General features: G+C 71.1%; 104 protein-coding genes, 7 tRNA genes and 2 pseudogenes (1 of these 113 only partly in view). 36 read left to right on the top strand and 77 right to left on the bottom strand.

The window, feature by feature from the left end; all coding sequences use genetic code 11:
• Both NON19_RS16235 and NON19_RS16230 read right to left on the bottom strand, forming a co-directional pair.
• Positions 1–499 carry the 5' end (the start) of a hypothetical protein gene (locus tag NON19_RS16235; RefSeq protein ID WP_255928700.1) on the bottom strand. Its footprint begins 695 nt before the window's first position, so only the first 499 of its 1,194 coding nucleotides appear in the window; its start codon is at positions 497–499; its stop codon lies beyond the left edge, outside the window.
• Complete coding sequence (locus NON19_RS16230) at positions 499–1,065, bottom strand: DUF4365 domain-containing protein (protein ID WP_255928698.1); 567 nt, start codon at positions 1,063–1,065, stop codon at positions 499–501. The genes NON19_RS16235 and NON19_RS16230 overlap by 1 nt, the downstream gene beginning before the upstream one ends.
• 243 nt (positions 1,066–1,308) lie before the next feature.
• Between NON19_RS16230 and NON19_RS16225 the strand changes: the two genes are divergently transcribed.
• On the top strand, positions 1,309–2,037 hold the full coding sequence (locus tag NON19_RS16225) for an exonuclease domain-containing protein (RefSeq protein WP_255928696.1): 729 nt from the start codon (positions 1,309–1,311) through the stop codon (positions 2,035–2,037).
• A gap of 79 nt (positions 2,038–2,116) precedes the next feature.
• Here the strand turns inward: NON19_RS16225 and NON19_RS16220 are convergent.
• From NON19_RS16220 to NON19_RS16210, 3 genes are all read right to left on the bottom strand, one after another.
• Positions 2,117–2,188, bottom strand: a tRNA-Val gene (locus tag NON19_RS16220).
• 61 nt (positions 2,189–2,249) lie between these two features.
• The gene (locus NON19_RS16215) at positions 2,250–2,723 is read right to left on the bottom strand and encodes an SRPBCC family protein (protein WP_255928694.1); all 474 of its coding nucleotides are present in this window, start codon (positions 2,721–2,723) and stop codon (positions 2,250–2,252) included.
• A gap of 143 nt (positions 2,724–2,866) precedes the next feature.
• Positions 2,867–2,941 (bottom strand) — tRNA-Val (locus tag NON19_RS16210).
• Positions 2,942–3,266: 325 nt separating this feature from the next.
• Here NON19_RS16210 and NON19_RS16205 point away from each other — a divergent pair.
• The gene (locus NON19_RS16205) at positions 3,267–3,680 is read left to right on the top strand and encodes an SsgA family sporulation/cell division regulator (protein WP_003959770.1); all 414 of its coding nucleotides are present in this window, start codon (positions 3,267–3,269) and stop codon (positions 3,678–3,680) included.
• Between the two features lie 249 nt (positions 3,681–3,929).
• Complete coding sequence (locus tag NON19_RS16200; protein ID WP_255928692.1) at positions 3,930–4,487, top strand: CGNR zinc finger domain-containing protein; 558 nt, start codon at positions 3,930–3,932, stop codon at positions 4,485–4,487.
• Positions 4,488–4,839: 352 nt separating this feature from the next.
• On the opposite strand, the gene NON19_RS16195 is transcribed toward NON19_RS16200, so the two are convergent.
• Positions 4,840–5,313, bottom strand: coding sequence for a hypothetical protein (locus NON19_RS16195; protein WP_255928690.1), 474 nt, complete (start codon positions 5,311–5,313; stop codon positions 4,840–4,842).
• Positions 5,314–5,476: 163 nt separating this feature from the next.
• Between NON19_RS16195 and NON19_RS16190 the strand changes: the two genes are divergently transcribed.
• On the top strand, positions 5,477–5,995 hold the full coding sequence (locus tag NON19_RS16190) for a DsbA family protein (protein WP_255928688.1): 519 nt from the start codon (positions 5,477–5,479) through the stop codon (positions 5,993–5,995).
• Positions 5,996–6,168: 173 nt separating this feature from the next.
• Here the strand turns inward: NON19_RS16190 and NON19_RS16185 are convergent, their stop codons facing one another.
• Both NON19_RS16185 and NON19_RS16180 read right to left on the bottom strand, forming a co-directional pair.
• Positions 6,169–6,999 (bottom strand): GNAT family N-acetyltransferase, encoded by an 831-nt coding sequence (locus NON19_RS16185; protein ID WP_255928686.1) that lies wholly within the window; start codon positions 6,997–6,999, stop codon positions 6,169–6,171.
• 46 nt (positions 7,000–7,045) lie between these two features.
• Positions 7,046–7,867: an aminotransferase class IV gene (locus NON19_RS16180; protein WP_255928684.1), complete on the bottom strand. Its 822-nt coding sequence runs from the start codon at positions 7,865–7,867 to the stop codon at positions 7,046–7,048.
• Between the two features lie 188 nt (positions 7,868–8,055).
• On the opposite strand from NON19_RS16180, the gene NON19_RS16175 reads away from it, so the two are divergent.
• From NON19_RS16175 to NON19_RS16155, 5 genes are all read left to right on the top strand, one after another.
• Positions 8,056–8,128 (top strand) — tRNA-Gly (locus NON19_RS16175).
• Between the two features lie 26 nt (positions 8,129–8,154).
• A tRNA-Cys gene (locus tag NON19_RS16170) sits at positions 8,155–8,225 on the top strand.
• A gap of 1 nt (position 8,226) precedes the next feature.
• Positions 8,227–8,298 (top strand) — tRNA-Val (locus tag NON19_RS16165).
• A 42-nt stretch (positions 8,299–8,340) separates the two neighbouring features.
• Positions 8,341–8,415 (top strand) — tRNA-Val (locus NON19_RS16160).
• A 25-nt stretch (positions 8,416–8,440) separates the two neighbouring features.
• Positions 8,441–8,512: transfer RNA gene (locus tag NON19_RS16155), tRNA-Val, on the top strand.
• Between the two features lie 257 nt (positions 8,513–8,769).
• Here NON19_RS16155 and NON19_RS16150 read toward each other — a convergent pair.
• Positions 8,770–8,976 carry a hypothetical protein gene (locus NON19_RS16150; protein ID WP_255928682.1) on the bottom strand — a complete coding sequence of 69 codons (207 nt, stop codon included), beginning with the start codon at positions 8,974–8,976 and terminating at the stop codon, positions 8,770–8,772.
• Positions 8,977–9,266: 290 nt separating this feature from the next.
• The gene (locus tag NON19_RS16145) at positions 9,267–9,509 is read right to left on the bottom strand and encodes a DUF8836 family protein (protein WP_255928679.1); all 243 of its coding nucleotides are present in this window, start codon (positions 9,507–9,509) and stop codon (positions 9,267–9,269) included.
• Positions 9,510–9,786: 277 nt separating this feature from the next.
• On the opposite strand from NON19_RS16145, the gene NON19_RS16140 reads away from it, so the two are divergent.
• From NON19_RS16140 to NON19_RS16130, 3 genes are all read left to right on the top strand, one after another.
• Complete coding sequence (locus NON19_RS16140) at positions 9,787–11,061, top strand: serine/threonine-protein kinase (RefSeq protein ID WP_255928677.1); 1,275 nt, start codon at positions 9,787–9,789, stop codon at positions 11,059–11,061.
• 668 nt (positions 11,062–11,729) lie between these two features.
• Positions 11,730–12,923, top strand: a complete 1,194-nt coding sequence (locus NON19_RS16135) for an acyl-CoA dehydrogenase family protein (RefSeq protein WP_255928675.1) — start codon at positions 11,730–11,732, stop codon at positions 12,921–12,923.
• Positions 12,920–14,056: an acyl-CoA dehydrogenase family protein gene (locus NON19_RS16130; protein WP_255928673.1), complete on the top strand. Its 1,137-nt coding sequence runs from the start codon at positions 12,920–12,922 to the stop codon at positions 14,054–14,056. Before NON19_RS16135 ends, NON19_RS16130 begins: the two co-directional genes overlap by 4 nt.
• 27 nt (positions 14,057–14,083) lie before the next feature.
• On the opposite strand, the gene NON19_RS16125 is transcribed toward NON19_RS16130, so the two are convergent.
• From NON19_RS16125 to NON19_RS16105, 5 genes are all read right to left on the bottom strand, one after another.
• Positions 14,084–14,902 carry a TrmH family RNA methyltransferase gene (locus NON19_RS16125; RefSeq protein WP_255928671.1) on the bottom strand — a complete coding sequence of 273 codons (819 nt, stop codon included), beginning with the start codon at positions 14,900–14,902 and terminating at the stop codon, positions 14,084–14,086.
• 53 nt (positions 14,903–14,955) lie between these two features.
• The gene (gene cobA, locus NON19_RS16120; RefSeq protein ID WP_255928669.1) at positions 14,956–16,182 is read right to left on the bottom strand and encodes a uroporphyrinogen-III C-methyltransferase; all 1,227 of its coding nucleotides are present in this window, start codon (positions 16,180–16,182) and stop codon (positions 14,956–14,958) included.
• Positions 16,183–16,367: 185 nt separating this feature from the next.
• Positions 16,368–19,802 (bottom strand): nicotinate-nucleotide--dimethylbenzimidazole phosphoribosyltransferase, encoded by a 3,435-nt coding sequence (gene cobT, locus NON19_RS16115; protein WP_255928667.1) that lies wholly within the window; start codon positions 19,800–19,802, stop codon positions 16,368–16,370.
• Positions 19,803–20,227: 425 nt separating this feature from the next.
• A complete protein-coding gene (cbiE, locus tag NON19_RS16110) occupies positions 20,228–21,442 on the bottom strand; it encodes a precorrin-6y C5,15-methyltransferase (decarboxylating) subunit CbiE (RefSeq protein ID WP_255928665.1) in 1,215 nt (404 codons plus the stop codon).
• Positions 21,443–21,582: 140 nt separating this feature from the next.
• The gene (locus tag NON19_RS16105; protein WP_255928663.1) at positions 21,583–22,233 is read right to left on the bottom strand and encodes a GNAT family N-acetyltransferase; all 651 of its coding nucleotides are present in this window, start codon (positions 22,231–22,233) and stop codon (positions 21,583–21,585) included.
• 215 nt (positions 22,234–22,448) lie between these two features.
• Between NON19_RS16105 and NON19_RS16100 the strand changes: the two genes are divergently transcribed.
• Positions 22,449–23,219 (top strand): class I SAM-dependent methyltransferase, encoded by a 771-nt coding sequence (locus tag NON19_RS16100; protein WP_255928661.1) that lies wholly within the window; start codon positions 22,449–22,451, stop codon positions 23,217–23,219.
• Positions 23,220–23,255: 36 nt separating this feature from the next.
• On the opposite strand, the gene NON19_RS16095 is transcribed toward NON19_RS16100, so the two are convergent.
• From NON19_RS16095 to NON19_RS16080, 4 genes are all read right to left on the bottom strand, one after another.
• A complete protein-coding gene (locus NON19_RS16095; protein WP_255928659.1) occupies positions 23,256–24,110 on the bottom strand; it encodes a MetQ/NlpA family ABC transporter substrate-binding protein in 855 nt (284 codons plus the stop codon).
• 120 nt (positions 24,111–24,230) lie between these two features.
• On the bottom strand, positions 24,231–24,908 hold the full coding sequence (locus NON19_RS16090; RefSeq protein WP_255928657.1) for a methionine ABC transporter permease: 678 nt from the start codon (positions 24,906–24,908) through the stop codon (positions 24,231–24,233).
• A complete protein-coding gene (locus NON19_RS16085; protein WP_255928655.1) occupies positions 24,905–25,963 on the bottom strand; it encodes a methionine ABC transporter ATP-binding protein in 1,059 nt (352 codons plus the stop codon). The genes NON19_RS16090 and NON19_RS16085 overlap by 4 nt, the downstream gene beginning before the upstream one ends.
• A 492-nt stretch (positions 25,964–26,455) precedes the next feature.
• Positions 26,456–27,109 carry an HAD-IA family hydrolase gene (locus tag NON19_RS16080; protein ID WP_255928653.1) on the bottom strand — a complete coding sequence of 218 codons (654 nt, stop codon included), beginning with the start codon at positions 27,107–27,109 and terminating at the stop codon, positions 26,456–26,458.
• A 116-nt stretch (positions 27,110–27,225) separates the two neighbouring features.
• On the opposite strand from NON19_RS16080, the gene NON19_RS16075 reads away from it, so the two are divergent.
• The gene (locus NON19_RS16075; protein ID WP_255928651.1) at positions 27,226–27,594 is read left to right on the top strand and encodes a hypothetical protein; all 369 of its coding nucleotides are present in this window, start codon (positions 27,226–27,228) and stop codon (positions 27,592–27,594) included.
• Complete coding sequence (locus tag NON19_RS16070) at positions 27,587–28,030, top strand: hypothetical protein (RefSeq protein ID WP_255928649.1); 444 nt, start codon at positions 27,587–27,589, stop codon at positions 28,028–28,030. Before NON19_RS16075 ends, NON19_RS16070 begins: the two co-directional genes overlap by 8 nt.
• Before the next feature lie 7 nt (positions 28,031–28,037).
• Here the strand turns inward: NON19_RS16070 and NON19_RS16065 are convergent, their stop codons facing one another.
• Together NON19_RS16065 and NON19_RS16060 are read right to left on the bottom strand one after the other, a co-directional pair.
• Positions 28,038–28,541: a GNAT family N-acetyltransferase gene (locus NON19_RS16065; RefSeq protein ID WP_255928647.1), complete on the bottom strand. Its 504-nt coding sequence runs from the start codon at positions 28,539–28,541 to the stop codon at positions 28,038–28,040.
• A 248-nt stretch (positions 28,542–28,789) separates the two neighbouring features.
• Positions 28,790–29,308: an RNA polymerase sigma factor gene (locus NON19_RS16060; RefSeq protein WP_308213696.1), complete on the bottom strand. Its 519-nt coding sequence runs from the start codon at positions 29,306–29,308 to the stop codon at positions 28,790–28,792.
• Between the two features lie 200 nt (positions 29,309–29,508).
• On the opposite strand from NON19_RS16060, the gene NON19_RS16055 reads away from it, so the two are divergent.
• Complete coding sequence (locus tag NON19_RS16055) at positions 29,509–30,177, top strand: lysophospholipid acyltransferase family protein (RefSeq protein ID WP_255928645.1); 669 nt, start codon at positions 29,509–29,511, stop codon at positions 30,175–30,177.
• Between the two features lie 226 nt (positions 30,178–30,403).
• Here the strand turns inward: NON19_RS16055 and NON19_RS16050 are convergent, their stop codons facing one another.
• From NON19_RS16050 to NON19_RS16035, 4 genes are all read right to left on the bottom strand, one after another.
• A complete protein-coding gene (locus NON19_RS16050) occupies positions 30,404–31,954 on the bottom strand; it encodes an MFS transporter (protein WP_255928643.1) in 1,551 nt (516 codons plus the stop codon).
• Positions 31,951–32,499 (bottom strand): TetR/AcrR family transcriptional regulator, encoded by a 549-nt coding sequence (locus tag NON19_RS16045; protein WP_255928641.1) that lies wholly within the window; start codon positions 32,497–32,499, stop codon positions 31,951–31,953. The genes NON19_RS16050 and NON19_RS16045 overlap by 4 nt, the downstream gene beginning before the upstream one ends.
• A gap of 176 nt (positions 32,500–32,675) precedes the next feature.
• The gene (gene argH / locus NON19_RS16040) at positions 32,676–34,100 is read right to left on the bottom strand and encodes an argininosuccinate lyase (RefSeq protein WP_255928639.1); all 1,425 of its coding nucleotides are present in this window, start codon (positions 34,098–34,100) and stop codon (positions 32,676–32,678) included.
• Positions 34,097–35,293 carry an argininosuccinate synthase gene (locus tag NON19_RS16035; protein ID WP_255928637.1) on the bottom strand — a complete coding sequence of 399 codons (1,197 nt, stop codon included), beginning with the start codon at positions 35,291–35,293 and terminating at the stop codon, positions 34,097–34,099. The genes argH and NON19_RS16035 overlap by 4 nt, the downstream gene beginning before the upstream one ends.
• A gap of 235 nt (positions 35,294–35,528) precedes the next feature.
• Between NON19_RS16035 and NON19_RS16030 the strand changes: the two genes are divergently transcribed.
• Entirely contained in the window at positions 35,529–35,900 is a 372-nt protein-coding gene (locus NON19_RS16030; RefSeq protein WP_255928635.1) for a DUF488 domain-containing protein, read from the top strand.
• Between the two features lie 19 nt (positions 35,901–35,919).
• Here NON19_RS16030 and NON19_RS16025 read toward each other — a convergent pair whose 3' ends face one another.
• On the bottom strand, positions 35,920–37,371 hold the full coding sequence (locus NON19_RS16025; protein WP_255928633.1) for a sensor histidine kinase: 1,452 nt from the start codon (positions 37,369–37,371) through the stop codon (positions 35,920–35,922).
• Positions 37,372–37,403: 32 nt separating this feature from the next.
• Positions 37,404–38,156, bottom strand: a complete 753-nt coding sequence (locus NON19_RS16020) for a response regulator transcription factor (RefSeq protein WP_255928631.1) — start codon at positions 38,154–38,156, stop codon at positions 37,404–37,406.
• A gap of 125 nt (positions 38,157–38,281) precedes the next feature.
• Between NON19_RS16020 and NON19_RS16015 the strand changes: the two genes are divergently transcribed.
• The 3 genes from NON19_RS16015 to NON19_RS16005 are packed head-to-tail and all read left to right on the top strand — an operon-like array spanning position 38,282 to position 41,003.
• Positions 38,282–39,652 carry a ferredoxin reductase family protein gene (locus tag NON19_RS16015; protein ID WP_255928630.1) on the top strand — a complete coding sequence of 457 codons (1,371 nt, stop codon included), beginning with the start codon at positions 38,282–38,284 and terminating at the stop codon, positions 39,650–39,652.
• A gap of 15 nt (positions 39,653–39,667) precedes the next feature.
• Complete coding sequence (locus NON19_RS16010; protein ID WP_255928628.1) at positions 39,668–40,219, top strand: FMN-binding protein; 552 nt, start codon at positions 39,668–39,670, stop codon at positions 40,217–40,219.
• 31 nt (positions 40,220–40,250) lie between these two features.
• Positions 40,251–41,003 carry an FAD:protein FMN transferase gene (locus tag NON19_RS16005; RefSeq protein WP_255928714.1) on the top strand — a complete coding sequence of 251 codons (753 nt, stop codon included), beginning with the start codon at positions 40,251–40,253 and terminating at the stop codon, positions 41,001–41,003.
• Positions 41,004–41,157: 154 nt separating this feature from the next.
• Here the strand turns inward: NON19_RS16005 and NON19_RS16000 are convergent, their stop codons facing one another.
• From NON19_RS16000 to argC, 5 genes are all read right to left on the bottom strand, one after another.
• The gene (locus tag NON19_RS16000) at positions 41,158–41,688 is read right to left on the bottom strand and encodes an arginine repressor (protein ID WP_255928713.1); all 531 of its coding nucleotides are present in this window, start codon (positions 41,686–41,688) and stop codon (positions 41,158–41,160) included.
• Between the two features lie 5 nt (positions 41,689–41,693).
• Positions 41,694–42,887, bottom strand: coding sequence for an acetylornithine transaminase (locus tag NON19_RS15995; protein WP_255928626.1), 1,194 nt, complete (start codon positions 42,885–42,887; stop codon positions 41,694–41,696).
• A complete protein-coding gene (gene argB, locus NON19_RS15990; RefSeq protein WP_255928624.1) occupies positions 42,884–43,801 on the bottom strand; it encodes an acetylglutamate kinase in 918 nt (305 codons plus the stop codon). Before argB ends, NON19_RS15995 begins: the two co-directional genes overlap by 4 nt.
• Positions 43,798–44,949 (bottom strand): bifunctional glutamate N-acetyltransferase/amino-acid acetyltransferase ArgJ, encoded by a 1,152-nt coding sequence (gene argJ / locus NON19_RS15985; RefSeq protein WP_255928622.1) that lies wholly within the window; start codon positions 44,947–44,949, stop codon positions 43,798–43,800. The genes argB and argJ overlap by 4 nt, the downstream gene beginning before the upstream one ends.
• A gap of 465 nt (positions 44,950–45,414) precedes the next feature.
• Positions 45,415–46,443: an N-acetyl-gamma-glutamyl-phosphate reductase gene (gene argC, locus NON19_RS15980; protein WP_255928620.1), complete on the bottom strand. Its 1,029-nt coding sequence runs from the start codon at positions 46,441–46,443 to the stop codon at positions 45,415–45,417.
• 177 nt (positions 46,444–46,620) lie between these two features.
• Between argC and NON19_RS15975 the strand changes: the two genes are divergently transcribed.
• The gene (locus NON19_RS15975; RefSeq protein WP_255928618.1) at positions 46,621–47,121 is read left to right on the top strand and encodes a nucleotidyltransferase domain-containing protein; all 501 of its coding nucleotides are present in this window, start codon (positions 46,621–46,623) and stop codon (positions 47,119–47,121) included.
• A 78-nt stretch (positions 47,122–47,199) separates the two neighbouring features.
• Here the strand turns inward: NON19_RS15975 and NON19_RS15970 are convergent, their stop codons facing one another.
• Both NON19_RS15970 and NON19_RS15965 read right to left on the bottom strand, forming a co-directional pair.
• Positions 47,200–49,419, bottom strand: coding sequence for an NADP-dependent isocitrate dehydrogenase (locus NON19_RS15970; protein ID WP_255928616.1), 2,220 nt, complete (start codon positions 49,417–49,419; stop codon positions 47,200–47,202).
• A gap of 116 nt (positions 49,420–49,535) precedes the next feature.
• Positions 49,536–50,087, bottom strand: coding sequence for a DoxX family protein (locus NON19_RS15965; RefSeq protein ID WP_255928614.1), 552 nt, complete (start codon positions 50,085–50,087; stop codon positions 49,536–49,538).
• Between the two features lie 245 nt (positions 50,088–50,332).
• On the opposite strand from NON19_RS15965, the gene NON19_RS15960 reads away from it, so the two are divergent.
• Together NON19_RS15960 and NON19_RS15955 are read left to right on the top strand one after the other, a co-directional pair.
• A complete protein-coding gene (locus tag NON19_RS15960) occupies positions 50,333–51,037 on the top strand; it encodes a hypothetical protein (RefSeq protein ID WP_255928612.1) in 705 nt (234 codons plus the stop codon).
• Positions 51,038–51,116: 79 nt separating this feature from the next.
• On the top strand, positions 51,117–51,317 hold the full coding sequence (locus NON19_RS15955; RefSeq protein ID WP_255928610.1) for a DUF1918 domain-containing protein: 201 nt from the start codon (positions 51,117–51,119) through the stop codon (positions 51,315–51,317).
• Positions 51,318–51,334: 17 nt separating this feature from the next.
• Here the strand turns inward: NON19_RS15955 and NON19_RS15950 are convergent, their stop codons facing one another.
• Entirely contained in the window at positions 51,335–52,558 is a 1,224-nt protein-coding gene (locus tag NON19_RS15950) for a glycoside hydrolase family 10-like protein (RefSeq protein WP_255928608.1), read from the bottom strand.
• Between the two features lie 99 nt (positions 52,559–52,657).
• Between NON19_RS15950 and NON19_RS15945 the strand changes: the two genes are divergently transcribed.
• Both NON19_RS15945 and NON19_RS15940 read left to right on the top strand, forming a co-directional pair.
• Positions 52,658–53,101 (top strand): DUF6314 family protein, encoded by a 444-nt coding sequence (locus NON19_RS15945; RefSeq protein WP_372514155.1) that lies wholly within the window; start codon positions 52,658–52,660, stop codon positions 53,099–53,101.
• 108 nt (positions 53,102–53,209) lie between these two features.
• Complete coding sequence (locus tag NON19_RS15940; protein ID WP_255928604.1) at positions 53,210–54,070, top strand: 3-hydroxybutyryl-CoA dehydrogenase; 861 nt, start codon at positions 53,210–53,212, stop codon at positions 54,068–54,070.
• A gap of 86 nt (positions 54,071–54,156) precedes the next feature.
• Here the strand turns inward: NON19_RS15940 and pheT are convergent, their stop codons facing one another.
• The 7 genes from pheT to infC all read right to left on the bottom strand — a co-directional run bounded on the left by pheT (position 54,157) and on the right by infC (position 61,584).
• The gene (gene pheT, locus NON19_RS15935; RefSeq protein WP_255928602.1) at positions 54,157–56,670 is read right to left on the bottom strand and encodes a phenylalanine--tRNA ligase subunit beta; all 2,514 of its coding nucleotides are present in this window, start codon (positions 56,668–56,670) and stop codon (positions 54,157–54,159) included.
• On the bottom strand, positions 56,670–57,815 hold the full coding sequence (gene pheS, locus NON19_RS15930; protein WP_255928600.1) for a phenylalanine--tRNA ligase subunit alpha: 1,146 nt from the start codon (positions 57,813–57,815) through the stop codon (positions 56,670–56,672). The genes pheT and pheS overlap by 1 nt, the downstream gene beginning before the upstream one ends.
• Positions 57,816–58,011: 196 nt before the next feature.
• Entirely contained in the window at positions 58,012–59,133 is a 1,122-nt protein-coding gene (locus NON19_RS15925; protein WP_255928598.1) for a sensor histidine kinase, read from the bottom strand.
• Positions 59,134–59,181: 48 nt separating this feature from the next.
• The gene (locus NON19_RS15920; RefSeq protein ID WP_255928712.1) at positions 59,182–60,021 is read right to left on the bottom strand and encodes a TrmH family RNA methyltransferase; all 840 of its coding nucleotides are present in this window, start codon (positions 60,019–60,021) and stop codon (positions 59,182–59,184) included.
• 151 nt (positions 60,022–60,172) lie between these two features.
• On the bottom strand, positions 60,173–60,556 hold the full coding sequence (rplT, locus tag NON19_RS15915; RefSeq protein WP_255928596.1) for a 50S ribosomal protein L20: 384 nt from the start codon (positions 60,554–60,556) through the stop codon (positions 60,173–60,175).
• Positions 60,557–60,653: 97 nt separating this feature from the next.
• On the bottom strand, positions 60,654–60,848 hold the full coding sequence (rpmI, locus tag NON19_RS15910; RefSeq protein WP_255928594.1) for a 50S ribosomal protein L35: 195 nt from the start codon (positions 60,846–60,848) through the stop codon (positions 60,654–60,656).
• A 112-nt stretch (positions 60,849–60,960) separates the two neighbouring features.
• Positions 60,961–61,584: a translation initiation factor IF-3 gene (infC, locus tag NON19_RS15905; RefSeq protein ID WP_255928711.1), complete on the bottom strand. Its 624-nt coding sequence runs from the start codon at positions 61,582–61,584 to the stop codon at positions 60,961–60,963.
• Between the two features lie 355 nt (positions 61,585–61,939).
• Between infC and NON19_RS15900 the strand changes: the two genes are divergently transcribed.
• Positions 61,940–62,329 (top strand): DUF1844 domain-containing protein, encoded by a 390-nt coding sequence (locus NON19_RS15900; protein WP_255928592.1) that lies wholly within the window; start codon positions 61,940–61,942, stop codon positions 62,327–62,329.
• Positions 62,330–62,353: 24 nt separating this feature from the next.
• Here NON19_RS15900 and NON19_RS15895 read toward each other — a convergent pair whose 3' ends face one another.
• The 4 genes from NON19_RS15895 to NON19_RS15880 form a co-directional block, all read right to left on the bottom strand.
• A complete protein-coding gene (locus NON19_RS15895; protein WP_255928590.1) occupies positions 62,354–63,103 on the bottom strand; it encodes an MIP/aquaporin family protein in 750 nt (249 codons plus the stop codon).
• Between the two features lie 124 nt (positions 63,104–63,227).
• Positions 63,228–63,962 (bottom strand): SseB family protein, encoded by a 735-nt coding sequence (locus NON19_RS15890; protein ID WP_255928588.1) that lies wholly within the window; start codon positions 63,960–63,962, stop codon positions 63,228–63,230.
• A 34-nt stretch (positions 63,963–63,996) separates the two neighbouring features.
• Positions 63,997–65,130, bottom strand: a complete 1,134-nt coding sequence (gene mycP / locus NON19_RS15885) for a type VII secretion-associated serine protease mycosin (RefSeq protein ID WP_255928586.1) — start codon at positions 65,128–65,130, stop codon at positions 63,997–63,999.
• A gap of 155 nt (positions 65,131–65,285) precedes the next feature.
• Positions 65,286–66,224 (bottom strand): hypothetical protein, encoded by a 939-nt coding sequence (locus NON19_RS15880; RefSeq protein WP_255928584.1) that lies wholly within the window; start codon positions 66,222–66,224, stop codon positions 65,286–65,288.
• A gap of 272 nt (positions 66,225–66,496) precedes the next feature.
• Between NON19_RS15880 and NON19_RS15875 the strand changes: the two genes are divergently transcribed.
• Positions 66,497–67,699, top strand: a complete 1,203-nt coding sequence (locus NON19_RS15875) for an alanine racemase (RefSeq protein ID WP_255928582.1) — start codon at positions 66,497–66,499, stop codon at positions 67,697–67,699.
• Between the two features lie 90 nt (positions 67,700–67,789).
• On the opposite strand, the gene NON19_RS15870 is transcribed toward NON19_RS15875, so the two are convergent.
• Positions 67,790–68,590: a 3-oxoacyl-ACP reductase gene (locus tag NON19_RS15870; RefSeq protein WP_255928580.1), complete on the bottom strand. Its 801-nt coding sequence runs from the start codon at positions 68,588–68,590 to the stop codon at positions 67,790–67,792.
• A gap of 61 nt (positions 68,591–68,651) precedes the next feature.
• A pseudogene (locus tag NON19_RS15865) lies at positions 68,652–69,401 on the bottom strand (type I glutamate--ammonia ligase); the annotation flags it as partial.
• Positions 69,402–69,482: 81 nt separating this feature from the next.
• Here NON19_RS15865 and NON19_RS15860 point away from each other — a divergent pair.
• Together NON19_RS15860 and NON19_RS15855 are read left to right on the top strand one after the other, a co-directional pair.
• Positions 69,483–70,232, top strand: a pseudogene (locus tag NON19_RS15860) (FadR/GntR family transcriptional regulator).
• Positions 70,233–70,281: 49 nt separating this feature from the next.
• On the top strand, positions 70,282–70,986 hold the full coding sequence (locus NON19_RS15855) for a gamma-glutamyl-gamma-aminobutyrate hydrolase family protein (RefSeq protein ID WP_255928578.1): 705 nt from the start codon (positions 70,282–70,284) through the stop codon (positions 70,984–70,986).
• Positions 70,987–71,041: 55 nt separating this feature from the next.
• On the opposite strand, the gene NON19_RS15850 is transcribed toward NON19_RS15855, so the two are convergent.
• Positions 71,042–71,968 carry a LysR family transcriptional regulator gene (locus NON19_RS15850; protein ID WP_255928576.1) on the bottom strand — a complete coding sequence of 309 codons (927 nt, stop codon included), beginning with the start codon at positions 71,966–71,968 and terminating at the stop codon, positions 71,042–71,044.
• Between the two features lie 70 nt (positions 71,969–72,038).
• Between NON19_RS15850 and NON19_RS15845 the strand changes: the two genes are divergently transcribed.
• Positions 72,039–73,160 (top strand): TDT family transporter, encoded by a 1,122-nt coding sequence (locus NON19_RS15845; RefSeq protein ID WP_255928574.1) that lies wholly within the window; start codon positions 72,039–72,041, stop codon positions 73,158–73,160.
• Here NON19_RS15845 and NON19_RS15840 read toward each other — a convergent pair.
• From NON19_RS15840 to NON19_RS15830, 3 genes are all read right to left on the bottom strand, one after another.
• Positions 73,126–73,845 (bottom strand): helical backbone metal receptor, encoded by a 720-nt coding sequence (locus NON19_RS15840; RefSeq protein ID WP_255928572.1) that lies wholly within the window; start codon positions 73,843–73,845, stop codon positions 73,126–73,128. The two genes, NON19_RS15845 and NON19_RS15840, sit on opposite strands and share 35 nt — an antisense overlap.
• A 174-nt stretch (positions 73,846–74,019) precedes the next feature.
• Complete coding sequence (locus NON19_RS15835; RefSeq protein ID WP_372514151.1) at positions 74,020–75,831, bottom strand: ABC transporter permease/substrate binding protein; 1,812 nt, start codon at positions 75,829–75,831, stop codon at positions 74,020–74,022.
• Complete coding sequence (locus NON19_RS15830) at positions 75,824–76,900, bottom strand: quaternary amine ABC transporter ATP-binding protein (RefSeq protein WP_255928570.1); 1,077 nt, start codon at positions 76,898–76,900, stop codon at positions 75,824–75,826. Before NON19_RS15830 ends, NON19_RS15835 begins: the two co-directional genes overlap by 8 nt.
• A gap of 177 nt (positions 76,901–77,077) precedes the next feature.
• Between NON19_RS15830 and NON19_RS15825 the strand changes: the two genes are divergently transcribed.
• Entirely contained in the window at positions 77,078–77,995 is a 918-nt protein-coding gene (locus NON19_RS15825; protein WP_255928710.1) for a 5'-3' exonuclease, read from the top strand.
• Between the two features lie 66 nt (positions 77,996–78,061).
• Entirely contained in the window at positions 78,062–78,922 is an 861-nt protein-coding gene (locus NON19_RS15820) for a siderophore-interacting protein (protein WP_255928568.1), read from the top strand.
• Positions 78,923–79,078: 156 nt separating this feature from the next.
• Here the strand turns inward: NON19_RS15820 and NON19_RS15815 are convergent, their stop codons facing one another.
• The 10 genes from NON19_RS15815 to NON19_RS15770 form a co-directional block, all read right to left on the bottom strand.
• On the bottom strand, positions 79,079–81,919 hold the full coding sequence (locus tag NON19_RS15815) for a DEAD/DEAH box helicase (RefSeq protein ID WP_255928566.1): 2,841 nt from the start codon (positions 81,917–81,919) through the stop codon (positions 79,079–79,081).
• A gap of 217 nt (positions 81,920–82,136) precedes the next feature.
• Positions 82,137–83,057 carry a twin-arginine translocase subunit TatC gene (gene tatC, locus NON19_RS15810; protein ID WP_255928564.1) on the bottom strand — a complete coding sequence of 307 codons (921 nt, stop codon included), beginning with the start codon at positions 83,055–83,057 and terminating at the stop codon, positions 82,137–82,139.
• A 232-nt stretch (positions 83,058–83,289) separates the two neighbouring features.
• On the bottom strand, positions 83,290–83,493 hold the full coding sequence (locus NON19_RS15805) for a hypothetical protein (RefSeq protein ID WP_255928562.1): 204 nt from the start codon (positions 83,491–83,493) through the stop codon (positions 83,290–83,292).
• A 24-nt stretch (positions 83,494–83,517) separates the two neighbouring features.
• Positions 83,518–83,754, bottom strand: coding sequence for a CpXC domain-containing protein (locus tag NON19_RS15800; RefSeq protein WP_255928560.1), 237 nt, complete (start codon positions 83,752–83,754; stop codon positions 83,518–83,520).
• Between the two features lie 10 nt (positions 83,755–83,764).
• Entirely contained in the window at positions 83,765–84,724 is a 960-nt protein-coding gene (locus tag NON19_RS15795) for a helix-turn-helix transcriptional regulator (RefSeq protein ID WP_255928558.1), read from the bottom strand.
• A gap of 17 nt (positions 84,725–84,741) precedes the next feature.
• The gene (locus NON19_RS15790) at positions 84,742–85,740 is read right to left on the bottom strand and encodes a helix-turn-helix transcriptional regulator (RefSeq protein ID WP_255928556.1); all 999 of its coding nucleotides are present in this window, start codon (positions 85,738–85,740) and stop codon (positions 84,742–84,744) included.
• 107 nt (positions 85,741–85,847) lie between these two features.
• The gene (locus tag NON19_RS15785) at positions 85,848–86,228 is read right to left on the bottom strand and encodes an FKBP-type peptidyl-prolyl cis-trans isomerase (RefSeq protein ID WP_255928554.1); all 381 of its coding nucleotides are present in this window, start codon (positions 86,226–86,228) and stop codon (positions 85,848–85,850) included.
• Positions 86,229–86,267: 39 nt separating this feature from the next.
• Positions 86,268–87,155, bottom strand: coding sequence for an FKBP-type peptidyl-prolyl cis-trans isomerase (locus NON19_RS15780; protein WP_255928708.1), 888 nt, complete (start codon positions 87,153–87,155; stop codon positions 86,268–86,270).
• A 218-nt stretch (positions 87,156–87,373) separates the two neighbouring features.
• On the bottom strand, positions 87,374–88,735 hold the full coding sequence (gene pafA, locus NON19_RS15775) for a Pup--protein ligase (protein WP_255928552.1): 1,362 nt from the start codon (positions 88,733–88,735) through the stop codon (positions 87,374–87,376).
• A gap of 9 nt (positions 88,736–88,744) precedes the next feature.
• Positions 88,745–89,992, bottom strand: coding sequence for an MFS transporter (locus tag NON19_RS15770; RefSeq protein WP_255928550.1), 1,248 nt, complete (start codon positions 89,990–89,992; stop codon positions 88,745–88,747).
• Between the two features lie 73 nt (positions 89,993–90,065).
• Between NON19_RS15770 and NON19_RS15765 the strand changes: the two genes are divergently transcribed.
• Positions 90,066–91,151, top strand: coding sequence for a LacI family DNA-binding transcriptional regulator (locus NON19_RS15765; RefSeq protein WP_255928548.1), 1,086 nt, complete (start codon positions 90,066–90,068; stop codon positions 91,149–91,151).
• Between the two features lie 392 nt (positions 91,152–91,543).
• Here the strand turns inward: NON19_RS15765 and prcA are convergent, their stop codons facing one another.
• The 5 genes from prcA to arc all read right to left on the bottom strand — a co-directional run bounded on the left by prcA (position 91,544) and on the right by arc (position 97,242).
• The gene (gene prcA / locus NON19_RS15760) at positions 91,544–92,302 is read right to left on the bottom strand and encodes a proteasome subunit alpha (protein ID WP_255928546.1); all 759 of its coding nucleotides are present in this window, start codon (positions 92,300–92,302) and stop codon (positions 91,544–91,546) included.
• Between the two features lie 50 nt (positions 92,303–92,352).
• On the bottom strand, positions 92,353–93,198 hold the full coding sequence (gene prcB / locus NON19_RS15755) for a proteasome subunit beta (RefSeq protein ID WP_255928544.1): 846 nt from the start codon (positions 93,196–93,198) through the stop codon (positions 92,353–92,355).
• A 150-nt stretch (positions 93,199–93,348) separates the two neighbouring features.
• Complete coding sequence (locus NON19_RS15750) at positions 93,349–93,564, bottom strand: ubiquitin-like protein Pup (RefSeq protein WP_255928542.1); 216 nt, start codon at positions 93,562–93,564, stop codon at positions 93,349–93,351.
• A 188-nt stretch (positions 93,565–93,752) separates the two neighbouring features.
• A complete protein-coding gene (gene dop, locus NON19_RS15745) occupies positions 93,753–95,264 on the bottom strand; it encodes a depupylase/deamidase Dop (protein ID WP_372514149.1) in 1,512 nt (503 codons plus the stop codon).
• Between the two features lie 211 nt (positions 95,265–95,475).
• Positions 95,476–97,242 (bottom strand): proteasome ATPase, encoded by a 1,767-nt coding sequence (gene arc, locus NON19_RS15740; RefSeq protein WP_255928540.1) that lies wholly within the window; start codon positions 97,240–97,242, stop codon positions 95,476–95,478.
• A gap of 240 nt (positions 97,243–97,482) precedes the next feature.
• Between arc and NON19_RS15735 the strand changes: the two genes are divergently transcribed.
• Positions 97,483–97,773, top strand: coding sequence for a ferredoxin (locus NON19_RS15735; RefSeq protein WP_255928538.1), 291 nt, complete (start codon positions 97,483–97,485; stop codon positions 97,771–97,773).
• Positions 97,774–97,799: 26 nt separating this feature from the next.
• On the opposite strand, the gene NON19_RS15730 is transcribed toward NON19_RS15735, so the two are convergent.
• The 3 genes from NON19_RS15730 to NON19_RS15720 form a co-directional block, all read right to left on the bottom strand.
• Positions 97,800–98,348 carry a hypothetical protein gene (locus tag NON19_RS15730; protein ID WP_255928536.1) on the bottom strand — a complete coding sequence of 183 codons (549 nt, stop codon included), beginning with the start codon at positions 98,346–98,348 and terminating at the stop codon, positions 97,800–97,802.
• A 217-nt stretch (positions 98,349–98,565) separates the two neighbouring features.
• Positions 98,566–99,543, bottom strand: coding sequence for a tRNA (adenine-N1)-methyltransferase (locus tag NON19_RS15725; protein ID WP_255928534.1), 978 nt, complete (start codon positions 99,541–99,543; stop codon positions 98,566–98,568).
• Positions 99,544–99,572: 29 nt separating this feature from the next.
• The gene (locus tag NON19_RS15720) at positions 99,573–100,799 is read right to left on the bottom strand and encodes a site-2 protease family protein (protein ID WP_255928532.1); all 1,227 of its coding nucleotides are present in this window, start codon (positions 100,797–100,799) and stop codon (positions 99,573–99,575) included.
• A 126-nt stretch (positions 100,800–100,925) separates the two neighbouring features.
• Here NON19_RS15720 and NON19_RS15715 point away from each other — a divergent pair, with 126 nt between their 5' ends.
• On the top strand, positions 100,926–101,816 hold the full coding sequence (locus tag NON19_RS15715; RefSeq protein ID WP_255928530.1) for a RecB family exonuclease: 891 nt from the start codon (positions 100,926–100,928) through the stop codon (positions 101,814–101,816).
• A gap of 35 nt (positions 101,817–101,851) precedes the next feature.
• Complete coding sequence (locus tag NON19_RS15710) at positions 101,852–102,523, top strand: response regulator (RefSeq protein WP_255928528.1); 672 nt, start codon at positions 101,852–101,854, stop codon at positions 102,521–102,523.
• Positions 102,524–102,601: 78 nt separating this feature from the next.
• Here the strand turns inward: NON19_RS15710 and NON19_RS15705 are convergent, their stop codons facing one another.
• The 7 genes from NON19_RS15705 to NON19_RS15675 all read right to left on the bottom strand — a co-directional run bounded on the left by NON19_RS15705 (position 102,602) and on the right by NON19_RS15675 (position 112,042).
• Positions 102,602–104,200 (bottom strand): ABC transporter substrate-binding protein, encoded by a 1,599-nt coding sequence (locus NON19_RS15705; protein ID WP_255928526.1) that lies wholly within the window; start codon positions 104,198–104,200, stop codon positions 102,602–102,604.
• Positions 104,201–104,298: 98 nt separating this feature from the next.
• Positions 104,299–105,660, bottom strand: coding sequence for an oligopeptide/dipeptide ABC transporter ATP-binding protein (locus NON19_RS15700; RefSeq protein ID WP_255928524.1), 1,362 nt, complete (start codon positions 105,658–105,660; stop codon positions 104,299–104,301).
• Entirely contained in the window at positions 105,644–106,738 is a 1,095-nt protein-coding gene (locus NON19_RS15695; RefSeq protein WP_255928522.1) for an ABC transporter ATP-binding protein, read from the bottom strand. The genes NON19_RS15700 and NON19_RS15695 overlap by 17 nt, the downstream gene beginning before the upstream one ends.
• On the bottom strand, positions 106,735–108,297 hold the full coding sequence (locus tag NON19_RS15690) for an ABC transporter permease subunit (protein ID WP_255928520.1): 1,563 nt from the start codon (positions 108,295–108,297) through the stop codon (positions 106,735–106,737). Before NON19_RS15690 ends, NON19_RS15695 begins: the two co-directional genes overlap by 4 nt.
• Positions 108,297–109,328, bottom strand: coding sequence for an ABC transporter permease (locus NON19_RS15685; protein WP_255928518.1), 1,032 nt, complete (start codon positions 109,326–109,328; stop codon positions 108,297–108,299). Before NON19_RS15685 ends, NON19_RS15690 begins: the two co-directional genes overlap by 1 nt.
• A 76-nt stretch (positions 109,329–109,404) precedes the next feature.
• Positions 109,405–110,952, bottom strand: coding sequence for an ABC transporter substrate-binding protein (locus tag NON19_RS15680; RefSeq protein WP_255928516.1), 1,548 nt, complete (start codon positions 110,950–110,952; stop codon positions 109,405–109,407).
• Between the two features lie 388 nt (positions 110,953–111,340).
• Positions 111,341–112,042 (bottom strand): HAD family hydrolase, encoded by a 702-nt coding sequence (locus NON19_RS15675; RefSeq protein ID WP_255928514.1) that lies wholly within the window; start codon positions 112,040–112,042, stop codon positions 111,341–111,343.
• Positions 112,043–112,590 lie beyond the last annotated feature (548 nt).

The raw sequence follows: 112,590 nt of genomic DNA, 5'->3' as shown, positions 1-112,590 counted from the left end.
AGGCGGTGGCGTACCGCCCGTGCCGTTCCCCGAAGTACCCGGCGCTGCTCTGGGCGGCCCGCGCCGCGGCCAGCAGCATGCCGCGCACCGCGTCCCGCAGCCGCTCCGCCGCGGTCCACGGCACCGCCCCGGCGCACCGCGGCACATCCCGCCGCCAGCGGATCTCGTCCCCCGGCACCGACAGGGCGAGCAGCACCTCGCGGGCGGAGGGCGCGCCGGACCGGGCCAGCGCGCTCAGCGCTTCGCCGACCAGGTCGGCGTAGTCCCCGTACCGCGAACTCGCGGGCACCAGCAGGCTGGTGCCCGAAACACCGCGGCGCGGGTCGCTGCCCGGCGGCGTCCAGCGGGTGTACCGCCCGCTCTCACCGCCCCGGCGCTGCCAGCCGTGCCGGGCGAGCAGAGCCGTGAGCACCTGCGGGTCGACCCGCTCGGGGTCGGGCAGTTCGGCTTCCTGCGGCCCGGGGCCGGACGGCTGGGGGTCTGGTCCGGTGAGTCGCATCAGGGTCTCCCTCCCGCCCCGACCCGCGTCATGATCTCGCACAGCGCCCGGTCGTCGAAGATCCGGGAGGTGGGGATCCGCACGGTGGTCTTGTACTTTCCCGTCACCGGCTGACCGGCGAGGTTCGTCCAGTAGCAGCAGTGCCTCAGCTCCATGCGGTCATGGCCCGCGCGCAGCCAGTGCTCCTGACTGCGCGGCACCAGCATCACGACGAGGATCTTGTGCACCGACACCGGTGTACGGGCCAGCTTGGCGAGGTGGGCGTTCTCCAACGTGAAGGAGAAGAACGGCCCCGGTGGGTTCGGCGCCACCTGGTAGGTGCACTTGAGCTGCACCTTGATGGTGACCTCGTCGTCCACCGCGTGACCGCGCGCGCTGTGGCTGAGGTGCCAGTCGATGCCGTTGTCGGGAAAGGGCTGGGCGAGCGAGCATCCGGCCGCCGCGGCCACCGCATGCAGGTAGCCCACCTGCAGGGTCTCCATGCAACTGGTGGTGGCGAGTCCTCCCCGGAGCGGTGCCGTCCGCTCGGGGAGCAGCCCGCCGGGTTCGGGCTGAGCGAGCGCCATGGCTGCTGCCGTGCCTTCCGGGCCTTGCGCGAATCGTTTCCCCGCGACGAACCATCCAGCGGCCGGGGCGGTTTGGCCACCCAGGATTCGAACGGTCCGTCAACTCTGTCTTCTCCGGCGGGCATGATCCGCAAACGGGTGCGAATCGGTGCATGTTTCGACGGTTCGATGACATGGCGTCACGGGTAGGAAACGGACAGTGGGTTGTCCGGTCGCGTCAAGAGGGCGGAGAGGGGAGCGGTCATGACACGTTGGTTTGAAGGCCCCCTCGCCGCGTTCGACACCGAGACCACCGGCGTGGACGTGGAGCACGACCGCATAGTGTCCGCCGCCCTCGTCGTGCAGGACGGCGCGGACACCGAACCCCGCTTCCTGCGCTGGCTGGTTGACCCGGGGGTGCCGGTGCCGGACGCCGCACGGGCCGTGCACGGTCTGACCGACGCGCATCTGCGGGAGTACGGCGCGGCGCCGGGTCCCGCGGTGGAGTCGATGGCGCGGGCGCTGGCGAACGAGGCGGAACCGGGGACACCGTTGGTGGTGATGAACGCCCCGTTCGATCTGACCCTGCTGGACCGGGAGTTGAGGCGCCACCGCGGGCTCGGCCTGTTCGGCTATCTGGAACGCACCGCGCTGTGCGTGCTCGACCCGAGGGTGCTGGACAAGTACGCGGACCGCTACCGCAAGGGCCGCCGCACCCTGGGAGACCTGTGCGCCCACTACGGGGTCCCGCTCACCGACGCGCACGACGCGGCGGCCGACGCGCTGGCGTCGTTGCGCCTGGTACGGGCGATGGGCCGCCGATACGCGCAGGGCGGCATCGGCACGATGTCACCGGCCGAGCTGCATGTGCGCCAGGCGTTGTGGCATGCGGCACAGGCTCGCGGCCTGGAGGCATGGTTCGCCAGAAACGGTTCTCCGGAACGCTGCGACCCGGCGTGGCCGCTGCGCCCGGAACTGCCAGCGGCGGCCTGACGCCCATCCCGGACGAGGCCACGAGGCGCGCAACGCACAAAGCCGGTCAGCGATTTGACGCTGACCGGCCTGATCCGGGTGGGCGATACTGGGTTCGAACCAGTGACCTCTTCGGTGTGAACGAAGCGCTCTCCCACTGAGCTAATCGCCCGGGCGTTTCGCGGTGTTCCCCGCGGCACGTGCAGAACAATACAGTGCGCGGGACGTTGTGTTCAAACGCCGTTCTCCCGGCCCAGCTCCGACCGCTCGGCGAGCAGGGCGCACAGCCCCCGGCGCCCGGCGCGCATCATCAGCGCGTGGTTGGCGCGGAAGAACGGCCGACCGGGCACGGCGAGCCAGCGCATCACGGGCTTGCGGACGGTCACCTGCTGCTCGTACAGCGCCCGCGTCCCGGTGCCGCCTGCCCTGAGCGTCCACCGCGCCCAGCCCTCAAGGTCACCGGTCATCGCGATCTCCAGCACCCCCGCCGCCGGGTCGCGCCGCGCCTCGCGGGCGGTGATCACCAGGTCGTACGGGAGGACGGAACGGAAGCGGGCGGTGCCGCTCCGTTCGTCGATCGGATCGACCCGGCGCACCTGCGGCCACCACCGGGGGTACTCCTCGGCGCGCTCCAGGACCGCGTAGACCTCCGTGGGCGGAGCGTCCAGCCGCCAGACGTCGCGGAAGCGGTAACGGCACCAGTCCATGGCACCCAGTGTGGCGGCAACCGGCGCGCCGAGAAGGGGGTGCGGGTGGCGAAGCCCCCGCCTCGCGAGGCGCAGCCGAGCCGAGCAAAAACGACCAGGGCGACCCAGTCCGCGTTTTCCGCGGACACAGGTCGCCCTCGCGTTGGTGGGCGATACTGGGTTCGAACCAGTGACCTCTTCGGTGTGAACGAAGCGCTCTCCCACTGAGCTAATCGCCCCGGCGCGGAGACAACATTACCGCATGTCAGCGGGGGCTCCTGACCACCTCGGTGCCACCGGTCGTGCTTCGGTGCGCCCGCGCCCGCCTGGAGACACCACCGGAGGCGAAGCGCTACCGTCACTCTTCGTGATCACCACGGTACAGTCGACCGATCCGACCGCTCACCGCATCGGCCCACCGGGGCAGCCCAGGACTGGTCCGAACGAAGTACCAGAAACCTCACAAACCAGTCAGAGGGGTTTACAACGTCCTCGCAGGTGGCATGTCGATTTCGCCGACGTGCGAATCCCCGAGCGCACACTGAGCGAAAGGCCTTGGCGCTTATGAACACCACGGTCAGCTGCGAGCTGCACCTGCGCCTCGTTGTGTCGAGCGAATCCTCACTGCCCGTACCCGCGGGCCTGCGGTACGACACGGCCGATCCCTACGCCGTGCACGCTACCTTCCACACCGGTGCCGAAGAGACGGTCGAATGGGTGTTTGCCCGCGACCTGCTCGCGGAGGGGCTGCACCGTCCCACCGGAACCGGCGATGTCCGTGTCTGGCCCTCCAGGAGCCATGGCCAGGGCGTTGTCTGCATCGCCCTGAGCTCTCCAGAAGGCGAGGCGCTGCTGGAAGCCCCCGCGCGGGCGCTGGAGTCGTTCCTGAAGCGGACCGACGCTGCCGTACCTCCGGGCACCGAGCACCGTCACTTCGACCTCGATACGGAGTTGTCCCACATCCTCGCGGAGAGCTGACTCCCCTGCCCGCTGCCCGCGGCCGTCCTACTCGGGGGGACGACGCGGGCCTGACATCGCGCGTCGGAGCGCCGTAGCCGCAGTCCCCGCGGCGCGGCGCTTCTGCGTGTACGGCGCCGCTGCGGGCCGGGCCACCGGGCCGAGGTGGGTGGCGACAGTACGCGGTCCGCTTGAGTAAAGTCACCCGGCAACAACCGCGGGCCCGCCCCGCCGGTGCGCTGTCCGACCCACTGGCCAGGGAGCGAAGCCGTGCTGATCAACCACGACACCCGGTGCGCCCTCGACCGCGTCGTCGATCTGCTCAACACCGCGCCGGAGAGCGAGGGCCGGGAGAGGCTGGACGGTCTGGAGTCGCTGCGCGACTTCGTGGCGCGCAACCGGGTCAGCGATGTGGGACAGCTCGCGGAGTCGGACCTTCCGGCGGTGCACGCGGTACGGGACCGGTTCAGCGAGGTGCTGACCGCGACCGGCAGCCGCAAAGCGGCGGCCCTGATCAACACCATGGTCGCGGAGGCCGGGACCACCCCCCGGCTGACCGACCACGACGACTATGACTGGCATGTGCACTACTTCGCCCCCGGCGCCTCGCTCGCCCAGCAGCTCGCCGCGGACGGCGGGATGGCGCTGGCGTTCCTGGTGGTCGCGGGCGAACGGGACCGGCTGCGCCGGTGCGCGGCGCCGGACTGCCGTCGGGCGTTCGTCGACCTGTCCCGCAACCGCTCGCGCCGCTACTGCGACAGTCGCACCTGCGGCAACCGGCTGCACGTCGCCGCGTACCGCGCCCGGCAGCGGGAGGCGGCGCGCTGAGCGGTCAGAAGCCGAGCAGGTCGTAACAGGCGCCGCAGAAGATCAGCGTGCCGATCACCCCGAGAAACACGATGAGCGGCGGCTGGGAGAGCGCGAACAGGCACCCACGGGAGTCGTCGTTCATCTGGTACTCGGCCTCGACAGGTCGTAAGTCACTCGACAGGGGGCGAGCTCGCACAACAGTACGCCCCGGTAAGTCTCAAGTCGCTTACGACAGAGGAGAGTTGGCGGCTGCCGGTAACGATCATGGCGTAACGCGGCCGCTCAGGGGAAACCCAACACGCTGACCCGCGGGGGTGGTTGTGGAGCGCGGCGCGGCGTGTCACCGCCGCGCCGCGCCCAACAGACTTGTTCAGATGCCGTGTTTCCGGAGGATTTCCTCAATGTCCCCCATTTCGGAGGAGAGTTCGTCGTCCGCCGCGCCCTTCGCCCTCGCCTTGGCGACGGGCTTCGACCGGCCCAGCTGCGGCGCGCTACCGGCGGTGACGGCCGGGCCACCGCGCGACGCCCCGGCGGCCTTGCGCTCGGCGCGGGTGACCTGTTTCGCGTCACCGAAGCGGGTGGAGACGTAGAGCACCACGGCCAGGGCCAGTACCGCGAAGCCCGCCCACACCGTGGGCTTGAGCACCAGACCGGTGGCCCAGCTGCCGACCGCCGTGCCGACCCTGCCCGCGAGGGTGACCAGCCCCGCCTCGTACAGCCCGATGGGCAGCAGGGCCAGTGCGGCGATGCGGGTCGCCCGGCGGAACCGGCGCCGCCAGGCGGTCAGCAACGCGACCGCGAGTCCCGCGCCGGACAGGGCGACGCACACGGTGGCGGTCAGCATCGCCCGCTCCTCATGCCGGTTCCGGACATGGCCACTCCAATCAGCCGGATGTGCGTCATCTCCATCGTGCACCGGCCGCGGCGCACCGGGCCATGGTCGGACCCCGGCTTCAGGGAGATCTCGGGGTGTGATCCTCCCCGCGACCTACTGAGAGACTGGCCGTATGAACGAAGCCAACCCCCGCGGTGTGACCCTCGACTTCTGGTGCGATCTGCAGTGCCCCGACTGCCGCACCGCCTGGCAGCAGGACCTGCTGGCGCTACGCGACCAGTACGGCGACCGGCTGGAGATCCAGCTGCGGCACTTCCCGCTGGAGAAGCACAAACACGCCTTCGCCGCGGCGCAGGCCGCCGAGGAGGCGTTCGTCCAGGGGCGCGGCTGGGAGTACGTGGCGGCGGTACTGGAGCGGGTCGAAGAGCTCGACCGTGAGGGCGAGCCGCTACTGGTGCGCATCGCCGGGGAGTTGGGACTGGACGGCGAGGAGCTGGACACCGCCCTGGTGGACGGCCGCCACATCCTCACCGTCGACGCGGACCACGCCGAGGGCAAGGCGATCGGCGTGACGGGCACGCCGACGTACGGGATCGCTGGCGCGCGGCTGGACGGCGGCAAGAGCCAGGCCGGACTGCGCGAGCGCATCCAGCAACTCGCTGACCAGGCCCTCGCCTCGCCCACCGAGTAGGGCGCGCCGAAAGCCCGACGGCCCGGGCAGGTCGGGCGAAGTCCGCCGCGGTTCGGTAGCGCCCCGAAGGGGCGCGGGGCTGTGTTCATGTGCGGCTCCGCCGCGTGGGCGCGACCAGCCACGACGGTGCCGTAGACGACCGACAGCGCCTCGCCGCACTCCCAGCGGAGCGCTCAGAGCAGGGGCTTGACCAAGTCCACCGTCGTCGGGCGGTACCCCAGTGACGCGTAGAGCCGCTGCGCGGGAGCGTTACCCGTGAACACATTGAGGCCGAGCGTGCGCACCCCGGCCGCCCAGCACTCGCGCTCCGCGAGCAGCATCAGCGTGCGGCCGTGGCCCCGGCCACGCCGCGCCGCGGCGACCTCGACGACGTACACCCAGGCCGAGCCGTCCGACCGCAGCGCCACCCACAGCCAGCCGATGGCTTCCCCGTCCTGCGCTAGCACCCGCAGCACCGCGTCCGCGGTGTGCGGGCCGTCCCGCAGCAGCGTCCGGTAATCGGCGTCGGCCCTGGCCACCGCCTTCTCGTACGGCACTCCCCGCCGCACCCAGTCGTCGACGTAGCGCGCCCGGTCGTGCTCGTGCCAGGTCTCGTACTCGTCCTCCCGCATCGGCCGCGCCTCGACGCCCTCGGGCAGTACGGGCGGCGGAGCCGCCCGCAGGGGCTTGCTCATGGCGCGGCTTCGCTCCGTGTAGCCCAGCGCACCGGCTAGCCGCAACGCGGCCTCCGCGTCGGCTGGAATCCGCACCTCCACCTGCCGGCACCCCCAACCGCGCAGCACCTCCTCCGCGGCGAGGGCGGCGACCGTACCGCGCCCGCGTCCGCGGTCCCGCTCGTCGATCCCCAGCGAGACGATCCGCCCGCTCTCGGGGCCGAACCGCTGGTCGGTGGCGATCTCGATCGAGCCGACCGGGCGGCTGTTGACGCAGACGGTGAACCGTCGCGAGCGCCCTCCGTCCGCGTCCCGCCGCTCCGCCTCCGCGGGCCGCAGAGTCGTCGTCATGGCTTCGCTCCCCCTCCCGTGGCGGTCTCACCGCCACCCGCTCACTTCACGGATTGACGTCCGCCGCCGACCGTTCGGCGAACACCCGGGCCGCCTTGGCGGTGACCGGGCCGGGCGCGCCGGGCAGTTCACGGTCGTCCACCCGGTGCACCGCCTGAACATCACGCGTCGAGGAGGTCAGGAAGACCTCGTCGGCCACGTCGAGCACATCGAGCGGCAGGTCGGCCTCGCGCGCCCCGACCCAGTCGATCACCAACTGGCGGGTGATGCCCGCCAGACATCCGGAGTCCAGCGGTGGCGTGAGCAGTTCACCGCCGAGGACGACGAAGACATTGGTTCCGGTGCCCTCGCACAGCCGCCCACGGGTGTTGCCGAAGACCGCCTCGGAGGCGCCACGCTCCCGGGCGTGCGCGAGTGCTACCACGTTCTCCCCGTACGAGGTGGTCTTCAGGCCAGCGAGAGCGCCGCGCTCGTTGCGCACCCAGGGGACGGTGACGATCGCGGTGGTCTCCGGCCGCCGCACCGTGGCCTCCAGCGCCACGACCAGGGTCGGCTCGCCGTCGCCGCGCACGGAGCCGAGCGGGGCGATGCCGCCGGTGTAGGTGATCCGCAACGCGCCGTAAGGCACCGGGTTGGCGTCGAGCACCGCGCGGCACGCCTCGCGCACCCGCGCCGGGTCCGGCTCCGGCAGCCCCAGGCCGTGCGCCGAGCGGGCCAGCCGGGCCAGGTGCCGGTCCAGGGCGAAGGCGGTGCCGTTGCTCGCCTTGAGCGTCTCGAACACGCCGTCGCCCACGGTCAGACCATGGTCAAGCACGCAGACCACGGCGCTGGCCGCGTCCCTCAGTTCGCCATCGACCCAGATCTTCACGGTCGTCGCCCTCCGCTCCTGCGCCCCTTCCGTTGTCGACGCTACCTCCGTCCACCCTCTACCTGCCCGGCACGCTGCGGAAACGGAATTTGAGCTGACGCGGAATTCCGCTAGAGTTCAACACGTCGCCGGGACGCGGAAGCGAACCGGCGGAGATCACTCCCGGACGGTGTCCGGGGGAGACACACGCGGACGTGGCTCAGTTGGTAGAGCATCACCTTGCCAAGGTGAGGGTCGCGGGTTCGAATCCCGTCGTCCGCTCGGAGGGGGTCCTTGGATCCTCGCTTGGTGGAGTGGCCGAGAGGCGAGGCAACGGCCTGCAAAGCCGTCTACACGGGTTCAAATCCCGTCTCCACCTCGGACGATTAGCTCAGCGGGAGAGCGCTTCCCTGACACGGAAGAGGTCACTGGTTCAATCCCAGTATCGTCCACTGGGTCCGTCAGGACCCTACGGTGCCCCTGCGGTGCCGCCCGCGCGATTAGCTCAGCGGGAGAGCGCTTCCCTGACACGGAAGAGGTCACTGGTTCAATCCCAGTATCGCGCACCAGGCCCCCACCAGGGCTGTTGTACAAGGACGATTAGCTCAGCGGGAGAGCGCTTCCCTGACACGGAAGAGGTCACTGGTTCAATCCCAGTATCGTCCACACCGAGGCCGAGGGCCGGAGCGATGCTCCGGCCCTCAGTCGTCTCCCAGCGAAGCGACGGTTCCGCTGGCGCCGCCGCCGTTCCACTGGCGTCACCGCCGTTTCACTGGCGTCAGAGAAGACCGATGGGTAAGACCGGGGCCCGGACACCTCTCCCAGGTGTCCGGGCCCCGTGCCGTCCGTTTCGCCCCCCGTCCCCACGGGGTCCTGTCGCCGGTTTCCCGCCCGGGCCGCTCTCCCGGACCACGAACGCTTCGTCAGCGCCCCATCAACCCAGCCACGGACGACGCCTGTACGACCACGGCGTGCCAGCCGCCGCAGGCCACAGCCAGCAGCACGGCTGGCGGGACGGCCATGGCGACGGCCACCAGCGGGTGCCGGGTCCCCGTCCGGCTTCCCGCGGGCAGCGCGGTGGACTTCAGCTCGCGTACGCGCCTGACCGCGCGTGCCGCCGAGTCCGTCATGGCCGCTCCCCCTGCCTTCCTCTTCCCACCGTGATCGTTCGCATGATTACCAGCCTTGGCAGCGGCGGGCTCTGACCTCGGGGGACGAGTGTGCTGCCCGCCGCTTGACCTCAACACTAGGCGCGCGGGAGGTGCGGGTCGTCATGCCCTCGTACAGCTTCGCTGGCCTCCCCGAGGATGACGCCGCGGCTCCCGGAGTACTCCCCTGGTTGGAGACGCCCGCCCGAGTCCCTCAGGGGATCCCCTCGCGGGCGCCCCCGGGTCCCCGCCGCGGCGCACGTCAACCGGCGCTACGCGCCGTCCGCCTCCTCCGCCTCGTCCCTGGGTATCGGCTGCTCCACGAGCGCGAGTACCCGGTTCGCCATGAACCGCGCGGTACGCACCACGGAGCCGCTCCTGGTGACTTCACTCACTTCGACCACCCCGCGACGCACCGCGGTCTCCACCCGGCGCCCGGCCCTGGTGGCCATCACCTCGTAGGTACGCGTGGTGTCCCCCGCGTCCACCACTATCTCCACACGATCACCTTTCATGCCGTCAATCCCCCTCATCCGACGGGCGGTTGGTGAGATGGGGCAACTCCGCCCGATCGCGGCGGCGGACCGGTGCCCACCTGACCAGGATCCCACCGACCACTGACAATCCGTCCGTTGACGCGTGCGGCGCCTCTCCGCGTCCCGGCCGGTCAGTCCGTAAGCTGTGCCTCGTCAGACGGACCGGGCGGGTGTCACACGGCGTGCGGCGCCACCATCGAGCACGGTGGGGGGCGACGGGCGGGCAGGGCCTTCCCACCGGAGGTAGGGGAAGGACATGGCGATGATGCGGCTCCGGCGCGAGGATCCGCGTGTCGTCGGCTCGTTCCGGCTGCACAGGCGGCTCGGCGCCGGCGGGATGGGCGTGGTCTATCTGGGCGCCGACAAGCGCGGTCAGCGGGTGGCGTTGAAGGTGATCCGCCCGGAGTTGGCGGAGGATCAGGAGTTCCGGCAACGGTTCGCCCGTGAGGTGTCGGCGGCGCGCCGGATCCGTGGCGGTTGCACGGCGCGGCTGGTGGCCGCGGACCTCGATGCGGACCGGCCGTGGTTCGCCACCCAGTACGTGCCAGGGCCCTCGCTGTACGACAAGGTCAGCGCGGAGGGGCCACTGCCCGCCGCCGAGGTCGCCGCGATCGGCGCTGCGCTGGCCGAGGGCCTGGTAGCGGTGCACGACGCGGGGGTGGTCCACCGGGATCTCAAGCCGTCGAACATCCTGCTCTCCCCCAAGGGGCCGCGCATCATCGACTTCGGCATCGCCTGGTCCACCGGCGCGACCACGCTGACGCATGTCGGCACCGCGGTGGGCTCGCCCGGTTTCCTCGCACCTGAACAGGTGCGCGGTGCGGCGGTCACCCCGGCGACGGACGTGTTCGCGTTCGGCGCCACGCTGTGTTACGCGGCGGCGGCCGACTCCCCCTTCGGGCAAGGCGGTTCGGAGGTCATGCTGTATCGGGTGGTGCACGAGGAGCCGGATCTGCGGGGGGTACCGGACTCGCTGGCTCCGCTGGTGCACGCGTGTCTGGCGAAGGAGCCGCAGGACCGGCCGAGCACTGCTCGGCTGGCGGAGCGGCTCTCGGAGATCGCCGCCCGGGAGGCGCGGGGGCTCGCGCTGCCCAAGGCACCGGTTCCGCGCGGGGAGCGGCCGGTCGGCCGCCGCGCTCAGGAGTACGCCGAGCAGCGCACTGAGCGGCGCGTGGCGCCTACGGAGGGCGCGTCCGGGGGCACTCCGGTGCGTACCGGTACGCCGCGCACGCCGGTGCCCCGCTCCGGCGCGGGGCGGGGGGCGGCCCGGCCGCCGCAGCGGACTCCCGCTTCGCGGCCTCCTGCTCCGCAGCGGCCTTCGACGGTACGGGGTGGCCAGGCGGCGCGGCGCACTGCCAAGCGGCGGGATCGCGGCCTGCTCCGGCAGCGGTTGATCGTGTTCGTGACGGTCACGCTGCTGGTCGCGTTGGGCATCGCGATGGCCCAGGGATGCGAGGGACCGGCCCGCAGCCTCGGGGTCGTCGGCTCGCCGACGCCCCCCACGGTACGGCCCGCTACCGCGGCGCCGTAGCCCCTCCCGCGCCGCACCGGCGCGGGCTTTGGCTGGGGGCGCGGTGCGTGTGCGGTGCGCGGTTTGCGCGGTGCTTTGGGGCGTTTTGGGGTACGGCTGGTTCGACACCGCCGGGCCGCGTCATGGGGGTGCTCGCCGTCGCGGCGGAATCTGGGGTGGGCGCCGGACCGACCGCGCGACGCCCCAGCCCTGCGGGAACGGCACGTTCGACACCGCCGGGCCGCGTCACGGGAGTGCTCGCCATCGCGGCGGAATTTGGTGGCAACCCGGGCTGCGGTTCGCAAGTCCCCCTTGTGACTCTCGGTTGGGGTGCGCGGCCGGTGCGGCACCGCCCAGCCGCGTCATCGTGGGGCCCTCGCGCTGATTTGGGGCGGGCGCCATCTCTGGCGGAGGTTTGCGGGGGCCTGCCCCCGAGCCATATCCGCCGCCGCGGTGGGCAACCCCCTCGCCGTGGACCGGCGGTGACGGGCTCGCCGCAGGCCAGGCAAAGGGCGGACGGGCCGCAGCGAGGGCGGGAGACGGCTCCGCGCATCGCGCACCCGCAGGGCGAAAGGGCTCGGCCGTCGGGGCCGGAATCGCAGAAAGGTCGCACCGCGCTCTGGCGCGGGCCGCCGCGCTTGGGTAGGTTTCCAAGCGCTTGCTTAGTTCCCAGCTGAGAGGACGGGCGTATGGCGGGGAAGGAGCCGGGCACGGCGGACGTGTTGCGGCGGGTGCGGGAGTTGCTGGACGAGTACGACCCGGTCAGCACCCCGCGGCTGGAGTTCCTGCGGGCCCGGTTCGATGCCGGGCTCGCCTGGGTGCACTTTCCGCCGGGGCTCGGCGGACTGGGCGCGCCGCGCGCCCTGCAGAGCGTGGTGGACGCCGAGTTGGCGGCCGCAGGCGCGCCGGACAACGAACCGCGCAGGATCGGCATCGGCCTCGGCATGGCCGCGCCAACCATTCTCCAGTACGGAACGGACGCGCAGCGCAAGCGCTTCCTGCGCCCGTTGTGGCTCGGCGAAAAGGTGTGGTGCCAGTTGTTCAGCGAGCCCGGCGCGGGCTCCGACCTCGCCGGGCTGGGCACCCGCGCGGTGCGCGATGGCGACGACTGGGTGGTGACCGGCCAGAAGGTCTGGACCTCCAACGCGCACAACGCCCGTTGGGCCATCCTCATCGCCCGTACCGACCCCGATGTGCCCAAGCACCGCGGCATCACGTACTTCGTCTGCGACATGACCGATCCGGGTGTGGAGGTCCGCCCCCTGCGGCAGATCACCGGTGAGGCGGAGTTCAACGAGGTCTTCCTGACCGATGTGCGGATCCCGGACACACTGCGGCTGGGCGAGGTCGGCGACGGATGGCGGGTCGCGCAGACGACGTTGATGAATGAGCGGGTGGCGATCGGCGGCTCCGAACTCCCCCGCGAGGGCGGCATGATCGCCCGTGCCGCCACCACCTGGCGCGAGCGTCCGGAACTGCGCACCCCCGAACTACACGACCGGCTGCTGCGGTTGTGGGTGGACGCCGAGGCCACCCGGCTCACCACACAACGCGTACGCCAGCAACTCGCCGTCGGCGCGCCCGGACCCGAGGGATCCGGGATGAAGCTCGCCTTCGCCCGGCTCAACCAGGCCATCAGCGGACTGGAGTTGGAACTGCTCGGCGAGGAGGGGCTGCGCTACGGGGACTGGACGAACACCCGCCCCGACACGGTGGACTTCTACGGGCGCGACGCGGGCTACCGCTATCTGCGCGCCAAGGGCAACTCCATCGAGGGCGGCACCTCGGAGATCCTGCGCAACATCATCGCGGAACGGGTGCTCGGCCTGCCCTCGGAACCGCGTACCGACAAGGACGCCGCCTGGAAGGACCTGCCCCGATGAGCTCCGCTGGCCTTGACCTGCTGTACTCCGACGTGGAAGACGACCTGCGCTCGGCGGTGCGCGATCTGCTGGCCGACCGCTGCCCGGCGTCGGCGGTGCTCGCCCGCTGCGACAGCGACACGCCCTACGACCTGGACCTCTGGCGGACGTTGCGGCTGCAGCTCGGGCTGGCCGGGCTGCTGGTGCCGGAGAAGCTCGGCGGCCAGGGCGCCTCGGCCCGGGAAGTCGGCGTCGTGCTGGAGGAGTTGGGCGGCGCGGTGGCCCCGGTACCGTTCCTCGGCAGTGCGGTACTGGCCACGAGCGCGCTGCTGGGCTGTGACACCGGTGACGGGCGCGTCGCCACGCTGCTCGGCCGACTGGCGTCCGGCGAGTCGACCGCCACGCTGGCGGTGCCGCTGTCCACCGCGCCGGGCAGCGCGTTCCCACAAGGCGTACGTGCCGACGCGCGCGGTGAGTTGAGCGGACGGGTCTCCAGCGTCGCCGACGCGACGGCGGCGGACCTGCTGCTCGTCCCTGGTATCGGCCCCGACGGACCGGGCCTGTACGAGGTCGCGGCCGACGCGCCCGGCGTCCGGATCAGCGCCGCCACCCCGCTGGACCTGACCCGGCCCATCGCCGACATCGAGTTGGCCGCGGTTCCGGCCGCGCGGCTCGTGGTGGGGCCGACCGCCACCGCCGCGCTGGACCGAGCGCTGCTGACCGGCGCCGGACTGCTCGCCTCGGAACAGGTCGGGGTGGCGCAGTGGTGCCTGGACGAGACCGTCAACTACCTGGGCCAGCGTCGGCAGTTCGGGCGTGTCGTGGGTTCCTTCCAGGCGCTCAAGCACCGTCTGGCCGACGTCTGGCTCGAGGTGGTCTCGGCACGTGCCGCCGCACGGGCCGCCGCCGACGCGCTGGCCAAGGGCGACCCCGACACCGCCGTACTGGTTGCCGTGGCCCAGGCGTACTGCGCACCGGCGGCGGTCCGCGCGGCGGAGGAGTGCGTGCAGCTGCACGGCGGCATCGGAATGACCTGGGAGCATCCGGCCCATCTCTACCTCAAGCGGGCCAAGTCCAGTGAGATCGCGCTGGGCACACCGGGACGGCACCGGGCGGCGCTCGCCGCCCTCGTGGACCTGCCCGCAGCCGTGTGAGGCCCTAAGCGGCCTCGCGGATGCCGCTTAGGCCACCGGGCGCCCGGCCGTGACCGCGTAGAAGGCCACGGCCGCGGCGGCGCCCACGTTGAGCGAGTCCACGCCGTGGGCCATCGGGATGCGCACCCACTGGTCGGCGGCGACCAGCGCCCGGGTGGACAGGCCCTCGCCCTCGGCGCCGAGCATGAGCGCCACCCGCTCCATGCGGTGCGGCGCCACCACGTCGATGTCCTCGGCCTTGGCGTCCGGGGTGAGGGCGAGCAGCCGGAAACCGCCCTCGCGTACCGTCTCCAGATCGCGCGGCCACTGCTCCAGCCGCGCGTAGGGGACGGAGAAGACCGCGCCCATCGACACCTTGACCGAACGGCGGTAGAGCGGATCGGCGCAGTCCGGTGAGAGCAGTACCGCGTCCATGCCGAGCGCGGCGGCGCTGCGGAACACGGCGCCGATGTTGGTGTGGTCGTTCACCGCTTCCATGACCACGATCCGCCGTGCCTCGGCGAGCACGTCGGCCGCGTCCGGCAGTGGCTTGCGCTCCATCGAGGCGAGGGCGCCGCGGTGGACGTGGTAGCCGGTGACCTGCTCGGCGACGTCCGGACTCACCGCGTAGACGGGCGCTGGGACTTCGTCGATGACGTCGCGCATCGTGTCGACCCACTTCGCCGACAGCAGCATCGACCGCATCTGGTAACCGGCGTGCCGGGCGCGGCGGATGACCTTCTCACCCTCGGCGATGAACAGGCCCTCGGCCGGTTCGCGCCGCCGCCGCAGCTCCACGTCGGTCAGCCGGGTGTAGTCGCGCAGCCGCGGGTCGTCTGGGTCGTCGATCGTGATGAGCTCAGCCACAGGGTGATACTGCCTTGTCCCGTCCGAGGTGCCAACGGCGGGGGCGACCCGAGTTACCCACGGTTAGCCGAGCCCAGGGCGACCACGTCACCGATCACGATCACCGCGGGCGGCCGGATGCCCTCGGCGGACGCGGTCTGTGCGACGGTCGCCAGCGTGGCGTCGACCCGGCGCTGGGCGGCCGTGGTGCCCTCCTGGACGATGGCCACCGGCGTTTCGGCGTCCCGGCCGTGCGCGACGAGGGTGCGGGCGATCTCGCCGATCCGCTCGACCGCCATCATCAGCACCAACGTGCCGCGCAGTCGGGCCAGCGCCGCCCAGTCCACCAGCGAACTGGGGTCGTCCGGCGCCACGTGTCCGCTGACGACGGTGAACTCATGTGCCACGCCCCGGTGGGTCACCGGGATCCCGGCCACCTCCGGCACGCTGATGGAGCTGGAGATTCCGGGCACCACCGTGCAGGCGATCCCGGCCTCGGCCAGCGCCTGGACCTCCTCCATGCCGCGTCCGAAGACGAACGGATCGCCACCCTTGAGCCGCACCACCGAGCGGCCCGCCTTGGCGTGTTCGATCAGCGCGGTGTTGATGGCCTCCTGGGCCATCGCCCGCCCGTAGGGGATCTTCGCCGCGTCGATCACCTCGACGTGCGGCGGGAGTTCGTCAAGCAGGTCGCGCGGGCCAAGGCGGTCGGCGATCACCACGTCGGCCTCGGTGAGCAGCCGCCGTCCGCGCACGGTGATCAGATCGGGGTCGCCGGGACCGCCGCCGACCAGTGCCACGAACGGGGTGCGCGCCCGGTGGTGCGGGGCGGCGAGGGTGCCGTCGCGCAGGCCCTCCACCACCGCGTCCCGCACGGCGGCGGAACGGCGCGGGTCACTGCCGGTCAGCACTGCGACGGTCACGCCCTCGCTGCGTCCGGTGGCCGGGGTCCAGGCGGTGGCGGCGTCGGCGTCGTCGCTGCGTACGCACCACACCCGGCGCTGCTCGGCCTCGGCGGACGCGGCGGCGTTGGCCTGCGGGTCGTCGGTGGCCACCACGGCGTACCAGGCGTCGGCGAGGTCGCCCGGCTGGTACCGGCGGCGCTCCCAGCGGACCTCGCCCGCGTCCACCATCGCCTCGACGGACGCGGTGACCGACGGTGAGACCACCACGACCTCGGCGCGGGCCGCGACCAGCGAGGGCAGTCGGCGCTGGGCGACCTGGCCGCCGCCGAGCACGACGACGCGCCGTCCGGCAAGGCGGAGCCCTACGGGGTATGCGGGCGCGTCGTTTTCATGCATGGCGGTACAGCTCCTCGTGCGGTGCGATGGCTCTGCGCCGCTGCTTCGTTGGAGCGGCAGGTTCCCGTTTCCGGGGGTTCCGAGATTAGCGGCTGGTCCGCCGGGCACGGCCCCTGGCCTGGGAAATTCCCTGGGGACCAGCCCACTACACCTGTGGGGTCCGGTGGCCCCGGACCCCACAGGTGTCAGTCCTTCTCGGTGACTCCGGCCGAGTCGAAGGTCGCGACCTCGTGCATCACCCGTGCCGCGCTCTGGACCAGCGGTAGCGCCAGCAGGGCGCCGGTGCCCTCGCCGAGCCGCAGGTCGAGGTCGACCAGCGGGCGCAGGCCCAGCTTGGTCAGCGCCGCCATATGGCCGGGCTCCGCGCTGCGGTGCCCGGCGATGCACGCGGCCAGCGCCTCCGGCGCGATGGCCCGGGCCACCAGGGCGGCCGCCCCGGCGCTGACGCCGTCCAGTATCACCGGGGTACGCAGCGACGCGCCGCCGAGCACCAGGCCGACCATCGCGGCGTGCTCAAGACCACCGAGCGCGGAGAGCACCCCGATGGGGTCGGTCGGGTCGGGCCGGTGCAACTCCAGGGCGCGGCGCACCACATCGACCTTGCGGGCGTGCATCTCGTCGTTGATCCCGGTGCCCCGGCCGGTCACCTCGGCCGGGTCGGCACCGGTGTAGACGGCGATCAGCGCCGCGGAGGCGGTGGTGTTGGCGATGCCCATCTCACCGGTGAGCAGCGCCTTGTTGCCCGCGGCCACCAGGTCGCGCGCGGTCTCGATGCCGACCTCGATCGCCCGTAGCGCGTCCTCACGGGTCATCGCGGGACCAGTGGTGAAGTCAGCGGTGCCGTGCCGGACCTTGCGCGGCAACAGCCCGGGGGTGGTGGGCAGTTCGGCGGCCACGCCGACGTCGACCACGCACACCTCCGCGCCGACCTGGTTGGCGAACGCGTTGCACACCGCGCCGCCGCCCAGGAAGTTGGCCACCATCTGCGCGGTGACCTCCTGCGGCCAGGCGGTGACGCCCTGGGCGTGCACCCCGTGGTCCCCCGCGAAGATCGCCACGGCGGCGGGCTCCGGGATCGGCGGCGGGCACTGCCGGGACAGCCCGCACAGCTGCGCGGAGATGATCTCCAACATGCCGAGCGCGCCGGACGGCTTGGTCATCCGCTTCTGCCGCTCCCACGCCTCACCGAGCGCCTTGGCGTCCAACGGGCGGATGCCGCGCAGGGTTTCGTCGAGCAGGTCGTGCGGCTGCTCACCGGGCAGCGCCCGACGGCCGTACTCCTCCTCGTGCACCACCCAGGACAGCGGACGGCGCTTGGACCAGCCCGCCTGCATCAGCTCGGGCTCCTCGGGGAACTCGTCCACGTACCCGACGCACAGGTAGGCGACCACCTCCAGGTGCTCGGGCAGGCCGAGTTCGCGGACCATCTCGCGCTCGTCGAAGAAGCTGACCCAGCCCACCCCCAGCCCCTCGGCGCGCGCGGCCAGCCAGAGGTTCTCCACCGCCAGCGCAGAGCTGTACGGAGCCATCTGCGGCTGCGTGTGGCGGCCGAGGGTGTGCCGACCGCCGCGGGTCGGGTCGGCGGTGACCACGATGTTGACCGGCGTTTCGAGGATCGCCTCGATCTTCAGCTCGCGGAACTGCTTGGCGCGGGCCTTGGGCAGCGACTTGGCGTAGGCCTCCCGTTGCTTCATCGCCAGCGCGTGCATCTTCTCGCGGGTCTGGGTCGACCGGATGACCACGAAGTCCCAGGGCTGGGAGTGCCCGACGCTGGGCGCGGTGTGCGCCGCCTCGAGCACGCGCAGCAGCACCTCGTGCGGGATCGGGTCCGGACGGAAGCCGTTGCGGATGTCGCGGCGCTCCCGGATGACCCGGTGCACCGCCTCGCGTACCGCCTCGTCGTACCCGGCGGCGACTCCACCCGACGCGGGGGCGGGCTCGGCGGCGGTGGGCTGTTCGGCCTCCTGCGCCTCCGGCGCGGTCTGCGGTTCCGCGGCGGGCTGCTCGACGGTGTCCGCTTCTGTGGCGGGCTCCTCGGCGGTGGGCTGCTGCGGCGCTACGACGTCGGATGCGGGCGTTTCAGGTGAAATGTCCGCCTCCGTCGCGGAGTTCGGCGCGGGTTCCGCGACCGGCTCCGTCTGGGCCAGCACCGGGGCGGACGGGGCGACGGGCTCGCGGTCCAGGTCGGCGAGGCCGCCCGGTTCGTCGGCCGGGGCGTGCTCGGGGGACCCGGGGAGCGGCTCGGCGACCACGGGGGGCGTAACGGGCGTGCCCACCAGGGGAGTTGGCTGAGCCTCGGCGACCGGCTCCGTGAGCTGCGGCTGGGCGGGCGTCTCCGCGTCGGGCGCGGCGGGACTCTCCTCCGGTGCGGCGGCCGGAACTTCGGGTTCCGCCGCAGCCTGAGCAGGAGCCTCCGCCGCAGCCTGAGCAGGAGCCTCCGTCGCCGCTTGAGCAGGTGCCTCCGCCGCCGCGTGAGCAGGTGCCTCCGCCGGTACCGGAGCAGGAGCCTCCGCCGGAGCCGGAACCGGCCCAGCGGCAGCAGCCGGAACGGCAGCCTCCGCCACAACCGGCTCCCCCGGCACCGGCCCCTCGACCGGAACCGCGGCATCAGCCGCACCCGCGACGGCAGCCTCCGCCGCAACCGGCGCCGCGGCAACCGTCTCCCCGGCAACCGGCGCCTCCGCACCCGGAACCGATGCGTCACCCGGAACCGGACCCACCGGCTCCGCCACGTTCATACCGGCAGCCGGAGTACCAGCAGCCGGAGTGCCAGCGGCCGGAGTACCGTCCACCGCAGCCCCCGCCGGTGCCTCCGCGGCTACCCACGGCCCGCCGGACACCGGCGACTCGCCGCTCTGCTGGGCCGGGATCGCGGCGGCCTGCTCGGCCGAGGCGTCGACGTACTCCGGCTCGGCCTCCGGCATGGGCCGCGGCTCCGGCTGGTGCACCGGCGCCGCGGCGGTGGGCGCGGGCGCCGGGCCGCGTTCGGCCAGCGAGCGCACGGAGACGCCGCCCACAGCCTCCGCCGCGGGGTGCGGCATGCCGACCGGCGCGGGCGGGCCCATGTTCAGCGGGCGGCGCGGTGCCGCGGCCTGCCCGGGCGTGCCGGACGTCGAAGTGGCGGGCGGCGCCGCGAAGTCGGCCGCGTCCGGGTGCTGTTCGCCGTCCTGCGGTACCGAGGCCGGATCGACCGCGACCGGCTCGGGCTCAGCGGGCGCCGGTACCACCGGCTGCGGCGGCGCGGCGGGCGTCACCGGCGGTGCCGGTTGCGCGGGCACCGGCTGCGGGTCGCCCCAGGAGCCCTGCGGTGCGGGCATCAGCAGCAGGTCGTCCTCGTCGTCGACGGCCGACGGGTCGCCGTCCGGCTGGTCGAGGAAGGTGAACGCGGGGGTCGCGGGGGCCAGGAACGCGTCGGTGCTCCAGCCGTGCCCGGACGGCGCCGCGGCGTGGGCCGCCTCGCCGGTCGGCTCGGCGTGCGGCTGCGCGACCGCCTCTCCCTCGCCGGGAGCCCAGCCCGTGGTCGGGCTCGTCTCCTCACCCGCTCCGTGGGCGGCTCGCTCCGCTTCACCGTCCACTCCGCGAGCGTGTCCGCTCGCCGCTCCGGCACCGGTGTCAGTCATGCGTGCCCCTCGCCCATCGGTATCGATCCTTCCAGCCCCGTGTGCGCCGGCGGCTTCGGCGGTCCGGGCCGTGCCTTCGGACCGACCGGCGGCAGGGCTCGCGGTACGCGTTCCCTTTGCCGGGCGGTCACAGGGTGAACGAGCACGCGTGGCGATGCGTGACGACCCCCCGGACGTTCATTGTCCCGGTCGGCCGTGCGTCACGACCACCCAACTCGCCATCCGGGCGCTGTGGACTGCGCCACTGCGCTAGGCCTGCGGCACGGGGAACCCGTCGCCGACGCCGCGCTCACCGCCGGGGACAACGCGGGCCGACACCGTGTCAACACCACATCGCCACCGGTAGGCGGCACAACGGTCCGCCAGCCTACCGCGCGATCACCCGAACGTGGTCCAAGCCCCGGCCACGGCCAGACAAATGTTCGTCACATTCGTGTGCCGCACAGTAGGAAGACCGTGGAGCGTTCCCGCTCCGCCCACTCCTCGTCGAGTTCCACCGACTGGAGCAGTGAGCGCTGCACCGAGTAACCCGCTTCGGCCAGCACCTGGCCAACCCGCTCCGCTTCGTCGCGTGTTGTCGCGCTGGCGACGATACGTTCCGGCTTGCGTGCCGCGCAGGCCGCCACCACGTCCGCCCCGCCACCGCCCACCCGCACCACGTCCGGCTCCGGCAGGTCCTCCAGGACGTGCGGCGCGACACCCTCCACCACCTGCGGCTGTACGCCGTGGCGGCGGGCGTTGGCGGTGATCCGGGCGCAGGCGTCGGCGTCGGCGTCCACCGCGATGACCGCGGCACCGAGCCGGGCGGCCTCCACCGCCACCTCGCCGTTGCCCGCGCCGATGTCCCACAGCAGGTCGCCGGTGCGCGGCCCGAGACGGGCGAGTTGCAGGGCGCGCAGCTGCGCGGACCGTCGCGCGCCGGGCGCATCGGGTGCGGGTTCGGCCGCGTACCGCTCCTGCGGCAGTGCCCAGCCGCGTAGTTCGCCCGGGTAGCCGGGGTCCTGGCCCGCGATCCAGCCGCCGCCCTCGGCGGCCGACGCGCCGCCGATCACCAGCACCACGTTGGGGTCGCGCCAGGTGTGGTCGGCGACCTTGTCGGAGGTGAGTACGGTGACTTCCTCGCGCTCGGTGCCCAGTGCCTCGCAGATGACGAACGTGCGGTGCACTCCGCCGAGCAGCAGGGCGAGTTCGGCGGGTCCGGCGCCCGGCGCGGTGAGCACCGCGACCTTCGGGTGCGCCCGGACCACGTTCACGGCGCGCCGCAGTGTGCGGCTGTGGGCCACCACGACGCGTGCGTCGTCCCAGGGCATTCCGGCGCGGGCGAAGGCCTGGGCGACGGAGGAGACCGCGGGCAGCACCTCGACCTCCAGGCCGTGTTCTGGCTTGCGCAGCGCCCGTACCACGCCGAAGTAGCCGGGGTCGCCGTCGGCGAGCACCACCGCGGTGCCGCGATGTGCCGCGATGCGGCGGGCGGCGAGGTCGATGCTGCCCAGCAGCACGCGTTCGGCGTCGGCGGGCACGGCGGGCAGCGCCAGATGGTGGCGCGCTCCGGCCACCAGCGTGGCCGCGCCGAGTGCGGAGAGTGCCGCCGCGGTAAGCGGTGTACCGTCCCACCCGATCACCGTGACCCGGTCCGCCATCGTCGTCCTTCGTTCGGCGTGTCGTTGACTGTGCTGTGGGGGCGTTGCCGCCAGAACCAGGTGCAGACCTGGCATGACACAGTATCCCGACCGGATCTGGCCAGCCACGGGAGCACCCGGCGCACACGCCGAGGGACGGATCAGCGCCAGTCGGGATAGGTGGCGTAACCGGAGTCGTCCATGACCCGGCCCACGACCCCGTCCAGGTCCTCGGGCAGCAGGCTCCACACGATCAGATCGGTGCGTGACTCGATCCAACGGCCGTCCGCGCGGCGGCTTCGCACTATCCCGGCGTTGCGCAGCACGCCCTCGCTGATGCAGCCGATCTTCTGGGCCACCATCTGGGAGGCGGTGTTGTCGGCCGCCGTGCGCAACTCCAGGCGTTCGAAGCGCTGGTCGTGGAAGAGCCATTGGGCGGTGGCCAGCACCGCTTCGGAGGCGTAGCCCTCACCGCGCGCCCAGGGGGCGGTGACGTAGCCGATCTCGGTGCTGCGGCAGCGCCAGTCGGTGTCGTACAGGTGGATGGTGCCGACCAGCCGCTGGGTGAGGAACTCGCTGACCGCGAAGACGATTCCGCGCCCCGAGGCGCGTTCCGCGGGCGCGCTGCTGGTGACCCAGTGGTGGGCGTCGGCCCTGGTGTACGGGTGGGTCACGGGCGACCAGGCGACGACCAGTTCGTCGTTCATCATCTCCGCCAGCGCCGGGACGTCCTCCTCGTCGAACGGGCGCAGACAGAGCCGTTCTGTGCTGATCGAGATGTCCGGGAAGGTGTCCGGGAAGGTGGTTGTCATTCGCCGCTCCTCGCCGAGCCCCGTGGAAAGAGCCGTGTAAAGAGCACAGCATGCAACATCGGGCACGGTCCGCGCAGTGCGGGGTACCGGCCCGCCGATCCTCGCCCGGTGTCCGCGCGGCCGTGGATCGCCGCTGGTCCAAAGGGCCTTCGGGGTACCGTGCGGACCCCGCCCGTACCTTTCGCTGTCACTGTCTCCTGCTACCGTCTGCCCGCGTGACGATCCACCACGCAGCAGGAATCGGTTACCAGCGTTCGGCGGGCGGCTACGAGCGGTCCCGGCCCTCCTATCCCATGGCCTCGCTCGCGGAGCTGGCCGACGCGCTGCCACTTCAGGCCGGACGCACGGTCGTCGATCTCGGCGCGGGTACGGGGAAGTTCACCCGTCTGCTGGCGCTGACCGGTGCCGGGGTGATCGCGGTGGAACCGGTCGCTCAGATGCGTGAACGGCTGGCGGAGCTGCTGCCGGGGGTGGCGGTGACGGCCGGGACGGCGGAGGCCACCGGGCTGGCGGACGGCTGCGCGGACGCGGTGGTGGCGGCGCAGTCCTGGCACTGGTTCTCCGGCGGGCAGGCGCTGGCCGAGGTGGAGCGGCTGTTGCGGCCGGGGGGTGCGCTGGGTTTGGTGTGGAACACGTACGACACCTCGGTGCCGTGGGTGCGCGAGTTCCAGGACATCTACTTCCGCTGCGCGCCGCGTGATCTGCCCAGTCCGTTGGACGACGGCTGGCGGGACACCTTCGCCGGCCGCCCCGGCTGGAGCGAGCTGCGGGAGCGGCACTGGCCGAACCCGCACTCCACGACGGTGGCCGACGTGGTGGAGCGGATGATGTCGTCCAGCCACATCGTGGTGTTGGGCGAACAGGAGCAGGAACAGGTGCGGGCGCACGCCGTTGACCTGCTCAAGCGGCAGGGCGCGGAGCACGATGACGACCGGTTGGAGATGCCGTACACCACGGATGTGTACTGGGCGCACTGGCGGCCGTAGCGCGGGAGCGCCACGGCCGCCGGTGCGCGGTGCCTGTTACGAGGCGGGCTTGCCGAAGGCCGGGACGACCGCGCCCTTGAAGGTCTGCTCGATGTACTGCTTGACCGCGTCGGAGTTGAGCAGCTTGGCGAGCTTTTGGACCCGCGGGTCGTTCTGGTTGCCGTCCTTGACCGCGAGGAAGTTGGCGTACGGGTTGCCCTCCGCCTTCTCCAGCACCAGGGCGTCCTTGGCGGGGTTGAGGTTGTCGCCTATCGCGTAGTTGCCGTTGACGATGGCGGCGTCCACGTCGTCCAGCGCGCGCGGCAGTTGGGCGGCCTCGAGCTCCTTGAACTTCAGGTGCTTGGGGTTGTCGGCCACCGACGCCGGGGTGGCGTCGTTGCCGGTGCCGGACTTGAGGGTGAGCAGTCCGTTGGCGGCCAGCAGCTTGAAGGCACGGCCCTCGTTGGTGGTGTCGTTGGGTACGGCGATGGTGGCGCCGTCCTTGATGTCCTTGACCGACTTCGCCTTGTGCGAGTACAGGCCCAGCGGCTCCAGTTCGACGTTCACCACCGGCACGATGTGGGTGCCGTTCTTCTTGTTGAAGTCGTCCAGGTACGGCTTGTGCTGGAAGAAGTTGGCGCCCACGTCACCGTTCTCGGTGGCGGTGTTGGGCAGCACGTAGTCGGTGAACTGCCTGACTTCCAGCTTCAGTCCGGCCTTCGCGGCCAGGTGGTCCCGGACGAACTCCAGGATCTTGGCGTGCGGGGTGGGACTCGCGGCCACGATCAGCGACGCGTCAGTGCCCTTTTGCTGGGCGCTCGTGCCACCGGAGGACGACGCGCAGGCGGTGGCGCCGACGGCGAGGGCCGCTGCGGCGAGCACGGAGGTGGTGAACTTGGTTACGGTACGCACGAAAAGTGCCTTTCGTTGTGGGCACTGGGCCCGATTTCCTGTACTGCGGGGAAGTTTCGGGGGCTGCGCCCCCGAACCCCGGCTTCTGGGGGCTTCGCCCCCGGCCCCCCTTTTCGGGGGCTACGCCCCCGAAGTCTTCTTGCCGCGGCGGGCCAGAGTCCGTGCGGCGACGTCTCCGAGGAGTTGGATCGCGGTGACCAGGACGACCAGGATGACCAGAGTGATCAGCATGACGTTGGTCTCGAAGCGCTGGTAGCCGTAGCGGATCGCCAGGTCGCCGAGGCCGCCCGCGCCGACCGCGCCCGCCATCGCCGTGTAGCCGACCAGCGCCACCGCGGTGGTGGTCAGCCCCGATACCAGCGAGGGCAGTGCCTCCGGCAGCAGTACCTTGCGCACCACGGTCCAGGTGCCGCCGCCCATCGACTGCACCGCCTCCACCAGACCGTGGTCGACCTCGCGTATCGCGGTCTCCACCAGGCGGGCGAAGAACGGGATGGCACCCACCGCCAGCGGCACGATGGCCGCCTCGGCGCCGATGCTGGTGCCGATCACGTAGCGGGTGAACGGGATCAGCGCGACCATCAGGATGATGAACGGCAGCGAGCGGCCGACGTTCACGATCGCCCCGACGACCTTGTTGACCGCCGCGTTCCGCAGCAGCCCCCCGCTGTCGGTGAGCACCAGCAGCACGCCGAGCGGCAGCCCGACGAGCACCGCGATCGCGGCGGACCACAGCACCATGTAGACGGTGTCCCAACACGCGGGCAACAGCATCGGCTGCAGCTCGTCCCAGGTCACTTCGCGGCCTCCTTGACCAGCGCGTCGTCAGCCTTCGGCGTGGCGGTGCCGTCCACCGGCGCGACATCGACCTGCAGGCCCTTCTCGCGCAGGAACCCGATCGGCACCACGTTCTCCTCGAAGCGGCCGGGCAGTTCGATCCGCATCCGGCCGACCTGACGACCGCCGATGGTCTCCATCGCCGCGCCGAGGATCGAGATGTCGATGTTGTAGGTGCGGGCCAGTTGGGAGATGACCGGCTGAGTGGCCGCCTCACCGTGGAAGGTGAGGTCGACAACGGTGCGGCCCTCCTCGGAGGGCTCGCCGCCAACCGGGAAGAGTTCCTGGGCGAGTTCGGAACCGGGGGTGGCCAACAGCCCGGCCACGGTGCCGGATTCCACGACGCGTCCTCCCTTCATCAGCGCGGCCGAGTCGCAGACCGCCTTGACCACGTCCATCTCGTGCGTGATCAGCAGAACGGTCAGCCCCAGCTGCTGGTTGAGGTCGCGCAGCAGTTGCAGGATCGACCGGGTGGTCTCCGGGTCGAGCGCCGAGGTGGCCTCGTCGGACAGCAGCACCTTGGGGTCGCCCGCCAGCGCGCGGGCGATGCCGACCCGCTGCTTCTGACCGCCGGACAGCTGCGCGGGGTACGCCTTCGCCTTGTCGGCGAGGCCCACCAGGTCCAGCAGCTCCAGCGCCTTGCGGGACCGGTCCCGGCCGGAGACCCCGAGGATCTCCAGCGGCAGCTCGACGTTGTCCTGCACGGTGCGCGCGGACAGCAGGTTGAAGTGCTGGAAGACCATGCCGATCTGGCTGCGGGCGGCCCGCAGCGCCGCGTTGGCCCGCCGGGAGCTCCCGGCCAGCGCGGTCAGGTCGGTTCCGGCCACCTCTACGGTGCCGGAGGTGGGGCGCTCCAGCAGGTTGACGCAGCGGATCAGGGTGCTCTTTCCGGCGCCGCTGCGGCCGACGACGCCGAACACCTCGCCCTCGCGGACGTGTAGATCGACGCCGTCGAGAGCGACTGTCTCCCGACCTCGCGAATGGTAGACCTTCCTCAGGCCCGTGGTGGTGATCACTGGGTTTCCGTCACTGTCGAGTACATAGCGGGATATCCGTTACGTACGGGTGTGTCCGTCTCGAATTACGGCAGGGGGCGGCCCGGATGCGCCGGGCGGCGGTGCGTCAGAGGCAGCGGGTGCCGGGCGGCTGCGGGTCGTGGGCGATCCGGCAGCGCTCGATCGCCGTGAGGCGTGTTCGACGGCTCACGGCGGTGGCCATGGCGGAGGCTCGAGGCACTGGATTGGTCATCAGGTGTCCGTGGTGCGGGAGTGGTCCGGAGCGGACGCTGCTCTGTTCGCTGGGAGTCGCTCGCTTCGGGGCGCGAGGCTTCAGACGGGGGCCCTCAGAGTTCGCACATTCGACACATACGACGAACACCGGGCGTCATCGCCTCGGTCGCACGGCTGCGGCTGTTCGTCGTCGTCATGCGCCCCAGTAAACCAGACACCGCGCGAACGTTCCGCATTCCGGTCGGACTGTCCGCCATTCGGACATGCGCGGTGCCGGGCTCAGCCGTGCTGACGCAGCACGACGCCACCACCGTCCACCTGCGCGGACACCTGCGACAGGTCTTTGACCAGCACATCGGCGTCCAGTTCCGCCGGGTCGTGGGTTGTGGCCAACGCCACCGTGCGCATCCCCGCCGCCCGGCCCGCCTGCAGCCCCGCGGGCGCGTCCTCGAAGACCGTGCACCGCCCCGGCCGGAACCCCAGCTTCTCGGCGGCGAGCAGGAACGGCTCCGGATCGGGCTTGCCGCGCTCCACGTCATCGGCGCTGACCAGCAGGCCAGGGGCTATCCCGGCCGCCGCCAGCCGGGCCTCGGCCAGCCGCCGGGTGGCGGAGGTGACCACCGCCCACCGCTCGGCGGGCAGCGAGCCGAGCAGCGCCGCAGTGCCGGGGAGCACGACCAGACCGTCCACATCCTGGACTTCGAGCTCCTCGATTCTGGCCAGCGCCTCCGGGATCCGCTCGGCGGGCAGCAGTTCGGCGATGATCTCCGCCGCGGGCCGCCCGTGCAGCCGCACCCGGGCGAACCGCTCGGCACCGATCGCGTACTCCCGCGCCCAGCGGGTCCAGCAGCGGACGACGGAGTCCAGTGAGGAGACCAGCGTTCCGTCCATGTCGAACAGCAGGGCGTCGGTGCGGAAGTGCGAATCGCTCATGATCGGCGACCCTATGTGGCCGGGTGGGGGCGGCGCATCCGGACTTTCGTCCCGTAATAGAGTCGCCACATGCTCGTACACCCCTGTCCGGTCCGCCGTGCCGTGCGGAGCGTGCGGTGATCGGCGCGCTCACCGTGGCGGTCACGGTCGCCGCGCTGCTGATCGCCGCGTGGTGCGGTTACGCCACCGCCCGCGACCAGTCCACCAAGGACTGGCACTTCATCGGCATGGCCGTGGTGTCCGTACTGGCGCTGGCCCAACTGGTGGTCGGCATCGTGGAGTTGGCCGGGGGCCACAAGCCGCACGGCGGCACGGTGATCTTCGTCGCCTATCTGCTGGGTGCGGCGCTTACCGTTCCGGCGGCGGGTTTCATGTCGCTGCTGGAGCGCACCCGTTGGGGATCGGCGACGGTGGCGGCGGGCGGTGTGATTCTGGCCGTGCTCCAGGTGCGGCTGCTGGACATCTGGGGAGGCGGTCATGGCTGAGAGCCAGGCCACGCAGCGGCCGCGGAAGATCGGCGAGGGTCCGGGACGGCTGATCGTCTCGCTGTACGCGGTGTTCACCGTCGCCGCCGGATCGCGTTCGCTGTACCAGTTGATCGCGCAGTTCCACGAGGCGCCGCTGGCGTACGTGCTGTCGGCGGTGGCGGCGGTGGTCTACGCGTTCATCACGGTGACGCTGGTGCGCGGTGGGGAGTCGGCCCGTCGGCTGGCGATGGTGTGCTGTGCGGTGGAGCTGGCGGGCGTGCTCGTGGTCGGCACGCTGACCATCGTGGACTCCTCCGCGTTCCCGGACCAGACGGTGTGGTCCTACTACGGGATGGGCTATCTGTTCGTTCCGCTGGTGCTGCCGGTGACCGGAATGCTGTGGCTGCGCAGGGCCGCCCCGCAGCGGGTGAGCGCGGGGCGGGCCCAGGCGTAGCCGCGGGTCAGGCGCTGGCGGCGAACGTGGAGGTCTCGACCGGCTTCTCCATGGTGACCAGGCTCAGTCGGCGGTTGATCTGCTCGGTGCCGGTCTGTGCGTAGCCGAGTCGACGGTACAGCCGCAGGTTGCCCTCGCTGCGGTGGCCGGTGAACAACTGGAACCGCTTGGCCTCGCGCTCGGCGGCCAGCCGCTCCTCGATGGCGCGCAGCAACCGGCCGCCCAGACCGTGCCGTTGCATCCGCGGGTGGACGATCAGCTTCGCTATCCGGGCGGTGCCGTCGGAGTCGACCGTGCCGCGCACCGAGCCGACGACCTCCTCGCCGAGCCTGGCCACCAGTACGCAGCCCTCGCCGAGTTCGGCACGCAGCGCGGCCAGGGTCTGGGTCAGCGGTTCGATGCCGTAGTCGCCGTACAGCTCGGCTTCCCGCTGGTAGCAGAGGTACTGGAGTTTGAGGATCTTCTCGGCGTCGTCCTCGGTCGCCGTAGAGATGGTCACGCTCATGCCCATGTGCGCAGGCCTCCCCTTTGTGTGCTCCCGGACGCGGGTGGGTGAGGGTGTACGCCCGGGATGTCTGCCCTGTTGGTGGAGGCGGCGCGGGTTCACCCCGCCTCCGTGGCGCCGATGATCGCACAGTCGTCCGGAGGGGGAGAGTGAGCCGTGTGCCCGTCTCTGCCCCATTTCGGGTTCCGCTCCGGACACGACCCAGCGTCCTGTCGCCGACTGTTTACCGCTCCTTACCCCGTAGTTGCGGGCTTTCAATCCTCCGACCGCAGCCTGGCCCGCAGACAGGCCAGGCAACGCGAGCGCAGCGGACCGAGGCTGCCCTGTGAGATTCCCAACTCCCGGGAGATTTCCCGGTAAGTGGGGTCGGAACGGGACAACAGCGCGGATAACAACTGCGGACAGCGGCCCGGCAGCTCCCCGATGACGGCGCGCAGCGAGCGGCCCAGCTCCGCGTCGATCGCGTGGTGTTCCACCGACGGCCCGGCCGCCGCCAGGTGGCCCGGTGCGTAGGGCAGTTCGTGCAGCACCCTGCGCCGGGCGTCGTGCGCCTCCCGGCGTACCGCGTCGAGCAGCCAGCCCGCGCTGTCGGTGGGCGCCCGGCCGTACTCCAACAGTCTTAGCCACACGGCTTGTTCGAGGTCGTCCGGGTCCAACCCGCTGGTCCCGGCCTCCGCGGCGGCCTCGGCGGCCAGCAGCGGGGTGTACGCGTTGATCAGGTCGAGGATCGGCGCCATGTCAGGGGTGATGCCCAACGGAGGGCGGACACGCACCGTGTTAACCGCAGATCACCCGCACGAGGGGCAGCGAATGGTTTCGGCACCGCTTGTCAACTGTGCGTACCAAGTGGGTGAACCTGGCGTGGAACTCGTCAGTAGCCGCGAGTATCGTCCCCGTCAGGAGTGACGCGGTCGCTGCCGCTCATGTCCCCGCCTACGTTTCCCATATCGGCTGACCCCGACCGGAGGGCCCGTTGTCCCGCATCCTGCTCAAGGCGCTGCTCGGATTCCTGATGCGCGTCCTGTTCCGCCCACGGGTGGAGGGAGTGCAGAACATCCCGGAGAGCGGTGCTGTGATCCTCGCCGGAAACCATCTGACCTTCATCGACTCGCTGTTCCTGACGCTGGTCGTGGATCGGCCGGTGTACTTCATCGGCAAGGACGAGTACGTCACCGGGCGGGGCGTCAAGGGTCGGCTGATGGCCTGGTTCTTCACCACCTCGGGCATGATCCCGGTGGACCGGGACGGCGCGAACGGCGGGGTCGCCGCGCTGATGACGGGCAAGCGGGTACTGGAGGAGGGCAAGGCGTTCGGCATCTACCCGGAGGGCACCCGCTCCCCCGACGGCCGCCTGTACCGGGGGCGTACCGGCGTGGCCCGGCTGGCGCTGATGACCGGCGCGCCGGTGGTGCCGTGCGCCACGATCGGCACCGACCGGGTGCAGCCCGGCGGTGCGGGCATGCCGCGCATCACCCGGGTGACGGTGCGGTTCGGCGAGCCGCTGGACTTCTCCCGCTACGAGGGCATGGACCGGGACCGCTATGTGCTGCGTGCGGTGACCGACGAGGTCATGAGCCATGTGATGCGGCTGTCCGGGCAGGAGTACGTGGACGTTTACGCCACCAAGGCGAAGGCGGCGTAGCCTGCGGCGGCTACGCCGCCCCCCTTCAACGGCCTGTGCGCCGGGCCCGACTTGGGGCGTGCGACGGATCTTTGTCGGGGTGCGGTGGGTTCGGCACCGCCGGGCTCCACTGCGGGAAGAAGTTTCCGGCTGCGCCGGGCCCTGCGGTCGGCCGTATGCGCCGGGGTACGGCGTCGGAGTCGCCCGGCGGTGCCGAACACACCGTGACCGCGTGGCGGAGCCTGGGTCAGGAGCCGGAAGCATCCCCCAGCCGCTGGCCGCGCAGCGTACGCCAGGCCCACGCGGCGGCGACCAGTAGCACGATCGCGCCGACCGCGGCAGCGCCCCGTACCCCTGCGGTGAAAGCGGTCTGCGCGGCGACTCGTAGCGCGTCACCGGGCTGCTGCGGCAGCAGGTTCGCCGCCTCCATCGCCCCCGGTAGCGACTGCCGTGCCCGCTCGGCCGCGCCCGCCGGTACCCCGTCGGGGATCACGATGCCCGCGTACCGGCTGGTCACGATCGACCCCAGGAACGCGATGCCCAGCGCGGCGCCCAACTCGTAGGCGGTCTCGGAGACCGCCGACGCCGCGCCCGCGTTCTCCCGCGGCACCGAGGACAAGATGACGTCGGCGGTGACGGTGAACGAGAACCCCGCGCCGACACCGACCACCAACAGCACCGCGCCCACCAGCGGATACCCGCTGTCCGGGGTGAGCACCAGCAGCGCCGCCAGTGCCACCCCGATGGCCGCCAGACCTCCGGCGACCACGGCGCGCACCGAGTAGCGGCGGGCCGCCCTGCCCGCGAGCAGGCCGGTGACCACGGCACCCACGGTGGCCGGTAGTTCCGCGAGCCCGGCCTGCAACGGCGAACGTCCCTGCACCAGTTGGAGGAACTGGGAGAGGAAGAACACCAGCCCGGACATGCCGAGCACGGTGAGCAGGTCGGCCAGCACCGAAGCGCTCAGCCCGCGGTTGCGGAACAGCCGCATGTCCAACAGCGGCGCCGGGATGGTCAGTTGCCGCCTGACGAACGCGACGACGCACAGCACTCCGACCGCACCGGCCGCCAGATGGCCCGCGCCGACCCCGTAGGCGGCGGTCTCCTTGACCGCGTAGACGATGCCGCCCATGCCCAGCAGCGACAGCAGCACACTGGGCATGTCCCACGGCCCGGGCGCCGGATCGCGCGACTCCGGCAGGAGTCTGGCGCCGAACACCACGAGTACCGCCATCACCGGGATGTTGATCAGGAAGACCGAGCCCCACCAGAAGTGCTCCAGCAGGAAGCCGCCGACCACCGGTCCGGCGGCGGCGCCCGCCATCGAGGCGGAGCCCCACACACCGATGGCGAAGCTGCGTTCGCGCGGATCGCCGAACAGGTTCCGGATCAGTGCCAGGGTGGACGGCATCAGCGTCGCGCCCGCGACTCCGAGCAGCGCCCGGGCGGCTATCAGCATCAGGGGCGTGGTGGAGTACGCGGCCAGCACCGACAGCGCGCCGAACGCGGCGGCACCGCTGAGCAGCAGTTTCTTGCGGCCGATGCGGTCGCCGAGGCTGCCCATGGAGACCAGTAGTCCGGCGATGACGAAGGAGTAGACATCGCCGATCCACAGCAACTCGGTGGAGGACGGCCGCAGTTGTTCGCTGAGGAACGGCATCGCCAGGCCCAGTACCGTCGCGTCCACCGCGACCAGCAGCAGGGCCAGGGTCAGCACCGCGAGCGCCCACCAGCGCGCGGGGTGCGGCCTGTGCGGCGTGACGTCCGTGGGCGCGGACCGCGACACCTGCGAGGTCATGACCGCTCCCGCAGCATCCCGCTGAGCAGTAGCTCGCCGACCATGCGCGCCGAGTCGCGCGAGGCCACCTTGCCGTCTTGTACGCACCAGCCGGAGGCGGCGATCAGCGCGTACAGCGCCTCGCACAGCCAGGCGGGGCTGAGGTCGTACCGGAACAGGCCCTGCTCCTGGCCGCGCCGGAACAGCGCGGAGACCCGCTCGTCGATCCTGGTCCAGCCCTCGTCGATCTCCGTGACCTCGTAGAGCTGGTTCTCGCCGTAGAGGAACGCCAGGAATCCGGAGACCGGCATGGCCTCCTCGATCAGCCGCCGCACCGCCTCGACCGGATCGCCCTCCTCGATGCGGGCGGCGTCCAGCCGCTCGGCCAGTTGCTCGATGCCGAGCGTGCCGAGCGCCCTGACCAGCGCGTCGCGGCCCGGAAAGTACCGGTGCAGGGTGGCCCGGCTGACCCCCGCCGCCTTGGCGATCTCGTCCATGGAAGCGTTCGCCTTGCGCGTCAGCAGCGCGGCGGCCTCCCGTAGCACCTGTGCCCGATCGAAGCTCATGAGACCAGGTTAACCCAAGCGAGACATGAGTGTCTCAAAATAGACGTTCACGACTCCGCAGTGCGGCCCCGGCCCGCAAGGTACCGGGCGCGGCGGTAGGCACAGGGCCCGGGAAGACGCACTTCGGCCCGGCCGCCGCGTCGTGCGGTGGCCGGGCCGAAGTGATCGGTCGCCGGTCAGCCCTTGGCGTTGGCCCAGGCGCGCTGGACCGCCAGGTCCTCGTGGACCTCGGCGAGCTGGGCGGCGACGGCGGCGGGGGCCGTGCCGCCGCGCCCGTCGCGGGCGGCCAGGGCGCCGTGCACGTTCAGCACGTCACGTACCTCGGGGGTCAGGTGCTCCGAGATCGCCGCGAACTGATCGCCCGTCAGCTCGTCCAGCTCGATGCCCTCGGTCTCGCAGACCTTGACGCACTCGCCCGCCACCTCGTGCGCGACGCGGAACGGAACGCCCTGCTTGACCAGCCACTCGGCGACGTCCGTCGCCAACGAGAAGCCCGCTGGGGCGAGTTGCTCCATCCGCTCGCGGTTGATGGTGAGCGTCTCCATCATGCCGGTGAACGCCGGGAGCAGGAGCTCAAGTTGGTCACAGGAGTCGAAGACCGGCTCCTTGTCCTCCTGGAGGTCCCGGTTGTACGCGAGCGGCAGCGCCTTCAACGTGGCCAGCAGACCGGTCAGATTGCCGATCAGGCGGCCGGACTTGCCACGGGCCAGCTCGGCGATGTCCGGGTTCTTCTTCTGCGGCATGATCGACGAGCCGGTGGAGAAGGCGTCGTGGAGGGTGACGAAGGAGAACTCCTTCGTGTTCCAGATGATGACCTCCTCCGCGATCCGGGACAGGTCGATGCCGATCATCGCGGTGATGAACGCGAACTCGGCGACGAAGTCCCGCGACGCGGTGCCGTCGATGGAGTTGGCTGCGGAGCCGTGCTCGAAGCCCAGGTCGGCGGCGACCGCCTGCGGGTCCAGACCGAGCGAGGATCCGGCCAGCGCCCCCGAGCCGTACGGGGAGACCGCCGTGCGCTCGTCCCACTGCCGCAGCCGCTCCGCGTCCCGGGACAGCGCCTGGACATGGGCCAGCACATGGTGCGCGAACAGCACCGGCTGGGCGTGCTGGAGGTGGGTACGGCCCGGCATGGCGACGTCCGGGTGCGCCTCGGCCAGCCCGACCAGGGCGTACTGCAGGTCGGTGACCAGGCCGCCGATGATCCGCGCGTGGTCCCGCAGGTACATCCGGAACAGCGTGGCCACCTGGTCGTTGCGGGACCGCCCGGCGCGCAACTTGCCGCCGAGCTCCGGGCCGAGCCGCTCCAGCAGCCCGCGTTCCAGCGCGGTGTGCACGTCCTCGTCGGCGACGGTCCCGGTGAACGAGCCGTCCGCCACATCGGCTTCCAGCTCGTCCAGGCCGACCAGCATCCGCTCCAGCTCGTCGGCGGTCAGCAGCCCGGCCTTGTGCAGCACCCGGGCGTGCGCCCGGGAACCGGCGATGTCGTACGGGGCCAGCCGCCAGTCGAAGTGGACGGAGGCGGAGAGCTTGGCGAGGGCGTCGGCCGGTCCGTCCGCGAACCGGCCGCCCCACAGCCGTACGTCCTTGCTCTCGCTCACGACGCCAGGTCCCGCTTCGCGGCGATCTTCGAGGACATGCCGAACAGCTCGATGAAGCCCTTGGACATCGACTGGTCGAAGGTGTCGCCGGTGTCATAGGTGGCGAGGTTGAAGTCGTACAGCGACGACTGCGACCGCCGACCGGTGACGACCGCCCGGCCGCCGTGCAGGGTCATCCGGATGTCACCGTTGACATGCTCGTTGGCCTCGTTGATGAAGCCGTCCAGCGCCCGCTTGAGCGGGGAGAACCACAGGCCGTCGTAGACCAGTTCGCCCCACCGCTGCTCAACCTGCCGCTTGTAGCGGGCGAGTTCCCGCTCGACGGTGACGTTCTCCAGCTCCTGGTGGGCGGTGATCAGAGCGATGGCGCCGGGGGCCTCGTAGACCTCCCGGGACTTGATGCCGACCAGCCGGTCCTCGACCATGTCGATCCGTCCGACGCCCTGCGCACCGGCCCGCTCGTTGAGCTGCTGGATGGCCTGCAGGACGGTGACCGCCTTGCCGTCGACGGCCACCGGGACACCGTGCTTGAAGGTGATGACCACCTCGTCGGGGTCGCGCGGGGTGGCCGGGTTCTCGGTGTAGTCGTAGATGTCCTCGATCGGCGCGTTCCAGATGTCCTCCAGGAACCCGGTCTCCACGGCCCGGCCGAACACGTTCTGGTCGATGGAGTACGGGGACTTCTTGGTGGTGGCGATCGGCAGGCCCGCCTTCTCGGCGAACGCGATCGCCTTGTCCCGGGTCATCGCGTAGTCCCGCACCGGGGCGATGCACTTCAGGTCCGGGGCGAGCGAGGCGATACCGGCCTCGAACCGCACCTGGTCGTTGCCCTTGCCGGTGCAGCCGTGGGCGACGGTGTCCGCGCCGTGCTTCTTGGCGGCGGACACCAGGTGCTTGACGATGGTCGGCCGGGACAGCGCCGAGACCAGCGGGTACCGGTCCATGTACAGGGCGTTGGCCTTGATCGCCGGGAGGCAGTACTCCTCGGCGAACTCGTCCTTGGCATCGGCGACCTCCGCCTCCACCGCACCGCAGGCGAGCGCCCGCTTGCGGATGACGTCCAGGTCCTCGCCACCCTGGCCGACGTCGACGGCGACGGCGATGACCTCGGCGCCGGTCTCCTCGGCGATCCAGCCGATGCAGACGGAGGTGTCCAGGCCGCCGGAGTAGGCGAGTACGACGCGCTCGGTCACGGCTTTCTCCATTTCACGGTGCGGGTGGGGGCAGGGCGCCCGAGGGACATCCATGCGGTTCTTGGCATAAGTATGCGGTCGCCCGCATAGAAAGTCAACGCGGACGCACCGGAGTGCCGTCCGCGCGGGTTGGCAGGCTCGGCCGCGGTGCGGTTCCGGTGGGTTCGGCGCCGCCGTCCTCCGCGGGCGCGCCGCGCGCGGGGGGCGGTACTGTGCCGAAAGGAGGGTGGTTGTCATGGCTAAGCAGCAACGTGAGGTACGGGTGCGGCGGGTTTATGACGAGCCCCAGAAGGGGGACGGGACGCGCGTGCTGGTCGACCGGGTCTGGCCCCGGGGGCTGGCCAAGGACCGTGCGGACCTCGACGAGTGGGCGAAGGACGCGGCGCCGTCCACCGAACTGCGCAAGTGGTACGGGCACGAGCCCGAGCGGTACGACGAGTTCCGCAAGCGCTACAAGGACGAACTGGCCGCCCCCGAGCACCAGGCGGCGGTGGAGCACCTGCGGGACCTCGCTGAGAAGGGACCGTTGACCCTGCTCACGGCCACCAAGAGCGTCGAGCAGTCGCAGGCCCCCGTGCTGGCCGACGTGATCAAGCGCAAGAAGTGATCAGGCGCGAGCGAAGTGGTCAGGCGCGGGAGCGGTCGTGCGGCAGTCGCAGGGTGAAGACCGTGCGGCCCGGTCGGCTGTCGATCTCCGCGGTACCGCCGTGCGCGGCGGTCACCCCGGCGACGATGGCCAGGCCCAGACCCGCACCGCCGCCGGAGGCGTGACGGCGTGAATCGGCCCGGGTGAAGCGCTCGAAGACGCTGGCCTGGGCGGCCGCGGGGATGCCGGGACCGTCGTCGGTGACGGTCAGCACCGCGTACTCGCCGGTGTCCCGCAAACCGACCTCGACCGTCGTCCCCTCCGGGGTGTGCACCCGTGCGTTGGCCAGCAGGTTGGCCAGCGCCTGGTGCAGCCGGTGCCGGTCACCGCACACCGAGACCGGCTCCTCGGGCAGGTCCAGCGTCCACCGATGGCCGCGCCCGGCCACCCGGGCGTCGTCGGTGGCGTCCAGCACCAGCCGGGTCAGGTCGACCCGGTCCCGCTCCAACGGCCGTCCGGCGTCCAGCCTGGCCAGCAGCAACAGGTCGTCGACCATCTCCCCCATCCGGCCCGACTCGGCCGCCACCCGCCGCACCGCGTGCGTGACCTCCGGCGGCACCGGACCGGGATGCCGCAACGCCAGCTCGGCATGGCCGCGGATGGAGGCGACCGGGGTGCGCAGCTCATGGCTGGCGTCGGCGGCGAACCGCCGCAGCCGCTCCTCGCTGGCGTGCCGCTGTGACAGCGCGTCCTCGACATGGCTGAGCATGAGGTTGAGCGCCGAGCCGACCCGCCCGACCTCGGTGCGCGGATCCGCGTCCGGCACCCGGGCGGGCAGCGCCACCTCACCGCTGGCCAACGGCAGCCGGGCCACCGAGGCCGCGGTCGCCGCCACCCGGCTCAGCGGGCGCAGGCTCCAGCGCACCCACAGCGCCCCGGCCACCCCGGCCACCACCAGCACCGCGCCGAACACCGTGGCCGACACCAGCTCCAGCCGGTGCACCGCCGCCTCGACGCCCTCCGTCGGCAGCCCGGTGACCAGTACGTCCCCGTCGTGCCCGCGCACCGCGGCCACCCGGTAGCTGTGCAGCGCCGACAGACGGACGTTCCGCGCGCCGCCGTCCGTGGGCAGCGCGGCCAGCGCCCGCTCGTCGGCGGCGTCCAGCGCCACCGTGGTGTCGGCACCGGAGGACCGCACCACGGCCGCGTCGGTCACCCGTCCGTCCAGCAGCCGGGCCCCGAAGGTGCCCGGCGCCTGCCGCCGGGTGTCCGCCCGTACTCCCCCGGCGCCGCCGTCCGCCGGGTCGCCGCGCCCGCCGTGCTCCAGGCTGGCCGGGAACCGGCCGCCCGCCTCGGCGAGCTGCTGGTCCAACTGGTTGGTCAGGAAGCCGCTGAGCGCCAGCACCGCCGCCACCCCGACCGCCGCGCAGCTGACCGCGAGCAGCACCACGAGCCCGCAGGTCAGCCGGGCCCGCAGGGTTCGCGGGGGCATCCTGGAGGCGGATCGTCGGGACGGCGGTCGGGTCACCGGTCCGCCGGTTTCAGCACGTAGCCCGCGCCCCGGACCGTGTGGATCATCGGGGTGCGGCCCGCGTCGATCTTCTTGCGCAGGTAGCTGACGTACAGCTCCACCACGTGTGCCTTGCCTCCGAAGTCGTACGACCAGACCCGGTCGAGGATCTGCGCCTTGCTGAGCACCCGGCGCGGGTTGCGCATCAGGTAGCGCAGCAGCTCGAACTCGGTCCTGGACAGTTCCACCAGTTCACCAGACCTGGTCACCTCGCGGGCGTCCTCGTCCATCACCAGGTCGCCCACCACGAGAAGTGAACCATCCTCGTCGCGAAGGCGCGTCATGCCCGCCCGGCGCAGCAGCCCGCGCAGCCGGGCGACCACCTCCTCCAGGCTGAACGGCTTGGTGACGTAGTCGTCACCGCCCGCGGTGATCCCGGCGATCCGGTCCTCCACCGCGTCCCGCGCGGTGAGGAACAGCACACACACCTGCGGCTGCTCGGCGCGCAGCTTGCGCAGCACCTCGAAGCCGTCGATGTCCGGAAGCATGACATCGAGCACGACGGCGTCCGGCCGCAGTTCGCGGGCGGCGGCCAGCGCCGAGGCGCCGTCGGCGGCGGTGCGGACCTGCCAGCCCTCGTAGCGCAGGACACCGGAGAGCACGTCGGACAGATCCGGTTCGTCGTCCACGACCAGAACACGGACGGGGGTGCCGTCCTCGCGGGTGAGCGAGGGCAGGCGGCGGGATGGGGTGCTGGGGTTCGTCATGATGCCCAAAGGATCGCGCGGCAACCTCTGAGTTCCCTCTGAAGGCACTCTGCGGTCGCGCACTGAGAGGGTACTCAGAACGAGCGGGGGCACAGTGGGCCGTCCGGATATCGGAAGGAGCCACCGTGACCACCACGTACGACGGCCGGGCGGTTCGCAGGCACGCCGCGCCGCCGCTACGCGCCCGGCGCTCCCCCGCCCCGCTGATCCTCGCCCTGGTCTACGCGGGCGCCGCCGCGGTGCTCGCCCTGTGGTGGACCAGCACCAGCACGGTGCTCGGCACGGACGGCTGGCTGGTGGGCGCGGGCCGCATCGCCGGGCTGCTGACCGGCTACGCCTGCGCGGTGCTGGTGGCGCTGATGGCCAGGGTGCCCGCGCTGGAGCGCCGGGTCGGCAGCGACCGGGTGGCGCGCTGGCACGCGATGGCCGGGCGCTGGACGGTGAGCCTGCTGGTGGTGCACGCGGTCTGCGTCCTCGTCGGGTACGCGATGCAGGACCACAGCCCGCTGGTGCGCGAGACGCTCAACGTGGTGCTGCACTATCCGGACATGCTCAAGGGCACGCTGGGCGCGGTGATCCTGGTCGCCGTCGGTGTGGTCTCGGCACGGGCGGTACGCCGCCGGGTCGCCTACGAGACCTGGTACTACCTGCACCTGCTGACCTACGCCGCGGTCTTCCTCGCCTTCTTCCACCAGCTCTCGCTCGGCGCGCAGTTCGCCGGGAACGGCGCCGCGCAGGCGGCCTGGTACCTGCTGTACGGCGGTGCGGCGGGACTGGTGCTGTGGTACCGGGTGCTGACCCCGATCCGGCTCAACGCGCGGCACCGGCTGCGGGTGGAGTCGGTGGTACGGGAGGCGCCGGACGTCTACTCGGTGCTGATCCGGGGTGAGCGGTTGGCCGAACTCGGCGCGGAGCCCGGGCAGTTCCTGCGCTGGCGGTTCCTGTCCGGGGCGCTGCGCTGGACCTCGACGCCGTACTCGCTGTCCGCCGCGCCGCACGACGAGTTCCTGCGGATCACCGTCAAGGCGACCGGCGGCCACAGCGCGGCGGTGGCCGAACTGCGCCCGGGCACCCGGGTGTGGGCCGAGGGGCCGTACGGCGCGCTCACCGCGGACCGCCGTTCGCGCCGCAAGGTGCTGCTGATCGCCGGAGGGGTAGGCATCACCCCGCTGCGCGCGCTGTTCGAGACGCTGCCCGCGCGGCCGGGCGACCTGACCCTGCTCTACCGTGCCCGGGACCCCGAAAGCCTGGCGCTGTGGGACGAGTTGGAGAGGATCGCGGCGGAGCGCGGGGCGCGCGTCTACAGCGCGGTGAACGGTCCGGACGGCCGCCGCGCCGACATCAGCGCCGACGCGCTGCGCACCGTGCTGCCGGACATCGCCGAGCACGACGCCTATCTGTGCGGTCCGCAGGGCCTGATGGAACAGGCCCACGCGGCGCTGCGGGCGGCCGGGGTGCCGGGCCGCCGTATCCACCACGAGTCCTTCGAACTGTGAACCGGAGTACCGAAGTTGACCAGGAAACCACTGCGCCGCATCATGCTCGGCACCGCCGCGACGGTCTCCGGGATCGTGCTGCTGCTCGCCCTCAAACCGCACTCCGCACCGGCCCCGGCGCTGGCGCACGCCGCCGTCCCGGCCAGCTCCCAGCCGCCGTCGAGCAGCGCGCCGAAGGCAAGCGGCGGCGGGTCGAAGGCAAGCGGCGGGTCGAAGGCGAACGGCGGCGGGTCGAAGGCAAGCGGCGGGGCGAAGGCGAACGGCACGCCGAGGACGAGCAGCCCCCAGCGCACGCAGACGGTCACCGGCGACACGGTGCAGACCGACTACGGCCCGGTGCAGGTTCGGGTGACCCTCGTGGGCGGACGGATCACCGGCGTCACCGCCTTGCAGTCCCCCTCGGGCAACCCGCGTAGCGAGGAGATCGCCTCGTATTCGATACCCCAGTTGACCCGTGAGGCGATCGCCGCGCAGAGCGCGCACATCGACGCGGTGTCCGGGGCGAGTTACACCAGCGCGGGCTACAGCCAGTCGCTGCAGAGCGCGTTGGACCGGGCCGGTGGCTGAGCGTCAGCGGTTGCGGCACGTCGAGGAGGCCATGGGCACGGTCTTCTCGTTCGACGTCACGTACGGCGGCGGTCTCGCGGTGCCCCGCGCGGTCGAGGCGGCCGTGGCCTCGCTGCACACCGCGGACGCGGTGTTCTCCAAGTACCGCCCGGACAGCCAGTTGTCCCGGCTCGCCCGCGGCGGACTCGCCCTCGCGGAGTGCGACCCGGTGGTGGCCGAGGTGCTTCGGCTGTGCGAGCGGGCGCGGGAGCGGACCGGCGGCTGGTTCAGCGCCGGGTACGCGGGCGGTCTGGACCCCACGGGCCTGGTCAAGGGCTGGGCGGTGGAGCGCGCCGCGCGCATGATCGCCGACGCGGGGGCGTACGGGGTGTGCGTCAACGGCGGCGGCGACGTTCAGTTGCTCGGCGAGCCGGAGCCCGGCCGCCGCTGGCGGGTGGGCGTCACCGATCCACTGCGGCGGGACGCGTTGGCCACGGTGGTCGAGGGCGCCGGGGAACTGGCGGTGGCCACCTCCGGTACGGCGGAGCGCGGCCACCATGTGCTGGACCCGCACACCGGGCGGCCACCACTCGGCGCGGCCGTCTCGGTGACGGTGGTGACCCGCTCGCTGACCGACGCGGACGCCTGGGCCACGGCGGCGTTCGCGATGGGCGCCACGGCGCGGCGGTGGCTTGAGGCGGTCCCGGACGCCGAAGGGTTCGCCGTGGGCGGCGACGGCGAGACGTGGCAGACGTCCGGGTTCGCCCGGACGTCTGCGGCGCGAACTGCCCTTGGAATCCGGTGAGTTGGAACACCGCCGGTCCACGCCGTTTGTGGTTGCTCGCCGTCCCGGCGGAGGGAAGTACAGCCGCTACAACGGCAGCCGTAAGAACCCCCGCCATAGCGGCATCTCTTCACCCGCCGCGACGGCGAGCGACCCCCGCGGCGGGGACCGGGAGCTACCGGTCGCGTTGCGCGAGGCGGAGCAGATGGTCCGCCAGGGCCTGGCCGCCGACCGGATCACGGCTGATCAGCAGCACCGTGTCGTCGCCCGCGATGGTGCCCAGGATGTCGTGCACCTCGGCCTGGTCGATCGCCGAGGCCAGGAACTGAGCGGCGCCGGGCGGCGTGCGCAGTACCACGAGGTTGGCGGAGGCCTCCGCGGAGATCAGCAGTTCACCGGCCAGCCGGGCCATCCGCTCCTCCTTCACCGACTCGCCCAGCGGTGCCATCGGGGTACGGAACCCGCCCTCCGACGGCACCGCGTAGATCAGTTCACCAGCGGTGTTGCGGATCTTGACCGCGCCCAGTTCGTCCAGGTCGCGGGAGAGCGTCGCCTGGGTGACGTTCAGACCGTCGTCGGCCAGCATCTTGGCGAGTTGGCTCTGCGACCGCACCGGCTCCCGGTTCAGGATGTCCACGATCCTGCGGTGCCGCGCGGTGCGGGTCTGCGGTACGGCCGGCCCGCCGCCCTGCTGCGCCTCGGTCATGTCGTTCATTCTCCGGATCGTCGTACCCCGTAAGCCACCTCGAGGACACCGGGCAGCGCCCGGAGGAACGCGTCCGCCTCCTCCTCCCCGATGATCAGCGGAGGGGCGAGCCGTACCGTGTCGGGTACCGCGGCGTTCACCAGGAATCCGGCGTCCTGAGCCGCCTGCTGCACCTCGGCGGCGAGGGGCTCTGTGAGCACGATACCGATCAACAGTCCCGCACCGCGTACCCGGTCGACCAGCGGATGCGCCAGCGCCTCGACGCCGTCCCGCAACCGCTCCCCGGTGCGCTTGACCCGCTCGAGCAGCCCCTCGCCCTCGATGGTGTCGAGCACCGCCAGCGCCGCCGCGCACACCACCGGGTTGCCGCCGAACGTCGTGCCGTGCTGGCCGGGCGTCAGCAGGTCCGCGGCGTCCCCGAAGGCGACGGTGGCGCCGATCGGCAGCCCGCCGCCGAGGCCCTTGGCGAGCGTGACGACATCGGGCTCGACGCCCTGCGCCTGGTGGGCGAACCAGTGGCCGGTGCGGCCGATCCCGGTCTGCACCTCGTCCAGCACCAGCAGGGTCCCGGTGGCGCGGGTGATCTCCCGGGCCGCGACCAGATAGCCGTCGGGCGGTACGACGACGCCGTTCTCACCCTGCATCGGCTCCAGGAACACGGCCGCGGTCCGGTCGGTGACCGCGGCGCGCAACGCCTCGACGTCTCCGTACGGCACATGCGTGACATCACCGGGCAGCGGCCGGAACGGGTCCTGCTTGGCGGGCTGGCCGGTGAGGGCCAGCGCGCCCATGGTGCGGCCGTGGAAGCCGCCGCGCGCCGCGACCATATGGGTACGGCCGGTCCGCCGGGCGATCTTGAACGCCCCCTCGACCGCCTCCGCACCGGAGTTGCAGAAGAAGACCCGGCCCTGCCGTTCGAACAGCCCCAGCAGCCGTTCGGCGAGCGCCACCGGGGGTTCGGCGATGAACAGGTTGGAGACATGGCCGAGTTGGGACATCTGCCGGGCGACGGCCGCGGCGATCGCGGGGTGCGCGTGGCCGAGGGCGTTGACCGCGATGCCGCCGACGAAGTCCAGGTACTCCCTGCCGTCGGCGTCCCACACCCGGGCGCCCGCGCCGCGGGCCAACGGCAGCCGTGGCGTGCCGTAGTTGTCCATCAGCGCGCCCTGCCAGCGCTGGGTCAGCTCGGCGTTCGTCATTTCCGTCCCCCTTGCGGCGCGTCCGGCACGACCATGGTGCCGATGCCCTCGTCGGTGAAGATCTCCAGCAGGATGGAGTGCTGCACCCGTCCGTCGATCACCCGGGCGGTGTTGACGCCGTTGCGCACCGCGTAGAGGCACCCCTCCATCTTGGGCACCATGCCGCTGGCCAGCTCGGGCAGCAGCTTCTCCAGTTCGCTGGCGGTCAGTTGGCTGATCACGTCGTCGCTGTTGGGCCAGTCCGCGTACAGGCCCTCCACGTCGGTGAGCACCATCAGCGTCTCGGCGCCCAACGCGGCGGCGAGGGCGGCGGCGGCGGTGTCGGCGTTGATGTTGAAGACCTGGCCACCCTTTTCCGAGGGGTCGGCGCTGCGGGCGATGGAGGAGACGACCGGGATCCGGCCGTCGTCCAGCAGCGCCTGGATGGCACCGGTGTCGATCGCGGTGACATCGCCGACCCGGCCGAGGTCCACCCGCTCACCGTCGATCTCGGTGTACCGCTTGACGGCGCTCATGGTGTGCGCGTCCTCGCCGGTCATGCCGACGGCCAGCGGCCCGTGCTGGTTGAGCAGTCCGACCAGCTCGCGCTGCACCTGACCGGCGAGCACCATCCGCACCACGTCCATGGTCTCCGGTGTGGTGACCCGCAGCCCGGCCTTGAACTCCGAGGTCAGGCCCAGCTTTTCGAGCTGGGCACTGATCTGCGGGCCACCGCCGTGCACCACGACAGGGCGCAGTCCGGCATGCCGTAGGAAGACCACGTCCTGCGCGAAGGCGGCCTTCAGGTCCTCGTCCACCATGGCGTTTCCGCCGAACTTGATGACGACCGTCTTGCCGTGGTGGCGGGTCAGCCAGGGCAGCGCCTCGATGAGGATCTGGGCCTTGGGCAGGGCGGTGTGTTTGCGGGTGGTCATGAGCTGTAGGCGCTGTTCTCGTGGACGTAGTCGGCGGTGAGGTCGTTGGCCCAGATGATGGCGGAGTCGCCGCCCGCGGCCAGGTCGGCGATGATGTGCACCTCGCGGTAGCGCATGTCGACCAGTTCCCGGTCCTCGCCCACCGAGCCGTTCTTGCACACCCATACGCCGTTGATGGCGACGTTGAGCGCGTCGGGCTCGAACTCGGCGGAGGTGGTGCCGATCGCCGAGAGCACCCGGCCCCAGTTGGGGTCCTCACCGTGGATGGCGCACTTGAGCAGGTTGTTGCGGGCGATGGACCGGCCGACCTCGACCGCGTCGTCCTCGCTCGCCGCGTTGATCACCTCGATGCGGATGTCCTTGGAGGCTCCTTCCGCGTCGCCGATCAGCTGCCGGGCGAGGTCCGCGCAGACCCGTTCGACGGCGGCGGCGAACTCCCCGTAGTTCGGGGTGACTTCGGCGGCGCCGGAGGCCAGCAGTAGCACGGTGTCGTTGGTGGACATGCAGCCGTCGGAGTCGACCCGGTCGAAGGTGGTACGGGTCGCGGCGCGCAGCGCCTTGTCCAGGGTGGGGGCGTCCACGTCGGCGTCGGTGGTGAGGACGACGAGCATGGTGGCCAGGCCCGGTGCGAGCATGCCCGCGCCCTTGGCCATTCCGCCGACCGTCCAGCCGTCGCCTTCCACCACCGCCGTCTTGTGCACGGTGTCGGTGGTCTTGATGGCGATGGCGGCCTTCTCCCCGCCGTGCGCGGAGAGTTCACCGGCCGCCTTCTCAACTCCCGGCAGCAGCTTGTCCATCGGCAGCCGCACACCGATCAGCCCCGTGGAGGCGACGGCCACCTCACCGGCGTTCAGCCCGAGGACCTCGGCGGCCTTCTCGGCGGTGGCGTGGGTGTCCTGGAAGCCCAGTGGCCCGGTACAGGCGTTGGCGCCACCGGAGTTGAGGACGACGGCGGAGACCGCGCCGCCCTTGAGCACCTGCTGGGACCAGAGCACGGGCGCGGCCTTGACACGGTTGCTGGTGAAGACACCGGCGGCGGCCAGGCGGGGTCCGTTGTTGACGACGAGGGCGAGGTCGGGGTTGCCGTTCTCCTTGATCCCCGCCGCGATGCCCGCGGCGGTGAATCCCTTTGCTGCGGTGACGCTCACAGTGCTACTCCGTTCACTCCGCCGCGGTAGCGGCTGATGTCACTGTCGCCCGCGAGGCGAAGGTTCCGGTTTGTCGTCGTCCGCGGCCCGGCGGCCTCGCGTGCGTCGCTCACCGTGCTGCTCCGTTCGCTTCTCCGCCCGCGAGGCGAAGGTTCCGGTTTGTCATCGTCCGCGGCCCGGCGGCCTCGCGTGCGTCGCTCACCGTGCTGCTCCGTTCGCTTCTCCGCCCGCGAGGCGAAGGTTCCGGTTTGTCGTCGTCTGCGGCCCGGCGGCCTCGCGTGCGTCGCTCACCGTGCTGCTCCGTTCGCTTCTCCGCCCGCGAGGCGAAGGTTCCGGTTTGTCATCGTCCGCGGCCCGGCGGCCTCGCGTGCGTCGCTCACGGTGCTGCTCCGTTCGCTTCTCCGCCCGCGAGGCGAAGGTTCCGGTTTGTCGTCGTCCGCGGCCCGGCGGCCTCGCGTGCGTCGCTCACGGTGCGACTCCGATCGTGGAAAGCCCCAGCTCCTCCGGGAGGCCGAGGGCGATGTTCATGCTCTGCACCGCGCCGCCCGCGGTGCCCTTGGTGAGGTTGTCGATGGCGCTGATGGCGATGATCCGGTCGGCCGTCTCGTCGTGGGCGACCTGCAGCAGCGCGGAGTTGGATCCGTGGACGGCCGCGGTGGACGGCCACTGGCCCTCGGGCAGCAGACGCACGAACGGCTCGTCGCGCAGCGCCTTCTCGTACGCCGCGCGCAGCGTCTGCGCGGTCACGCCCGGGGTGGCCTTGGCGCTGCAGGTGGCCAGGATGCCGCGCGGCATCGGGGCGAGGGTCGGGGTGAACGAGACGGTCACCGGGTGGCCCGCCACGGCGGAGAGGTTCTGCGCCATCTCCGGGGTGTGCCGGTGCACGCCGCCGACGCCGTACGGGCTCATCGAGCCCATCACCTCGCTGCCCAGCAGGTGCGGCTTGGGCGCCTTGCCCGCGCCGGACGTCCCGGAGGCGGCCACCACCACGGCCTCGGGCTCGGCCAGCCCGGCGGCGTACGCGGGGTACAGCGCGAGCGACACGGCGGTGGGGTAGCACCCCGGCACGGCGATCCGCCGGGCGCCGCGCAACGCCTCGCGTCCGCCGGGCAGTTCGGGCAGCCCGTACGGCCAGGTACCGGCGTGCGCGGAGCCGTAGAACTTCTCCCAGTCGGCGGCGGACCTCAGCCGGAAGTCCGCGCCGCAGTCCACGATCAGCGTCCCGTCCCCGAGCCGCTCCGCCACGGCGGCGGACTGCCCGTGCGGCAGCGCGAGGAAGACCACGTCATGCCCGGCGAGCACCTCGGGCGTGGTGTCTTCGAGCACCCGCTCGGCGAGCGGCACCAGATGCGGCTGCACGGCCCCGAGCCGCTGCCCGGCGTTGGAGTTCCCGGTGACGGCCCCGATCCGCACCTCGGGATGCCCCAAGAGCAGCCGCAGCACCTCACCCCCCGCGTACCCACTGGCCCCCGCCACCGCCACCCGCAACGCCATGGAAACCCTCCTCAACCAATGGCATGACTATACGGTGCAGCGAACTTTTATGCAATAACGGCTCCAGGGGCGCCTGCGCCGAGGTGTGGTTCGGCCACCGGGGCCGCTGCCCTGGCGTGGTCGCTGGTCAGCGGATTTCGGTGGCGGCAGTGGTGGCACTGTTGCCAGAGTGCTCCCGTGCTGGGTGAATCCGATGTGCTCGAAGTCCTGGAGCTGCTGGCGAGGGCGGGAGCGATGGCCTGGGTGGATGGCGGTTGGGGTGTGGACGCCCTGGTCGGCGAGACGACCCGACCGCATTCGGATCTTGACCTGGTCGTCCTGCTGGACGAGCTCGACGTCGTTCGCACCTGCCTGGCCGAGGCCGGGTTCACGCGGGTCCTGCGGGACTGGCTGCCGACCGCGCTGGCCGTGGCCGACGGCGCGGGCCGGGAGATCGACCTGCATCCCGTCACCGGGACGGCCCGTGCTGGCGGGTACCAGCTCCTTGCCGACGGTGAGCGGTTCCACTTTCCGGCGCCGACCATCGGGGCCATCGGCGGACGGACGGTCCGGTGCGTCGACGCCGCGACGCAGGTGCGGTGCCACCTCGGTTATGAACCCTCGGAAAAGGACCGGCGGGACATGGCACGCCTGGCAGCCGCGACGGGAGTCGAACTGCCCGAGGAGTACAGCCGGTAGAAACCCGGCCGCCCCGGCTGGTGGTGCCAGTCGGGGCGGAACGGGGGCATTCGGCGGTGGGTTGGCCGCCGGGGTGGATCAACGCAGGCTGGCCAGCGCCTCGTTGAAGGTGGCCGACGGGCGCATGACCGCGGAGGCCTTGGCGGCGTCCGGCTGGTAGTAGCCGCCGATGTCGGCGGGCGAACCCTGCACCGCGTTCAGCTCGGCGACGATGGCCTGCTCCTGCTCGGTGAGCGTCGCCGCGAGCGGGGCGAACGCCTTCGCCAGCTCGGCGTCGTCGGTCTGCTTGGCCAGCTCCTGGGCCCAGTACATGGCCAGGTAGAAGTGGCTGCCGCGGTTGTCGATGCCGCCGAGGCGGCGGCTGGGCGACTTGTTCTCGTTGAGGAAGGTGCCGGTGGCCCGGTCGAGGGTGTCCGCGAGCACCTGGGCCCGGGCGTTGCCGGTGGTCTTCGCGTACTGCTCCAGGGACGGGACCAGGGCGAAGAACTCGCCGAGGGAGTCCCAGCGCAGGTAGTTCTCCTTAACCAGCTGCTGCACGTGCTTCGGCGCGGAGCCGCCCGCGCCCGTCTCGAACAGGCCGCCGCCCGCCATCAGCGGGACGATCGAGAGCATCTTGGCGCTGGTGCCCAGCTCCAGGATCGGGAACAGGTCGGTCAGGTAGTCGCGCAGCACGTTGCCGGTGACCGAGATGGTGTTCTCACCGCGGCGGATACGCTCCAGGGAGAACTTCGTCGCCTCGACCGGCGACATGATCTCGATCCGCAGGCCCTCGGTGTCGTGCTGGGCCAGGTAGGTCCTGACCTTCTCGATCAGCACCGCGTCGTGCGCCCGGTTCTCGTCCAGCCAGAACACGGCCGGGTCGCCGGTGGCGCGGGCGCGGGTGACGGCGAGCTTGACCCAGTCCTGGATCGGCAGGTCCTTGGTCTGGCACATGCGGAAGATGTCGCCGGCGCTGACCACCTGCTGGAGCACCACGTCACCGTTGCCGTCGACCACCCGCACGGTGCCGGTGGTGGGGATCTCGAAGGTCTTGTCGTGGCTGCCGTACTCCTCCGCCTTCTGCGCCATCAGGCCGACGTTCGGCACCGAGCCCATCGTCGAGGGGTCGAAGGCGCCGTTGGCCCGGCAGTCGTCGATGACGACCTGGTAGACACCGGCGTAGCTGCTGTCCGGGAGCACCGCGAGGGTGTCCGCCTCCTGGCCGTCCGGGCCCCACATGTGGCCGGAGGTGCGGATCATGGCGGGCATGGAGGCGTCGACGATGACGTCGCTCGGGACGTGCAGGTTGGTGATGCCGCGGTCGGAGTCGACCATCGCCAGGGCCGGGCCCTCGGTCAGCTCGGCGTCGAAGGACGCCTTGATCTCGGCGCCCTCGGGCAGCGACTCCAGTCCCTTGAAGATGCCGCCGAGACCGTCGTTCGGGCTGAGCCCGGCCGCGGCGAGCGCCTCGCCGTACTTGGCGAACGTCTTCGGGAAGAAGGCGCGCACCACGTGGCCGAATACGATCGGGTCGGAGACCTTCATCATGGTGGCCTTCAGGTGCACGGAGAACAGCACGCCCTCCGCCTTGGCCCGGGCGACCTGCTCGCTGAGGAACTCGCGCAGCGCGGCGACGCGCATGACGGACGCGTCGACCACCTCACCGGCGAGCACCGGCACCGACTCGCGCAGCACGGTGGTGGTGCCGTCGTCCCCGGCCAGCTCGATGCGCAGCGCGCCGTCCTCGGCGATGACCGCGGACTTCTCGGTGGAGCGGAAGTCGTCGACGCCCATGGTGGCGACGTTCGTCTTCGACTCGGGCGTCCAGGCGCCCATGCGGTGCGGGTGGGCCTTGGCGTAGTTCTTCACCGACGCCGGGGCCCGGCGATCGGAGTTGCCCTCGCGCAGCACGGGGTTGACGGCGCTGCCCTTGACCTTGTCGTAGCGGGCGCGGATCTCGCGCTCCTCGTCGGTCTTCGGGTCGTCCGGGTAGTCCGGCAGCGCGTAGCCCTTCTGCTGGAGTTCGGCGATGGCCGCCTTCAGCTGCGGGATCGAGGCCGAGATGTTCGGCAGCTTGATGATGTTGGCCTCGGGGGTCTTGGCCAGCTCGCCGAGTTCGGCGAGGGCGTCGGGGATCCGCTGTCCCTCCTCAAGACGCTCGGGGAAGCTGGCGATGATCCGCCCCGCCAGAGAGATGTCACGGGTCTCGACATTGACCCCGGCCGTCGAGGCGTACGCCTGGACCACAGGCAAGAACGAATACGTCGCCAGGGCCGGGGCCTCGTCGGTGTGGGTGTAGATGATGGTCGAATCAGTCACCGGGTGCTCCGCTCCACGTCTGCACACATTGCTTGACATCAAGATATCCCGTGATCGACTCAGCCAGGAAAGGGCCCCCGCGCATTCCCGCCGCCGCGGCGAGCGCCCGGCGCCCCCTAGACCGCGAGCACGACGGCGGACCCCAGACCGCCGAGCACCAGCGCGAACGCGCCCGCCCGCCAGCCGCCCCGGCCCCAGCGGAACGGTCGGTCAAGGGCGATGCGGCCGGGACCGATGGCGGCGATGGCGAGGGCGACGGCCGCGATGCACACGTTGTACTCCAGCCCGCCGTGCGTCTCCCAGACACCGTGGGCGGCCGTGACGCTGACCATGGCGTTGATCATCACGCCGATCAGCGCGGCGGCGGCCAACGGCGTGAACAGTCCCAGGGCCAGGCCAAGGCCGCCGAGGAACTCCGAGGCGCCGCCGATGGCGGCGTACAGGGTGCCGGGCCGGTACCCCAGGACCGCGAACCCCCTGCCGGTGGCGGCCAGACCGTGGCCGCCGAACATCCCGAAGAGCTTCTGGGCGCCGTGCCCGGCCAGCAGCAGGCCGACGCTGGCGCGGATCAGCAGCAGACCGCAGTCCGCGGCGGACACCGCCCCGTTGCCGCGGGCAGCCGACCCCTCCCCTTCGGGAACACTCAGTCGCTGTGCGTTGCGCTTCATGGAGGGCCTCTTCTGTACCTCTACCCTCACCGGACCGCCGTCACCATGGAGTACGACACGAACCCGGCGCCGTGTTCAATCCGCCCTCTTGCCGCACCCCGGACGCACCCGCACGCGCGTTCCGGATGGTGAGACACGACCACCAACAGGCGGCCAGTCAGGCCGAGTTGAGCGATCTTTGGGGCACGATGGGGGCCGAGTGCCGCGGCTCCCCGCGCGGACCAGGACGATGGAAGGCCTTCAGCGTGACATCCCGGATACAGCGCCGCACCATGCTCGGACTCCTCGCGGCAGGCGCCGCCGCACCGGCCCTGGGCGGCTGCGCGAAGGGCAGACACGGGACGGACCCCGCCGTCAGCACGGCGCCCGAGGCGAGGACCGGTGACGGCGGACCGGACCGGCTCATGATCATCCGGCACGCGGAGAAGCCCACCGGCTCCGGAGCCCCGTACGGGGTGACCGAGACCGGCGAGCGGGACGACAAGTCGCTGACCATCCAGGGCTGGTCCCGGGCGGGCGCGCTGATCGGGCTGTTCGCGCCACGGGACGGCGACGGCCACCCCGCGCCGGTACGTCCCGGCCTGGCCCGTCCGGCCCGGATCTTCGCCGCCGACCCCTCCGGCGGCGCCAGCAAGCGCCCGAAGGAGACGGTGACCCCGCTCGCCGCCGCCCTGGGCACCTCGCTCGACCTGCGGTTCGCCAAGGGCCAGGAGGCCGCGCTGGCGGCCGCGCTGCGTACCGCCTCCGGGCCGACGCTGGTGTCCTGGGAGCACCAGAACATCGCGGCGATCATCGCCCACCTGGGACCGGTCACTCCGAAGCCGCCGACGACCTGGCCGGGCTCCCGGTTCGACGTCGTCTACGTCTTCGACCGGCACGGCGAGGGCTGGAAGTTCAGCCAGGTGCCGCAGCTGCTGCTCGCGGGCGACTCCCCGCACCCCATCGGCTGAGCGGGTGCGTGCGGGCCGTACCCGAATAGACTTGGCACCATCCGCGCTAGGGAGTTCTTCACCGGCCGGGAGGTCAGCTATGCACGCGGACAAAGGCGACAAGATCCTGGTGCACGGCAGGACCGTGGGCCATGGCGATCGGATGGCCGAGATCATCGAGGTGCTGGGCGAGAAGGGCGATCCTCCCTACCGGGTGCGGTTCGAGGACGACGGACACGAGTGCCTGATGTCGCCCGGTCCCGACTCGGTGATCCGGCCCATCAAGGCCCCGCCCAGCTGAGGCCGAGGCCAGCCGCCTCAACGGGGTGGCCTGGCCCGCGTCGGATAGTGGTCGGCGACCACCCGGGCCATCGCGCCGGAGGGGTCGGCGACCACGTCCTTCGCGGAGAAGTAGACGTTCCCCAGCACCTGCGGCCACGACCGGTCGAAGGTGAGGTGACGGCTCAGCTCGCCGGGGTCCTGCCAGGCGGCGGGCTGGCCGGGTGCGCCCTGGCGGTAGAGCGCCTCACCGATGTAGAGGTGAACGCCGGTGCCGTCCACGACCTCGGACCACCAGGGGACCAGCTTGGCGTAGTCGGCGGCGGCCAGGCCGATGTTCCAGTACAGCTGCGGGCAGACGTAGTCCAGCCAGCCCTCGCGCACCCAGCCGCGCGAGTCGGCGTACAGGTCGTCATAGCTCTGGATCCCCGCCGAGGTCCGCGAACCACGCGGATCCGCCGAATCGTTGCGCCACACCCCGAACGGGCTGATGCCGAACCGCGCGCCCGGCCGCACCCGCCTGATCCGCGCGGCGGTCTCCCGCACCAGCAGGTCGGTGTTGTGCCGCCGCCAGGACGCGCGGTCCGGGAAGCCGCTGCCGTACGCCTGGTACGCGTCGGTGTCGTCGAACTCCTCGCCCGCGACCGGATACGGATAGAAGTAGTCGTCGAAGTGCAGGCCGTCCACCGGGTAGCGGCGCACCGCGTCCAGCATCGCCTCCCGTACGAAGTGCCGTACCCGGGGCAGGCCCGGGTCGTAGTAGAGCTGACCGCCGTACTCGACCACCCAGTCGGGGTGCCGTCGCGCGGGATGCCCCGGCGCCAGCTCGCCGGGGTCGGGCTGCGCCGAGACCCGGTACGGGTTGCACCAGGCGTGCAGCTCAAGGCTCCGGCGGTGGGCCGCGCGCACCGCGTAGTCGAGTGGGTCCCAGCCGGGGTTGCGGCCCTGGGTGCCGGTGAGGTACCGCGACCACGGCTCGTAGCGGGACGGCCAGAAGGCGTCGGCGGCCGGGCGCACCTGGAGCAGTACCGCGTTAAGCCGTCGGTCGACCGCGCTGTCGAGTAGCGCCAGCAGTTCGGCCTGCTGCTCCGGTACGCCGAGACCAGGCGCCGAGGGCCAGTCCAGGTTGGCCACCGTGGCGACCCACATCCCGCGGAACTGCTCCGGCAGCCGCTCCCGTGCCTCAGCGTTCCCGCAGGTCAGCGCACCGGCCAGGGCGCCCACGGCCGCGGCGGTGAAGTCCCTCCGGCTGAGCGGTCCCATCGCACCCCCTGACGCATCGTCAGTTTCGGATGTTCCGATGATGTGCGTGGAGCGGACTCGCGGGCAACCCTGTCCGGGGCACGGCGCGTCGCCGCTACGATCGACGGCGTGTTCCATCCCGTGCCCGATGTGCTCGCCTATCTCGGAGGCCGGTGGCGGGTTCGGCGTACCGTCCGCGACCTCGGCACCGGGCAGACCGGCGAGTTCGACGGGAGCTGCGAGTTCCGCGGCCAGGGCCTGGGCGGGGCGCTGCTGCACACCGAGGAGGGCCACTTCACCTGGGCGGGCGTGACCCGACCCGCGTACCGCGGCCACCGGTTCGAGCCGGTCGGCGACGGTACGAGCGAGGTGAGGTTCACCGACGGCCGCCCGTTCCACCACCTGGACCTGCGCACCGGGCGCTGGACGGCGCACCATCCCTGCGCCGCCGACGCCTACCGCGGGGAGTTCACGGTGCACGGTCAGGACCGCTGGCAGGTGGTGTGGCGGGTGACCGGACCCCACAAGGACCTGCTGATGATCACCGTCCACGACCGGCTCTGAAGCGGCCCCCGCACCCGGTGTAAGGTCCCGAAGTGGCATGGTCGACGGGGACCGGCCGCCCGCGTCCCGCGATCCGGGAGGCGACATGCGAACACGAGAGGCTGCACGGTGGGCGACATCCAGTTGGTCGGGGTAGTGGGCTGCGGTCAGATGGGCGCGGGGATCGCCGAGGTCTGCGCCCGGGCGGGGCTGGACGTACGGGTCGCCGAGACCAACGGCGAGGCGCTGGAGCTGGGCCGCACCCGACTGACCAACTCCCTCGGCCGGGCGGCCGAACGCGGCAAGATCACCGAGGCGGAGCGGGACGCCACACTGGACCGGCTCACCTTCACCACCGACCTCGGCGAGTTCGCCGACCGCGATCTGGTGATCGAGGCCGTGGTGGAGAACGAGCAGGTGAAGACCGAGATCTTCCAGGTGCTCGACCAGGTGGTGACCCGGCCGGACGCCATCCTCGCCTCCAACACCTCCTCCATTCCCCTGGTGAAGCTGGCCGTCGCCACCTCGCGCCCCGACCAGGTGGTGGGCATCCACTTCTTCAACCCGGCCCCGGTGCAGAAGCTGGTCGAGCTGGTTCCGGCGCTGACCACCGGCTCGCAGACGCTGCTGCGGGCGGAGAAGCTGGTCACCGACGTCCTGGGCAAGCACGCCATCCGCGCCCAGGACCGCTCCGGGTTCGTGGTGAACGCCCTGCTGGTGCCATACCTGCTCTCCGCGATCCGGATGTTCGAGTCCGGCATCGCCACCCGCGAGGACATCGACAACGGCATGGAGCTGGGCTGCGCCCACCCGATGGGACCGCTCAAGCTCTCCGACCTGATCGGTCTGGACACCATCGCGGCGATCGCCGACTCGATGTACTCGGAGTACAAGGAGCCGCTGTACGCCGCGCCGCCGCTGCTCCTGCGGATGGTTGACGCGGGGCGGCTCGGCCGCAAGAGCGGGCACGGGTTCTACGACTACCGGTAACCGGGGCCTGCCCGGCGGGAGTTGGCACTGAAGCGGCTGAGGGCCGGTCCGGCGACATGCCGGACCGGCCCTCAGCCGTTATGCGGTCACGCGCCGCGCAGCACCGCTCCGGTGCGCTCGGCGGCCACGGCCACCGCGGCGTCCCGGGCGGCGGACGCCTCCTCGGCGGTCAGCGTGCGGTCGGGGGCGCGGAAGCGCAGCGCGTACGCCAGCGACTTCCTGCCCTCGCCGATCTGCTCACCGGAGAAGATGTCGAACAGCCGCAGGTCCTCCAGGAGTTCACCGGCGCCCGCGCGCAGCGCGGCCTCCACATCGGCGGCCGGGACGGAGGCGTCCACGACCAGCGCGACATCCTGGGTGGCGACGGGGAACGTGGAGACCCGAGGCGCCCGCAGCGGGCCGCCAGCGGCCCGCTCCACGAGCTCCAGGTCGATCTCCATCGCGCAGGTGCGCTCCGGCAGGTTCATCGCCTTGACCACCCGCGGGTGCAGCTCACCGGCGTGGCCGACCAGCTCCTCCCCCGCGTACAGCGCGGCGCACCGGCCCGGGTGCCAGGGCGCCAACTGGGCCTGGCGGACGGTGAGTTCGACCCCGGCCTCGCGGGCCACGGTACGGGCCGCTTCCACCGCGTCCGCCCAGTTCGCCGGGTAGCCCTTGCCCCACCAGCCCTGCGGCTCGCGGGCGCCGGACAGCACCACGGCGGCGTGCGCGGGCTGGTGCGGCAGCGCGGCGTCCAGCGCGGCCAGTTCCTCGTCGGTGGGGCGCCGGTCCACCGTCAGCTTCGGCGGCGCGGGCTCCTCGCCGGTGGGCAGGAAGACCAGGCCGGTCTCGAACAGCGCCAGGTCCTGTGCACCGCGCCCGTGGTTGCGGCGCAGCGCGCCGAGCAGACCGGGCAGCAGCGTGGTGCGCATCGCCGGTTCCTCGTCGGACAGCGGGTTGACCAGCGTCACCGCCCGGCGCCGCGGGTCGTCCGGCTCCAGGCCCAGCTGGTCCAGCACCGCCTCACCGACGAACGGGTAGCTGAGCACCTCGACATATCCGGCACCCGCCAGCGCACGGCCGATCCGGCGGCGCAGCAGTTGCGACTCGGTCAGCCCACGGCCGGACGGCAGCTTCGGCAGCGTGGACGGCAGGTTCTCGTAGCCCTCCAGCCGGATGACCTCTTCCGCCAGGTCGTTGGGGTCGGTCAGGTCCGGCCGCCAGCTGGGGACGGTGACGACCAGTTCGTCGGCGCCGTACACATCGCAGCCGACCTGCTGCAGCCGCCGTACCACGGTCTCCCGGCCGTACTCGGTACCGGCCACCCGGTCGGGGTGGTCGGCCGGGATGGAGATGGTGCGCGGTGCGGACGGGGAGATCACCTCGGTGACCCCGGCCTCCGCGGTGCCGCCCGCCAGTAGGACCAGCAGGTCGACGGTGCGCTGGGCGGCGGCCGAGGCGGCCTGCGGGTCGACGCCGCGCTCGAAGCGCTTGGACGCCTCGGACGACAGCTTGTGCCGACGGGAGGTACGGGCCACCGCGACCGGGTCGAAGTGCGCGGCCTCGATGACGATCTCGGTGGTTCCGCGCACCTCGCCGGTCTGCTCGTCGCGCACCGGGTCGGCGATCTCGGTGTTGGCGCCACCCATCACACCGGCCAGCCCGATCGGGCCGGAGTTGTCGGTGATGACCAGGTCCTCGGGGTCGAGGACGCGCTGGGTGCCGTCCAGCGTGGTGAGCTTCTCGCCCGGCTGGGCCCGGCGCACCCCGATCGGGCCGTCGAGGCGGCCGCGGTCGTAGGCGTGCAGCGGCTGACCCAGCTCCAGCATCACGTAGTTGGTGATGTCCACCGCCAGCGAGACCGGACGCATGCCCGCCTTCTGCAGCCGCCGCTGCAGCCAGATCGGCGACGCCGCCTCGGGGTTGACGTTCACCACGGTGCGCGCGGTGAAGCGGTCGCAGCCGATGGGGTCGGCGACCTTCACCAGGTAGCCGTACGAGTTGGGCGCGGGCACGTCCAGCAGCGCCGGGTCGCGCAGCGGCAGCCCGTAGGCGGTGGCCGTCTCCCGGGCGATGCCGCGCATCGACATGCAGTAGCCGCGGTCCGGGGTGACCGCGATGTCCAGCACCTCGTCGACCAGTTGCAGCAGTTCGATGGCGTCGGTGCCGACCTCGTGCTCCGGCGGCAGCACGATGATGCCGTCATGGTCGTCGCCCATGTCCAGCTCGCGGGCCGAGCAGATCATGCCCTCGGAGACCTTGCCGTAGGTCTTGCGGGACGAGATCTGGAAGTCGCCTGGCAGCACGGCGCCGGGCAGCGCGACGACGACCTTGTCGCCGACGCGGAAGTTGCGCGCGCCGCAGATCACGTTCTGCGGCTCGCCGGTGCCGTTGGCCGTGCCGACGTCCAACTGGCAGTAGCGGATGGGCTTCTTGAACTCGGTCAGCTCCTCGATGGCCAGTACCTTGCCGACCACCAGGGGGCCCTTCAGGCCCGTGCCGAGCTGCTCGACCTTCTCCACCTCGAGTCCGGCCGAGACCAGCCGCGCCTGCACATCACGGCCGGTCTCGCCAGCCGGAAGGTCGACGTACTCCCGCAGCCAGGAAAGCGGGGCCCGCATCAGATCTCCATCCCGAACGGAAGGGTGAACCGCACGTCACCCTCGACGATGTCTCGCATGTCCTCGATGTTGTGGCGGAACATCAGCATCCGCTCGATACCGAAGCCGAAGGCGAAACCGCTGTACTTGTTGGGGTCCACACCGCAGGCGGTGAGCACCCGCGGGTTGACCATGCCGCAGCCGCCGAGCTCGATCCAGCCCTCGGAGGAGCAGGTGCGGCAGGGGCGGTCGGGGTTGCCCACCGAGTCGCCACGGCACACGTAGCAGACCATGTCCATCTCGGCGGACGGCTCGGTGAACGGGAAGTAGTTCGGGCGCAGTCGGGTGCTCATGCCCTCGCCGAACAGCGCCTGCACCATGTGGTCCAGGGTGCCCTTGAGGTCCGCCATGGTCAGGCCCTCGTCCACGGCGAGCAGCTCGACCTGGGTGAACACCGGGGTGTGGGTGGCGTCCAGTTCGTCGGAGCGGTAGACCCGGCCCGGGCAGATCACGTACACCGGCGGCTCGCGATCGAGCAGCGAGCGGACCTGCACCGGGGAGGTGTGGGTGCGCAGTACGACGTCGCCGGAGGCCGAACCGGTGCCGACCCGCCTGCCGTTGGGCTGACCGGCGTTGACGAAGAAGGTGTCCTGCATCGTGCGGGCCGGGTGGTCCGCGGCGATGTTGAGGGCGTCGAAGTTGAACCACTCGGCCTCGACCTCCGGACCCTCGGCAACCTCGTAGCCCATGGCCACGAAGATGTCGGCGATCCGGTCGGCGAAGGTGGTCATCGGGTGCCGGGCACCGGCCGGGCGTCGGTCGTACGGCAGCGTGACGTCCACCGCCTCCTCGACCAGCACGCGGGCGTCGCGCTCGGCCTCCAACTGCTCCTTGCGGGCGGCCAGTGCCTTGTTGACCGCGCCGCGCGCCTGACCGACGCGCTTTCCGGCCTCCGCCTTGGCGTGCGGCGGCAGCGCGCCGATCTCCCGGTTGGCGAGCGCGAGCGGTGAACGGTCACCGGTGTGGGCGACCTTCGCCTCGTGCAGCGCGTCCAGATCGCTCGCGGCGGCGAAGGCGGCGAGCGCCTCGTCGCGCATCCGCTCGATCTCTTCCGGTTTCAGTGCCTCGACCTCGACAGGGTCGTACGACTTATTGGGTGCCGACATCTCTTCCCGTGTTTCCGGTTGGCTGGCGCGCGGTCTGTGTTCGACCTGGATGGCCTGTTTCCGACCTCTGTGGCCAAAGGCCGAGTCTACTGGGCACGGCGTCCCGCCCGTCGCCCACCACCCTCGGCGGGGACGCTGCGCGCCACTGCGTTCACCGCACGCGTCCGAGGGCTGGAGAACAAGCCCGTCGAGCGACTCAGCCCATGAAGGCCGGTGCCCCGACGGGCAGGATAAATCGGAACTGGGCGCCGCCGCCGGGTGCCCGGGACACCGTGATCGTGCCGCCGTGCGCCTCGATGATGCCCTTGACGATGTACAGGCCGAGGCCCGTGCCACCGCGCCGGTTGCCCCGCCAGAAGCGGGTGAAGACGCGGCCCATCGACTCCTCCGGAATGCCGGGCCCCTCGTCGGTCACGGTGACGGCCGTTCCGGCACCGTCCCGCTCACGCGGGCACGACGCGGGCGCCACGTCGATGATGACAGTCCCCTCGCCGTGCCGCACCGCGTTTTCCAGCAGGTTGCTCAGCACCTGCTGGAGCTTGTCGGGGTCCGCCCACAGCGCGGGCAGCGGGCCGGTGACCCGCACCTCGAACCGTTCGGCCGGGACGCCCGCCGCGATGTGCGCGGCCACTCGGTGGCGCACCGCGGCCTCGATGTCGACCAGTTGACGGCGCACCTCCAGCCGTCCGGTGTCGATCCGCGAGATGTCCAGGAGTTCGGCGATCAGCCGGGTGACCCGGTTGGCGTCGGCGTCGACGGTCTCCAGCATCAGCTTCTTCTGGTCGTCGGAGAACCGCTCCCACTTGGCGAGCAGGGTGGCGGTGAAGCCCTTGACCGAGGTCAGCGGAGAGCGCAGTTCATGGGCGACGGTGGCGATCAGCTCGGCGTGGCTGCGCTCGGTGCGCCGCCTGCTTCCGGTGCCGCGCAGGGCGACGACCAGGCGGCGCACCGGTCCGGCGGGGTGCTCGCGCACATAGCGGGCGGAGACCAGCACCTCACGTCCGCCGGGCAGCAGCAGGTTGCGCTCCGGCTGCCCGACCCGGATGGCCAGGCCGCGGTAGGGATCGGTCACGGTCCACCAGCGGCGGCCTTCCAGATCCTCAAGGGGGAGCGCGCGCTCGATGGGCAGGCCGATGACGTCCGCCGGACGCAGCGCGGTCAGCCGGGCGGCGGCGGCGTTGAAGCAGACCACCCGCCCGGTCTCGTCGGCGACCACCAGTCCGTCCGGGAGGTCGTCGGGGTGCAGGCCGAGGTCCGCCAGCTCGGCGCCGAACAGCGCGGCGCTCGTGGTGCCACTGGCGGCGGTTCCGGCGTCCATCCCCCTGCTTCCCTTCGCTGCCCTTTACGGGTCCGGCCGGCCAGCCTACTAGCCGGAGGTCACCGAGCGGCACCCTCCGGGTGCGCGCTGCGCACGCGCCGAGGCGTACAGGCACACCGCGGCGGCGGTCGCGAGGTTGAGGCTCTCGGCCCGGCCGTGGATGGGCACCCGGACCACCTCGTCGGCCAGCGCCCGGGTCTCCTGCGGCAGGCCCCAGGCCTCGTTGCCGAAGATCCACGCGGTGGGGCCGCCCATGGTGCCCTCGTCCAGTTCGCGGTCCAGGTCCCGCTCCCCCGCGCCGTCGGCGGCCAGCAGCCGTACGCCCGCCTCGCGCAGCCCGTCGACCGCGGTGCGCACCGGGACGCCGACCGCGACCGGCAGATGGAACAGGCTGCCCACCGAGGCGCGCACCGCCTTGGGGTTGTACAGGTCGACCGAGGCGTCGGTGAGCACCACGGCGTCGGCACCGGCGGCGTCCGCGCAGCGCAGCACCGTTCCGGCGTTGCCGGGGTCGCGGACGTGCGCGAGGACGGCGACCAGCTTGGGGCGGGCGCGCAGGATCTCCTCGAACGGCGAGTCGAGGAACCGGCAGATGCCCACGATGCCCTGCGGGGTCACGGTGTCGCAGACCTCGGCCACCACCTCGTCGGTGGCGGTGAACACGGTGACGCCCGCGGCGCGGGCCGCCTCGACGATGTCGGCGTGCCGCCGCAGCGCCTCCACCGTGACGTACACCTCGATCAGATGCCCGATCGCCTCGCGGACCGCCTGCGGTCCCTCCGCGATGAACCGGCGCTCCTTGCCGCGGAAGCTGCGCTTGGCCAACCGCCGCGCGGCGCTGACGCGCGGGGATCGCAGGGAGGTCAGCTCGGGGGTGGGGGTCACGATGCGGGCTTTCCGTCGACTGTTGTGGGCAACTCTTGGTTGTGGGCAGCCGTTCCGCCGGAACCAGGGCAGCTCCGCGGTGGGGCACAACCAACGAACGGACCCGCAGGTGTGATACCTGCGGGTCCGACGGCTAGAGAACGCTAGCGCGGCGTCAGGCGGCCTTCGGCGCGTTGACGTCGCTCGGCAGCGCCTTCTGCGCGGCCTCGACCAGCGCGGCGAACGCGTTCGGGTCGTTGACGGCGAGCTCCGCGAGGATCTTGCGGTCCACCTCGATGTTGGCGGCCTTCAGACCCTGGATGAAGCGGTTGTAGGTGATGCCGTTGGCGCGGGCAGCGGCGTTGATGCGCTGGATCCACAGCTGACGGAAGTCGCCCTTGCGCTTCTTGCGGTCGTTGTAGTTGTAGACGAGGGAGTGGGTGACCTGCTCCTTCGCCTTGCGGTACAGGCGGGAACGCTGCCCGCGGTAGCCGCTGGCCTGCTCGAGGATTGCCCGGCGCTTCTTGTGGGCGTTCACTGCCCGCTTGACGCGTGCCACTTGGTAACTCCTTGTTGGGGACCGCGGTGGTACTCACACGGTCCGAAAACGAATTGGTCCCGGTCAGTCGGCGCGCCCCGGTCGGGGGCGCGGTCCGTCACTTGCCGAGAAGCTTCTTGATCTTCTTGGCGTCGGCCGGGGCCATCTCGGCGTTGCCGGTGAGACGGCGCGTCCGCGTGGACGGCTTGTGCTCCAGCAGGTGACGCTTGTTGGCGCGCTCACGCAGCACCTTGCCGGAGCCGGTGATCTTGAACCGCTTGCTCGCACCACTGTGCGTCTTGTTCTTCGGCATGGCGCCGTAGTCTCCTCATCGCTGGCCCTCCCGTCCGCGGCCAGGGCGGACGGAGAGCGTCAGTACTGCATTGCGTACCCGGGGTTCACGCCCGGGGTCTTGCTGGCTTGCCTCAGCCGGCGTCGGCGGGAGCCTGCGGCTCCTCGGCCTGTTCGTCCTGCCGCGGCTGGCGACCGGCCTTGCGGGCGGCCTGTGCCTCACGGGCCTCGGCCATCGCCTCGGTCTTCTTCTTGTGCGGACCGAGAACCATGATCATGTTGCGGCCGTCCTGCTTCGGGTTGGACTCCACGAAGCCCAGGTCCTGGACGTCCTCCGCCAGCCGCTGCAGCAGCCGGAAGCCCAGTTCGGGGCGGGACTGCTCGCGACCACGGAACATGATCGTGATCTTGACCTTGTCGCCCTGCTTGAGGAACCGGACGACGTGACCCTTCTTGGTGTCGTAGTCGTGCGGGTCGATCTTCGGCCGGAGCTTCATCTCCTTGATGACCGTGTGCGCCTGGTTCTTGCGCGCCTCACGGGCCTTCATGGCCGACTCGTACTTGAACTTCCCGTAGTCCATGAGCTTGCACACGGGCGGTCGGGCGGTAGCCGCGACCTCGACCAGGTCCAGGTCGTACTCCTGTGCGAGCTCCAGGGCCTTGGCAAGCGGCACAATGCCTACCTGCTCGCCACTGGGACCGACGAGTCGCACCTCGGGGACGCGAATCCGGTCGTTGATGCGGGGCTCGGCGCTGATGGGGCCTCCTCGGTTGCACCACGCGGCGGCCTGGCGGGCAACCGCGCCTTGAGTCTGTGTCTCCTGACCCCGTACCCAGGACGCAAAAAACGCCCCGTACGGTACGCAGGCGGGGCTCCTCACAACCGGGAGCACCGCCGCGGTATTCCGCGGGGCGCATCGGGCCAACACATCTCACGACGCGCTGACGCCTGACCGGAGACCCGCCGACCCGAAAGGTCGGCAAGGTGGGAGTTGGAGCTCCACTTGCGGGCTGAACATCCGGGAACTCCTGGGTGCCCAGCCGGTCGATCTCAAAGCATACCAGTCTTCGGGCGTGGGCAGTAATCACCGAACGGGGCCTATCGTGTCCGTCATGAGCGACAGCACCTCCCCCGCGCCCACCGGCCCGTCCGACTCCGCCGCCGGTGGCCCCGACTTCGACACCATGACCCGTGACATCGCGGACGTCCCCGCGGTCGAGGTGATCACCACGGTGGCGGTCCACCTGATGAGCGCGGCCGCGGTCAACCTGGGACTGGCGGAGGAGGGTGCACAGCACAAGGACCTCGACGAGGCGCGCAAGCTGATCACCGCGCTGGCTGGTCTGGTCACCGCCGGTGCCACCGAGATCGGCTCCTACCACGCGGCTCCGCTGCGGGACGGGCTGAAGTCGCTGCAACTGGCGTTCCGCGAGGCGTCCGTGGTGCCGGACGAGCCGGGCCAGGGCCCGGGCGAGAAGTTCACCGGACCGGTCATCGGCTGAGGCGGACCCGGGAAAGCCTTCGGCTCACCGCGTCCGCGCCGCAACGGCGTCCGGCTCCGGCTCCGGCTCCGCCAGCGAAGCCGGTGGGGCGGGCGTCGGATGGGTCACCCGGTGCGCCCCCGCCGCGAGCGCGCCGCCGACCAGTGGGGCGGCGATGAACAGCCACACCTGCGCCAGCGCCGCCCCGCCCGCGAACAGCGCGGGCCCCAGACTGCGCGCCGGATTCACCGAGGCACCGGTGAGCGGGCCGCCGACCAACTGCGCCACCGCGAAGGCCATTCCGACCGGCAGCCCGGCCGAGCCCGACAGGGTGGCCCTGCCCCGGCTCACCGCGAGCACCACGAACACCACCAGGAAGGTCAGAGCCACCTCGGCGAGGAACGCCCCGACGATGTTGATGCCGACGGCCGACCGGACGCCGTAGCCGTTGCTGCCGAATCCGCCCCTGACCTTCAGCCCCGGCACCTGCCGGGCCACCACGAACAGCAGCGCCGCCCCCGCGATCCCACCCGCGAACTGGGCGGTCCAGTACCGTACGGCGGTCCGCGCCTCCAGCCGGCCGGCGCAGTACATGCCCAGCGTCACCGCGGGGTTGACATGGCACCCGGAGACCGCGCCGAACGAGCACACCAGCGCGAGCAGCACCAGACCGAAGGCCATGGCGGTGCCGAGGCTGCCGATGTACTCGCCCGCCAGCACCGTCGCGCCCACGGCGCAGAAGACCAGCAGCAAGGTGCCCATGAACTCGCAGGTGAGGGCGGCCCGGTCCACCATGGCGCTCTCCTCGCGTCGTTGCCGTGTGCCTGGCACCTGGACACCGGACATTCTCGACCAACCAGGCGCCACACACACCGCGACCCTCCGGCGCGCCCCTGACCGCCGGAGGAAAAGCGCCCGTTCAGCGAACGAACAGCGGCTCCCCCGGCAGCCTGGCGTCCGGCGGCAGCAGCGCCAGCTCCAGGCCGCGCACCAGCCGGGCGCGCAGCGTCTCGTCACCCGCCAGCGCCGTGGCCACCCGCTGGGCCACCGCCGCCACCTGCGCACCGTCCCCCAGCACCAGCCCGACCGTGCCGTCCGTCTCCCGGCTCGGCACCAGATGGGCGCGCACCACCTCGGGCTGCCCGGCCAGCACGTCGCGCACCGCTTCGGCGACCGCCGGGTCGGTGAGCGGATCCAGCCGGTCCCGGCCCGAGGCGAGGGCGTGCAGCGCCGGGCCCGCCAGCGCGTACGGCACCGGTCCCGCCATGTCGAGCAGCAGGGTGTCGGCCTGCTCGTGGGCGAGCGCGCGCAGCGCCTGGTGCAGCGGTACGGCCACCGGCCGGGCGTCAGCCCGCCATCGGGCCAGGCTCGCCACGGAGGTGAAGGCGGGCAGCGCCCGGCGGCCGTCCGGGGCCTGGATGGTGGGCACCGCCATGTCGCTGGTCTTCTCCCGGCGCAAGCCGTCGGGGCCGACCTCCACCTCCCCCAGCAGCGCCACGACCGGCACCAGCAGTCGGGCGCCGACCAGTGCGGCGAGCACATCCGGCTCGGCGGAGCGGTCCTCGGCGTACGCGGCGAGTGCCGCGCTCAGTCGGGGATCGGCGGTGCCGTCGTCGTCGGAGAAGCCGGGGTCCGGAATGTTCTTGAGAGCCACCTGACGAGGGTATCGGCGCCGCCGCCCCGCCCGGTCAGCGCCTTGCCCGCCACCGGAACACCGCGGCCGCCGCCAGCAGCGCGGCTCCCACGATCGCGCTGACGGTGGCGAGCCCGATCCCGGAAGCGGCGTCGGACGCGGCGAAGGCGCGTACCGGGGTGGGGCCCGAGCCGAAGTACCGCTTGGCGTAGGCGGCCGGGGTGGGCGCCTCAGGGCCGGGGGTGAGCTTCGCGGCGGCGTCCAGCGCGGCCACCGGGTCCACCACCCCGGCGCCCACCTGGTCGTTGCGGCCGCCCGGCGGCGGGTCCTGGGCGGTGTCCTGGAGCAGGCGCTTGATCTGGGCGGGGCTCAGCCGCGGGTAGGCGGAGCGGATGAGCGCGACGACGCCGGAGACGTGCGCGGCGGCGGCGCTGGTGCCCCAGGCCTCGTAGTAGCGGCGGTCCGGGTCGGCGATGACCACGTCCACACCGGGCGCGCCCACGGTGGCGTACCAGCGGCTGGTGGAGAACGCCGCGCGGTTGCCGTACCGGTCCACCGCCGTCACCGCGATCACCCCGGGGTAGGCGGCGGGATAGGAGGCGGGGTCGCCCTGCTGGCCGCTGTTGCCCGCGGAGGCGACCACCACGATGCCCTTGGCCAGCGCGTACTGGACGGCCGCGTCTTCGGCCGGGTCGGGATGGGCGGTCTTGCTGTCATCGCCCAGGGAGAGATTGATGACGTTCGCGCCGTGGTCGACGGCCCAGCGGATGCCCTCGGCGAGCGCGCCGTCACGGGTGGCCCGGGCCTGTTTGCGCTGCGGGTCGGTGTCCTCCAGGATCACCCGCACCGGAAGGATCTTCGCCTCCGGGGCGATGCCCATCACCCCGCTGTCGCCGCCCGTGCCATGTCCGTGCCCGGCGATGATGCCCGCCATCGCGGTGCCGTGCCGGGCCCAGGAGGAGTCGCCGCGTTTGGCGCCGAAGCCCACCAGGTCGGTGCCGGGCAGTACCTGCCCGGTGAGGTCGGGGTGGCTGCCGTCCACCCCGGTGTCCAGAACCGCGACGGTGACGCCCTTGCCCTTGGTGGTGCGCCAGGCGCTCTGCGCGTGCAGGGTGTCGAGCGCCCACTGCTGCTGGCGGATCGAGTCGGCGTACGCGATCGCGCCCGGCACGAAGAGGGCGGCCAGCATGGCGAGCAGCAGCGCGAGGCAGCGGAACCGAAGGGTGCTTCGGCGCGGAGGTGGTCCCCCCGGACGGAGTCTGGGGGAGCCCGCGTCGCGGGTGGTGGGCGACGGGTGGGCCGCGCCGCGGCGCGGAGGGGGTGCCCCGGGCGCTGTGTGGGCCCTCATGAGGCGGTTCCCTTGCGGTGCAGGGACTGTTCCACGTCGGTGCGTATGTGGTGTTCGATGGCGGACGCCAGGCCCTTGGCGTCGTGCCCCAGTCCGGCCTGCGCGGCGGCCGAGGTGGCGCCCTTCGTGGTGGCCGCCGCGGCGGGCTGCGGGTCGGTGACCGCACGGCCGTCGGCGAAGCCGCTCACCGCGTAGCCGATCACCGGAAGGGTGTCGGAGATGTCGACGGTCCAACTGGCGCGCTGGGCGAGGCCGAAGCCCGCCGCGACGGTGCCGGGGAAGGCCACCGGGCGGGGCATGGCGTCGGTGCGGCCGTCGAGGTGGCGGGCGGTCCAGGTGCCGCGCAGCGCGGCCATGCTGGCCGGGTCGGCCCGGGTGATCAGCACCCCGACGGTGGTGACGCTGCTGGACGTGGCGTCGGTGTAGGTGGCCCGCAGCAGCCGCAGGCAGCCGACCGGGGCGAGCGCGGCGGCCAGCGCCGGATCGAACGCGCCGTCACATCCGCTGTCCGGGGCGACCCCGATCCGGATCCAGGTGCGGTCGGCGCCGCCGGGTCCGGCGCCGCGACCGTGCACCGTCGGCGGGAAGAGGGTGTCCACGGGCACGCTGTGCCAAAGGCTCCGGGCGTCGGCGTACGTCAGCGCGGTGTCCTCCCGCGCGGTCTGCGCGGCGGCCGTGTCACCCCCCACGAAGTGCCCGACGGCGGCGCCGCCGAGCAGTCCGGCGCCCAGCACCAGGCAGACCCCTGCGGCGACGGTGCCGCGCGCGGCACGCCCGGCCGGGGAAGGGCACGTGGCCGGACGTGCGGCGGGCGGCGGAGGGTAGTTGGGCGGGGGCGGGACCGCTGGCATTCCCAGGGTGGGCGGGCGCCTCGGCATGGGCGGCACCGGGAGCGTCGAGGTCGGACCGGTGGGCACGGAACCGATTTCGGCCATGGAGCCAACTCCTGCGGCGGAAAGGGGCTGTTGCGGCGGAGTGTGCGGACGCGGTGGCGGAGTGGAGGGGCGCGGCGCCCCGCTGTCGACTCCGGTTCCCACCCGGTGCCCCCTCCTGTGAGCTGTGTCCGTCCGGTTCTCCCGCCAGTGCCGGGGTCCAGGCCCCGGGGGGACACAGTACGGGTTTTGGCTGTGTGCGCGCCCCCTGGTCCGGATCATGTCCGCTGGTCGGGGGTCTTGTCCGGCGCTCGAACACGGGGCAAGCTGCCCGCATGTCTGATCGTGCCGCCGACCGCGCCCGTTACGACCGGGCGACCGCGCGCCTTGACGCACCGCTGGCGATCGTGGATCTGGCGGCGTTCGACGCCAACGCCGATGACCTGGTGCGACGGGCGGGTGGCAAGCCGGTCCGGGTGGCGAGCAAGTCGGTGCGCTGCCGTGCGCTGCTGGAACGGGTGCTGGAGCGGGACGGGTTCGCCGGGGTGATGGCGTTCACGCTGGCCGAGGCGGTGTGGCTGGCCCGCGCCGGAATCGAGGACGTCCTGCTGGCCTACCCGTCGGCGGACCGGGCCGGATTCGCGGAGTTGACGGCCGACCCGAAGCTGGCGGGCGCGATTTCGGTGCTGGTCGACGACGTGGCCCAGCTCGATCTGATCGACGCGGCGCGCGCGGGCGGCGGTGAGGAGGTACGGGTCTGCCTGGAGCTGGACACCAGCCTGCGGCTGCTGGGCGGCCGGATACGGTTCGGCGCACGGCGCTCACCGTTGCACGATCCCGTCCAACTGGCCGAGATGGCAAGGGCGGTGGAGCGCAGGCCCGGCTTCCGGGTGGTCGGGCTGATGGCGTACGAGGGGCATGTCGCCGGTGTGGGCGACGCGGTACCGGACGCTCCGTTGCGGTCCCGGGCGGTACGGCTGATGCAGGCCGCCGCCCGCAGGGAGTTGGCGGCGCGCCGCGCGGAGGCGGTGCGGGCGGTACGGGCGGTGGCGCCGGGGCTGGAGTTCGTCAACGGCGGCGGCACCGGCAGCGTCCAGCACACGGCCGCGGAGCGCGCGGTGACCGAGGTGGCGGCCGGTTCCGGGCTGTTCGTGCCGCGGCTGTTCGACCACTACACCTCGTTCCGGGGGCGCCCGGCGGCGCTGTTCGCCCAGCCGGTGGTACGGCGCCCGGGCGTCGGGGTGGTGACGGTACTGGGCGGCGGGTATCCGGCGTCCGGCGCCGCGGGCAAGGACCGGTCACCGGTGCCCTATCTGCCGGAGGGCCTGCGGTACGACCCGCAGGAAGGCGCGGGTGAGGTGCAGACACCGCTCCTGGGGTCAGCGGCGGACGATCTGCTGATCGGCGACAAGGTGTGGTTCCGCCACGCGAAAGCGGGCGAACTGTGCGAGCGCTTCGCACAGTTGCACCTGGTTTCCGGCGACGAAGTGGTCGCCGTCGTCCCCACGTACCGCGGCGAAGGCCGCACGTTCCTGTGAGGAGATGGCTGTTACTTCCTGGGGCAAGCCCCAACCCCCCGGACACACGGGGGCAAGCCCCCAATCCCCCGTTCGGAACCGCCCGAAGGGCTACAGGGGCGTGACGTACGCCCCCGCGATGCCGCCGTCGACCAGGAACTCCGAACCCGTGATGAACGACGAGTCATCACTCGCCAGGAACGCCACCGCGGCGGCGATCTCCTCCGCCTCGGCGAAGCGCCCGAGCGGGATATGCACCAGGCGCCGCGCGGCGCGCTCCGGGTCCTTGGCGAACAGCTCGCGCAGCAGCGGGGTGTTGACCGGGCCCGGGCACAGCGCGTTGACCCGGATGCCCTCCCGGGCGAACCGCACGCCCAGTTCCCGGGACATCGCCAACACCCCGCCCTTGGAGGCGGTGTAGGAGATCTGCGAGGTCGCGGCGCCCATCACGGCGACGAAACTCGCGGTGTTGATGATCGAGCCCTTGCCCTGTCGCTGCATGTAGGGCAGCGCCGCCTTGCAGCACAGGTAGACGGAGGTGAGGTTGACCTCCTGGACCCGGCGCCAGGCGTCGATCCCGGTGGTCAGGATGGAATCGTCGTCGGGCGGCGAGATCCCGGCGTTGTTGAACGCGATGTCCACGGAGCCGTAGATGTCGTACGCGGTCCGGAACAACTCCTTCACCTGGTCGGCGTCGGTGACGTCGACCTTGAGGTAGGAGCCGCCGGTCTGGGCGGCGGCGGCCTCCCCCGCCGCCTGGTCGATGTCGGCGCACACCACGTTGGCGCCCTCGGAGGCGAGACGGCGGGCGGTCGCCAGGCCGATGCCGCTGCCCGCGCCGGTGACGACGGCGGTTCGGCCCGGCAGGCGGCGGCAGATGACTTCGTCGGTCTGTGCGGTCACTGGTGTCATTCCTCCGTGCTGATGAAGACGTTCTCGGTCTCGGTGAAGGCGGCGAGCGCGCCGGGGCCGATGTGAGCGCCCGCCCCTCCTGGGCGGCGATCTCCTTGGCGCCGGTCTTGTAGATGACGTGCTGGTCGCAGGTGGTGAGCGCCTCGTCGTAGCGGAACGCGATCTCGTGCTGGCCGAGGTTGCACTCGCCCTTGGCGGACTCCACGGTCATCCCGGCGGCGCCCATCTCGTTGCGGATGCGGCGCAGCAGCGGTTCGACCCGGCCGGTGCCGAGCACCGAGTAGTCGACGTTGTACTGGTTGGCCGGGTGCATCTGCCGGTAGCCGCGGTTCCAGGCGTCCTCGTAGGTGTCGTTGAACACCATGAACTCCAACTCGGTGCCCACGAGGGCGGACCAGCCGCGTTCGGCGAGACGGTCGCGCTGGCGGCGCAGGATCTGCCGCGGGGAGGCGGCGACGGGTGAACCGTCGTGCCAGGCGAGGTCGGCGATGAGCGGTGCGGTGCCCTCGTTCCAGGGGGTGTGCCGCAGTGTGGCCGGGTCGGCTTGCATCGCGAAGTCACCGTAGCCGTGCTCCCACGAGGACATGGCGTAACCGTTCACCGTGTTCATCTCGGCGTCCACGGCGAGCAGGTAGTTGCAGCCCTCGGTGCCGTGCTCCAGCACCTCGTCCAGGAAGAAGGGCGCCGCGAAGCGCTTGCCCTGCAGGCGCCCCTGCATGTCGGTGAAGGCGAGGACGACGGTGTCGACGGTGCCGGTGTCGACCAGCCGCCGCAGCTCGGGCACGGTGAGTGGCGGTGTGCGGTCTGCCACGAGGTGGGCCTCCTGTCAGTGGACCGGAGCCCTAAGGTATGCGTGGGAACCATTGATTGGTAAGGGCTTTCGGGAGGACGGATGAGCGGCTCCGCGCAGGGCGGCCGGGCACGGGAGACCGACCGGCTCTCCCCCGTGCTGCGTCCGGTACGGGCGGGCAGCGGCTTCGAGGAGGCGCTGGAGCAGATACTCCAGGTACTGCGGCTCGGCCTGGTGCCGTAGGGCGAACGACTGCCGTCGGAGCGGGAGTTGGCGGACCGGCTGCGGATCAGCCGGGTGACCTTGCGCGAGGTGCTCAAGGTGCTCCAGGAGCAGGGCCTGGTGGAGAGCAGACGCGGCCGGTACGGCGGAACGTTCGTGCGCTACCGCGCGGGCGACCTGGCCAGCACGGCGTCCGGCACCGCGCCCGAGGTGGCGGATGTCGACGTGGACGACGTGCTGCGGTTCCGCGAAGTGCTGGAAGTGGGGGCCGCGGAGCTGTGCGCGGCACGGGAGTTGGACGAGGAGCAGCGCGAGCGGCTGCGGGCGGCTGCGGCGGCGACGAACGACGCGCCGCTCGCCGACTACCGCAGGCTGGACACCCGGCTGCACCTGACGCTGGCCGAGTTGTCGGGTTCGCCGTCGCTGGCCGCCGCGTACGCCGGGACCCGGGCGCGGGTCAACGACCTGCTGGACCGCATCCCGCTGCTGGTGCGCAACCTCGAACACTCGCAGACCCAGCACGCGGCGCTCCTTGAGGCGATCCTGGAGGGAGATGCCGACGGAGCGCGCGAGGTGATGCGCGAGCACTGTGCGGGCACCGCGGCACTTTTGCGCGGGTTCCTCAGTTGACCAGACAAAGGTACACTTCCAAACCATTGGAGGCGACGGGAGGACAGCGGTGGGACGGCCACTGATCGGCATCAGCACGTACTGGGAGTCCTCGGCGCGCTACCGGGTGTGGCAGCTGCCCGCGGCACTGCTGCCCGCCAGTTATCCGCGCATCGTGCAGGCGGCCGGGGCGCTGGCGGTGATGCTGCCGCCGGATGACCCGGCGGCGGCCAAGGAAGCCGTGGAACGGCTGGACGGCCTGGTGATCGCGGGCGGCGAGGACGTCGATCCGCAGCGCTACGGAGCCGAGCGGGATCCGCGGACGGGGCCGCCCGCGGTGGAGCGGGACGCGTGGGAACTGGCCCTGATCGAGGCCGCGTTGGGCGCCGGAACCCCACTGCTCGGCATCTGCCGGGGCATGCAACTGCTCAATGTCGCGTTGGGCGGCACGCTGGTGCAGCACCTGCCCGACGAGGTCGGGCACGCGGGCCACGCCGAGGTGGCGGGCGTGTTCGGCAGCCACCGGGTCGTCCCGGTGGCCGGAACCCGGCTGGCCGCCGCCGTCCCGGAGCCAGTGGACGTGCCGACGTACCACCACCAGGCGGTGGGCCGCCTGGGCGGCGCGCTGATCGCCAGCGCGCACGCCGCCTGCGACGGCACGGTGGAGGCGGTGGAACTCCCCGGCGGCCCCTTCGTGCTGGGCGTGCAGTGGCATCCGGAGATGTCGGACGACTCTCGCGTGCTGGGGGCGCTGGTCGCGGCCACGGTGGGTTGAGCCGCGTTCAGCACCGCCGGGCTACGGCGCCGCGGTCGCGCGCCTCGCGGCGAGGTCAATCCCGCGCTGTCAGCGACAAGAGGTTCCGGGACGGCCCCGTCGGGCGTTGCCCTTGTGGCCACACCGCCCGAAGCTCACGCGCCAACCGGACGCCCTCCACCGGGACTTCCACCATGCGGCGGGCCGCGAGCTCATCGGCGACGGCGAGTTGACTCAGTACCGTCGGCCCCACGCCGCTACTCACCGCGGACTTGACCGCCGTCGTCGAGGACAGCTCCAGCAACGGCGCCGCCAGCCCCCCGTACTCGGCCAACGCCGCGTCCACCACCTGGCGGGTCCCCGAACCCTCCTCGCGCAGAATCAGCGGCGTCGCCGCCAACTCCCGTGCCGGGACGGGCGTGCGGCGCCGCGCCCAGGGGTGGCCCGGTGCCACGACCACGACCAAGCGGTCATGGGCGACCGTCACCGCATCCAGCCCACCGGGCACGTCAACCCCCTCCACGAACCCCAGGTCGGCCTCCCCGTCCCGCAACCTGCGGGCGACCGCCGCGGAGTTACCGGCCAGCAGCGAGACCGCGGTGCCGGGCAGTTGCCCGTGCAGCGCGATCAGCCAGCCGGGCAGCAGGTACTCGGCGATGGTCATGCTGGCCGCGACGCGCAGCCGGGAGTCCCGGCGGGCCCGCAGGGCCCGCGCTCCCGCGTCGAACTCCTCGGCCGCCTCGACCACCCGGCGCGCCCAGTCGGTGACCAGCGACCCGGCGTCGGTCAGTCGCGAGCCGGACGGTGAGCGGGTCACCAGGCGCACCCCGAGCTGCTGTTCCATCGCCCGGACGCGGCTGCTGGCGGCGGGCTGGGTGATGCCGAGCTCGCGCGCCGCACGGCCCAGGCTGCCCAGCCGCGCCACAGCCAGCAGCAACTCCATCGCTCCCAGATCCGGCACTCGGTGGGCAAGTGGTCGCGGCACGTCCCGGCTGCTGCTCATAACCCCAGCTTATGCCCTCATAGACACATACTCCCTGGTGAGCGGGGCGACGGCCAGCGAGTGTGGGGACATGGCCACTCTCACTCCCGTACGCACCGCCGCGCCCACCGCCCGCGACCAGCGGTCCGCGCCACTGCGCCACCTCGGTCCGAACTGGTACGCCACCGTCATGGGCACGGCCATCGTGGCCAACGCCGGTGCCGCGCTGCCCGGGCATCCCTCGTGGCTGCGGCTGCCGTGCCTGGTGGTGTGGGCGCTGTCGGCGGTACTGCTGGCCGCCGTGCTCGCCGCCCGCGCCGGGCATCTGTGGTGCCACCCCGACCAGGCGTGCAGGCATCTGCTGGACCCGGCGGTGGCGCCGTTCTACGGCTGCCTTTCGATGGCCCTGCTGGCGGTGGGCGCCGGAACGCTCTCCGTCGGCGCCCACTGGATCGGGGTGCGGGCGGCGGTCGCGGTGGACGCGGGGCTGTGGCTGGCCGGAACGGCCAGCGGGCTACTGGTCGCGGTGGCGGTGCCTTATCTGATGGTGGCCAGGCACCGGATCGGGACGAAGAGCGCCTCGCCGGTGCTGCTGCTGCCGGTTGTGGCGCCGATGGTGTCGGCCGCGACCGGTCCCGCGCTGGTCCCCCATCTGCCGCCCGGCCAGTGGCGGGCCGCGCTGCTGCTCGGCTGCTACGCGATGTTCGGGCTGAGCCTGCTGGCGACGCTGGTGATGCTTCCCGCGGTGTTCGCGCGGCTGGTGTACCACGGGCCGTTGCCGCTCGCGCTGACTCCGACGCTGTTCCTGGTACTGGGTCCGCTCGGCCAGTCGACCACCGCGGTCGGCAACGCCGCCGACGCCGTGCCCGCCGTGGGATCCGCGCCGTACGCCCAACCGCTGGGCGGCTTCGCGGTGTTGTACGGGGTGCCGGTGATGGGGTTCGCGCTGCTGTGGCTCGCGCTGGCCGGGGTGATGGTGGTGCGTGCGGCACGCCGCGGCATGCCGTTCACGATGACATGGTGGGGGTTCACCTTCCCGGTGGGAACCTGTGTCACGGGCGCGGCCAGCCTGGCCCGGCACACCGGCGTCGCGGTCTTCGGCTGGCTGGCGGTCGGGCTGTACGCGCTGCTGGTGGCGGCCTGGGGCACCGCGGCGGTGCGCACGGCGGGTGGCCTGGTCAGCGGCGCGCTGCTCGCAGCGCCGCGCCGATGACCTCGGGCGCCTCCCGCAACGAGGGCCCGTACCAGGTGAGATGGCGCCCGCTGACCAGCGCGGCGGGCAGGCCGGGGAACGCCTCAGGGCCGTCGTCCGCGGTGAAGCGGTACGGCTCGTCGGGCAGCACCACCAACTCGGCACCGGCGGCGTTGAGTTCGTCGATCGGGATGCGCGGATACCGTTCGCAGTGACCGGCGTACACGTTGCCCACTGAGAGCCGGGCCAGTACGTCGCCCGCGAAGGTGTCCCGCCCGCACACCATCCAGGGCCGCCGCCACACCGGCACCACGGCCGGGACCAGGCGGCCGGGCGGCCGCACCCGGCGCCAGACGGCCTCCGCCTCGGCCAGCCAGGCCGGGCTCGGCAGCCCGCAGCCGTCCACCAGTACCCGGCGCAGTTCGCTGAACGCCTGCTCCAGGGTGCGTACTTCGGTCACCAGCACGCGCAGCCCGGCGGCGCGCAGCGCGGCCAGGTCGGGGGCGCGGTTCTCCTCCTCGTTGGCGATCACCAGATCGGGCGCGAGCGCGGCGATCCGCTTGGTGTCGGGGTTCTTGGTGCCGCCGACCCGGACGACATCGAGGTCGTCCGGGTGGGTGCACCAGTCGGTGACGCCTACCAGCAGGTCCCGCCTGGTGGCGGCGACGGCCTCGGTGAGCGAGGGGACGAGCGAGACAACGCGCATGACCGCCAGTCTCCCTGATCCCGCCGAACCGCGCGGCACGGTGGGGTCTTCAGCAGGTCGGGCGAAGCCCGCCGCGGTCCGGTAGCGCCCTGAAGGGGCGCGGGGACCTGCGCGACCAGCCCCCATGGTGCGCCAGACAACCCACGGCATATCGCCGCACCCCCAGCGGAGCGCTCAGCCCTTCGTGCTGCCCACCGGTGCCATCCGGTCGACGAAGCCGGGGTGCTGCTTCAGCCAGTCGCGCACGCCCTGCTGTTCGTTGCCCTGTCCGGCGTCCTGGATCGCCGCCTCCAGGCCGGTCAGGTCCTTCTCGTCCATGTGGAAGTTCCGCAGCCATCCGGCGACCGCCGGGTCCTTCTTCGGGAACTCCTTGGCGGCCAGCGTGTGGATGCGGTCACCGGCGCCGAACGCGCCCTGGGGGTCCTGGAGTTTGGTGAGCTGGTACTTGCTGTACGCCCAGTGCGGCGACCACAGCACCACCGCCACCGGCTCCCTCTTGGCGTAGGAGCGCTCCAGTTGGGCCAGCATCCCCGCGGTGCTGCCGGTGGTCAGCTGGTACTCCTTGTCCAGCCCGTAGGCGGGCAGCACCTTGGTGCGCAGCAGGTTCATCTCCCCCGCGCCGGGCTCGATGCCGATGATCCGGCCGCCGAACTCCGACGCCTTTCCGCGCAGGTCGGCGAGCGACTTCACGTCCTTCACATAGCTCGGCACGCTGATCTCCAGCGATGTCGGCCCGTACCAGGAACCGAGGTCGGTCAGGTCCTTGCCGTACTGCTTCCAGTACTGGGCGTGGGTGGTGGGTAGCCAGGAATCGGTCTCGAAGTCGATGGCGCCGCTTGCCATGCCGGTGTAGAGGGCGCCCACGTCGTACGTCCTGGCGTTGACGGTGTAGCCGCGCTCCTCCAGCGCCTCCTTCCACAGGTAGGTGGAGGCGATGCCCTCGTCCCAGGGGATGTAGCCGAGGTTGACGGCCTTGCCCCTGCCAACGTTCTTGCCCGCCGCCACCTGCGGACCGCCACCCGACCCGCCGAAGACGCCCAGGCCCGCCGCGACCAGCGCGAGCACCAGCACGCCCGCCATGGCGACCGCGGTGTTCGGCCGGTAGCTCCGGATCCGCGCGCCACGCAGCGCGTCGGCCCTGGCCAGGGCGCGTCGGCCGAGCGGGGAGACCTGGTTGCCCAGGGCGCCGGTCATACGGTCGAGGTACATGGCGAGGATGACCACGGCGATCCCGCCCTCGAAGCCGAGGCCCACGTTGACCTGGCTGATCGCGGTGAACACCGAGGCGCCCAGGCCGCCCGCGCCGACCATGCCCGCGATCACCACCATGGACAGCGCCAGCATGATGACCTGGTTGATCCCGGCCATGATGGTGGGCAGCGCCAGCGGAAGCTGCACCCGCAGCAGGATGTCGCGCGAGGTGGTGCCGAACGCCTCGGCGGCCTCGACGAGTTCGCCGTCCACCTGCCGGATGCCCAGCTCCGTCATCCGTACGCCGGGAGCCATCGCGAAGATGATGGTGGCGATGACGCCGGGCACCACACCGAGGCCGAAGAAGAAGATGCCCGGGATCAGATAGACGAAGGCGGGCATTGTCTGCATCACGTCGAGCACCGGCCGCAGCACCGCGCTGACGGTGCGGTTGCGCCCGGCCCACACGCCCAGCGGTACGGCGAGCACGACGGTGATGACGGTGGCGACCAGCACCAGCGAGAGGGTCTGCGTCGCCGGGTCCCACTGCTGTACGGAGTCGATCAGCGCGAAGCCCACGAAGGCCAGCACACCGGCGGTCAGCCCGCGCAGCCACAGCGCCAGCACCGCGAGGATGCCCGCCAGCAGCAGCGGCTGCGGCGCGGAGAGCACCGCGTTGACGCCGTCGTACATGTGCTGGACGACGGCGGTGACGAAGTCGAAGAGCCAGGCGAGGTGGTCGCGCAGGAAGCTGACCGCGTTGTCCACCCAGTGCCCGAGTCGCAGCCTAGGCACCGGTGGCCTCCTTCTCCATCGGCCGTGCGTCGCACGGTACTTGGGGCCCGTCGTGGTCGCCGAGCAGGGTCAGTACCCGCTGCCGTGGTACGACGCCCAGCAGCTTGTCCGCGTCGTCGCGGACCGCGACCGGGTGCGGCACCCGGGCGGTGACGGCGAGCAGTTCGGCGAGCGTGGTGTGCGGGGTGACCGACTCGCAGCCGCAGTCCGCGGCGTCCGGGCGGTGCGGGGGCACCATCGCGGAGGCGGCGGTGAGCACCCGGGAGCGGTCCACGTCCTGGACGAAGGAGGCCACGTAGTCGTTGGCCGGTTCGACCAGTATCTGTTCCGCGCTGCCCAGTTGCACGATGCGGCCGTCACGCATCACGGCGATGCGGTCGCCGAGCCGCATCGCCTCGTTGAGGTCATGGGTGATGAACACGATGGTCTTGTGCAGGCTGCGCTGGAGTTCCAGCAGTTGGTCCTGCATGTCGCGGCGGATGAGCGGGTCGAGGGCGCTGAACGACTCGTCCATCAGCAGCAGTTCGGCGTCGGTGGCCAGTGCCCTGGCCAGCCCCACCCGCTGCTGCATGCCGCCGGACAGCTCGTCCGGCCAGGACTTCTCCCAGCCCTCCAGGCCGACCAGGTGCAGTGCCTCGGTGGCCCGGCGCAGCCGCTCGTCACGCGGTACACCCTGCACCTGGAGCCCGTAGGCGGCGTTCTCCAGCACGCTGCGGTGCGGGAACAGCGCGAAGTGCTGGAAGACCATGCTGATCTGGTGCGAGCGCACCCGGCGCAGTTCCTGCGGCGCGAGCGCGGTCAGGTCCTGGCCGCCGAACAGCACCCGCCCGCAGGTGGGTTCCAGCAGGCCGTTGAGCATCCGCAGCAGGGTGGACTTGCCGGATCCGGACAGCCCCATGATGACGAAGATCTCGCCCGCCTCGACGGTGAAGGACGCGTCGATCACCGCGGCCGTGCTGCCCTTGTCCCGCAACGCGGCCCGGTCGGCGCCTCGTTGGAGCGCTTCCACCGCGTCGAGTGGCCGCCGCCCGAAGACTTTGTACAGATGGTCTGCTTGCAGGCTTGACACTTGCACCTCTCGGGTCGAACGGCATGACGACCCGCCTGGCGCCGGGCCCACTCGCGCGGGCGGCTGCCCGAAATCTCCCGACGCAAACAACCCGTGGCCCGGATCACAGCGTGCGGCGGGTGTGAGGCCGCCATGTCAGAGGGGTAGGGCATCATCGGTCAGGTGAGCCGACGTCTGATGCTTCTGGACACCGCGAGCCTGTACTTCCGCGCCTACTTCGGGGTCCCCGAATCGGTGCGGGCGCCCGACGGCACGCCGGTGAACGCGGTGCGGGGCCTGCTGGACTTCATCGCCCGGCTGGTCGAGGACCACTCCCCCGACGACCTGGTGGCCTGCATGGACGCCGACTGGCGCCCACGGTGGCGGGTGGAGCTGATCCCCTCCTACAAGGCGCACCGGGTCGCCGAGGAGACGGCGGCCGGGCCGGACGTCGAGCAGGTGCCGGACACCCTCTCCCCGCAGGTGCCGGTGATCGAGGCGGTGTTGGACGCGGTCGGCATCGCCCGGGTGGGGGTGCTCGACTACGAGGCGGACGACGTGATCGGCACGTTCACCGCCCAGGCGACCGGACCGGTCGACATCGTCACCGGTGACCGCGACCTGTACCAGTTGGTGGACGACGCCCGCGGGGTGCGGGTGCTGTACCCGGTCAAGGGCGTGGGCACGCTGCAGGTCACCGACGAGGCGGCGCTGCGGGCCAAGTACGGGGTGGCCGGGCGTGGTTACGCGGATCTGGCGGTGCTGCGCGGTGACCCCAGCGACGGGCTGCCCGGGGTGGCGGGCATCGGCGAGAAGACCGCGGCCAAGCTGCTGGCCGACTACGGCGACCTGGCCGGAGTGCTGGCCGCCGTCGACGATCCGGGCTCCAGGCTGACCGCGGCTCAGCGCAGGCGGCTGACCGAGGGGCGGCCGTACCTCGCCGTGGCGCCGAAGGTGGTCCGGGTCGCGGCGGACGTTCCGCTGCCGCCGGTCAGCACGGCGCTGCCGGGCGAGCCGCGTGACCCGGCGGCGCTGGAGGCGCTGGCGAACCGGTGGGGGCTCGGCGGATCGCTACAGCGGCTGCTGGCCGCGCTGTCGCTGCGGGCCGCGCGGTAATCGGTACCGGACCACCACCACATTGGTTAGGCTTCCCTAAGTCATTCGACCATCAGGGGAGCCCTTATGACGGACGCTTCACAGCGTGCTTCATCACAACGTGGAAGGCAGCAGGTCAGCCGGGGCCGTGTGGTACGCGTCGAACGGCTGACGCCGCACATGGTCCGGGTCGTCCTCGGCGGCGAGGGTCTGGACGGCTTCGCCGCCGGGCAGTACACCGACCACTACGTCAAGCTGCTGTTCCCGGCGGACGGGGTGGTCTACCCCGAACCGTTCGACATCCAGGCGATCCGTGCGGAGTTCCCACGCGACCAGTGGCCCCGCACCCGCACCTACACGGTGCGGCGCTGGGACGCCGCGGCGCGCGAACTGACCATCGACTTCGTGGTCCACGGAGACGAGGGCCTGGCCGGACCGTGGGCGGCCGGAGTCCAGCCCGGTGCGGAGATCCTCTTCCTCGGTCCCGGCGGCGCCTACGCCCCTGACGAGGCGGCCGACTGGCATCTGCTCGCCGGTGACGAGAGCGCCCTGCCCGCGATCGCCGCCGCGCTGGAGCGGATGCCGCGGGACGCGGTCTGCCATGCGTTCATCGAGGTGCCGGACGCGGCCGAGGAGCAGAAGCTGGACGCTCCGGCCGGGGCGTCGGTCACCTGGGTACACCGGGGCTCCCGCCCGATCGGCGACGCGCTGGTGGCGGCCGTCGAGGCGCTGGAGTTCCCACCCGGCACCCCGCAGATCTTCGTGCACGGCGAGGCGCACTTCGTGAAGCGGCTACGCCGGTTGCTGCGCGTCGACCGCGGCATCGCCCGCGAGCGGATGTCCATCTCCGGCTACTGGCGACGGGGCTCCGACGAGGACAACTGGCAGGCCACCAAGCGGGAATGGAACCAGCGGGTGGAGGCGGAGCAGGAGACGGCCGCGGCCTGAGGCCGGGGTCGTCCGGCCTGAGGTCCGCTCGGCCTGAGGTTGCCAGCCGTTGCGGCGAACCGTGGTTGCTCGCCGTTGCCCGGGCAAGGACTCTCCCGCGGAACCGGCGAGCAGCCACGACGTGGCAGCCCGCCGGTTCCGAACAAACCGCAGGGATCAGCCCAACGACGAGTACGCCACGACTCCCCGCAACAACCCGTCAACCGCCTTACGGGCGTTCCGGCGTACCGGAGAGTCGTGCGGCGCCGCCTCACTGATCTGGCCAAGAACGTCGATCAACTGCTTCGTCCAGCGGACGAAGTCGCCCGCGGGCATGTCCGCGTCCCGCAGCACCGAGTCCAGGCTGTGTCCGGACGCCCATCGGTAGGCGCACCAGGCGAAACCGAGGTCCGGCTCGCGTTGGCCCACGCCCTCCGTCTGGCTGATCTTGTGCTCCTCTTCCAGGGCGGCCAACCGCCCCCAGATCCGCACCATTTCGCCGAGCGCGGTACGCGCCTGGCCGTTGGGCAGCTTGGGCGGCAGCGCGTCCTCCATGGTCCGGGCCTCGTACACCAACGCCGAGGCGCAGGCGGCGAGTTCGGCCGGGCCGAGCCCGTCCCACACGCCGTCCCGCAGGCACTCGCTGGCCAGCAGGTCCAACTCGCCGTACAGGCGGCCGAGTCGCTGACCGTCCGGGGTCACCCGGTCCCCGTCGAGGTAGTCCAGTTCGGACAGCAGGGCGCAGATGCGGTCGAATGTACGGGCGATGGTGTTGGTGCGGCCCTCGATGCGCCGCTCCAGCGCCTGGGTATCGCGGCGCAACCGGTGGTACCGCTCGGCCCAGCGGGCGTGGTCCTCGCGCTCGTCGCAGCCGTGGCAGGGGTGGGCGCGGATCGCGCTGCGCAGCCGGGCGATCTCGGTGTCGTCGGCCGCCGCTGCCCGCTGCCTGCGCCGCTTGGGCGCGTGGATCCCGGCGGTTCCGGCCCTGGAGCGCATCGCGGACGCCAGATCGCGGCGTGAGTGCGGGCTGCGCGGGTTGAACGTCTTGGGGATCCGCATCCGGTCCAGTGCCTCCACCGGGACCGGGAAGTCCACCGAGCCGAGCCGTTTGACCTGCCGTTCGGCGGTGAGCACCAGCGGGCGCGGTCCGTCGTCGTAACTCTGCACCCCGTACCGCGGGTGGTGGCGGCCGGTGCTGCGTCCAGCGGGCACACCGGGGTCGAGGACCAGCGCCAGGCCCGCGAACTTGCCGGACGGCACATGGATTATGTCCCCCGGGCGCAGCCGCTCCAGCGCCTCGGCCGCCGCGGCCCTGCGCTGCGCGGCGCCCTGCCGGGAGAGTTCGGCCTCGCGGTCCTTCAACTCCCGCCGCAGCCGGGCGTATTCCTCGAAGTCACCGAGGTGGCAGGTCATACCCTCGCGGTAGCCCGCCAGGCCCTCCTCGTTGCGCTGCACCTGCCGGGAGATGCCGACCACCGACTTGTCGGCCTGGAACTGCGCGAAGGAGGTCTCCAGCAGCTCCCGCGAACGGTGCCGCCCGAACTGGCCCACCAGGTTGACCGCCATGTTGTACGACGGCTTGAACGAGGAGCGCAGCGGGTACGTACGGGTGCCCGCCAGGCCGCCGAGCGCCACCGGGTCCAGACCGCGCTGCCACAGCACCACGGCGTGGCCCTCGACATCGATGCCGCGCCGCCCGGCGCGCCCGGTGAGCTGGGTGTACTCACCGGGGGTGATATCGGCGTGGGTCTCGCCGTTCCACTTGACCAGCTTCTCCAACACCACAGAACGGGCGGGCATGTTGATGCCGAGCGCCAGCGTCTCGGTGGCGAACACCGCCTTGACCAGGCCGTGGACGAACAGTTCCTCCACGACCTCCTTGAAGGTCGGCAGCATGCCCGCGTGGTGCGCGGCGATGCCCCGCTCAAGGCCTTCCAGCCACTCGTAGTAGCCGAGGACGTGCAGATCCTCGTCGGGGATGGCCGCGGTGCGCTCCTCGACGATGGCGCGGACCCTGGCCCGGCCCTCGTCGTCGTTGAGCCGCAGCCCGGCGTACAGGCACTGCTGGACGGCGGCCTCGCAGCCCGCGCGGCTGAAGATGAAGGTGATGGCGGGCAGCAGGCCCTCGGCGTCCAGCCGCTCGATCACCTCGGGGCGGCCGGGCGTCCAGATCCTGGAGCGCTGCCGCCGCTCCCGCTCACGGTCCGCCTCGAAGCCGCGACGGCGGCGGTCGCGCGGGTTGTACGCGAGGGTGTTCTGGGTGCGGGCCATGCGCACCAGGTCGGGGTTGACCTCCAGCCTGCCGTTGCCGTTCGGGGAATCCGCGTTCTTCACCTCGAACAGGTCGTACATCCGGCGTCCGGCCAGTACGTGCTGCCACAGCGGGACCGGGCGGTGCTCGGAGACGATCACCTCGGTGTCCCCGCGTACGGTGTCCAGCCAGTCGCCGAACTCCTCGGCGTTGGAGACCGTGGCGGACAGTGAGACCAGGGTCACCGACTCCGGGAGGTGGATGATGACCTCCTCCCAGACCGCGCCGCGGAAGCGGTCGGAGAGGTAGTGCACCTCGTCCATCACCACGTAGCCGAGGCCGCTGAGCGCCTGGGAGCCCGCGTAGAGCATGTTGCGCAGCACCTCGGTGGTCATCACGACCACGGGTGCGTCGCCGTTGACGCTGTTGTCGCCGGTGAGCAGCCCGACCTTGCCGGAGCCGTAACGTTTTACGAGGTCGGCGTACTTCTGGTTGGACAGTGCCTTGATGGGCGTGGTGTAGAAGCACTTCCGCCCCTCGGCGAGGGCCAGGTGGACGGCGAACTCGCCCACGATGGTCTTGCCCGATCCGGTCGGCGCGGCGACCAGTACGCCTTTTCCGGCTTCCAGCGCCTGGCAGGCCGCTATCTGGAACGAGTCCAGCGGGAAGTCGTACATCTCGCGGAAGGAGCCGAGCGCAGTGGCCCGCTCGGCGGTGCGACGCCGAGCGTCGGCGTACCGCTCGGCTGGTGAGATCTCGTCGGTCATCGTGCATTCGAGCCTACCGGCCGGGTATGACAACGTGCCCGACCTTTACCTGTGGCTCTCCTCCGAGAGGGCTCGAGAAGCCGCTGGGGTTCGGTAGCGCCCCGAAGGGGCGCGGGGCCGTGTTCATGTGCGGCTCCGGCGCGTGGGCACGACCGGCCACAATGGCGCCGCAGACGATCAACGGCAGATCACCGCGCTCCCCGCGGAGCGCTTACGGCTACGTGGCGTCGTCGTAGTCGTCGGCCGGGGGAAGGGCCTGGGGGCTGGAGACGGGCTCCACCTCGGGAAGGGCCTCCGGGGTCAGGTCCAGGTCGGACGCCTCGTCGGGGCTCAGGCCGTCGTCGGCGCGGCGGGCCTTGCGCTTGTCGTGGAGGATGGAGATGCCCACCGCCAGGAAGAACAGCGCGCAGATGGGCGCGGCCAGCGCCAGCATGGACAGCGGGTCGGGGCTCGGCATCGCGATCGCCGAGAAGATCGTGATGCCCATGACCATCCAGCGCCACCACCCCAGCATCCGCCGCCCGCTGATCACCCCGCCGAAGTTGAGCAGCACCAGCAGCAGCGGCAGCTCGAAGGAGAACCCGAAGACCAGCACCATCCGCACCAGCAGGTCCAGGTAGCCGTCCAGCGGCACCAGGTTGGTGACATGGTCAGGGGTGAGGCTGAGCAGCGCCTTGGCGGTGGTCGGAATGATGGTGTACGCGAACCACGCGCCGACCACGAACAGCGGAACCCCGGCCCCGACGAAGCTCAGCGCGTACTTCTTCTCGTGCCTGTGCAGACCGGGCGCGAGGAACGCCCACACCTGGTAGAGCCAGATCGGCGAGGCCACCACCACACCGGCCATCAGGCCGACCTTGAGCAGGATGCTGAACGGGCCCAGCAGACCGTTGACGTTGAGCGTCGCGCAGTGCTCGCCGTGCTTGGCGATGTCCTGGAAACTGGCCTTGCAGCCGACCGACTTCAGCAGCGGCTCGGTGAGGAACGCGGCGAGCTGGTCGTGGTAGACGAACGCGACGACCGCGACCACACCGATCGCCAGCAGCGACTTCACCAAGCGGCTGCGCAGCTCACGGAGGTGGTCCGCGAGCGGCATCCGCCCCTCAGGGTCCTTCTTCTTGCGGGCGGACTTGAGCAACCCACGTCCCTATCTCGTGCGGCAGCCGGTCGTCGTCGGCTTGGGTGTACCGGTCGGGGCACTTACGTACACGTCGTTTCTCGGCGACAGCGATCGTAACGCGCGGTGGTGAACGCCTGGCAATCCCCCACGGGCCGCCAGGTGGCCGCCCGCGCCACGGGCGCGGGCCGCGGCGATCAGCCTACCGTCGGCCGGACCGCGACCGGCGCCAGGCCGACCGCCGCCCGGCGGGTCAGTGGCGGACCATGTCACCGGCGCGGGCGGCCAGCGGCTCCGCGCTGCGCTGGAACTGCTCGGCCGCGCTGGCCAGCGCCTGCGAGCTGTCGCCGACCTGCCGGGCGAGCCGCCGCACCTCCACATAGACCCGGATGCCGAGGACGCCGAGGACGGCGATGCCGCAGAACGCGAGGGCGGTGGTGAGCAGGATCCAGTCCATGTCCGCGAGCCTAGCGGTCCCGCCTCAGCCGACGTGCAGCCGCATGGTGCGCACCCCGCCGTTGGTGAGCAGCGCGACGATCCGCTGTCCCGCGGGCTTGCGCACCGCCGCCCCGCAGTCGGGGCAGGTGAAGGAGTAGAACGTGGTTCTCGCGGTGCGTCCGATGGCCAGCCGCAGCGCCGGGGCGGCCAGTTCGAAGCGGCCCCGGCAGTCGGGGCACATCGCCTTGAAGAGCACGCTCTGCGCCGTGGGCACCTGCATGTCGTGTCCTCTACTCCTCGCCGTACGCCGCGAGCGCCTGTCGGGCCGCCGCCCGCGCGCTGTCGGCCAGCGCCGTCGGGGAGACGATCCGGCCGTCGCGGCCGAGCCGCAGCGCCAAGCGGCGCAGCGAGCCGGGGTCGGGAGTCCGCAAGGTGATGCGCAGTCCCCCGTCGGGCAGTTCCTCCGCGCTGTCGTGCGGGTAGTACTCGGCGACCCAGCGGCCGCCCGGGCCGACCTCGACCACCACTTCCGGATCGTCGCCCGCGGGCTGGACCAGCCCGGCGGACAGGTCGCGCGGTTCGAGCCTGGGCGGGTCGGCGGGGGCGTCGAGCAGCTTGATCTCGGCGACCCGGTCCAGCCGGAACATCCGGCGGTCCTCGGACAACCGGCACCATGCCTCGAAGTAGGTGTGCCCCACCGCGAACAGCCGGATCGGATCGACCTCGCGCTCGGTCAGCTCGTCACGGGCGGGTGAGTAGTAGCGGATCCACAGCCTGCGCCGCTCGGCGATGGCCCGGTCCACATCGGCGAAGACGCTGCCCTCGGACTCGAAGGTGACCGACAGCCGGGCGCTGGCGCCCGCCGCCTCACCGGCCGCCGCCTCCAGCTTGGCGTAGGCCCGCAGCAGCGCCTGCCGGTCGCTGTCCCGCAGCCCCGGCAGGGTGGCCACCGCGCGAGCCGCGACCAGCAGCGCGGTGGCCTCGTCGGCGGCCAGCCGCAGTGGCTGGGCTGCTTCACCAAGGGCAGCGTCGTTGTGCCACCAGATCCGCTCACCGTCGGTGTCGATGTCGAGCAGATCGCCGCCGCGGAAGCTCGTGCCGCACATCGGCAGTACGTTGAGGTCGCCGATCAGCTCGGCCTCGGTCACCCCGAAGGCGCGCGCCACATCGCTGACGCGCGCGCCGGGCCGCTCCTTCAGGTACGTGACCAGGGAGAGCATCCGGCGGGTCTGGTCGATCGCGTTGGACATCGTGGTCCCTCTCCCCCTCAGCCGCGGGCCACGGCGCGCAGCCGGTCCACCACGTCGTCGCGCAGTTCGGCGGGGGCCAGCACGACCACGTCCGGGCCGAACTCCACCAGCCAGGCGTCCAGTCCGTGACCGTACGGGATCTCCAGCTCGTCCCATTCGGCGGCCCACTCTCCCGGCGCGGGCATCGTCTCCACCGCCCGCGCCCGCAGCGGGTAACCGGCGCCGCGCCGCAGCCGGATCCGCGCGGTGGCGGTGGCGCCCTCACCGGCCCAGCTGGCCACGGTCTGCCGTACGTCGACGTGGTCGGGCACCTCGACGGTGAACTGGCCGCCGCGGGACCGGATCCGGCCGGTGATGCGGCTGAGCCGGAACACCCGGCGGGCCTCACGGTCCCGGTCCCAACCGGCCAGGTACCAGTGGCCGCGCCAGCACTCCAGCGCCCACGGCTCCACCGACCGCGGCTCGGGGCGTACGGCGTTGGACTTGCGGTAGTCGAAGGAGACCGGGCGGCGGTCCCGGGCGGCCAGCATCAGCGGCTCGAAGGCGGGCTCGTGCGCGGGGATACGGGGCTCGATGACTGCGCCCATCCCGTGCGGGTACCCGCGGTGGCCCTCGGCGGTTTCGTAGCCGGACTCGCCGAACGGCACGCCCGCGGCCCGCAGCTTCTGCAGCGCTCCACTGGCGGCGGCGGCCAGCCGGGCCTGCTGCCAGACCTTGGCGGCCAGGCTGAGCGCGGCGGCCTCCTCGGCGTCGAGGGCGATCTCGGGGAGGCGGTTGCGGTCCCGGCGGGCGACGTAGCCGGTCTCGCCGTCGATGGCGTCCACCGTCTCGATGACCAGGCCGAGTTCGCGCAGGTCGTCCTTGTCGCGCTCGAACATCCGGTTGAAGGCCTCCTCGGAGGTGATCTCCCGGTAGGCCTCGACGGAGGCGCGCAACTCACGCTTGCTGAGCGGGCGACGGGTGTTCATCAGGCACAGTGCCAGGTTCATCAGCCGCTCGGCCTTGGCGATGGCCATCGGACACACCCCTCCTGTTCTGCTCTCACGATGAACCTACCGTTCCAAGGTCGCCAGGTAAAAGCCGATGGCCCCCGCCGGGCGGCGGGGGCCATCGGCAGGGGCTGCTACCGGCTCTGAACGGCGACCAGGTCGCAGACGAAGATCAGCGTCTCGCCCGGGGCGATCCGCCCGCCCGCGCCGCGGTCGCCGTAGGCGAGGTGCGCCGGGATGATCAGCTGGCGGCGGCCGCCGACCTTCATGCCCTGCACACCCTTGTCCCAGCCGGAGATGACCTGGCCGACGCCGAGCTGGAACTCCAGCGGGTTGCCGCGGTTCCAGCTGGCGTCGAACTCCTCACCGGTGCTGAAGGCCACGCCCACGTAGTGGACCTTGACGAAGTCGCCCGCCTTCGCCTCCGGGCCGTCGCCCTCCCAGATCTCCTTGATCTCAAGGTCCTTCGGGGGCTCGCCGCCCGGGAAGTCGATCTCGGGCTTGTCGATGCTCACGTCTTTCTCCTCAGTACGGTGTGTGCAACCTGCACAGTCTTACATCGTTCCGAGGATGTCCACCGAGAAGACCAGGGTGGAGTTCGGCGGCACGCCGTTCGGCGGCTGGCTGCCGAAGGCCTGGTCGGGTGGGAGGACGAGCAGTACCCGGCTGCCGACCTTCTTGCCGGCCAGGCCGTTCGTCAGCCCCTTGACCGGGAGTTGACCGAGCGGCAGCGTGGTGGGCGCGTTGCGGTCGTAGGTGCTGTCGAAGGGCTTGGCACCGTCCCACAGCAGGGACTTGTACTGCACCACGACCGTGTCGGTGTTCTTCACCACCGGGCCGTTGCCCTCGATGACGTAGTTCGCCACCAGCTTCTTGGGCGCCGCGGTCTTGGGCACGTCCAGCGACGGGGCCTTGCCGTCGGTGTTGGTGCCGACCTTGGGCAGGCTGCTGTCGTTCTGCGGCTGGACCGCGCCCTGGGCGCTCTTGGGCGGGTTGGTGCCCTTGAGGATGTCCACGACGAAGAACAGGGTGGCGTTCGGCGGGATCTGCGGGGGTGAGCCCTGGGCTCCGTAGCCGAGGTCCGGCGGGATGATGACCTGGATCCGGCTGCCGACCTTCTGGCCCTCCAACGCCTGGTCCCAGCCCTTGATCACCTGGCCGGTGCCCACCAGCAGGTTGAACGGCTGCTTGCCGAAACTGGTGTCAAAGGGTGTGTCGGAGTCGTAGGTTTGACCCAGGTAGTTGACCTGGGCGATGGAGCCCTTGCCCAAAGTGGCGCCGTTGCCCTGGCTGATCACCTTGACCTGCAGGTTCTTGGGCGGGGTGCCCTTGCCCTTGGAAACGGTGGGCTTCTGGCCGAAGTTGGTCCCGGCGGTGATCTTCGGCGGGGTGTTCTCGCTGCCGCAGGCCGCCGCGGTGAGCACCAGCAACGGTACGACCATGGCGGCCAGCAGCCGCGAGACGCGGCGTTTCCTTGGCGGTTTGGCGGACTCGGTGGCTGCCGGGCCGGAGGGGGGCGGCGGCGGGGCAATACGACGCAACGTTGCCTCAGTTCGTCAATGAATCTTCCGGATGTGCAATGCGCGCCACTCTACGACGCGACCGGGGCCCCGAACGAGAAACGTACGGGGCCCCGGCGTTGCATTCGGCTGACTCGCGGTCACATTCCGGCAATCAGCTTCTCCACCCGGTCGTCAACCGAACGGAACGGGTCCTTGCACAACACCGTGCGCTGTGCCTGGTCGTTGAGTTTCAGATGCACCCAGTCGACGGTGAAGTCCCGCCGCTGTTCCTGCGCGCGCCGGATGAACTCACCGCGCAGCCGCGCCCGAGTGGTCTGCGGCGGCACCGACTTGGCCTCGAAGATCTTCAGGTCGTTGCAGATCCGCTTGGCTTGGCCCTTGCGTTCCAGCAGGTAGTACAGACCACGACGGCGGTGAATGTCGTGGTACGCGAGGTCTATCTGGGCGATCCGCGGATGCGACATGGTGATGTTGTCGCGGGCGCGGTAACGCTCGATCAGCTGGTACTTCATCACCCAGTCGATCTCGGTGCTGATCGAGTCCAGGTCGCCGGTGGAGACCGCCTCCAGGGTGCGGCCCCACAGGTCGAGCACCTGCTCGGTGACTCCGGTGCGGATGCCGCGGCGCTCGCAGAAGTCAACGGCCTTGGAGTAGTACTCCTCTTGGATGTCCAGCGCGGACGCTTCCCGGCCGCTGGCCAGCCGGACCTTGCGGCGTCCCGTTATGTCGTGGCTGACCTCGCGGATGGCCCGGATCGGGTTCTCCAGCGTCAGATCGCGCATCACCGTGCCGGCCTCGATCATGCGCAGCACCAGATCGGTGGCGCCGACCTTGAGCAGCATCGTCGTCTCCGACATGTTGGAGTCGCCGACGATGACGTGCAGCCGCCGGTAGCGTTCGGCGTCGGCGTGCGGTTCGTCGCGGGTGTTGATGATCGGGCGTGAGCGGGTGGTGGCGGAGCTGACGCCCTCCCAGATGTGCTCGGCGCGCTGGCTGACGCAGTAGACCGCGCCACGCGGGGTCTGCAGCACCTTGCCCGCGCCGCACAGCAGTTGGCGGGTGACGAGGAACGGGATGAGGATGTCCGCGAGCCGGGAGAATTCCCCGTGCCGGGCGACCAGGTAGTTCTCGTGGCAGCCGTAGGAGTTGCCCGCGGAATCGGTGTTGTTCTTGAACAGATAGACGTCGCCGGCGATCCCCTCCTCGTGCAGCCTGCGCTCGGCGTCGACCAGCAACCCTTCCAGAATGCGTTCACCGGCCTTGTCGTGGGTGACCAGTTCGGTGACGCTGTCACACTCCGGAGTGGCGTACTCCGGGTGCGAACCCACATCGAGATAGAGGCGGGCGCCGTTCTTCAGGAAGACGTTGCTGCTGCGACCCCATGACACGACACGGCGGAACAGGTACCGCGCCACCTCGTCCGGGGACAGGCGACGCTGTCCGCGGAACGTGCAGGTGACGCCGTACTCGTTCTCCAGCCCGAAAATGCGGCGGTCCATGAGTGAACATTACGCCCGATGCGTCTCACTGAAACCGGGTTCGACGGCGTCGATTCGATCATTTTCCGGCCGCCGCCGCGCGATTGGGGCAGCGAGCACCCGGCCGCCCGCCAGCAGCACCAGCAGCGCCACGACCCCACCGGCCCCCGCCACCGCGAAACCGGCCGGAACGCCACCGTACTGCGCGGCCGGTCCGGCCGCCGCCGTGCCCACCGAGGCGCCCACGCCGAAGGCGGTCACCAGCCAGGAGAACGCCTCGGTCACCGTGCCCGCCGGAGCGTGCCGATCCACCACCAGGAAGGCGCAGGCGAGACATGGCGCAAGGAACAGACCTGACAATCCCGCCAAGACAGTCATAGCGGGCACTCCGGGCACGGTCACCAGCGGTACGTAGGCGAGCGCGAGACAGAGCATCAGCGCCCGCAGCCGCCGCTCCGGCGCCCCGGCCCAGCGCACCGCGCCGTAGACCACACCGCCCACCAGCGCCCCGGCGCCCAGTGCGGAGAGCAGATAGCTGGAGACCATGCCCCCACCGTGCGCGTCGGCGTAGGCGACCGCGGCGACGGCTATCGAGCCGAGCGCCAGCCCCACGAAGAAGAACGAGCCGAGCAGCGCGAGCAGACAGCGCGAGCGCAGCGGGCCCAGCCAGTGCGCCTCGCGCTCGGCGGCCCGCCAGCGGCGGGACGGCTCGGTGGTGACGACCAGCAGGGTTCCGGCCACGCCGATCAGGGCGAGCCCGACCAGCGCGGCGCCGGTGGACGCGGTGGCGACCAGCAGCGTGACCAGCAGCGGGCCGACCGCGTACATCACCTCCTGCGCCGCGGCGTCCAGCGCGTAGGCGCTGTGCACCTGGTCGTCGCGGTCCAGCACGGCGGGCCACAGGGCACGCAGCCCGCCCTCCAGTGGCGGGGTGGCCACGCCCGCGACCGCCATCGCGACGCAGGCGGCGGCGAGCGGATCGGGGCCCATCACCGCGAACGCGGTCATGGCGGCGGCCGAGACCACCGCCCCGCCGAGCATCACGCGTGGCTGGCCGCGCTTGTCGACCAGGCGGCCGAGGGCGGGCTGGCCGATCGCGGTACCCAGACCGAAGACCGCGGAGAGCGCTCCGGCGAGCGTGTAACTGCCGCCATGGGCCCGGGTGAACAGCACCACCGCCAGCGCGGCGGTGGCGTTCGGCAGCCGCCCGATCAGCGTTCCGCCCAGCAGCCGTATCGCGTACCGCGTGCGCAGCAGCTCCAGGTACGCCGTGGCCATACCCTCCCCGTTCCCGGCGGGCGGTCCCTCCGCCCTCGATGGTGTTACGTATAACTTACCCGTCATACGTAGCATGGCGCTCGGCCGCGGGTCCAGCCGCGGGACGCAGAAGGGACCACAACCGGTGACCGGAACGGACCGTCCGACCTCTCGGGATGTCGCACGTGCCGCTGGCGTCTCCCAGGCCACGGTGTCCCTGGTGCTGGGCGACAAGTGGCGCGGCCGGGTTTCGCAGCGCACCGCGCAGGCGGTGCGGTCGGCCGCCGCCGAGCTCGGATACCGGCCGAATCTCGCCGCCCGCAACCTACGGCTCGGCCGGACCAGGACCGCGCTGCTGGTGGTGCCCGCGCTCACCAACGACTACTTCGCCCGGGTCTACACCGGCGCGGCGCGGGTCGCGGCGCGCAACGGGTTCGGCGTGGTGCTCTACCCGTCGCCGGAGGGGGTGGGTCCGGCGCCCGATCCGTTCTCTTCCGCACGGGCGGCGCTGGACGGGGTGATCGCCTCTTCGATGGCGGTCGAGGCACTGGACGCGATCAGCGGCGATCCGGCGGCCGGAACGGCCGGACTGCCGCTGGTGATGCTGGACAGCGAGCCCGGGGCGGCGGGCGCCGCGGCCACCGTCAACCTCGACCTCGCGGACGGCATGCGGCAGGTGGTGGACCATCTGGTCGCGCTGGGCCACCGGCGGATCACGCACATCGCGGCGGCGGTGGACTCCTGGACGTTCCAGGTACGGCGGGACGCGTTCGACGCGGCTGTCCGTGGGCTTTCGGGTGCGGTGGGGGGCCGGGAGCCCGCCGGGCTGAGCGTCGAGCAGGGTTTGCAGGCGGCCCGGCGGGCACTGACCGCGCCCGGGCCCCGGCCGACCGCGCTGGTCTGCGACGACGACCTGCTGGCCGCGGGCGCGTGCAAGGCGGTACGACGGCTGGGGCTGCGGGTGCCGGAGGACGTGTCGGTCACCGGCTTCGACGATCTGGCGCTGGCCACGGCGGTGGAGCCGGAACTCACCACGGTCCGACTGCCCGCCGACGAGGTCGGCGCGCGAGGCATGGCCGCCCTGCTGGCAGCCTTGGACGGGCACGCGCCGGAACCCGCTGACGTCCTCCCCGTCCACCTGACGATCCGCGGCACAACGACCGCTCCGGCGGAGGGTTGAGGGGCGCCAACCACGCGTAGCCCACGTCCTTTTCCGGGACGGACTCTCAACCGCCTGCGGACTGAGGGAGTTCGGCAACCGGCGGGCTCCACCGCGAGCGTTTCCGGCCGTCGCGGCGGTCCCTTCGGGGCGAAGCCCCCCGGCCCCCGGCCCCCGGGCCCCCGGGGCAGCACCCTCACCCTCCGATCCACGCCCAACCCCCAAGCCATGCCTGGGTTTTCTGGGCGCTCCCCCGCAGCCACTCCGCCGCGACAGGGTAGCCCGACGGTACCGCGGCACGCGCCAGGGCCTCCGGCCGCGGAGCCGCGACCCCCGCAGCCGCGACCCCGGCGCCGAAGACCGAAGCGCGCCGGAAAGCCGAGCGCCCCCAGGCACGGGGAAGGCGCGCGGGCCTACTCCTCCGTTTCCGTCTCCGACGGCTCGGCGCCCTCGGCCGCTCCCTCTGCCGAGGATTCGGCCGACAGCAGACGCGTCAGCTGACGGCCCAGAACGCGGCGGAACTTGCGCTGTTGGGGACGGGTGCGGTCGAGAACCGCGACCTCCAACTGCTCGGCGGTGAGCTGCCGTTCACCGCCGTTGTTGTCCCGGCTGAGCGACTCCACCGCCAGCCGCAGCGCCTCGCCGAGCGTCATCTCGTCGCGGTGCCGCTGGTCGAGGTAGCTGCCGATCTGGTCGGAGTTGCCGCCGACCGCGACCGCACCGTGCTCGTCGACGATCGAGCCGTCGTGCGGCAGCCGGTAGATCTGGTCCTCTTCCGGCGCCGAGCCGACCTCGGCGACGATGAGTTCCACCTCGTACGGCTTCTCCGCCGCGCTGGAGAAGATGGTGCCCAGCGTCTGGGCGTAGACGTTGGCCAGACCGCGAGCGGTCACATCCTCGCGGTGATAGGTGTAACCGCGCAGATCGGCGTAACGGACGCCGCCGATCCGCAGGTTCTCGAACTCGTTGTACTTGCCGACCGCGGCGAAGGCGATGCGGTCGTAGATCTCGCTGACCTTGTGCAGCGCGCGGGACGGGTTCTCGGCGACGAAGAGGATTCCGTCGGTGTACTGCAGCACAACGACGCTGCGACCGCGCGCGATGCCCTTGCGGGCGTACTCGGCGCGATCCGCCATGGCCTGCTGGGGTGAGACGTAGAACGGCGTCGACACCGGCTATCCGTCCCTTTCTGTCTGTGCGGGAAGTATCCCGGATCCGACCGTTACAGAAGCGCGGCGCGGGGGCCGTCCGGCTCCTCGAGGCGCCGCTCGTGGACGGCCCGGGCGGTCTCCGATGCCTCGGCCTCCGTCAGCCGCCGGAAGCCCTCGTCGGTGATGACGGTGACGATCGGGTAGATCTGCCGGGCGATGTCCGGGCCACCGGTCGCCGAGTCGTCGTCGGCCGCGTCGTACAGCGACTGTACGACCGCGGTGATGGCCTGCTGCTCCGTCAGGTCCTTGCGGTAGAGCTTCTTCAGCGAGCCGCGGGCGAAGACCGAACCGGAACCGGTGGCCGCGAAGCCCTGCTCCTCCGAGCGACCGCCGGTCACGTCGTAGGAGAAGATCCGGCCCTTCTCCCGGTCGGTGTCGTACCCGGCGAACAGCGGCACCACCGCCAGGCCCTGCATGGCCATGCCCAGGTTGCCGCGGATCATCGTGGACAGCCGGTTCGCCTTGCCCTCCAGGGAGAGCGCGGCGCCCTCGATCTTCTCGTAGTGCTCCAGCTCCAGTTGGAACAGTTTGACCATCTCGACGGCCAGGCCCGCGGTTCCGGCGATGCCCACCGCGGAGTACTCGTCGGCCGGGAAGACCTTCTCGATGTCGCGCTGGGCGATGACGTTGCCCATCGTCGCCCGACGGTCACCGGCGAGCACCACACCGCCGGGGAACGCGGCCGCCACGATCGTCGTCCCGTGCGGGATCTCCAGCGCGCCTTGCACGGGCGGCAACGTCCGGTTGCCGGGCAGCAGTTCCGGCGCGTGCTCGCCGAGGAAGTCCATGAAGGACGACGAACCAGGCGTCAGGAAGGCCGCCGGCAGACGCCCGGTACTACGAGTATTGGCTTCCACACGTTTCCTTCCACGATGACTGCGAACCGTCTCCCTCTCCCCGGGGAGCGGCCGGTTTCGATCACTTGCCACGGACCTTACCCCTGGCCGTGCCAGTCATCCGTCCCGCCTCCGGAACCTGGGCACCGGAGCGGGACGGACGCAGAGCGGCTACTGGCCGCCCTTTTGTACGAACGAACGAACGAAGTCCTCGGCGTTCTCTTCGAGGACGTCGTCGATCTCGTCCAGGACGGAGTCCACGTCGTCCGAGAGCTTCTCCTGGCGCTCCTTGAGGTCATCGGAAGACTGCGCCTCCGGGGCGGTCTCCTCGACCTCCTCGGTGGAACGCGTGGCCTTCTGCTGCCCGCCGGTGTCCTTGGTAGCCATGTACACCTCACCCCGATCGCCCGCTCGGTTGCATGTCCTACAAGATCAGACCCTACAAGCCGGGTCTGACATCGGCCCTGTTCTCCGGTGATCTCGCGGAACTCGCGGAGCTCGCGGACCCTAGATCCTGTGCTTCCCCTGGTTCAACGTCCGGGAGCCACCCGGATGATTCCCGCAACGGCGCGGTTTCAGCCGCCGGACAACACCCGCACCAGGTCTTCCGCGGTACGGCAGCGGTCCAGCAGTTCCTTGACGTGGTTGCGCGTGCCGCGCAGCGGCTCCAGGGTCGGCACCCGCTGCAGCGAGTCACGCCCGGGCAGGTCGAAGATGACCGAGTCCCACGAGGCGGCGGCCACGTCGTCCGCGTACTGCTCCAGGCAGCGGCCGCGGAAGTAGGCCCTGGTGTCCTCCGGAGGCTTGATACGGGCCCTGGAGACCGCCGCCTCGTCCAGCAGCCGCGTCATCCGCCCGCGAGCCACCAGGCGGTTGTACAGGCCCTTGTCGGGGCGTACGTCGGCGTACTGGAGGTCGACCAGGTGCAGCCGGGCCGCGTCCCAGTCGATGCCGTCCCGCCTGCGGTAGCCCTCCAGCAGCTCGCGCTTGGCGACCCAGTCCAGCTCGCCGGACAGGCTCATCGGGTCGGTCTCCAGCCGTCCCAGGACGTCCTCCCAGCGGGTGAGCACGTCCCTGGTCTGCTCGTCGGCGTCGGCACCGTAGCGGTCCTCGACGTACTTGCGGGCCAGCTCGTAGTACTCCATCTGCAACTGCACGGCGGTCAGCGTGCGGCCGTTGCGCAGCGTGATCAGCCGTCGCAGCGTGGGGTCGTGAGAGACCTGGTGCAAGGTGCGCACCGGCTGGTCCACCGCGAGGTCCACGGCGATGAAGCCGTCCTCGATCATGGACAGGACCAGCGCGGTGGTGCCCAGCTTGAGGTAGGTCGAGATCTCGGAGAGGTTGGCGTCGCCGATGATCACGTGCAGTCGGCGGTACTTCTCCGCGTCGGCGTGCGGCTCGTCCCGGGTGTTGATGATGGGGCGCTTGAGCGTGGTCTCCAGGCCCACCTCGACCTCGAAGTAGTCGGCCCGCTGGCTGATCTGGAAACCGTGCTCACCGCCGTCCTGGCCGATACCGACCCGGCCCGCGCCGGTGACGACCTGCCGGGAGACGAAGAAGGGCGTCAGGTGCCGCACGATGTCCGAGAACGGGGTCTCCCGCTTCATCAGGTAGTTCTCGTGGGTGCCGTAGGACGCGCCCTTGTTGTCGGTGTTGTTCTTGTACAGGTGGATCGGCTGCGCCCCGGGCAACTGGGCGGCCCGCTCGGCCGCCTCGGCCATGATCCGCTCCCCCGCCTTGTCCCACAGCACCGCGTCCCGCGGATTGGTCACCTCCGGGGCGCTGTACTCGGGGTGGGCGTGGTCCACGTAGAGCCTGGCCCCGTTGGTGAGGATCACGTTGGCCAGGCCGATGTCCTCGTCCGTGAGCTGGCTGGAGTCGGCCGACTCGCGTGCCAGGTCGAACCCGCGGGCGTCGCGCAGCGGGTTCTCCTCCTCGAAGTCCCAGCGGGCGCGGCGGGCCCGGTGCATCGCCGCCGCGTAGGCGTTGACGATCTGGGACGAGGTGAGCATGGCATTGGCGTTCGGGTGGCCGGGGACGGAGATCCCGTACTCCGTCTCGATGCCCATTACTCGCCGTACGGTCATGCGGCCCTCCTTGCCCGGGTCCGCCCATCGGCGGCACCGTGTGGCGCGGTACCGACGAGCGTAGAACGCGGCGGCGGCGGTGGGGAGATCATCACAGTCATTCCTCGGCTTCCGGACGTCTGGTGCGCTGCGGATGGCGCCCGCCGGCAGCCCCGGGAAAAGCGTCCGGCTGCGGGTACCGGAGTTCCGGTACCCGCAGCCGGCTGCCGTCCTACAGGTACTGCCCGGTGTTGGCCACGGTGTCGATCGAGCGGCCGGTGTCGGCGCCCTGCTTGCCGGTGACAAGCGTCCGGATGAAGACGATGCGCTCGCCCTTCTTTCCGGAGATCCGGGCCCAGTCGTCCGGGTTGGTGGTGTTGGGCAGGTCCTCGTTCTCCTTGAACTCGTCCACGCAGGCCGAGAGCAGGTGGGAGACGCGGATGCCCTTCTGGTTGTGGTCGAGGAAGTCCTTGATCGCCATCTTCTTGGCCCGGTCCACGATGTTCTGGATCATGGCACCGGAGTTGAAGTCCTTGAAGTACAGGACCTCCTTGTCGCCGTTGGCGTAGGTGACCTCGAGGAAGCGGTTCTCCTCCGTCTCGGCGTACATCCGCTCGACCACGGACTGGATCATCGCGCCGACCGTCGCCTCCGGCGAGCCGCCGTGTTCGGCGAGGTCCTCGGCGTGCAGCGGCAGGGTGTCCGTCAGGTACTTGGAGAAGATGTCCTTGGCCGCCTCCGCGTCCGGACGCTCGATCTTGATCTTCACATCGAGGCGGCCGGGGCGCAGGATGGCCGGGTCGATCATGTCCTCGCGGTTGGAGGCGCCGATGACGATGACGTTCTCCAGCCCCTCCACACCGTCGATCTCGGCGAGCAGCTGCGGGACGATGGTGTTCTCCACGTCCGAGCTGACGCCGGATCCGCGGGTGCGGAACAGCGACTCCATCTCGTCGAAGAAGACGATGACCGGGGTGCCCTCGCTGGCCTTCTCACGGGCCCGTTGGAAGACCAGGCGGATGTGCCGCTCGGTCTCACCGACGTACTTGTTGAGCAGTTCCGGGCCCTTGATGTTCAGGAAGTAGCTCTTGCCCGCGGGCTGTCCGGTGACCTCGGCGACCTTCTTGGCAAGGGAGTTGGCCACCGCCTTGGCGATGAGCGTCTTGCCGCAACCGGGAGGGCCGTAGAGCAGCACGCCCTTGGGCGGGCGCAGTTCGTGTTCCTTAAACAGGTCCGGGTACAGGTAGGGGAGTTCGACCGCGTCGCGGATCAACTCGATCTGGTTCCCCAGTCCGCCGATCTTGTTGTAGTCGATGTCCGGCACTTCTTCGAGGACGAGTTCCTCGACCTCGCTCTTGGGCACGACCTCGTAGACATAACCGGACCGGGGCTCAAGCAGCAGTGCGTCACCGGCACGGATGTTGACGTCGAGCAGCGGCTCGGCGAGCCGGACCACCTTCTCCTCGTCGGTGTGCCCTATCACCAGGGCCCGCTCGCCGTCCTCAAGGATCTCCTTGAGGGTGACGATCTCACCGACGCGCTCGAACTCCATGGCCGAAACCACGTTGAGCGCCTCGTTGAGCATGAGCTCCTGTCCGCGCTGGAGTTCATCGAGCTCGACGGTCGGGCTCACGTTCACCCGCAACTTGCGGCCGCCGGTGAAGATGTCCGCCGTACCGTCTTCGTTGGCCTGCAGGAACACACCGAATCCGGCAGGCGGCTGGGCGAGCCGGTCCACTTCCTCCTTGAGGGCCACGATCTGGTCGCGGGCCTCACGAAGGGTGTTGGCAAGCCGTTCGTTCTGTGCGGACACACCCGCCAGGTTGGTCTGCAGCTCGACGATCCGCTCCTCGAGAATCCTCGTGTGACGCGGAGAGTCGGCGAGCTTGCGGCGCAGGACGGCGATCTCCTGCTCAAGAAAGGCCACCTGGCTCGCGGGGTCCTCCGAACCCCGTGCGGGCCGGTTGCCACGGTTGATGTCGTCGTCGTGGGCTGCCACGGTCCTCACCTCCTCCAGGGGGAGCTGGACGCTTTCAGACCCTACCTGGGCCGGTGGGGGTTGAAACCCCTAGATCACAAACCCGGTCGGGGTGTGTCCGATCTTCACCCTTGCGCACGTCCCCACGCCAGGGAGATACCCACCCAACGACATCGGAAAGCGACCGGTTGTATCGTCGTTTCGGTCAACAGCCGCCAGGGGCTGTTACTTCCCGATGGACGAACGGCAGGCGAGGTACCCGTGAGCGACGCAGTCGGCGAGGCGCTGGAAGTCTGGATCGACCAGGACCTGTGCACCGGCGACGGGATCTGCGCGCAGTACGCGCCCGAGGTCTTCGAGCTCGACATCGACGGCCTTGCCTACGTCAAGGGCGATGACGACGAGTTGCGCACCGAGGCGGGGGCGACGGTTCCGGTTCCGCTGCCGCTGCTGAACGACGTGGTGGACTCGGTGAAGGAGTGCCCCGGCGAGTGCATCCACGTACGCCGGGTCCGCGACGGCGTCGAGATGTACGGGCCGGACGCTCAGTAGCGGTTCGCCCGGCGGGCGGTGACGGTTCAGACACTCCCCGCATGCGGACCGGGCACCGCGGTGAACCGCCCGTCGTGCCAGTGCCAGCCGAACTCCCGCCGCAGGTCCGGACAGCAACGCGGCACCGTGTCCGACGAGTAGCCGAGCAGCGTCGCGCTGACGGTACGACCGGTCACATAGAGGTCCCGCACGCTGAGTTTGCGCGCCGGATCCACCAGCGTCGCCACCACCTTGGGCGGCGCTCCTGGTGACGTACCGGCGGAGAGCACGTACACGCCGCTGGGCGGGGTGCCGAAGTCGGTGTGGCAGCGCACCACCGCGACGGTGTCCGCGCGCCCGTCGCCCTCTATGTCACCGGACGCCCTGGCGACCACGTCCACCGGCCCGCCACCGCAGTTGACCGGATAGTGCGCGGCGGCCGCGTCAGGCGCGCTCCGGGCACCCGTCGCCGCGGCGCCCGCCGGGCGGACCAGGGCGGCGAGCCCGACGACGGCGGCTATGGCCACACCGGTGGCGAGCCAGTGGGCCGGGTGGGTACGCGTGTGCGGGAGGTCCTGACCTGCCGAGGGCTGCACGCGGCTGTCTCCTGGGGCTTGAGCCGAGCGGCTTGATCGTTTGGCGGTGGCCAGCATCGTGCCATACGTCACAGGGAGGCGGAACATCGGGTCCCGGTTTTTTGGCCCCCTGTTGCGGCAAACGAAAGGGCGCCGCCGCCGGTTCCCCTGCTGAGGGGGAACTCGACGGCGGCGCTTGGTAGTTGGGGGTGCTGCGGCTTCGTTACGGGGGCGGCGGCTAGGCCGCGCCGCCGCTGCCGGGGGCCGCGTCCCTTTCGCCGTCCGACGCCGCGTCCTTCCCGGCGCCCCGCGATGCGACCTTCGCGGCGTCCTTGCCGCCCCATCCCGCGTAGTCCTCGCCGTACGCGCCCTTGGCCGGGCGGCGGCGGCGCATCGGCGGCTCGACGCCGTCGGCGAGGCGACGGGCGGTCAGCAGGAAGCCGGTGTGGCCGATCATCCGGTGGTCCGGACGGACCGCGAGGCCCTCGATGTGCCAGGTGCGGACCATCGTCTCCCACGCGGTCGGCTCGTTGAACGTGCCGTGCTCGCGGATCGCCTCCACGGTGCGGGCGAGCTGCGTGGTGGTGGCGACGTACGCGCAGAGCATGCCGCCGGGCACCAGCGCCTTGGAGACGGCCTCCAGGCACTCCCAGGGCGCGAGCATGTCCAGGATGACGCGGTCGACGTCGGTGTCGGACAGGTTGTCCTGGAGGTCGCCGACGGTCAGCTGCCAGGCCGGGTGCTCGCCGCCGAAGTAGCGGCGGACGTTCTCCGCGGCGATCTCGGCGAAGTCGGCTCGCCGCTCGTAGCTGTGCAGCATGCCCTGGTCGCCGACGGCGCGCAGCAGGAAGCAGCTGAGCGAGCCGGAACCGACGCCCGCCTCGACGACGCGCGCGCCGGGGAAGATGTCGGCCATGGACAGGATCTGGCCCGCGTCCTTGGGGTAGACCACGGCGGCGCCGCGGGGCATGGACAGGACGTAGTCGGGGAGCAGGGGACGCAGCGCGAGATACGCGATGTTCCCCGTGGTACGCACAACAGTGCCCTCGGGAGCGCCGATCAGCTCGTCGTGCGGGAAGGAACCCTTGTGGGTGTGGAAGCTCTTCCCGGCTTCGAGCGTGAAGGTGTGGTGGCGTCCCTTGGGGTCGGTGAGCTGAACCTGGTCCCCGACCTGGAAGGGCCCGCGACGGCGGGCGGCACCGGTCGGTTCGGACATGTGACCAGGGTATCCGAGGTCTGAGGGGGTCATGCCCGGGAGGGCTGGGCCATGGCCGCGACGAAGGCCCGCTCCACGTCCGCGGTGGACAGCACGCCGTAGATCTCGCCGCTGGGCTCCACGACCAGGTACTCGGTGGCGGGGGTGGCGCGCAGCGTCTCCAGCAGGTCCTCGCCGAACAGGTCGGCGCGGACCCGCATTCCGGGCCGCAGTTCCTGGGTCACCCCGCTGACCGCGACCCAGGGGCGGCGGTGCTCGGGGATGCCGACGACGGCGGCCTCCCGGACCAGTCCGGTGGCCTCCCCCGCGGCGTCGACCACCACCAGGGCGCGGGCGCCCGCCTCGTCAGCGCGGCGCAGCGCCTCGGACAGCGGGGTCTCGGCGGCCACCGGGACCGCCCGGCGGGTCAGCGAGCGGGCGCGCAGCTCGGGGAGCCGTTCGCGCAGCCGGGCGATGCGCAGGCTGTTACCGGCGCCAGTCCAGATGATGGCCGCCAGGATCGCGGCGAGCAGGGCGTCGGTGAGCGAGTCGGCGCCGGTGCTGGACTCGCTGACCCCGCCCGCGTAGCTGAGCAGCGGCAGCCCGACCAGTACCGCGACGGCGAGCGCCCGGCCGGTCCAGGCGGCGGCGACGGTACCGGTCATCGGCTTGCCGCTGATCTTCCACACCACCGCCCGCAGCATCCGGCCGCCGTCCAGCGGAAGGCCGGGCAGCAGGTTGAAGGCGGCCACGATCAGGTTGCTGACCATCAGTCCGGCCAGCAGCACACCGGGCACCGTGTCCGGCTGGACCCCGCGCATGCCGAGGTAGAACAGCCCGGCCAGCACCAGGGACAGCAACGGCCCGACGAAGGCCAGGACGAACTCCCGCCCCGGGGTGTCGGAGTCCTTCTCGATCTCGGAGACTCCGCCGAAGAACTGCAACTGGATGCGCCGCACCGGCAACTTGAAGCGCAGCGCGGCGACCGTGTGCGCCAACTCGTGCACCAACACCGAGGCGTAGAAGGCGACGGCGAAGAACAACGAGACCAGGTAGCGGGCGGCGCCGAGCTCCGGCAGCACGCGGTCGAGTTGCCCGCCGAAGACCCAGGTGATCAGCGCGGCGACCAGGAACCAACTGGGCGCCACATAGACCGGGACGCCGAACGGTCGGCCCATCAGGATTCCGCCGCCGGACTCCCGCGGCCGTTTGCCGTTGCCTCCGCCCCCGGGAGCCGCTCCCCCGGTGCCGGACTGCGGCTGCCCGCTCGTGTTCATGCGTCCCCTCGATCGCCGGATCCTCCTGACCGATGATGACCGATCATGCGGTGCGGAGGTACGTGCCGTCGATGGTAACGACGAGTGGCGGACGGTTGTCAGTGGCAACCCGTAGGGTCGTGTGCCATGACCAGCACTCCCGAGGGCGGCTCGGCCGTGCCGTGCGCCACGCCAGCGCCCCCTTCGTCGCTCTCGCCGTCGCGGGCGGCGGACTTCATGCAGTGCCCGCTGCGGTACCGGTTCCGGGTGATCGACAAGCTGCCGGAGAAGCCCAGCGAGGCAGCCACCCGGGGCACGGTGGTGCACGCCGTGCTGGAGCGGCTCTTCGACGCGCCCCGCGCGGAGCGCACGGCGGTGCGGGCGCGGGCGATGGTGCCGGTGGAGTGGGAGCGGCTGCTGGCGCAGAAACCGGAGCTGGCGGAGCTGTTCGCCGACGACGAGGCGGGGCCGGGGGCGGAGCGGTTGGCCCGGTGGCTGGAAAGCGCCGAGCGGCTGGTGGACCGGTGGTTCTCGCTGGAGGACCCGACGCGCCTGGAGCCCGCGGAGCGCGAGCTGTACGTGGAGACGGCGCTGGAGTCCGGTCTGGTGCTGCGCGGCTATGTGGACCGGCTGGACGTGGCGCCCAGCGGTGATCTGCGGGTGGTGGACTACAAGACCGGCAAGGCGCCGCGGGCGGAGTACGCGGCGGACGCGCTGTTCCAGATGAAGTTCTACGCGCTGGTGCTGTGGCGGTTGCACGGTGTGGTGCCGCGTCGGCTGCAGCTTGTCTACCTGGGCAGCGGCGATGTGGTGACCTGCGATCCGACGGCGGAGGAGCTGCGGGGGGTGGAGCGCAAGCTGCTCGCGCTGTGGGAGGCGATCCAGCGCGCCACCGAGTCCGGGGACTGGCGGCCGCGGCCGAGCAGGCTGTGCGACTGGTGCGACCACCAGCCGGTGTGCCCGGCGTTCGGCGGCACTCCCCCGGTCTATCCGCTGCCCACCATGCGGCGGCCGCCCGGCGCCGAAGAGCGGGCGTAGGGAAGAATGGGGGCGGCCTACCGTTAGGAGATCACGTGGCGATCCGCGTCCTGCTGGTCGACGACCAGCCGCTGCTGCGCACCGGATTCCGGATGATTCTGGAGGCGGAGCAGGACCTGGCCGTGGTCGGCGAGGCCGGGGACGGCCTGCAGGCGCTGGAGCAGGTGCGCGCCCTGCAGCCCGACGTGGTCCTGATGGACATCCGCATGCCGCGCATGGACGGCGTCGAGGCGACCCGGCAGATCACCGGGCCCGGCCGGGACGGTCCGGCCAAGGTGCTGGTGCTGACCACCTTCGACCTGGACGAGTACGTGGTGGAGGCGCTGCGCGCGGGCGCCAGCGGCTTCCTGCTCAAGGACGCCCCGGCGGACGAACTGGTGCAGGCGATCCGGGTGGTGGCGGCCGGTGAGGCGATGCTGGCGCCGAGCATCACCCGGCGCCTGCTGGACAAGTACGCCGGGCATCTGCCGTCCGGTGAGGAAACGGTGCCTCCGGCGCTGAACACGCTCACCGAGCGCGAGGTCGAGGTGCTCAAGCTGGTGGCCCGCGGGCTGTCCAACGCGGAGATCGCGGCCGAGTTGTTCGTCAGTGAGACCACCGTCAAGACCCATGTCGGCCATGTGCTGACCAAGTTGGGGCTGCGCGACCGTGTGCAGGCCGCGGTGTACGCCTACGAGAGCGGCCTGGTGCGACCGGGCGCGCAGTGATCCGGTGAAGCGGTGATCCGGTGAAGCCGAGAGGGGGCCGGGGCGAAACGCCCCGGCCCCCTCGCCGTGTTGCGCGGATCAGCCCTTGACGCCCTTGCCCAGCTCCCAGTACTGGAGCTCCGAGGAGGCGTTCATCGCCCACTCGGTGCCGGTGATCTGGGACTGCGCGGCCAGGTACTGCTTGCCCTGCCACAGCGGTAGGAACGGGACATCCTGGGCGATGTTGTCCTGGATCTTCTGGAAGGCGTTCACCGCGGTGCTGCGCTCGGCGACGGTACGGGTCTGCGGCAGCAGCTGCGACTCGATGGCGTCGTTGCGGTAGGGGCTGCCAAGGAAGTTGTCCTTGCCGAAGAACGGGCCGATGTAGCTGTCCGGGTCCGGGAAGTCCGGGAACCAGCCCATCCCGTACACCTGGTACTGGCCCTTGCGCTCGGCCGGGCGGAACTGCGACCACGGCACGCCCTGCAGCGTCACCTTGAACAGCCCGCTGGCCTCGAGCTGGTTCTTCAGCTCGGTGAACTCCTTGGCGGTGGACTCGCCGTAGTGGTCCGTGGTGTAGCTCAGGGTCAGCGACACCGGGGTGCTGACGCCCGCCTTCTCCAGGATGCTACGGGCGGCCGAGACGTTCGGGTTGTTGTAGATGTTGAAGAACGAGTTGGTGTGCCCGGTGATGCCCTGCGGGACCATCGAGTACAGGGGCTGCGAGGTGCGCGCGTACACGTCGCGCACCAGCGCGGCGCGGTCCACGATCTGGGCGACCGCCTTGCGGACCGCCGAGTTGCGCACCGTTGAGTCGTTGGTGTTGAACACCAGGTAGCGGATTTCCGTGCCCGGCGCCTCGACCAGGTTGATGTTCTGCGCGCCGCCGTTGCTCAGCCCGGCGATCTCCTCCGGCGTCATACTGCGGTTCATCACGTCGATGTGACCGGCCTTGAGCGCGGCCTCCATGTCGCTGGAGGTCTTGTAGAACTTCAGCTCTATCTTGCTGTTGTTGAGCTTGGCGTTGCCCTTGTAGTGCGGGTTCTTCTGGAACACCGCCTCGTTGTTGGAGTCGAACGAGGACAGCGTGTAGGGGCCGGAGCCGAGCACCTGGGTGCCCGCGTAGACCTTGTCGGCCGGGTAGACCTTGCTGTCCACGATCGAAGCGGCCGGGGTGGCCAGCTTGAACGGGAAGGTGGCGTCCGGGGACTTGAGGTGGAACACCACCGTCGAGTCGGTCGGCGTCTCCACCTTGTCGACGTTGTCCAGCAGCCCGGAGGGACCGTTGGGGTCGCGGATCGCCAGCATGCGGTCCACCGAGAACTTCACGTCGGCGGCGGTCAGCGGGTCCCCGTTGGAGAACTGCAGCCCGGTGTGCATGGTGCACCGGTAGGTCTCGCTGAGCTGGTCGGTGAAGCCGCAGCGCTCGGCGGCCTCCGGTACCGGGTCGGTGCCGGTGCGGGGGTAGCTCAGCAGTGTCTGGAAGGTGTTGCGCAGCACCGTCCACGCGGCGACGTCGTACGCGGCCGCCGGGTCGAGCGGAGCCGGAGTGTCCTTGGTGGCTTCGATCCGGTCCGTAGTGCCCACGACGATGGCATCGCCGCCGCCTCCACTGTTGCCGCTGGATCCACCGCACGCGGCGAGGGCGGGCGCGATCAGGCCCACCACAGCCGGCAGCACCAGTAGCTTGCGATTCATCCTCGTTGGTCTCCCTATTCGGCGCTGGTAGTTCATAGCTGCGGGTGGCGCTACGCCTGCGCCACCCGCTCCCCCGATTTCTACGTCATGTCCTGTTGTTACTCGTCACCGGTGCCGTCGTAGAGATGGCAGGCTACCTGCACCCCGGTCTCCGGCAGCAGCCGCAGCCGCGGATCCCGCGACTGTTCGAACTCCAGCACGACGTGGCCCCCCTCGGCCTGCATGGCCACCACGCCGCTCCAGAACGGCTCGCGCGGCTGCGCGGCGGAACCCTCTTCGCGAAGGTTCCGGAGGTATTCCAGCACCTCTTCCTGGGTGTGCCCACGCCCGGGTGCGATGGACAGCCGGGTGACCTCCGGTTCGCCGAGCGCGGTGAGGTCGGCGAAGAGCGCCTTCTCCTTCGCGTACTCCTCGACCGGCATCTCCAGCCAGCGCCGCTCCAGCAGCGCGCGCAGGTCGCGCGCCTCCCAGCCGCAGCCCGCCAGCGCCACCGGGCACCGGGGGTGGAAGGAGCAGCCGAGCGGCGGGCGGGCCGCGTCGGGGATCTCGCCACGCGGCAGGTCACGCGGCACGGCCTTGTTCGGGTCCGGCTCCGGGATCGCCGCCAACAGCGCCTTGGTGTAAGGGTGTTTGGGGTCGGCGAAGACCTCCTCCGTGGGCCCGTACTCCACGATCCGGCCCAGGTACATGATCGCGATGTTGTCGCAGAAGAACTTCGCGCTCGCCAGGTCGTGGGTGACGTAGACGTACGTCAGGTCCAGGTCGCGCTTGAGGTCCAGCATCAACTGCAGGATCTTGGCGCGCACGCTCATGTCGAGCATCGAGATCGGCTCGTCGGCGACGAGCAGTTCGGGCTCGGCGATGATCGCCCTGGCCAGCACGGCACGCTGCTTCTGGCCGCCGGACAGGTCGGATGGATACTTGGTGAGATAACGCTCGGGCGGCGTCAAACCCACCCGTTCCAGGGCATCGACCACCTTGGCCTCGTAATCCGCCTCATCCTGGACGAGGTTGTGGATGATCAGCGGATGGCCGACCGCGGTACGGATGTCCATGGCCGGGTTGAGCGAGGCGTGCGGGTCCTGGAAGACCATCTGCAACTTGCGGCGCAGCGGCCGCAGTTGCCGCTCGCCGTACTGGGCGATGTCCTCGCCGCGGTACCGGATGGCGCCCGAGGTCGGGGAGTTGAGGCCGAGCAGGGTGCGGCCCAGCGTGGTCTTGCCGGAGCCGGACTCGCCGACCAGACCGAGCACCTCGCCCTTGCGCAGGGTGAGGTTGACTCCGTCGACCGCCTTGACCGCTCCGGCGCCGCGCCCGGTCATCCGGCTGAGGAGACCACCGCGCAGACCGAAGTGGACTTCGAGGTTCTCGATCTCGACGAGCGTCTCGGGCTCGACGGGATCCTCGGCACGCTTGTCCATGGCGACGGTCGCGGCGTCCGTGTCAGGCTTCGTCGGCAACGCTGATCTCCTTCACCGCGGCGAGCGGCTCGCGCCCGTCCGTTCCCAACTCGTCGGCCAGCGAGGGGTCCACCTCGATCGCCTGGTGCCAGCAGGTGCTGCGCACGCCCGACCGCAACCGCACCTCGGGCGGCTCCACGACCGCGCAGCCACGCATCGCCACCGGGCACCGCGGGTGGAACCGGCAGCCCTCGGGAGGGTTGCCGAGGTCCGGCGGACTGCCCGGAATGTAGTGCAGTCCCGTGGTGGACAGCGAGATGGTGGAGCGGAGCAGCTCCTTGGTGTAGGGGTGCTGCGGGTTGGCGAACACCTCACGGGAATCGCCCTGTTCGACGATGTGCCCCGCGTACATCACCGCGACCCGGTCGCACGCCTCCGCGACAATACCTAGATTGTGCGTGATGAGAACCAAGGCGGTGTCAAAGTTCTTCCGGAGGTCGGCGAGAATTTTGATGATCTGCGCTTCCACCAGGACGTCGAGCGCGGTGGTCGGCTCGTCGGCCACCACGAACGCCGGGCGCAGCACCAGCGCCAGGGCGATCATGATGCGCTGGCGCATACCGCCGGAGAACTCATGCGGGTAGTTCTCGTAACGGCTGGGCGGAATGCCCATTCCACGCAGCGCTTCCAGTGAGCGCTCGCGGATCTCCTGCTTGGACAGGCCCTTTTCGTGGGTGCGCAGGGTCTCTTCGAACTGTTCGGAGATCTTCATCAGCGGATTGAGCCGGGTCATCGGCTCCTGGAAGATCAGCCCGAGTTCGGGGCCGCGCCGCTTCTGCAGTTCCTTGGGCGTGAGTTCGACGAGGTTGGTACCGCGCAGCAGCACTTCGCCGTCGACGGCGGAACCGGGCGGGGTCAGGCCCAGCACGCCGCGGCCGAGGGTGGACTTGCCACAACCGGACTCGCCGACCAGACCGAGGGTCTCCCCCGGGCGTACGTCGAAGCTGACGCCGTCGACAGCGCGAACCGGGCCGCGCTCGGTCCCGTACCAGACGCGCATGTCGCGCACCGACAGCACGGGTTCGCGGGCGTCATCCGCGGCGGGCACGGCCGGGGCGGCCGCATCTGTGGTGGTCATCGACCCTCCTTCGGGGTCTCGTCGGACTCCCCGACCGGCACGGGCTCGCCATCCGGCACGGGGGCCGGGGTGGCTTCGGCGTCCGGGGTGGCCTCGGGCTCGGGCTTCGCGTCAGCCTCCGGCTGAGGATCGGCGTCCGGCTCGGACGTGGGCTCCGGCTTGGGCTGCCGCTTGGCCTTCGGCTTGGGCTTGGCCTTCGGCCTCGCCTTGGGCTTCGCGTCGGCGTCCGACTTGGGCTCGGACTCCACTTCAGCGCCCGGTGCGGCTGCGGCATCCGCCGCGACCTGGGGCTCGGGCTCCGGCTTCGCCTCGGGCTCTGGTTCTGACTCCGCTTCGGGCTTGGCCTCCGGCTTCGCCTCGGGCTCGGCCTCCGCTTCGGGCTCGGCCTCCGGCTTGGCCTTGGCCTCCGGCTCCGGTGTGGCTTCGGCCTCCGGCTGCGGCGCGGCGTCTTGCTTGGCCTCGCCGTCGGGCTTCGCCTCGGTGGCGTCCCGCTTCGCCTTCGGGGGCTCCTCAGTGGCCGTCTCCGACGCCTGCGGGGCCTTGGAGGACGGGACGACGCGGCGGCTGCCCGTGCGAGGCGGCAGGATCACGCGAGTGATACGCCGCTTGCGCAGCGAGGAGTTGAGAGTGTCGTTGAGGCCCTCGCCGACCAGCGTGAAGCCGAGGATCGCCAGGATCATGGCGATGCCCGGGAACAGCGCGGTCCACCACATGCCCGCGTTGACGTCGTCGATGGCGCGCTGCAGGTCGTAACCCCACTCGGCGGCCTCGGTGGGCTGGATGCCCAGTCCCAGGAAGCCGAGACCCGCGAGGGTCGAGATCGCGTCGGCCGCGTTCATGGTGGTGATGACCGGCACGGACTGCACCACGTTGCCGAACAGGTACTTGCGGATCACCACGGACGGCTTGGCGCCCATCGCCCGCGCCGCCTCCACGTACAGCGCCTCACGGGCGGACAGCGCCGAGGAGCGCACCACCCGGAAGTACTGCGGGATGTAGACCACGGTGATGGACAGCGCCGCGGTGACCACACCGCCGCCGACCACACCGGAGAAGACGAATCCGGCGACGATCGCCAACAGCAGGTACGGGAAGGCGAACAGGGCGTCCATCACCAGTACCAGGATCCGGTCGAGCCAGCCGCCGAAGTACCCGGCGAGCAGGCCGAGCAGCACGCCGAGGATGAGCGAGAAGATGACGGCGAGCACCATCACCTCAAGCGCGGTGCGCGCGCCGTAGATGGTGCGCGAGAGCACGTCCAGGCTCTGCACGGTGGTGCCGAACAGGTGGTCACCGCTGGGCGCCCCCTGCTTGGGGAACGGCTTGCCACCGGACTGGTACTGGGCGAACCCGTACGGTGCGATCAGCGGCGCGAGAAGCGCCACCAGCACGAACAGTCCGGAGATCACGAGCCCGGCCCAGAGCATGAACTTGGGCATGCCTTGGGCCTGGGCGACGGGCGCGAAGGTGCGGCGCAGACCGCGCAGTCGGCCCGGTTTGACGGTGGCCTTGGCCACCTCGTCCGCGTTCGTGGGCGGAAGCAGGGCTGTCTGGGTCATCAGTACCGCACCCTCGGGTCGATCAGTGCGTTCACGAAGTCGATGAGCATGGAGATCACCACGACCACCAGGGCGAAGACGGTGACAATGCCCTGTACCGCCGCGTAGTCGCGCGCGTTGATGTAGGTGATCAACGCCTGCCCGATACCAGGCCAGTTGAAGGTCTTCTCGGTCAGTACCGAACCACCGAGCAGCATCGCCACCTGGAGGCCGAGCACGGTGACCACGGGCACCAGCGCGTTGCGGAAGGCGTGCCGGGTGACCACCGCGGTCTCCTTGATGCCGCGGGCGCGGGCCGCCTCCACGTAGTCGCCCTGGAGCGTCTGGATCACGTTGACCCGGATCATGCGGATGAACACGCCCACGATGATCAGGCCGAGCGTGACCGAGGGCAGTACCAGGTGCTGGGCGATGTCGCCGACCGCGCTCCAGTCACCGGCGATGGCCGCGTCGAGGATCAGGATGTGGGTGGTGGTCGGTACGTTCAGGCCGACCAGCAGCGACGACTGGCCCGAGGTGGGCAGCAGGCCCAACCCGTTGGCTCCGAAGGCGAGTTGGGCCAGCAGACCCAGTACGAACGCGGGGGCGGCGTAGGTGACGATGGCGAACAACCGTCCGGTGACATCGATGCCGCGGTCGCGGAAGCGACCGGCCAGCAGCCCGACCGGCACACCGATCACGATGGCGACGAGCAGGGCGCCGAGGCTGAGCGAGAGGGTGGCGCCGCCGCGCTGGATGATGACGTCGCGGACACTGAGGTTGTCGGAGAAGGTGGTGCCGAAGTTCAGGGTGCCGACCGACTTCAGGTACTCCCAGAACTGCACGTACAAGGGCCTGTCGAAGCCCGCCGCGTGCCTGCGGGCGGCGAGTTCGACGGCCGAGAGCTTGCCGCCCTGGGACGCCGCGATGGGGTCACCTGGCGCGACCCGCATCATGACGAAGACCAGAACCAGCAAGATGAAGACCATGGGTACCGCGAGCGCGATCCTGGTGAGGATGTAGCGGCGCAGCGACCCGGACTGCTTGCTCATAGGGGACGTCTTTCTTTCACCGGGCGACGGGGCCGACCCCTGGCGGTTGCCACGGGTCGGCCGACGTCACATGCCGCTACTTGCTGAGTTCGTAGAAGCGGAACATCGACGGGTCGAGGGCCTTGTCGGTCCCCTTGACGCCGGTGCGGACGATGGCGGTCTGCTTGCCCTGCCAGACCGGGATGATCGGCGCGTCCTCGGCCTCGCTCTTCTGGATGTCGGCCAGGGCCTGGTTGCGGGTGTTCTGGTCGGTGGAGCCTTCTTCCTTGGCCAGATCGTCCTGGATCTGGGAGTTCTGGTAACCGGTCCCCAGGAACGGCTGCTTGGTCAGGAACGGCGCCACGTCGTCATCCGGGTCCGGGAAGTCCGGGAACCAACCGATCATGTACGAGGCGTAGTTGTCGGCCTTCTCGTCCTTCTGGTACTGCGTCCACTCGGTGGTCTGCACGTTGACCTTGAACAGGCCGGTGGCTTCGAGCTGCCGCTTGATGGTCGTGGCCTCGTCGGCGGAGGCGGGACCGTAGTGGCTCGGGGTGTAGAAGTACTGGATGTTGACCGGGGTGCTGATCCCGGCGTCCTTCAGCAGCTTGGCGGCCTTGTCCTTGTCCGGCGCGCCGTACTTGTCCTTGAAGGACTGGGTCTGGCCCTGGATGCCGTTGCCCACCATCGAGTACAGCGGCTCCACTGTGCCGTTGTACACGCCCTTGGCGATCTGCTCGCGGTCGATGACCTGGGCGATCGCCTGCCGGACCGCCTTCTGGTCGGCGGGCTTCACCTTGGCGTCGAAGACGATGTACCGCTTCTCCGTGCCGGTGCCCTGGACGACCTGGACACCGCTGGCGCTCTGCATCGACTTGACGTCAGTGGGCGAGAAGGTGCGGAACGCCACGTCCACGTCACCGGCCTGGATGGCCTGCTTCAGCGGCGAGGAGTCGGAGAAGTACTGGATGACGAACTGCTGGTTCTGCAGCTTGTCCGGGCCCTTGTAGCTCTTGTTCGCCACGAACTCGGCCGACTGCTTGGCGGAGTACTTCGCCAGCGTGTACGGGCCGGAGCCGACCACCTTGGTGCCGTCGAGCAGCTTGTCCTTGGGGTAGACCTTGCTGTCCACGATCAGTCCGGCGTCGGTTGCCAGCACCATCGGGAAGGTGGCGTCCGGGTTCTTCAGGTGGAAGATGACCTGGTCGTCGCCCTTGGTCTCGGTGTGGTCCAGGTTCGCCAGCAGGCTTGACGGGCCGTTGGGCGTGTTGATGCCGACCATCCGGTCGAAGGAGAACTTCACGTCGTTGGCGGTGAGTTTGTCACCGTTGGAGAAGACCAGTCCCGGCTTGAGGGTGCAGGAGTAGGTCTTCGGGTCGGTGAAGTCGCAGGACTTCGCCGCGTCAGGCTGCGGCGTGGTGCCGCCGGTTGGGAAGTGCATCACCTTCTGGAAGATGTTGTCGAGAACCTCCCAGGAGCCGTAGTCATACGCGCCCGCGGGGTCGAGTGAGGACACCGTTTCGGTGGTGCCGACCACGATCGCCTTGTTTCCGGACGCTGATCCCTTGTCGCCTCCGCATGCGGATACACCGATGGCCAGGAAGGCAACGGTGGTGGCAGCGACGACACGCTTCGTACGTGACATCTCGTGAATCCCCTTGCTCAAACGCCGATCGGTTGATTCGGCATTGACCAGCAAGGACCCTAGTGGGAACCCTCCAATCCGCTAGGGCACAGTGCAGTTGAGGCGAAATCACGCCCTGATAACGGCACGCCGCGCCCCGATATCCGAACACTGGCGCGATCTTCTCTCGACGTGACCAATCAGGACACAAGGACCGCGCTGGAGGGGCTGGGATCAGACGGCGCGCCGACTGTCGACGGGGCGCGAATGTGATAAGTATCACGGAACCGTACCGCCGGTTGGGGCGCGGTATTTCGGCCACCGCATTCGTCACGCAAAATAAGCGCTCGGCAGCCCACAGTTTCCATGGCGGCCCGTGCCGAATTACTGGGCCTGGGAACTTGCACGGTCAGTGCGCGGCCGTAACCAGAGAGCGCAGAAATGCCAGGTCCACCTCTTCGAGTGACCCCACGATGGTGCGGCCGGGTCCCGGCGCGATCGGCACCAGCGACGGTACGGCGACCACCCGGCAGCCCGCCGCCTCACCGGCGGCGACGCCGGTGGCGGTGTCCTCCACGACGACGCAGCGGGCCGGGTCCGCACCCAGTCCGGCGGCCGCCAGCAGGTACGGGTCGGGGTGCGGCTTGGTGTGTTCGACCTCGTCACCGGCGACCGACAGGGCGAAGTTCTCCGGGCCGAGCGAGCGCAGCACGGTGTCGATGATGTGCCGGTGCGAGGCGGAGACCAGCGCGGTGGGCACCTGGTGGGCGGCGAGTTCGGTGAGCAGCCGTCGGGCCCCGGGCATCAACGGCACGCCGTGGCTTATGAGTTCGACGAACCGCTTGTTGATCAGCACGGACAGCTCGGCGAGGGTCAGCTTGACGCCGGTGACGTCGATCAGATGGTTGACGCTGCGGGTCATCGGACCGCCGATGACGATCTGGCGGTGCGACTCGTCCAGTACGTGCCCGAGCTCGGCGAAGACCTCGGACTCCGCCTTCCACCAGAATCCCTCGGTGTCCACCAGTGTGCCGTCCATGTCGAGGAGCACCGCCTGCAGGGCGGAGCCTCCGGCGCGCGTGGCCGTGACGGCGGGGATGCTGCTGGTCATCCGGGTCGCACCTCCGTACGGGAAGAAAAGGCCGGTCGCCTCGGCGACCGGCCTCTACCGGATCGTCCATTCTACGACCCTGGCGGATCAAGCGCGCATCTCGCCGATGGCGATCAGCGAAACCCCAGGTGAGCACCCCGAAACGCGCTCTGGGCCACGTCCGGTCCCCCACCGCCACCGCGACGCATCCCCCGCCGCGGCGAGCAACCGCAGTGCCTCGGCCCGGCGGTGCCAAACCCACCAGCCCCGGGCAGGCCGCCCCGCCCGTTGAGCAGGTCGGTCGAAGCCCGCCGCGGTTCCGCGGCGCCCCGAAGGGGGGCGGGGCTGTGTTCATGTGCGGCTCCGCCGCGTGGGCGCGACCAGCCACGACGGTGCCGCAGCCGAGCGACCGCATATCGCGGCGCTTCCAGCGAAGCGCTCAGCGCGCTAGCTGTACTCGGCCGTGGGGTTGGTGACACGTGGCCGACGGTTGTTGATCAAGAGGTGGACCTCCGGGCGTAGTGGAGTTTGCCGACTTCACTCACCTCGGAGGTCCTGATGGCCCACGC

The sequence above is a fragment of the Streptantibioticus rubrisoli genome, from assembly GCF_024436055.1.
In the GTDB taxonomy this organism is placed as follows: Bacteria; Actinomycetota; Actinomycetes; order Streptomycetales; family Streptomycetaceae; genus Streptantibioticus_A; species Streptantibioticus_A rubrisoli.
Note: the sequence above shows the minus strand (reverse complement) of the source record. Positions and strands in the feature narration are given on the sequence as shown.

Bases quoted from the DNA above. Each gene is read 5' to 3' on its own strand.
- NON19_RS16230 (WP_255928698.1), bottom strand. From the start codon at position 1,065: ATGGCGCTCGCTCAGCCCGAACCCGGCGGGCTGCTCCCCGAGCGGACG.
- NON19_RS16225 (WP_255928696.1), top strand. From the start codon at position 1,309: ATGACACGTTGGTTTGAAGGCCCCCTCGCCGCGTTCGACACCGAGACC.
- NON19_RS16215 (WP_255928694.1), bottom strand. From the start codon at position 2,723: ATGGACTGGTGCCGTTACCGCTTCCGCGACGTCTGGCGGCTGGACGCT.
- NON19_RS16205 (WP_003959770.1), top strand. From the start codon at position 3,267: ATGAACACCACGGTCAGCTGCGAGCTGCACCTGCGCCTCGTTGTGTCG.
- NON19_RS16195 (WP_255928690.1), bottom strand. From the start codon at position 5,313: ATGCTGACCGCCACCGTGTGCGTCGCCCTGTCCGGCGCGGGACTCGCG.
- NON19_RS16190 (WP_255928688.1), top strand. From the start codon at position 5,477: ATGAACGAAGCCAACCCCCGCGGTGTGACCCTCGACTTCTGGTGCGAT.
- NON19_RS16185 (WP_255928686.1), bottom strand. From the start codon at position 6,999: ATGACGACGACTCTGCGGCCCGCGGAGGCGGAGCGGCGGGACGCGGAC.
- NON19_RS16150 (WP_255928682.1), bottom strand. From the start codon at position 8,976: ATGACGGACTCGGCGGCACGCGCGGTCAGGCGCGTACGCGAGCTGAAG.
- NON19_RS16145 (WP_255928679.1), bottom strand. From the start codon at position 9,509: ATGAAAGGTGATCGTGTGGAGATAGTGGTGGACGCGGGGGACACCACG.
- NON19_RS16140 (WP_255928677.1), top strand. From the start codon at position 9,787: ATGGCGATGATGCGGCTCCGGCGCGAGGATCCGCGTGTCGTCGGCTCG.
- NON19_RS16135 (WP_255928675.1), top strand. From the start codon at position 11,730: ATGGCGGGGAAGGAGCCGGGCACGGCGGACGTGTTGCGGCGGGTGCGG.
- NON19_RS16130 (WP_255928673.1), top strand. From the start codon at position 12,920: ATGAGCTCCGCTGGCCTTGACCTGCTGTACTCCGACGTGGAAGACGAC.
- cobA (WP_255928669.1), bottom strand. From the start codon at position 16,182: ATGCATGAAAACGACGCGCCCGCATACCCCGTAGGGCTCCGCCTTGCC.
- cobT (WP_255928667.1), bottom strand. From the start codon at position 19,802: ATGACTGACACCGGTGCCGGAGCGGCGAGCGGACACGCTCGCGGAGTG.
- cbiE (WP_255928665.1), bottom strand. From the start codon at position 21,442: ATGGCGGACCGGGTCACGGTGATCGGGTGGGACGGTACACCGCTTACC.
- NON19_RS16105 (WP_255928663.1), bottom strand. From the start codon at position 22,233: ATGACAACCACCTTCCCGGACACCTTCCCGGACATCTCGATCAGCACA.
- NON19_RS16080 (WP_255928653.1), bottom strand. From the start codon at position 27,109: ATGAGCGATTCGCACTTCCGCACCGACGCCCTGCTGTTCGACATGGAC.
- NON19_RS16070 (WP_255928649.1), top strand. From the start codon at position 27,587: ATGGCTGAGAGCCAGGCCACGCAGCGGCCGCGGAAGATCGGCGAGGGT.
- NON19_RS16065 (WP_255928647.1), bottom strand. From the start codon at position 28,541: ATGGGCATGAGCGTGACCATCTCTACGGCGACCGAGGACGACGCCGAG.
- NON19_RS16050 (WP_255928643.1), bottom strand. From the start codon at position 31,954: ATGACCTCGCAGGTGTCGCGGTCCGCGCCCACGGACGTCACGCCGCAC.
- NON19_RS16045 (WP_255928641.1), bottom strand. From the start codon at position 32,499: ATGAGCTTCGATCGGGCACAGGTGCTACGGGAGGCCGCCGCGCTGCTG.
- NON19_RS16030 (WP_255928635.1), top strand. From the start codon at position 35,529: ATGGCTAAGCAGCAACGTGAGGTACGGGTGCGGCGGGTTTATGACGAG.
- NON19_RS16025 (WP_255928633.1), bottom strand. From the start codon at position 37,371: ATGCCCCCGCGAACCCTGCGGGCCCGGCTGACCTGCGGGCTCGTGGTG.
- NON19_RS16020 (WP_255928631.1), bottom strand. From the start codon at position 38,156: ATGACGAACCCCAGCACCCCATCCCGCCGCCTGCCCTCGCTCACCCGC.
- NON19_RS16005 (WP_255928714.1), top strand. From the start codon at position 40,251: ATGGGCACGGTCTTCTCGTTCGACGTCACGTACGGCGGCGGTCTCGCG.
- NON19_RS16000 (WP_255928713.1), bottom strand. From the start codon at position 41,688: ATGACCGAGGCGCAGCAGGGCGGCGGGCCGGCCGTACCGCAGACCCGC.
- NON19_RS15995 (WP_255928626.1), bottom strand. From the start codon at position 42,887: ATGACGAACGCCGAGCTGACCCAGCGCTGGCAGGGCGCGCTGATGGAC.
- argB (WP_255928624.1), bottom strand. From the start codon at position 43,801: ATGACCACCCGCAAACACACCGCCCTGCCCAAGGCCCAGATCCTCATC.
- argC (WP_255928620.1), bottom strand. From the start codon at position 46,443: ATGGCGTTGCGGGTGGCGGTGGCGGGGGCCAGTGGGTACGCGGGGGGT.
- NON19_RS15965 (WP_255928614.1), bottom strand. From the start codon at position 50,087: ATGAAGCGCAACGCACAGCGACTGAGTGTTCCCGAAGGGGAGGGGTCG.
- NON19_RS15955 (WP_255928610.1), top strand. From the start codon at position 51,117: ATGCACGCGGACAAAGGCGACAAGATCCTGGTGCACGGCAGGACCGTG.
- NON19_RS15950 (WP_255928608.1), bottom strand. From the start codon at position 52,558: ATGGGACCGCTCAGCCGGAGGGACTTCACCGCCGCGGCCGTGGGCGCC.
- pheT (WP_255928602.1), bottom strand. From the start codon at position 56,670: ATGCGGGCCCCGCTTTCCTGGCTGCGGGAGTACGTCGACCTTCCGGCT.
- pheS (WP_255928600.1), bottom strand. From the start codon at position 57,815: ATGTCGGCACCCAATAAGTCGTACGACCCTGTCGAGGTCGAGGCACTG.
- NON19_RS15925 (WP_255928598.1), bottom strand. From the start codon at position 59,133: ATGGACGCCGGAACCGCCGCCAGTGGCACCACGAGCGCCGCGCTGTTC.
- rpmI (WP_255928594.1), bottom strand. From the start codon at position 60,848: ATGCCGAAGAACAAGACGCACAGTGGTGCGAGCAAGCGGTTCAAGATC.
- NON19_RS15900 (WP_255928592.1), top strand. From the start codon at position 61,940: ATGAGCGACAGCACCTCCCCCGCGCCCACCGGCCCGTCCGACTCCGCC.
- NON19_RS15895 (WP_255928590.1), bottom strand. From the start codon at position 63,103: ATGGTGGACCGGGCCGCCCTCACCTGCGAGTTCATGGGCACCTTGCTG.
- mycP (WP_255928586.1), bottom strand. From the start codon at position 65,130: ATGCTGGCCGCCCTCTTCGTGCCGGGCGCGATCGCGTACGCCGACTCG.
- NON19_RS15880 (WP_255928584.1), bottom strand. From the start codon at position 66,224: ATGGCCGAAATCGGTTCCGTGCCCACCGGTCCGACCTCGACGCTCCCG.
- NON19_RS15875 (WP_255928582.1), top strand. From the start codon at position 66,497: ATGTCTGATCGTGCCGCCGACCGCGCCCGTTACGACCGGGCGACCGCG.
- NON19_RS15870 (WP_255928580.1), bottom strand. From the start codon at position 68,590: ATGACACCAGTGACCGCACAGACCGACGAAGTCATCTGCCGCCGCCTG.
- NON19_RS15850 (WP_255928576.1), bottom strand. From the start codon at position 71,968: ATGAGCAGCAGCCGGGACGTGCCGCGACCACTTGCCCACCGAGTGCCG.
- NON19_RS15845 (WP_255928574.1), top strand. From the start codon at position 72,039: ATGGCCACTCTCACTCCCGTACGCACCGCCGCGCCCACCGCCCGCGAC.
- NON19_RS15840 (WP_255928572.1), bottom strand. From the start codon at position 73,845: ATGCGCGTTGTCTCGCTCGTCCCCTCGCTCACCGAGGCCGTCGCCGCC.
- NON19_RS15825 (WP_255928710.1), top strand. From the start codon at position 77,078: ATGCTTCTGGACACCGCGAGCCTGTACTTCCGCGCCTACTTCGGGGTC.
- NON19_RS15820 (WP_255928568.1), top strand. From the start codon at position 78,062: ATGACGGACGCTTCACAGCGTGCTTCATCACAACGTGGAAGGCAGCAG.
- NON19_RS15815 (WP_255928566.1), bottom strand. From the start codon at position 81,919: ATGACCGACGAGATCTCACCAGCCGAGCGGTACGCCGACGCTCGGCGT.
- NON19_RS15805 (WP_255928562.1), bottom strand. From the start codon at position 83,493: ATGGACTGGATCCTGCTCACCACCGCCCTCGCGTTCTGCGGCATCGCC.
- NON19_RS15800 (WP_255928560.1), bottom strand. From the start codon at position 83,754: ATGCAGGTGCCCACGGCGCAGAGCGTGCTCTTCAAGGCGATGTGCCCC.
- NON19_RS15795 (WP_255928558.1), bottom strand. From the start codon at position 84,724: ATGTCCAACGCGATCGACCAGACCCGCCGGATGCTCTCCCTGGTCACG.
- NON19_RS15790 (WP_255928556.1), bottom strand. From the start codon at position 85,740: ATGGCCATCGCCAAGGCCGAGCGGCTGATGAACCTGGCACTGTGCCTG.
- NON19_RS15780 (WP_255928708.1), bottom strand. From the start codon at position 87,155: ATGGTCGTACCGTTGCTGGTGCTCACCGCGGCGGCCTGCGGCAGCGAG.
- pafA (WP_255928552.1), bottom strand. From the start codon at position 88,735: ATGGACCGCCGCATTTTCGGGCTGGAGAACGAGTACGGCGTCACCTGC.
- NON19_RS15770 (WP_255928550.1), bottom strand. From the start codon at position 89,992: ATGGCCACGGCGTACCTGGAGCTGCTGCGCACGCGGTACGCGATACGG.
- NON19_RS15765 (WP_255928548.1), top strand. From the start codon at position 90,066: ATGGCGCTCGGCCGCGGGTCCAGCCGCGGGACGCAGAAGGGACCACAA.
- NON19_RS15750 (WP_255928542.1), bottom strand. From the start codon at position 93,564: ATGGCTACCAAGGACACCGGCGGGCAGCAGAAGGCCACGCGTTCCACC.
- dop (WP_372514149.1), bottom strand. From the start codon at position 95,264: ATGACCGTACGGCGAGTAATGGGCATCGAGACGGAGTACGGGATCTCC.
- NON19_RS15725 (WP_255928534.1), bottom strand. From the start codon at position 99,543: ATGTCCGAACCGACCGGTGCCGCCCGCCGTCGCGGGCCCTTCCAGGTC.
- NON19_RS15720 (WP_255928532.1), bottom strand. From the start codon at position 100,799: ATGAACACGAGCGGGCAGCCGCAGTCCGGCACCGGGGGAGCGGCTCCC.
- NON19_RS15715 (WP_255928530.1), top strand. From the start codon at position 100,926: ATGACCAGCACTCCCGAGGGCGGCTCGGCCGTGCCGTGCGCCACGCCA.
- NON19_RS15705 (WP_255928526.1), bottom strand. From the start codon at position 104,200: ATGAATCGCAAGCTACTGGTGCTGCCGGCTGTGGTGGGCCTGATCGCG.
- NON19_RS15695 (WP_255928522.1), bottom strand. From the start codon at position 106,738: ATGACCACCACAGATGCGGCCGCCCCGGCCGTGCCCGCCGCGGATGAC.
- NON19_RS15690 (WP_255928520.1), bottom strand. From the start codon at position 108,297: ATGACCCAGACAGCCCTGCTTCCGCCCACGAACGCGGACGAGGTGGCC.
- NON19_RS15685 (WP_255928518.1), bottom strand. From the start codon at position 109,328: ATGAGCAAGCAGTCCGGGTCGCTGCGCCGCTACATCCTCACCAGGATC.
- NON19_RS15680 (WP_255928516.1), bottom strand. From the start codon at position 110,952: ATGTCACGTACGAAGCGTGTCGTCGCTGCCACCACCGTTGCCTTCCTG.
- NON19_RS15675 (WP_255928514.1), bottom strand. From the start codon at position 112,042: ATGACCAGCAGCATCCCCGCCGTCACGGCCACGCGCGCCGGAGGCTCC.